Here is a 115,343-nt window from a genome sequence, read left to right as displayed (position 1 = left end):
CCGGAAGAATCCGCACAGGTCAGACTGACTGATGAAAAACGCCATTACGCCAAAGGTGTGGTGGTTAAACGTTTGTCGGACAACCCGGCACGCCGTAAGCCGTTGTGCCGCTATGCCGGTCAGTGCGGCGGCTGCCAGCAGCAGCATATTCCTGTTGCCATGCAGCGCGATACCAAAGCGGCGTACCTCTCTTATCTGCTTACCCGCGAAACCGGAACCGAATGCGGACCGGTCACGGTGCTTTCCGGTGAAGAATACGGCTACCGTCGCCGTGCGCGGCTGGCACTGATGTATTCCCCGAAAACACAGCAACTGACCATGGGTTTTCGCCGGGCGCAGAGCAAATCGCTGGTGGCGGTGAAACACTGCCCGGTGCTGGTGCCGCGTCTGGATGCGTTATTATCACCGCTGAGTGCCTGTCTGTCGTCCCTGTCAGCTGCACCGAAACTGGGTCATGCGGAACTTGTGGATACGCAAGACGGACCACTGCTGGTACTGCGTCATCTGGCGTCTCTGAGTGAGGCGGACATGTCCGTTCTGACGGCATTCTGCGCAACTCACAATGTGGCTCTGTATTTACAGGGCAGTCACGATGAGCCACCTGTTGCCGTTTGTGCGCAGCATACTGCTTATTATTCGGTAGCCGGGTTAAAATTACAGTTCAGCCCGCAGGATTTTATCCAGGTAAACGGCGAACTGAATGAGATAATGGTTGCTCAGGCACTGAACTGGTTGGAGCTGACAAAACACGATCGCGTGTTAGATCTCTTCTGTGGCATGGGCAACTTTACATTACCGGTTGCACAACGCGCCGCAGAAGTTGTGGGTGTGGAGGGCGTGGAAGCGCTGGTCCGCACAGCACAGGAGAATGCGCGTTGTAATAATCTGGCGAACGCCACATTTTATCACGCCGATTTATCGCAGGATATGACCCGGGAGCCGTGGGCAGCCCGCGGGTTCAGTAAGATTTTATTAGATCCGGCACGGGCCGGAGCGGCAGAGATGATGCCGCATATTGTTGCGCTTTGCCCTGAGCGTATTGTTTATGTTTCCTGCAATCCCACCACACTTGCGCGGGATAGTCAGGTTCTGCATGATGCCGGGTATTACCGGAATGCTGTCTGTATGCTGGACATGTTTCCGCAAACCGGCCATTTGGAGTCGATGGTGCTGTTTACAAAGACACCACCGGTCAGTCAGTAGGGAGAATTTATGGTTGCGGTAAGAAGTGCGCATTTAACACCCGCCGGTGAGTTTGATCCGGTTCACTGGATTAACAGTCTCGGGCTGCATGGTCATGCAACGGGTGAGAAACTGGAAGAAGTCTGGCATTACTGTCATCAGCAGGTTGATGGACATCAGGATGCGGCGCTGTTGTTGGGGCGCGGTATTGAGATGGTGGAAATTTTAACCACCCTCAGTATGGATTTGGACAGTTTACGCGCAGCTTTGCTTTTTCCGCTGGCTGAGGCGGGCATCCTTGATGAGGAAAAGATCGGCGAGGCCTTTGGTCCTGCTATCTGGCTGTTGGTCAAAGGTGTGATGGATATGGACGCTATCCGTCAGTTGAAAGCGACCCATAACGACGAAACAAGCTCGGTGCAGGTGGATAACATCCGCCGTATGCTGCTGTCGATGGTGGAAGATTTCCGCTGCGTGGTTATCAAGCTGGCTGAGCGTATCGCCCATCTGCGGGAAGTCAAAGACGCCTGTGAAGATGAACGCATACTGGCGGCGAAAGAGTGTTTTAATATTTATGCGCCGCTGGCAAATCGCCTCGGGATCGGACAACTGAAATGGGAGTTGGAAGATTATTGCTTCCGCTACCTGCATTCCGATGATTATAAACGCATTGCCAGCCTGCTGCATGAGCGGCGTCTTGATCGCGAAGAGTATATCGACAACTTTGTCACCTCTTTGCGTAACGACATGAAAAAAGAAGATATTCAGGCTGAAATTTACGGGCGTCCGAAACATATTTACAGTATCTGGCGCAAGATGCAGAAAAAAAGCACTCACGTTTGATGAGCTGTTTGATGTCCGCGCGGTGCGGATTGTTGTCGAGCGCCTCCAGGATTGCTACGCAGCGCTGGGGATCGTCCACACACATTTCCGTCATTTGCCGGATGAGTTTGATGACTATGTGGCGAACCCGAAACCAAACGGTTATCAGTCAATTCATACCGTTGTATTAGGTCCGCAGGGTAAAACCCTGGAAATTCAGATCCGCACCCGTCAGATGCATGAAGATGCAGAGCTGGGGGTTGCCGCGCACTGGAAATACAAAGAAGGCACGGCAGTAGCCGGTAAAACAGGTAGTTACGAGAACCGGATTGCCTGGCTGCGCAAACTTATCGCGTGGCAGGAAGAAATGTCGGATTCCGGCGAAATGCTGGATGAAGTGCGCAGTCAGGTCTTTGATGATCGGGTTTACGTATTTACACCTAAAGGCGATGTGGTGGATTTACCGGCCGGCTCCACGCCGCTGGATTTTGCCTATCATATCCACAGTGATGTGGGACACCGGTGTATCGGGGCGAAAATCGGCGGGCGCATTGTGCCGTTCAGCTACCTGTTACAGATGGGCGATCAGATTGAAGTGATCACTCAGAAACAGCCGAACCCGAGCCGTGACTGGCTGAATCCGAACCTGGGCTATGTAACCACCAGCCGCGGACGCGCTAAGATCCACAACTGGTTCCGCAAGCAGGATCGCGATAAAAATATTATTGCCGGACGTCAGATGCTGGATAACGAACTGGCGGCGCAGGATCTCAGTCTGAAAGAAGCTGAAAAACTGCTGATCGCCCGTTATAACGTTCATTCTATTGATGAAGTCCTCGCCGGTATTGGCGTGGGTGATATCAGGATTAATCAGTTATCTAACTTCCTGCAAAGCAAGCTGAATAAACCGACAGCCGAAGAAGCCGATCGCGAAGCGCTGAAAACACTGGAAAAAGCACCGCCGGCGAAACCGGCTCCGGCGCACCAGAACAGCGGGCGCATTGTGGTCGAAGGTGTCGGCAATCTGATGCACCATATTGCGCGCTGCTGTCAGCCAATCCCCGGCGATAACATTACCGGGTTTATCACCAAAGGGCGCGGGATCTCCATCCACCGTGCCGACTGTGAGCAGTTGCTGGAGTTACAGGAACAGGCACCGGAGCGGCTGGTGGAAGCGGTCTGGAGTGCGAGCTACTCCAGTGGTTACTCACTGGTTGTGCGCGTGGTGGCGAATGACCGCAGCGGCCTGTTGCGGGATATCACCACCATCCTTGCCAATGAAAAAGTCAATGTGCTGGGTGTGCGCAGTCACAGTGATGTAAAACAGCAGATAGCGACCATTGATATGGATGTGGAAATTTACAACATCCAGACACTCAGCCGCGTGTTGGTAAAACTGAGCCAGTTGCCGGATGTGATTGAGGCAAAACGCCATACACAGTGATCCCGCAGAGGCTGTTTACTTATATACCCTTATTCATTCAAACCGCAGGTTCGTTGGCGGCATGAAACCAGCCGGGTCACATAGTTTATCTATGCTCCCCGTCTGATTTCCCTTGCCGCCTGCCTGCAATTTGAATGACGTTGGGTATAGTATTCAGCCTCTGTGCTTTTTACTGACAACAAATCTTCAGAAATAAAGTCTTCAGGAATAAATTCTATGTCTGCACCAATTGAGCGTCTGCTGACCATTATGTCGCAACTGCGTGACCCGCAAAGCGGTTGTCCGTGGGATAAAGCGCAAACCTATGACACTATCGCGCCCTATACTCTGGAAGAGACTTATGAGGTGCTGGATGCGATTGCACGCGCTGATTTTGATGACCTGAAAGGCGAACTGGGTGATTTACTGTTCCAGGTGGTGTTTTACGCGCAGATAGCACAGGAAGAAGGGCGTTTTGATTTCAGTGATATTGTGAATGCAGTCAGTGACAAATTAACCCGCCGTCACCCGCATATTTTTGCTAAAGAGCAGGGGATCAGTGCGGATGCCGCGATTTCCGGCTGGGAGCAGCGAAAAAGCAAAGAGCGGGCGGAAAAAGCGCAATATTCATTGCTGGATGATATCCCCGTCAATCTGCCCGCACTGATGCGGGCGTATAAAATCCAGAAGCGCTGCGCGACAGCCGGGTTTGACTGGGACACACTGGCTCCGGTGCTCGGGAAAGTTTACGAAGAACTGGATGAGGTGATGGAAGAAGTGAATCAGCCGCAGGTCAGTGACGAGCGGGTGGCAGAGGAGCTGGGTGACCTGCTGTTTGCCGTGGTGAACTTTTCCCGCCATCTGGGGTATAAGCCGGAGATGGTGCTGCACAAGGCATGCCGCAAGTTTGAAGCCCGTTTCCGTCAGGTGGAAACGCAGATTGCAGAGCAGGGACTGACGATGGAATCAGCAACGCTTGCAGATATGGAGAAAAGTTGGCAGGATGTTAAATCCCGTGAGGATTGAGCTTAATGCTTTCAGCTAATGAATTACCAAGAGAATGAAAAGTTTTTTATTTTATGTAACCAATTGATTTTTTAGTGATAAAAGCCGGTTTTAATAGGGCGGAAGGTAACAGATAACCTAAATGAGGCGACGAGATTATTTGTCGGCAAAATAAGGTTAGGGTATACTATTTTCCCGTCCGGTTATCTCCATCATCTATTACACCTAAACTTTCAGGTTCAGCATGAAAACTAATTATATTTTTGTGACCGGCGGGGTCGTATCCTCTCTGGGTAAAGGCATTGCCGCAGCCTCTCTGGCAGCTATACTCGAAGCCCGTGGACTCAATGTCACCATGATGAAACTGGATCCGTACATCAACGTCGATCCGGGAACAATGAGCCCGACCCAGCACGGGGAAGTCTTCGTCACCAATGACGGCGCTGAAACTGACCTTGACTTAGGTCACTACGAGCGTTTCATCCGCACTAAAATGACCCGGGGTAATAACTTTACGACCGGGCGTGTTTACTCCGAAGTTTTGCGCAAAGAGCGCCGTGGCGACTACTTAGGTGCCACTATTCAGGTTATTCCTCACATCACCAATGAAATCAAAGAACGTATCATCCGTGGTGGTGAAGGTCATGATGTCGTGCTGGTGGAAATCGGCGGAACGGTGGGTGATATCGAATCACTGCCATTCCTGGAAGCTATCCGTCAGATGGCGGCACAAGTCGGCCGTGAGCATACGTTATACATGCATCTGACGTTAGTGCCGTATCTGGCCGCTGCCGGTGAAGTAAAAACCAAGCCGACCCAGCATTCTGTAAAAGAATTATTATCCATCGGAATTCAGCCTGATGTGCTGATTTGCCGTTCTGACAGAGTGATCCCTGCTAACGAAAGAGCAAAAATCGCCCTTTTCTGTAATGTTCCTGAAAAGGCCGTGATCAGTCTGAAAGACGTCGATTCCATTTATAAAATCCCCGGCCTCTTGAAATCCCAGGGATTAGATGATTATATCTGTAAACGATTCAGCATCAATGCACCTGAGGCAGATCTCTCCGAATGGGAGCAGGTGATTTACGAAGAAGCCAATCCGTCAGGTGAAGTGACCATCGGAATGGTCGGTAAATATGTTGAATTGCCGGATGCCTATAAATCTGTGATCGAAGCGCTGAAACACGGTGGACTGAAAAACCGTGTCACGGTTAACATCAAACTGATCGATTCTCAGGATGTTGAAACCCGTGGCGTTGAAGTATTACAGGGACTGGATGCAATCCTGGTACCAGGCGGGTTCGGTTCCCGTGGTGTGGAAGGCAAGATAATGACTGCCCGCTATGCCCGCGAGAACAAAATTCCGTATCTGGGCATTTGCTTAGGGATGCAGGTGGCGTTAATCGATATCGCCCGCAACCTGGCTAATATGGAAGGTGCAAACTCCACAGAGTTTGATGTGGATTGTAAATATCCGGTCATTGCGCTTATCACTGAATGGCGCGATGAAGAAGGTAATCTTGAAGTCCGCAGCGAAGAGAGTGATCTCGGTGGTACGATGCGTGTCGGCGGCCAGTTATGCCATCTGACGAACAATACACTGGTTCGTCAGTTGTATGGCAAAGATGCGATTACTGAACGTCACCGCCATCGCTATGAAGTGAACAACATGTTGCTGAAGCGTCTTGAAGATGCAGGTTTGCTGGTTGCAGGCCGTTCAGTTGATAATAAACTGGTGGAAATTATTGAGAACCCTAATCATCCGTGGTTTGTGGCTTGTCAGTTCCACCCGGAGTTCACATCAACCCCGCGTGATGGTCATCCGCTGTTTGCAGGTTTTGTCAAAGCGGCCTCTGATAACCAGAAAGGTCTGCTGAAATAAGATATGAGATAAGTGACCGGTGATAAGTGCCGGTTACTTATCAAAAATTTAACGTGTACTGAGGAAAACCTAATGTCCAAAATCATTAAAGTGATCGGCCGTGAAATCATCGACTCCCGTGGTAACCCGACTGTAGAAGCCGAAGTCCATCTGGAAGGCGGTTTTGTAGGTATGGCTGCTGCTCCGTCAGGTGCATCTACCGGTTCCCGTGAAGCACTGGAACTGCGCGATGGTGATAAGTCACGTTTCCTGGGTAAAGGGGTTCTGAAAGCGGTTTCCGCAGTTAATGGTCCGATTGCACAAGCGCTGCTGGGTCAGGATGCAAAAGATCAGGCTAAAGTTGACCAGGTAATGATTGACCTGGACGGTACTGAAAACAAATCCAACTTCGGTGCAAACGCGATTCTGGCTGTATCTCTGGCAAATGCCAAAGCCGCAGCGGCATCAAAAGGTTTACCTCTGTACGCACACATTGCAGAACTGAACGGCACCCCGGGCAAATATTCTATGCCGCTGCCGATGATGAATATCATCAATGGTGGTGAGCACGCAGATAATAACGTTGATATCCAGGAATTCATGATCCAGCCTGTCGGCGCACCTTCTTTTAAAGAAGCGGTTCGCATGGGATCTGAAATTTTCCATCACCTGGCGAAAGTGCTGAAAGCGAAAGGCATGAATACCGCAGTGGGTGATGAAGGTGGTTATGCACCAAACCTGGGTTCAAACGCAGAAGCACTGTCTGATATCAAAGACGCGGTTAAAGCAGCCGGTTATGAGTTAGGCAAAGACGTTACCCTGGCGATGGACTGCGCGGCTTCTGAGTTCTACAACAAAGAAACCGGGATGTATGAGCTGAAAGGCGAAGGCCGTACCTTTACCTCTGCTGAATTTACCCATTACCTGGAAGGCCTGACCAAAGAGTATCCGATTGTCTCTATTGAAGATGGTCTGGATGAATCTGACTGGGATGGTTTCGCGTATCAGACTAAAGTCATGGGCGATAAAATCCAGCTGGTCGGTGATGACCTGTTTGTAACCAACACCAAGATCCTGAAAGAAGGTATCGAGAAAGGTGTTGTTAACTCCATTTTGATTAAATTCAACCAGATCGGTTCACTGACTGAAACGCTGGCTGCAATTAAAATGGCAAAAGATGCCGGTTACACTGCGGTTATCTCCCATCGTTCAGGTGAAACTGAAGATGCGACCATTGCTGACTTAGCAGTCGGTACAGCAGCGGGTCAGATCAAAACCGGTTCTATGAGCCGCTCTGACCGTGTTGCAAAATACAACCAGCTGATCCGTATTGAAGAAGCGCTGGGTGAACGTGCACCGTTCAACGGCCGCAAAGAAATCAAAGGTCAGTAATTTATCCGCTGAATTTATTTTGTGAATTCAGCAGGTGAATGTTAAAAAGGTGTGTCCGAAAGGCACGCCTTTTTTTGTTTCCTTTTTGTTTCCGCTCTGATGTTGTCTTACGAATGTCCCCTCTCTCTTCATCCGTTTTCTCAATGAGTAAAACTGGTCATTTATCCAACTATTACAAGTTTTTTTTACTTGTTCTGTAGTCGCAGATCTCAAAACCGACGATTTATGATGTCTTTTATCATTAATAGTTTTTATATTTCACATGAAGATAAATTGTTTAACATTTTTAGCATTCACGCAAAATAACGGGTTACTAAAATTCTATACCCAACGTCATTCAAGATGCAGCCAACGAACCTGCAGTTTGAATGAATAAGGGTATGTATAATCGGTTTCGTGAATGCTTTTATATCAAACTGAGGGAATTATCATGGACGCTTCAGATACGCTCACCCAATCCACCGGGATGAGTTCTTTTAATAAAAAAGGACTTATCATCGTGGCTCTGGATATCGTGCTGCTGGTGCTGCTGCTGAAATATCTGCCATACAGCGATAAAGAAAACGCGGGTCTGGCTTTAATGGCCTTTGTCGCCATCTTATGGCTGACAGAAGCAATACATGTCACGCTGACGGCGCTGACCATCCCTATTCTGGCGGTCTTTCTCGGATTGCTGGGAACAGGAAAAGCGCTGCAATCGTTCGCCAGTCCGACAATTTTCCTGTTTTTCGGCGGATTTGCGCTGGCAACCGCGCTGCACATTCAGGGGTTAGACCGCCTGATTGCAAACCGCCTGCTGGTGATCGCCAAAGGGCGTTTATGGGCCGCCGTTATCTTACTGTTTAGTGTTACTGCGGCTCTTTCCATGTGGATCAGTAATACCGCAACCGCAGCGATGATGTTACCGCTGGTGCTCGGCATTCTGAGTAACCTGGATATCCGCAATGACCGCAATACTTTTGTGTTTGTGCTGCTCGGTGTGGCTTACAGTGCCAGTATCGGGGGACTCGGGACAATGGTCGGCAGCCCGCCGAATATCATTGCCGCAAACCAGCTGAACATGGATTTCTTTACCTGGATGAAATACGGTATTCCGATGGTGTTGATTCTGATGCCCATCATGTTTGGTATTATGTACCTGATGTTACGCCCTAAGCTGGGTGCGCATTTTGATATTGAAGTTGAACAGGTTAAGTGGACACCAAAGCGCTTACTGACTCTCGGTATTTTTGGTCTGACCGTTATCTGCTGGATAACCAGTGTTCCGCTGAGTGAGTTGTTCGGCAATCTTAAAGATTTTGACACCATTATTGCCCTGAGTGCAGCGACACTGATTGGCATCACCGGTGTGGCGAGCTGGTCACAAATTCAGAACAACACCGAGTGGGGGGTTCTGTTCCTGTTCGGCGGAGGTCTGACACTGAGTATGATCCTGAAAGATTCAGGTGCCAGTGAAGTGATGGCAGACTGGATGAAAACCACCTTCGGTAACAGCAGTTGGCTGGTAATTATCATCGCGGTGACAACATTTATTATTGTACTGACTGAGTTTACCAGTAATACCGCGAGTGCCGCCCTGCTGGTGCCTATCTTTGCCGGTGTGGCTGACGGGCTGGGAATGCCGGTTATGGCGCTGACAATGATTATCGGTATCGGTGCATCCTGTGCCTTTATGTTGCCGGTGGCAACGCCGCCGAACGCCATCGTCTTTGGTACCGGGTTTATCAAACAGTCAGAAATGGTGCGGGTCGGGGCGGTACTGAATGTCGCCTGTATCATTGTTATTTCAGCATTTGCCTGGTTGTTCTGGGTGTAGCTGAAACTGAAACAGCAGTCATCATCAGATGTCAGAACTAAAAACCGCCGCTGAACTGTCAGCGGCGGTTTTGTTTTTACAGGGCAAATAGATGGCGCTTAACTCAGCTGCGCTTCCCGGCTAAATAAACCGTTAATTCAACACCCGGATGCAAATCTTTCATTTTCACTTTACTGTTCCAGGACATCAGTTCTTTCAGGCTGACACCATGACGCTGTGCAATACCGTAGTAAGAATCACCCTGACGCACTTTGTACTTAGCCAGACGCATGGCATTTTTGGTTGCCGCTTTAGATGGTTTAACCACCGGGCTGCCTTTTACCTGTAATGTCCTGCCCGGTTTGATAGCACTGGTGGTTTTCAGTCCGTTCAGTTTTGTCAGTTCAGTGACTGTCATTTTATGACGTGAGGCTATCGCATAGAGTGAATCACCACTCTTCACCTTATATTCAGACGCTTTTACGCGACCTGCCGGTGTACTTAACTGATTGCTGCGCTGGTTATTTTTGGCGACCGCAAGGCGGATATCATTCAATACCGCATCATCAGACAGCGCACTCATCAACTGATCAATTTTAGTTTTCGGCAGCATCAGATAGTGCGGACCTGCCGGTGACGTCACACCGCGTTTCAGGCTCGGGTTATAATCTTTCAGCTTTGCGACCGGCATATCCAGCAGTTGTGCTGCCATATCGAGCGAGATTTGCTGCCCGACATTGACCCGTGCCAGGGCGCGTTCTGAATTCGGAGCCGGTAAATTCACTCCATTGCGATCACTGTTGCGGATAACATTGCTCAGAGCAAAAATACGCGGCACATAATCCATGGTTTCTTTCGGTAATGACAGCGACCAGTAATCGGTCGGCTTGCCCGCAGCGGCATTGGCTTCCATTGCGCGCAGAACACGTCCTTCACCGCTGTTATACGCGGCAAGAGTCAGCGCCCAGTCTCCGCCGAACATACCGTTGAGGCGCTCCAGCAGATCCAGTGCGGCTCTGGTTGACGCGGCAACATCTCGGCGATCATCGACCCACTGGTTCTGGTTCAGCCCGTTCGCTTTACCGGTACTCGGGATAATCTGCCATAAGCCGGCGGCCTGTGCTGATGAGGTGGCATGCGGGTTAAAAGCACTCTCCACTATGGGCAGCAGAACAAGTTCCATCGGCATATTCCGTTCATCGATTTTACCGATGATCCAGTACATGTAAGGTTCTGCGCGGAGTGTCACATCGTGGAGATAGCTCTTTTTAGACAGGTAAGACAGTTCTTCAGCACGGACACGGTCATTGTCCGGGATGTTCATCGTCATTTCATCACGGATATAACCCCAGATATCTTCGTCCGGATTAACGGATGACGCTTTCGCCATTTCCATCTGCTGAGCAGACAGTAAAAAACCGTTACCCGAGGGCTGATAAGATTTCTGAACTGTTTTGGGTGGTGTACTCTGGCACCCCGCTAACAAAATAGCAGCGGCAAGTAAGGTGGCTTTAATTTTCATGTTGGCGGAGTCAGTACCGTTATATTTAGTCTTTAAGTTCAGCAATCATACGGGGGTTGCTCCGCCCTGACAACGTCTTCGGCTAAAATTTATCCTTTTTTACACGTATTGCGGCAAAAGTCTGCTCAGGTGTCATAGTATGTTTACCTGCGGATAAATTATGTTGCAGATCAAGGTCATCACAGTTAAGAAAAACATTAATTTTCTTTTCCGTTTCCAGCGTGACAGGCACAGTAGCGTCATTATTCTGACGTAATTGTGCAACATGCGTCTGATATGCCTGAATTATATCATTTTCGGGCCAGATGGCGCGGGCAAAGGCGATATTGGATTGTGTATATTCATGCGCGCAGCATATCAGGGTTTCATCCGGCAAAGCGGCGAGGCGGGTAACCGAGTGATACATCTGCGCTGCTGTTCCTTCAAAAATCCGCCCGCAGCCGCCGGAGAAAAGGGTGTCGCCACAAAACAGATAGGGTGCGCAATAATAAGCTACGTGACCAAGCGTGTGTCCCGGAACGGCGATAACCCGGAAAACAAATTCGCCACAGGTGATAATGTCATTGTCTTTTACGCAATGATTTGCCCCTTTAGTCCGTGTTTCTTCCGGGCCGTATACCGGTAAATCCGGATAATGTGATAAAAGATCCGTCACTCCTCCGGTATGGTCAGCGTGGTGGTGGGTCAGCAGGATTGCAGCGGGCGTTAATCCGTGCTTTTGCAGTGCTGTCAGGACGGGGGCACTCACGCCGGGATCGACAATTACGCAGGTGTGCGCATTATCGCGTAATAGCCAAATGTAGTTATCCGATAACGCGGAAATTCTGATAAGCTCCATACATACCTCACCTTTAGTCGGGTATAATTTAAGGATAACGCCATGTTTTCTGCGCGAGCGACAAATAAACTGACGATGCCCGGCTCATGGTGCGATATTCCGCGGGGACGTCAGTTCCGCCAGTCACTGGAGGCACAGTTAGCGCCCTGGTGGCCGAAAATGTTTGGTTTTCATCTGATAAAAATCGGGGCGTTGAGCTGTGAAATTGACAGCAGCGACTGCATGATCCCGCATCAGGTGAATGTTGCACCACAGGGTAACACCTTACAGGTATTCGGGGAGGCGGCGCAATTACCGTTTCTGGATAAATCCGTGGATGTCTGTGTGCTGGCGAACAATCTGGGTTACAGCAGTGATCCGCACTGGCTCCTGCGGGAGGCCGACCGTGTACTGATTGAGGATGGCTGGTTAATTCTCAGCGGATTCAATCCGTTAAGTCTGCTCGGATTACGTAAACTGATCCCGCTGTATTCCAATCAGCACCCGCAGTCCAGCCGGATGTTTTCACAATTTCGGATGCTGGACTGGCTGAGTCTGCTTAATTATGAAGTTATGCATCACCGCCTGTTCACCCCGGTTCCCTGGTGTGATCCGGACAGTTTCGGTAACCGGCATGGTCGTCTTCTGGGCTGTATCAGCGTTATTGTCGCCCGCAAGCGCACCGTTCCGCTGACCTTTACGCCACAGAAGCGGCGGGTACTCAAGCCGGGTCTTAATAATGTGGTGGGTGCAACCCGGCAGCAGACGCCGCCGGGTTGTCTGAAGCGCCGCTGATTAAAGCGGCTGCGCTATTATGTTGCAGGCTGATAGCCGGCATCTTCCTGTGTCGGGGATTCAGCTGCCGCGCGGGCAAGATCATCACAGCGCTCATTTTCCGGATGACCGGCATGACCTTTGACCCACTGCCAGTCAATCGTGTGACCGGCAATCGCCTTATCGAGGCGCTGCCATAAATCAACATTCACGACCGGGGATTTATCCGCTTTGCGCCAGCCGCGTCGTTTCCAGTTATGGATCCATTGTGTTATTCCCTGGCGCACATACTGGCTGTCGGTGGTCAGAACAACATCACACGGGCGGGTGAGGCTTTCCAGCGCAACAATAGCCGCCAGTAACTCCATTCGGTTATTGGTGGTAAGGAAAAAACCGCCGCTGAGGGGTTTTTCACGGCCTTTATAGCGCAGTAACGCGCCGTATCCGCCGGGTCCGGGGTTACCGAGGCAGGAGCCGTCGGTGAAAATTTCTACCTTGTCACTCATCTCTGGTAGACTCATCCTTTGATCGATTGGCAATTATCTGAGTCTGACATAAAACAGCATTATGAGCACTGATATTACACGACAAATTGTTCTCGATACCGAAACAACCGGTATGAACAAACTGGGTGCCCCCTCTGAAGGGCACAATATAATTGAAATTGGTGCGGTTGAGGTGATCAACCGGCGCCTGACCGGTCGTAACTTTCATCTGTATATCAAGCCGGACAGACTGGTTGATCCGGAAGCATTCGGTGTCCACGGGATCAGTGATGAATTCCTGATGGATAAACCGGTTTTTGCTGATATTGCTGATGAATTTATTGAATTTATCCGTGGTGCAGAGCTGGTTATTCATAATGCGCCCTTCGATATCGGCTTTATGGACTCTGAATTCCGTAAACTGAACCGGGGTATTCCGCCGACAGCTGAATTTTGTACCATCACGGACAGCTTAACGCTCGCCAGAAAACTGTTCCCCGGCAAGCGTAATAACCTTGATGCGCTCTGTGACCGCTATCTGATAGATAACACCAAACGCCTGCTGCACGGCGCGTTACTTGATGCCGAAATTTTGTCAGATGTCTATCTGGCAATGACAGGCGGACAGACCTCGCTGGCATTTCTGTCCGAAGGTGAGAACCCTGGTCAGAAAAATGAGCAGGTTATTCAGCGCATTACCCGTCCTCAGACAGGGCTGCGTGTGGTATACGCCACGGATGAAGAAGTTGTGGCTCATGAAGGACGCCTTGATTTGGTTGAGAAAAAAGGGGCGAACCCCTGTATCTGGCGCAAGCCTGCTGACGATGAAGAAACGACCGCTGATACGGCAGGGTAATTCAACGTAATTCGGGTCGTTAATAGCAAAAGGCGGAATATATGGAATGTCGCAGTGGTTGCGGGGCTTGTTGTATTGCGCCTTCAATTTCGTCACCCATTCCGGGTATGCTGGGCGGAAAGCCCGCCAATACCCGATGTGTGCAGTTATCCGTCAATAACGCATGTCTTATCTTTGGTCTGGCGTTACGCCCGCAGGTTTGTATCAGTCTCAATCCGGCACAGGAAATGTGTTTATCGAGCCGTGCAGAGGCAATGACGTATTTGCTGGATCTCGAAAAAGACACATTACCGTAAACGCTGACAGTGTTTTTTTTGTTGTATCTGCACAAAATTACATGTTCAGGCGAAAAACTGTGCAACTGCATGGTTTTGCGTAAATTAACATTGACGAACGACACCCGGCATCGTATTATCCGCGACGTTCCCGAAAGGAACAATCCGGAGCGGTAGTTCAGTTGGTTAGAATACCTGCCTGTCACGCAGGGGGTCGCGGGTTCGAGTCCCGTCCGTTCCGCCAAATATGAAAGCCCTGACATTACTGTCAGGGCTTTTTTGTTTTTATCACCCCGGAGCACCATCCTTCCTGTTATTGTCCCGTTCTGTTCCTGCCGTACAACCGCACAGAAAGCGGTATTTCTGCTTGCTATTCGTTGGGGTAATCGGGTCTAATAGGTCACTTCCGCTGTTGCGCAATATCAGTAGCTAAAAGGATTTTGTCAGCAAAAATGCCGCGGGCGCGAAGTTTCATGACAAATTATTCACCCGCTGTATATTTTGCCTGACAAGCCTCGCCTGACGTCTTATCTTTTGCTTTTTTTTAGCGCCGACGCTTTACCCTGACCGGTGAACGGATTGTCATCCGGGCGTGGTACTGCGAAAATAGCCTATGCCTGACATCATTCAGGATGCAGCCCAGACCCTGCAGTTTGAATGAATAAAGGTATATATCTGCTTTTTATCCGAACCTGGAGTAGACAATGACCTCTCGTAAAACTCTTGCTAATGCGATTCGTTTCCTGAGCATGGACGCGGTGCAGAAAGCAAATTCCGGACACCCCGGCGCACCAATGGGCATGGCTGATATCGCAGAAGTTCTGTGGCGCGACTATCTGAAACACAACCCGACCAATCCGCTCTGGAGTGATCGTGACCGCTTTGTACTGTCAAACGGCCATGGCTCTATGCTGATTTACAGCCTGTTGCACCTCACCGGCTATGATCTGTCGATGGATGACTTAAAAGCGTTCCGTCAGCTGCATTCAAAAACACCGGGTCACCCTGAATACGGTTACACGCCGGGCGTGGAAACCACCACAGGACCATTAGGGCAGGGCATTGCGAACGCCGTTGGTTTTGCTATCGCAGAACAAACTCTGGGCGCACAATTCAACCGTCCGGGTCATGATATCGTTGACCATCACACCTACGCCTTTATGGGCGACGGTTGTATGATGGAAGGGATCTCTCACGAAGTCTGCTCACTCGCCGGTACCCTGAAACTGGGTAAACTGGTTGCATTCTACGACGACAACGGGATTTCCATCGACGGTAATGTTCAGGGCTGGTTTACTGACGATACCGCTAAACGCTTTGATGCTTACGGCTGGCATGTTATCAGCGGCATTGATGGTCACAATTCTGACCAAATCAAAGCGGCAATTGAAGAAGCAAAATCCGTTACAGACAAACCATCTCTGCTGATGTGCAAAACCGTTATCGGTTTCGGTTCACCGAAGAAAGCCGGTACAGCTGATGCGCACGGCTCTCCGTTAGGGGATGCAGAAATCGCGGCAACCCGCGCGGCACTGAACTGGCCATATGCGCCATTTGAAATCCCGCAGGACATTTATAACGAGTGGGATGCGAAAAAGGCCGGTAAAGCAGCTGAATCTGAGTGGGATGTAAAATTCGCTCAGTACGCAAAAGCCTTCCCTGAACTGGCGCATGAATACCGTCGCCGTGTTGAAGGCGAACTGCCTGCACAGTGGAAAGCAGATGCAAAAGCCTTTATTCAGAATCTCCAGGATAACCCGGCAAATATTGCCAGCCGTAAAGCGTCACAAAACGCGCTGGAAGCATTCGGTAAAGTTCTGCCTGAATTTATGGGCGGCTCAGCTGACCTTGCGCCAAGTAACCTGACCATGTGGTCCGGCTCTGCGCCAATCAATGAAGACAAAGCCGGTAACTACATTCACTACGGTGTGCGTGAGTTCGGTATGTCTGCGATTATGAACGGGATCGCCCTGCACGGCGGCTTCATTCCTTACGGCGCGACTTTCCTGATGTTCGTTGAATATGCCCGCAACGCGGTGCGTATGGCGGCACTGATGAAGATCCGCAGTATCTTTGTTTATACCCATGACTCTATCGGTCTGGGCGAAGACGGTCCGACACACCAGCCGGTTGAGCAAATCGCCAGCCTGCGCGTGACACCAAATATGAGCACATGGCGTCCGTGTGACCAGGTGGAATCTGCGGTTGCCTGGAAATATGCGATTGAGCGTAAAAACGGTCCGACCTCACTGATTTTCTCCCGTCAGAACCTGGCTCAGCAGCCACGTACGGCACAGCAACTGGCTGATATCGAAAAGGGTGCTTATATCCTGAAAGATTGCGCCGGTCAGCCGGACATCATTCTGATCGCGACCGGTTCTGAAGTGGAACTGGCTGTGGGCGCGTATGATCAACTTACAGCCGAAGGCCGTAAAGCGCGCGTGGTATCTATGCCGTCAACTGATGCCTTTGACAAACAGGATACGGCTTACCGTGAATCTGTCCTGCCGTCAGCAGTAAGTGCGCGTGTTGCTGTTGAAGCAGGTATCGCTGATTACTGGTTCAAATACACCGGTCTTCAGGGTGCTGTTGTTGGTATGCATTCATTTGGTGAATCTGCTCCTGCCGGTCAGCTGTTCAGTGAATTTGGTTTCACTGTCGAAAATGTTGTTTCTCAGGCAAAAGCCCTGCTGAAATAATCAGCTGATTGTTTTTCTGAAAGCGCATTTCGGTTTTTTTTGACCGAATGCGCTTTTTTTCGTTTTTGCCCGCCGGACGGTCTTGCGATTTTTTTTCCAATTAGCATAATGTGGTGTTAGCAAGCTGAACCGTTTCAGTTTATTGTGGTTATATATTCCGCTGCTGATGAACAAAAAAAGTTTACGGTTTCTATGATAAATGCCCCGTACAAAAACCGGTGAGTCCGTTATCCTTAGTCCGCTGATAATTTGGCTATTTCTGAGGATACTATGACAATAAAAATTGCAATCAACGGGTTTGGGCGAATAGGGCGGAGTGTGCTGCGGGCGTTGTATGAAACCGGGCGTAATACGCAGATTACCGTTGTTGCCATTAATGAGCTGGCGGATACCAAAGGTATCGCCCATTTACTCAAGTACGACACGAGCCACGGGCGTTTTTTTTAAATCAGTACAGATTCTGGCAGATGATTTACTTCAGGTGGGGGATGATAACATCCGCATCCTGCATGAAGCAGATATTCACCAGCTTCCCTGGGCGGAACTGGGGGTGGATGTGGTGTTAGATTGCAGTGGTGTTTACGGCTCCCGCGAAGACGGTGAATCACATATCGCTAACGGCGCGAAAAAAAGTCCTGTTTTCGCATCCCGGCGGCAATGATTTGGATGCCACCATTGTGTACGGCGTGAATCACGACACACTGACGGCGCAGGACAGAATAGTATCGAATGCGTCCTGCACCACTAACTGCATCATCCCGGTAATTAAATTGCTGGATGAAGGATTCGGGATTGAGTCAGGCACAGTGACAACCATCCACGCGGCAATGAATGATCAGCCGGTGATTGATGCGTATCACAGTGATTTACGGCGCACCCGGGCGGCAGGGCACTCCATCATTCCGGTGGATACCAAGCTGGCGGCAGGGATCCGGCGGATTTTCCCGAAATTTGAAGATCATTTTGAGGCGATTTCAGTCAGGGTGCCTACAATTAACGTAACGGCGATTGATTTGAGTATCACCGTGAAGAATAATGTGACCGCGCAAGAGGTGAACCGGCTTTTGCAAAACGCAGCGATGACCTCATTTCGTGGTATAGTGGACTACACAGAATTACCGTTAGTCTCTACAGATTTTAACCATGACCCGCACAGTGCAATCGTTGACGGCACACAAACCCGGGTCAGCGGACAGCACCTGATCAAGATGCTGGTCTGGTGTGATAACGAATGGGGTTTTGCAAACCGCATGCTGGATACCACTCTGGCAATGGCTGAGACTGGTTTTCACTGAGGCTGGTGCCCCGGCAGAAAATTGTAGACAATTTAACTGATAAGAGAATCAACAAGAGGATTCACCATGTCCGTAATTAAGATGACCGATCTGGATCTGGCGGGTAAACGTGTTTTTATTCGTGCTGACCTGAACGTTCCTGTCAAAAATGGCAAAGTTACCTCTGATGCACGTATCCGTGCCTCGCTCCCGACAATCGAAGCTGCCCTGAAACAGGGAGCTAAAGTCATGGTGACCTCACATCTGGGTCGTCCGGTTGAAGGGGAATACAACGAAGAGTTCTCACTGAAACCGGTTGTTGATTATCTGGCAGATAAACTGAACTGCCCGGTCCGCCTGGAAAAAGATTATCTGAATGGTCTGGAACTGAATGCCGGTGAACTGGTGGTTCTGGAAAACGTCCGCTTTAATAAAGGCGAGAAAAAAAGACGACGAAACCCTGTCTAAACAATATGCATCACTGTGTGATATTTTTGTGATGGATGCATTCGGCACGGCACACCGCGCTCAGGCATCCACCCACGGTGTGGCAAAATTTGCAGATGTTGCCTGCGCAGGTCCGCTGTTATGGGCTGAGTTAGACGCACTGGGCAAAGCACTGAGCAATCCGGCGCGCCCGATGGTAGCGATTGTCGGCGGCTCCAAAGTTTCAACAAAACTGACCGTTCTGGACTCACTGTCCAAAATTGCGGATCAGATTATTGTCGGTGGTGGTATCGCCAACACCTTTATTGCAGCAGAAGGCCACAATGTCGGTCGTTCACTGTATGAAGCTGACCTGATCGCGGAAGCGAAAAAACTACTGCTTACCTGTGACATTCCTGTCCCGACAGATGTCCGTGTGGCAACTGAATTCTCTGAAACCGCAGACGCTGTTCTGAAATCCGCTAATGACATCAAAGATGATGAGCAAGTGCTGGATATCGGTGATGAATCTGCGGCACATCTGGCTGAAATCCTGAAAAGTGCGAAAACCATTCTGTGGAATGGTCCGGTCGGCGTGTTTGAGTTCCCGAACTTTCGTAAAGGAACTGAAATTGTTGCCAACGCTATCGCAAACAGCGACGCATTTTCTATCGCAGGCGGCGGTGACACATTAGCTGCCATCGATTTATTCGGTATCGGCGACAAAATTTCGTATATCTCTACCGGCGGCGGCGCATTCCTGGAATTCGTCGAAGGCAAAAAACTGCCTGCCGTTGTAATGCTCGAAGAACGTGCAAAACAGTCATAATCAGATGAAAATAACGGGCGGCTCCGGTTGCCCGTGACAACTTCCGACAGACCAATACAGGAAATTTGACATGTCTAAAGTTTTTGATTTTGTAAAACCCGGTGTCGTCACTGGCGATGATGTTCAGAAAATCTTTGCTGTTGCCAAAGAAAATAAATTTGCGCTGCCAGCGGTAAACTGCGTCGGTACAGACTCGATCAACGCCGTATTAGAAGCGGCAGCCAAAGTCCGTTCTCCTGTCATTGTTCAGTTCTCCAACGGTGGTGCTGCATTTATCGCCGGGAAAGGTTTTAAAGGCGAAGGCCAGCAGGCTGCAGTTCTGGGCGCGATTTCCGGTGCGCATCATGTGCATCAGATGGCGGAATATTACGGTGTGCCGGTTATTCTGCATACTGACCACTGCGCGAAGAAATTACTGCCATGGTTAGACGGGCTGCTGGACGCGGGTGAAAAACACTTTGCTGCAACCGGTAAACCCCTGTTCTCTTCTCACATGATTGACCTGTCAGAAGAGTCCCTGGAAGAAAATATTGAAATTAGCAGCAAATACCTGACGCGCATGGCGAAAATTGGTATGACCCTGGAAATTGAACTGGGTTGTACCGGCGGTGAAGAAGATGGTGTGGATAACTCCCACCTGGATAATTCCTCACTGTATACTCAGCCGGAAGACGTGGCATACGCCTATGAAAAACTGAATGCAATCAGCCCGCGTTTTACTATTGCAGCGTCATTCGGTAACGTTCATGGTGTTTATAAGCCGGGTAATGTGCAGTTAACACCGAAAATTCTGCGCAATTCTCAGGACTATGTGTCTGAGAAATATAACCTGCCGCACAACAGCCTGGATTTCGTCTTCCACGGCGGCTCAGGCTCTACAGCAGAAGAGATCAAAGAAGCAGTCGGTTATGGTGTGGTGAAAATGAATATCGATACTGATACTCAGTGGGCGACCTGGGAAGGGATCCTGCACTATTACCAGAAAAACGAAGCTTACTTGCAGGGTCAGTTAGGTAACCCTGAAGGTGCTGATAAACCAAACAAAAAATATTATGATCCGCGTGCCTGGTTACGTGCCGCTCAGCAGACCATGATTGAACGTCTGGAAAAAGCATTTACTGAACTGAACAGCACCAACGTTCTGTAATATTTTCTGCGTGAATAATTAAGCCGTCCGGTATAAAACAGGGCGGCTTTTTTGTAGCTTATTTTTTGTTTTCATCCCCGATCTCATTTCTTCTGATAACCGATTCAATTAATTCATCGATATGAAGTGTCACCAGCATTTCAACCGCATCACTGCGGGTTTTTCCTGAAAGCAGAGAGAGATGGTTAATTTTTCTGATCATTGTGCCGGTCAGTGACAGCGAAATGGCTTTTTTCTTCTCTTTATCCAGAGAGACTTTCCCGCTGTAATGTGCCGGTTTCTGCCCGCTGTTATTTTCCAGCCCTTCTTCCATTTTTCGCAGTGCTTTGCGGTTCAGTTCCCCGGCATCCGTCATCTGATAAGTATGTGAGGCTTTACGATAGCGGATCTCTGCATTATAGGTATCGCGTAACTCTTTGAATGTACGGGTAAGTGTTGCTTCTGAGCAGCGGAGTGTCGTCAGAATGGCATCCGATGAAACGGGTTTTCCTGTACCGAGCAATGTTGCCAGTGTGAATAAGCGGACTTGTCGTGTGCTTAATTGCATAGTCTGAAGACACCTGTATAAGAACAAAATCGAAAAAAAATAACGTTATGCCGGATACGAAACGTGATTACCGGCAGGATACCAGTCATCCGACCACTATGACTATTTAATCAGTTTGTAAAGATATTTCAAGATGTCTGAATACAATAATACAAGATATCCACAGTAAGAATGTATACCCTTATTCATTCAAACTGCAGGTTCGTTGGCTGCACTCAACCAGCCGGGTCACATAGTTTATCTATGCTCCCCGTCTGTTTTCCCTTGCCGCCTGCCTGCATCTTGAATGACGTTGGGTATATACTCTTATTCATTCTTACTGCGGGTTCGTCGGCTGCACTCAGCCATTCTGTGTTTTAAACGGCATTCCGTCCGTTTTTCGTTGTGAAATACCGTAAACCCGCGCCCGTGCCAGTATTGAGGATGCCCAGCGGCGGTGTGTTGCCGGTTCACACATGGCACCCTGGGATTTAAATACTGCCTGAGTGGAATTCAGGATGCGCAGGGCGTCTGCGTGTTCATCGGCTGAAACCCGCAGCGCCTGTTCAATTACCGCAACCTGATTCGGATGAATAGCTGTTTTGCCGACCAGCCCGTGAGCGATATCCAGCGCCAGTTCCCGGGTCATAACATCGTGATCATCAATGTGCTCACATACCGGTGCGGTCATGGCAAAGTCACGCGAAGCAAACACGGCGACCAGCATTTTAATGACGTATCCCATAGGTCCGTCATACAGCGTCAGATGCCGGGAGCGGCGCAGTGAAATGACATTCATCAGGTCGTTACCGCCGATACGCAGGGCGATAATCCGCTCATGGCAGGGATGTGATTGCAGTACCTGTGCCAGTTCGCGCATCTGCACCACATCATAAACTTCTTCTGTTTCCAGGGTCGGCATCATGCACAGCGGGCTGTTTTTAACCACCTGCCACCAGACAGGTAATGTCGCCTGTGTGAATTTCGGCAGTACCAGCCCGTCGATTGCACTGAGGTCACAGTTGTCGCGCAGCCACAGCCCCATTTCCGGGTGACGCGGGCGGATAAACACCAGTGGCCAGCTCTGATTACCGGTGCGCTGCTTTTCTGCGGTCAGTGTCGTTAAAATATCATGCAGATTGCGCAGCGCCTGCGGAATATCGGCTTCGCTGACGGCATCTTCCAGGCAGATGATAAGAGAGCGCAATCCGCTGATTTTATTGTTTATGGTAGCGTCAGCAATATCTGTGCGTGTTGCAGGCATATAGAGTGACGCCCCTAAATTCCAGGGAGAGAGACGCTGTGTCATGGTGATACCTTTTTGATAATAGTAACGGCGCGGTATTGCCCCAGGGCATCACCCGCTTGCGTAATAGTAATATTTTTCTGACGCGCCAGATAAACCAGCAATTCCACATCCGGTTCATTACAGTCGCGGACTAAAACGTGCTCCGGCACGCGGCGCAGCACCGCCCGGGTCGCTTCGGCAATGCCGGGTTTCAGCCGGTTGAGATCCGCCAGTCCATAATGCGCAGCCAGTGTGTCGATGACTGTTTTACTTTTTGCCCGCAATTCTGCTTTGTACTGCGGATCAGATAATGTTATCACCGGCGTACTGGTGAGTTTACGGCGCAATCCTGCAACTGTATCTGTCAGCAGGCGGCTGCATTCATATTGCTGCAAGTGTTCACAATGTACGCAGCCGTGCGGACCCTTATCTGACCAGACGGAGCGGGAGATAAGCCCGGAAACCGGTGCGCCCATAATGCCGGACGGGATCAGCCAGTCATCGTCTGCGGCAGAAAGCCAGGCGCAACCTGCGGGATCGGCGAGCACAACCAGGCGGGGATCAGCCGGATAGCCAGGACGGTTATGCAGTGAGCGAATTAATTCACCTGTAATAGCCCCTTTGCCTGTCCAGCCATCGACAAACACAATACCGGCGGTTCCGTGGTGATGCTCAATCCACTCCAGCGCGGCAGTATCAATGCCCCGGTCGCGGATGATGCTTATCCCGTAATGATATGAGGTTTTTCCCGCATCACGCAGTGCCTGATGCAGCATCACCCCTAAGGGTACACCTGCGCGGACAAGGCTCACCAGGACAATGGGTTGCTCTGTAAAATGGTTGCTCAGGGCTTGCGTGAGAAACGCAACATCACGCGCCAGGCGGGGCGCGCCCTTTTCCAGCGCCCGGTTAAACAGATCAAGATGCCAGGCGGTGGGCGCCGGCTCCTGACTGAGCATATCGGAGTAATGTTTTTTACCGGACTGAATAAGTTGTTCTTTTAATGCAACCGGCGTCATATCAAGCGTGATGGGTTTGAGCAGAAACTGCACATCTTCCGGCAAATAACTGCCTGAAAATTCAGGAAAATCATACATCTTTCACCTCACTGAATATCCGGCGGGCGATAGCATCAGCGAACTGGCTGCGGCGCGGCAAACCAAACCAGGTGCAGTGCTGCATAAAGCGGTAGTCGCTCAGGCTGTCACCGAGCCCGATAACCGGAAAGGTTCCCCGCTCTGCCCGCAGTGTGTCTAATAACCAACTGACTGCACGCCCTTTTTCGATGGCATCTGGCAGCCAGGCAACATTGTTGCCGTTGCGGTGGATATAAAATCCGTCCGTCCCGAAACGCTGCTCTGCTTCATCCGCTATCTTATACAGTTCATTCAGATGGTTGCTGTCCGTGTGCTTCATCACCAGATAGACCGGCACATCGCCGTATTCATAATTGATCCGCGCCCATGCATCAATACCGCGCTCTGCCATCAGTTGTGTGCAGAATTTCTGCAATGAGAGCAGCCGTTCACGGTAAGGTGCCAGCGCACTGAGTATGAGCGTCTGCCAGTGCGGATCCGGCGAGCCGTCCGGCGTGAGGATCACTGCGCCGTGAGTGGTTATTGCATAAGAGCAGAAGGGAATAGTCACGCGGCTGAACTCTTCTGTACCACGGGCGGTCACAGGGATCAGATCCGCGTGCGCCAGCAGCCAGTCAACCAGCATGGACTGTTCTTGTGTCATAAAGCTGCGCGGCTCGAGGCTGCGATCAAGTGCGCCCGCACGAAACGGCGTAATGTTTTGTTCTTCCGTCATTTTTCGCCGGGTCTGGAACAGGGTGTCATCCAGATCGGTCAGGATCACCGGGTCAGTCATCATAAATTACCTCCGTCAGGGGTGCCACGCGGGCAAGTGCGCGGAGTAATTCAGGATCCACGCCTGCGGGATCAGCTTCTGTACAGAGCAGAATGCGATCAAATGACTGATGCGCGACATTATAAAGATAATTCGGTATTCCCAGCCCGTAGTTATCGGTAAACGAAATAACAGATTCGATCGCACCACCGGCGGATATAGGAGAGCGGGTCAGGGCGCTGAATTTAACATCTGCACCAAGTGCTTCCAGGCGCTCTGCCAGCAAAAACGGCTCCCAGACAAATTCCCCGGAGCCGAGTACCAACACCCGTTCGCCGGGTGCGGCAGTGATGTGTTTGCCAAAATCCGTGCAAGGCTCAGCCATGCCAAGTCTTACCCGGGATTGCGGGCGGCGGATAGCCACATTGCCGCCGGCAGTCACATTTACATCAGGCATAGCGGGCAGTGGTGCGGTTTTATCCGCTTCCCAGTGCCAGCTTCCGTTTATCAGTGAGACATTTGTCAGCGGCAGCGTATTGTGAGATGTCAGGGGATTATCACGCCAGTCTGTCAGCGTGACAGTCACAACCTGTTGTAAGTCAGGCAACTGTCCGGTTTCACACAGTGCGGTCAGCAGGTTGATAAAGGTATTGCCGGTTGTTGCTTCGTCATCGACCAAAACCAGTGTCCGTGCCTGTTGCAGCCTGTGCTTCAGTTGCGGATCTGCCGGAAAATACAAAAGATGATCAGTCGCGTGGCTGTGATTTTCTTTAAATTCACACAGTAATTCCCCGTCTGCCGGATGGCGGGTGGAGGAGAGATACAGGGAATCCGGATAGTGACGGTGTATTTCATCAAATACACCTGCGCCCAGCCCGACGGCGGTTTCCGCCATGCCGGTTACCAGCAGCGGTTGTGGCAGATCCTGCGGGAACTGATGACTCAGTTGCCGGTAAACCCCGCGCATGATCTCCGGTTCAACCGGGATATGGCGTCCGAGCACTTTGCTGACAAACAGAAAAGCCCGTTTCGGATTACGCCGCTCCGCTATATCAAACAGGGCATCCAGCGTTTGCGGGGTGGCATCGCAGGTTATATCCAGCGTACCGGTGGAGAGTTGAAACCGGTAAAGACCGGGATGTGATAAACCGGACATATTTACCTCAGTGTATTTCATTGTTCAGTGAAAGCGGATAACTGATGGCTTCAGTCAGGGCGCGGATCGCCGCAGGGCGGAATGCTGTGCGGTTTTGCTCCTGCACATCATCAGCACTCATCAGCCTGAGACGGCGAAATGCGAATAAACCGGGCAGATTCAGCCCGCTGAGCGCGGTATAGCCTATTCCGCCTGACGGACGCATGTTGATTTCGAGTAACAAAGGCTGTCCGTGATGGTCATTGCGGGTCTGCACATTGATCAGTCCGTCAGCATGCATCGCCTGTGCGCAGGCACAGCCCAGCTCAAACGCTGCACCATCATGCTCCAGGTATTGCAGCGCACCCTCTTTGCGGCGGGCGACCGCCGCAAGAACCTGTCCGTTTTCGGCGAGAATATCCACGGAATATTCAGGTCCGGGCAGGTACGGCATCAAAACCTGCGGCGAAAATTTACCGGCACTTTCCAGTGCACAAAGATATTGCTCTGGTGTGGTTATCCGCCGTTCAGGGTTCTGAAACATTGCCATCGGGGATGCATTGTCATCAAACTGCCAGAAACCTGCGCCATAAATACCCTGTACGGGTTTAATGCACAGCGGTGTTCCGGAAAAAGGTGAGTTCTTCAGCGCGGCGCGCAGTTCTGCCGCACTATTAATACGCAGGGAGGGTACGACAGGCAGTCCGAGCGTATTCATGGCATCAGCAAAACGGGTTTTATCTTCTGCAACGGCCAGATCGGACAGGGACATGGCTCCGGTTGTCAGGCTTGCACCGCTTGCTGTGATAGCGTCACGGTGAGTTTCAAACCAGGCGGTATGCCGTCCGGTATGGATAACCTGAATATGATGCTTTTTCACCACGGACAGAATAAAACTCAGACGCTCATCATCATTTTTTGGCTCTGTCAGGGCATAATCTGCAAGAGAAAGGATCTCATGGCGTGGTTGCCGGTGGGAGGCAAATATCGTGAGATTAACCTGTGACTTTCGTGAAAATAGCCTGATGTTCTGAATAAGGTCCCGCTGTGAAGAGAGCCCTTCCATAAGCCAGATAGTATGAGCCATTATTGTTTATTCCTGTTTCCCGTTATCCGGTAAATTAGAAAGAAGTTTATTTATAATAAGGCAACTTGTCAATCATATTATGATTGAGACTTGAGTTGACAAATGGTTGACGAAAATTGACATCGATCACAGTTTCAAATGGATAAAGTCAATATTAAATTATTTGTTAATTCATTGTTTATAAGGTAATTAATTTTTGAATTTTGTTTTTTCTGAAAAATAGCTCTTGTCAAAGAACTACATCATGATATGATTTTTTTCATGAAAGGAATACAGACATTGTCACCCGTTTTTTTTTCTCCCGTTTAAGGAATAAAAATATGGTTTCACTAAATAAGAATCAGACCGTTTCTCTCAGTAAAGCATTAGCTGCATTAAATCAGCTACATTTCGGCCTTGGCTGGGATCCGGTACAAAAGAAGAAAGGTTTTCTCGGCTCCTTATTCGGGGGCGGCAGTGACTCGATTGATTTGGATGCCAGCTGTATTTTGCTGGACGGTCACGGCAAAATTCTTGACACCATCTGGTTTCGTAAACTGAAATCTGATTGTAAATCTGTTGTCCATGAAGGTGATAACCTGACCGGCGAAGGTGATGGTGATGACGAAGTGATCCGCGTGGATTTGACTCGTCTCCCGGCAAAAGTTGAGTATCTGGCGTTTACGGTAAACAGTTTCCGCGGCCAATCATTCAATGATGTTGAAAATGCATTCTGTCGCGTGCTGGACCAGAGCGGTAAAGAACTGGTGCGCTATCAGCTGAATGAGCAGGGTTCTCACACCGGTATTGTGATTGCCTCTCTGCGCCGCAGCGGTGGCGAGTGGAATTTCACGGCTCATGGTGATGCCTGCCGTGGCCGGACAATTGACGAAATGTCATCTGACATTATCAGTACGGTGGTGCGCTGATGGATATGACTCCCGGGGGAAATGCTCCCGTTCCGGTAAAGACATTACAGATTAATGTGTTGTCCGGTGCGGCGGCAGATGCATCCGCTTTCCGGTTATATGCGGATGGCAAAGTGCAGGGCGATCCGGATATGGTGTTTTACGGGCAGCCGCAAAATGATGATAAAACCATCAGTTGGCAGCAAAACGGTAATAACACCCTTTTTACGGTAGATCTCAGCCGTTTGCGTCAGGAAGTGCAGAAAATTGCGTTTGTTGTCACCTGTGACGGCGGAAAAACAGTTGCCGGGTTACGCAGCCTGGCGGTTCAGGTTGAATCTGACCGTGAAATTTTGCTCAATGGCACAGTGGAAACTGCAGGACGTCAGGAAGCAGCCCTGATCCTGGGTGAACTGTACCGGCGTAACAATGAATGGAAATTCCGCTTTGTTGCACAGGGCTTTAACGGCGGGTTGCAGCCGCTGGCAGAGCATTTCGGTGTGGATGTCGCCGCAGAATCTGCCCCGTCAGCGCCACCGGCACCGATTGCCAAACCGGCAGAAAGTAAAATCAGTCTGAGCAAGGTTTCACTGACAAAAGAGAAACCGTCAATCAGCCTGACCAAACGCGATAATTTTGGTGAAATCCGCATTAACCTGAACTGGCACCGTGGTGATAATACCGGGGCTTCCGGCGGGTTCCTGAGCAATGTGTTCGGGGGTGGTAATAAAGGTATTGATTTGGATCTCGGTGCATTCGCTGAGTTGCAAAATGGTCAGAAACTGGTTATTCAGGCGCTGGGTAACGCGTTTGGTGATTATCACCGTGAGCCTTATATTCAGTTACAGGGTGATGATCGCACCGGTGAGGTTTCGGATGGTGAATGGCTGCATATTAATGGCGGCGAATGGAAACATATCCGTCAGATCCTTATCTACGCGTTTATTTATCAGGCGCGCCGAGCTGGGATAAAACGGATGGCGTTGTCACTGTTCATGTTCCGGGACAACCGCCGATTGAAACCAGGCTGACAGAGGGCGATAACCGCCGTACTATGTGTGCGATTGCGCGTCTGGTAAATGAAAACGGATCAATAAAGGTTGAACGTCTGAACCGTTTCTTTAAAAATCAGAGTGATATGGATGAAGCTTTCGGCTGGGGATTCCGCTGGAAAGCCGGCTCTAAATAATTCAGAGAGGATGAAGTGATGAGTATACTGAACCGGGTAAAAAATGCGTTTAACACAGGTCGTGAAGAACTGACAAAGCAGGTCGGTCGTTTTAAAAACCGTAAGTTTATGGAAGGTACTGTTGCTGTTTGTGCCCGAATCGCTGTCTCCAGTGATGGTGTCAGCGCAGAAGAAAAACAGAAAATGATCGGTTTTCTGAAATCATCTGAAGAACTGAAAGTGTTTGAAACCGCAGAAGTCATCGAATTTTTCAACAAGCTTGTTACCAGCTTCGATTTCGACATGGAAATCGGTAAAGGTGAAACAATGAAATATATACTGGCACTGAAAAGTCAGCCTGAAGCCGCACAGTTAGCGGTGCGTGTTGGTATTGCAGTTGCGAAGAGTGACGGTGATTTTGACCAGGATGAACAGAAAGCTGTAAGAGAGATAGCGACCGCTCTGGGTTTTGAACCCGCAGAATTTGGTCTTTAATTTTTACCTGAGGGTTAAGTATGGAATCAACACATATCGGTTTTCCGATGGAAACAGTCACTGTTTTCGTTGTTCTCGCTATTGGTGCGATTTTTATTGATTTGTTTATGCACCGTGGTGATAAACCGGTTTCACTGAAAAATGCCGCCATCTGGTCTGTTTTCTGGGTTGCAGTTGCAATGGGGTTCGCCGGGTTTCTTTATATTCACCACGGCGCGGAAGTGGCAAGCCTGTTCGTTACCGGTTATGCACTTGAGAAAGTGCTGTCAGTCGACAACCTGTTCGTGATGATGGCAATTTTCTCCTGGTTCTCTGTGCCGGATCGTTTCCGTCACCGTGTACTCTACTGGGGGATCATCGGCGCTATCGTGTTCCGCGGAATTTTCGTGGCGATCGGTACCGGTTTACTGAGCCTCGGGCCGTACGTGGAAGTCATTTTCGCCGTCATTGTTGCCTGGACTGCGGTGATGATGCTGCGCAGTCGTGAAGAGAAAGATGAAATTGAAGACTATTCTCAGCACATTGCGTACCGGGCTGTGAAAAAGTTGTTTCCTATCTGGCCGAAGCTGGCAGGACACGCGTTCCTTCTGACACAAAAAGAAGTGGATGCAGAGCTGGCGAAACCGGAAAACAAAGACGTGACTATCGGTCGCGGCACAAAAGCAGCACTGTATGCCACCCCGCTGATGCTGTGTGTGGCAGTCGTTGAGTTATCCGACGTGATGTTTGCATTTGACTCTGTACCGGCGATTATCGCCGTCAGCCGTGAACCGCTGATTGTTTACAGCGCCATGATGTTTGCGATTCTGGGTTTACGTACCCTGTATTTTGTTCTGGAAGCACTGAAACAGTATCTGGTTCACCTGGAGAAAGCCGTTATTGCGCTGCTGTTCTTCATCGCGCTGAAACTGGGACTTAATGCAACAGACAGCCTGTGGGGTCATGGATTACATATTTCAGCAACCAGTAGTTTACTTGTGGTTCTCGGGGTTCTGGCTATCGGTATTATTGCCAGCCTGCTTTTCCCGGACAAAACGGAAAGCGCGGATAAATAAATTATCCGCCCTCCGTCACTGATTTAACTAAGGAGTAAGTGAAATGAGCGTTTCTCTTTCCAAAGGTGGCAATGTGTCACTGAGTAAAACCGCGCCTTCAATGAAAAACGTCCTGATCGGCTTAGGCTGGGATGTCCGTTCTACGGATGGTCAGGACTTTGACCTTGATGCCTCTGCTTTCCTGTTAACAGCAACCGGCAAAGTACGCGGTGATGCAGATTTTATTTTCTATAACAATCTGCGTTCAACGGACGGCTCTGTATCACATACCGGTGATAACCGCACCGGACAGGGTGATGGTGATGATGAATCACTTATCATCAAACTGGATATGATCCCGGCGGAGATTGATAAAATCGTCTTTGTCGTCACTATCCATGATGCGACGGCGCGCCGTCAGAGCTTTGGTCAGGTATCCGGCGCCTTTATCCGCCTGGTCAATGATGATACCAATACCGAAGTTGCCCGTTATGACCTGACTGAAGATGCGTCAACAGAAACGGCTATGCTGTTCGGTGAACTGTATCGTCATAACAGCGAGTGGAAATTCCGCGCTGTGGGTCAGGGATATGCCGGTGGTCTGGCATCCGTTTGTGCCGAATACGGTATCAACGCATCCTGATAATTGTTTTTTCATTTTCTTTCAGCGGGCTGGTATCCGGCCTTTCTGATACCCAACGTCATTCAGGATGCAGCCAACGAACCTGCAGGTTGAATGAATAAGGGTATATAATTGGTAGCAGGAGTCAAAAATATGGCAGTTTCTCTTACTAAAGGCGGTAACGTATCGCTGACGAAAGAAGCCCCGACAATGAGCGTGGCAATGGTTGGGTTAGGTTGGGATGCCCGCGTAACTGATGGTCAGGATTTCGACCTCGATGCGTCTGTATTCATGGTAGGTGAAGACGGAAAAGTATTATCCGATGGTCACTTCATCTTTTTTAACAACAAAACCAGCCCGTGCGGCGCGGTAGAACATCAGGGCGATAACCGCACCGGTGAAGGCGATGGTGATGATGAGCAGGTTAAAATCAGCCTGAACACTATTCCTGCTGAAGTGAAAAAACTGGTTTTCTCCGTGACTATTTATGATGCGGAAGCCCGTAAGCAGAACTTCGGTATGGTCAGCAACAGCTTTATCCGTATCTGTAATAATGATAACGGTGCTGAGATTGCCCGCTTTGATCTGTCTGAAGATGCATCAACAGAAACAGCAATGGTCTTCGGTGAGTTATACCGCCACGGTGCGGAATGGAAATTTAAAGCCGTTGGTCAGGGCTTTGCCGGTGGTCTGGGCGCATTAGCTGCACAGCATGGCGTGAATATCTGATTGTGATTTTCAGGTCTTTTCAGTAAAAATGCCCTGTCCGTTACGGACAGGGCATTATTGTTTACGGCTTTTGGAAGCAGGAATTACTCAACGCCTGTCGCTTCACCCGCCGGACGGCGGACATCATTGGCACCATAGAGATACCCTTCGCGGACCTTGCCGGAGACTGCTGAGTCATTACCGGACGAATCCGCACTGACACCTGCCGCACCCGGTAATCCTACCATAATCAGCTCTGCGGCTCCCCACGGAGTCTGCTCCACCATTTTGTAGCCCATTGTATCCAGCAGATTCAGTGAATCTTTTGATACACCGCGCTGCTCATAATAGACCTCATCCGGCAGCCACTGATGGTGAATACGCGGTGCATTTACCGCTTCCTGTGGTGACATACCGTGGTCAATAATATTCAGGGCAGTTTGTAAGGTGATAGAAATAATCCGTGATCCACCCGGGGAGCCGAGAACAAGGAAGACGTTGCCGTCTTTTGTCACGATAGTCGGGCTCATGGATGACAGCGGGCGCTTGCCGGGCGCAATCGAGTTGCGTTCCCCCTGAACCAGACCGTACATATTTTTCTCACCAATCTTTGTTGTGAAATCATCCATTTCATCATTGAGGAAGAACCCGGTTCCAGGTGGGATCACCACGGCACCAAAGCGCCCGTTAATGGTATAGGTCGTGGAAACCGCATTGCCTTTATTATCGACAACCGAATAATGCGTGGTTTCCGGTTTTTCATGCGGACCACTGCCCGGTTGCACCTGCGCGGAAGGTGTTGCTTTGCCCGGGACTATCTCTTTGCGCAGTTCGGCAGCATAGGTTTTGCTGAGTAATTTTTCAGTCGGATTATCAACAAACGCCGGGTCACCCAGGAAGGTATTACGATCCATATAGGCGTGACGCATTGCTTCTGCCAGCGTATGAATATAGTCGGCGGAGTTAAAGCCCATCGCCTGTAAATCATAGCCTTCCAGAATATTGAGTGTCTGGCAGATAGTCACTCCGCCGGAGCTTGGCGGTGGTGCGGAAATAAACTCATAGCCGCGATAGGTACAGGTGACCGGCGCGACTTCTGTTATCCGGTAATCGGCGAAATCCTTTGCTGTCAGTTTGCCGCCACCCGCCTGTGATGCTTTTTCCACACGCTGCGGAATATCACCTTCATAGAATGCGGGCGGTCCTTTTTTGGCGATCTGTTCCAGTGTATTGGCAAGATCGGTCTGGATAAGCCTGTCACCGGGCTGAAAGGCGCTGCCGTCCGGTTTCAGGAAAATCCGTGCGACTTCTGCATCCTGTTTAAAGCGCTCTGTGGTGGTATCCAGCACATCGGTATCCGCGCGGGTCAGGATAAACCCGTCACGCGCCAGTTTGATTGCCGGTGCCATTACCTGCTCCCGGTTCATTGTGCCGTATTTTTCCAGGGCATAATCGAGCCCTTTTACGGTTCCCGGCACACCGGCGGCGAGGTAGCCGTACAAGCTGGCACCTTTAATCAGGTTGCCGTCTTTATCCAGATACATATCAGCGGAAGCCGACGCAGGGGCTGTCTCGCGGAAATTAATAAAAATATTTTTGCCGTCAGCCGTATGAAGCGTCATAAAACCACCGCCGCCGATGTTTCCGCAGCAGGGATTCACCACCGCCTGTGCGTAGCCGACGGCAACCGCAGCATCAATGGCATTACCACCGGCTTTCAGGATATCGGCCCCGACCTGAGACGCCAGGTGCTGGGAAGAGACAACCATCCCGTTACGGGCTTCTACAGCCGGTTCGGATGCTGCAAAAAGTGGCGGGGAAATAAGCAGAGGGAGCAGCAGTGATAGCAGCAATAACGGGGTTCGCAGGGTTTGGTGTGGGGTTATCATTATTATCTCCAATAATACGCTTGTTAATTTTTAGTTAATTAACGTATAGACAAAAAATGATTATCTGAGAAATGATTTTTGGCGAAATGTGAAGTGAGGCAGGTGTTTATAATAAAAGAACCCGGTACATGTACCGGGTTCTGTACCCTTATTCATTCAAGTTGCAGGGTCTGGGCTGCGGTCAGCCTGCATCCTGAATGACGTTGGGTATAACAGCATGTAACACACAAATATTGCTGAAAACAAGCGCTGCAACGCCAGCGCCTGCTGTTATCAGGCAAGATTTTTGGTTACGCTGTCGTCTTTCATGATTTTGTTCAGTTTCGGTACAATTGCCCACATTATAAGGGCAACAACAAAAGTGGCGATCCCTATTTTACCGAATACATCGGTATAGACACCCAGGGTTTGCAACGGATCCGTTACACCCTGCGGTGCTGCGGTAAATGTCGCAACATAACCACCCAATAGTGTTGCCATTGCCTGAGTCAGGAACCACATTCCGAGAATAAAGCCCATCAGATATTGCGGAACGAACGCCGCAATCATCGCCAGACCCAGCGCACTGATCATCAGCTCGCCGACCGCCTGGAAGAAATAGACCAGCACGATAAACCATGGTGACGTCATACCGGTGGCATCGGCAAACCACATACCGGATGCGGCAGCGGTCAGGAAGCCGGCGGAGCAGCAGAACATACCGATGGTGAATTTACCCGGCATAGAGATATCTTTGCCGCGTGCCCCCATTTTACTGTAGAAATAGGCCAGAACCGGGCTCAGGACGATGATCCAGAACGGGTTCAGTGCCTGGAAGCTGACCGGGTGCACATCAATACCCATAATGGTGTGATGCACATTATAGATAGCGAAGAAGTTCAGTGAGGTCGGCATCTGTGCATACAGGACGTAGAAGACAACCGCTTCCAGCATCAGAACAAATGCGACATACATCTTGTTGCGCTCAACGCCTTTCAGTTTGAAGGTTTCGCGGAAGAAGAAGAAGATAACCACCGCGGTTACGCAGAGCAGCACATAGTTGGCTACCACCACGTTATGCAGTAACCATGCACACAGGAAAACGGTCGCCACACTACCGGCTAACACGACCAGCAGGCTGCCGAATTTCATTGGTTTATGATCCGGCTCAGAACCGATATTGCGAACCATTTTCTGGCAGAACAGGAAGACTACCAGGGCGACCAGCAGACCAATACCGCAGATATTATAAGTAACGGTATAGCTGTACTTGTCAGCGATAACCGGTGCCAGAGACAGGGAAATCAGGGAGCCGATGTTGATCGACATATAAAACAGGGTAAATGCTCCGTCCAGACGCGGATCTTTAGGCGCGTAGCATTTTGATAGCAGGCTGGCCGGGTTGGCTTTAAATAAGCCGTTACCGACAGCGATTGTCCCCAGTGCATAGAAAATCAGATCCGGGTTCATGATGGAGAGGCCGGTCATAAAATAACCGACAGCCATCACAATGGCCCCTAAAATGATGGTCCGCTTGGTGCCGAGGACATGATCTCCGACGTAGCCCCCGATAGAGATCAGGCCGTATACCAGCGCAGCAAATGCCCCGAAGGTGATAAAAGCCTGTTCCTGACTGAATCCCAGTTTTTGAACAAAGTAGACGGCCAGGATGCCTTGCACACCGTAATAGCCGAAGCGTTCCCACAGCTCCACGATAAAAATCATGAAGAATGGCTTAGGTTGGTTAAACAATCCAACCTGCGCGGGTTTACTCATGGTTAAATGCCTCTTATTAATAATTATTCATTACACTAAATTTTTTCCGGCATTGTGGAGGCAACGCTAAAGATAAACTGTTGTGTAAAGTTGAGTGTTTGCGTATTTGTCAGGGTATTTGCCAAAGGCGTTAGGCTAATATATTGCAGCCTGTTCATCTCAAAGGCAGATCACACTTACTACAATAATTAATATCACAATTGAAATAAAATTCATTAGATTGACATCAATAATTACATTGTAATGGTTTTGTTGACGGGTAATTAACCAGATTGATGGTAAATTATTCTGCGGGAGAAAAACAAACGAAATTAAATATACCGGAATGTAACAGTAATTTTTCTATTCAATAGCGATTCGTTAACACAAAAAGTATTAACGAATACGGATATTGATAAGAGAGGGTCAGGCAACGGCAGAAGAGAGGGTTTCGCTGGTTTCAACCACACGGAAGTCGCGTTTAAAATAAATCAGTCCGTGTCCCCGGTCGCGCACATCAATGTTTTCAATCTCAACCATAAAAACGTTATGCGTGCCGATTTCCTGAACCTGCGTCACCGCACCTTCCAGGCTGGCAAGCGAGTTATTCAGACAGGGCTGTCCCAGCTGACCGGGCTGCCAGTTATCACCTGAAAAGCGGGCATCCATACTCAGCCCTGTCATCCCGGCGAAATCACAGGCGAGAGCCTGATGGGAATGAGTGAGCACATTCACACAGAGGCGGCCGTTGGTTTTAAAAACCTCACTGAGTGCGCTGCTCCGGTTGATGCACACCAGCAGTGTCGGCGGGTTATCGGTGACGGAACAGACAGCGGTTGCTGTCAGACCGGCGCGTCCGGCTTCGCCGTCTGTGGTGACAATATTGACGGCAGCGGAGAGATTAGCCATTGCGTCGCGGAACTGAAGACACCGGGAATTATCAAAAGACATGCCAACTCCTGAAGAGCAAATAAAATGTGACACAATTGTTGCTATATTGCGAATGATACGCAGTCTAATGATAGCCGGGAAGAAAAACAAGGGAGAGTCAGAAAATGCGGCTGCGTATTCCCGCAGCCGAATTGGCTATATATTTGGGATTCAGTTGATCCCGCCAAAGCAGAGATATTTTATCTCCAGATAATCATCAATACCGTGACGGGAGCCTTCACGCCCCAGACCGGACTGTTTTATACCCCCGAACGGCGCAACTTCAGTGGACAGAATGCCTTCATTGATGCCGACCATCCCGGCCTCCAGAGCTTCTGCCACGCGGTATACGCGCCCGATATCCCGCGAATAAAAATATGCCGCAAGACCAAACTCGCTGTTATTCGCCGCCTGTATCACCTCTGCTTCATCAGTGAACCGCACAAGAGGTGCCAGCGGACCGAATGTTTCTTCGCGGGTAACAATCATGTCAGCGGTTACATTTGCCAGCACGGTCGGTTCAAAAAATAATCCGCCCTGTGGCGCGGATTTTCCGCCGGTCAGCACAATCGCTCCTTTGCTGACGGCGTCCAGGACATGTTCACTAATTTTACGGATAGCGGCATCGTTAATCAGTGGTCCCTGTTGTGCTTTTTCATCTGTCGCCGGGGCGATATGCAACGTTTTCACGGCAGCGGTCAGTTTTGCGGCAAACGCATCATAAACCGCATCCTGAACATAGAGCCGGTTGGCACAGACACAGGTTTGCCCGCTGTTGCGAAATTTTGCTGCCATCGCACCTGTAACCGCAGCATCTAAATCTGCATCATCAAAGACAATAAACGGCGCATTTCCGCCCAGTTCAAGAGAGAGTTTTTTAACAGTATCCGCACTCTGTGCCATCAGCAGTTTGCCGACGCGCGTTGAGCCGGTAAATGAGATTTTACGTACCACCGGGTTTGCGGTCAGTTCGCCGCCGATAGCCGCTGCATCAAGTCCTGTGACAATATTGAACACGCCTGCCGGAATACCTGCCTGTTCACCGAGTGCGGCGAGAGCAAGGGCAGAGAGCGGTGTTTCTGCCGCTGGTTTCAATACCATGGTACAGCCTGCCGCCAGTGCCGGACCCACTTTGCGGGTGATCATGGCATTGGGGAAATTCCACGGTGTGACAGCCCCGACCACACCTATCGGTTGCCTGATCGTGACTATCCGCTGACCGGCCTGAGTGGCAGGTATTGTCTCGCCGTAAATACGTTTACCTTCCTCGGCAAACCATTCGATAAAACTGGCTCCGTAGGTGATTTCACCGCGGGATTCAGTCAGGGGTTTTCCCTGCTCAAGACTCAGGATCTGCGCCAGCTCTTCCCGGTTTTCAATAATTAAATCAAACCAGTTGCGTAAAATATGGGCACGCTCTTTACCCGTCAGGCTGCGCCAGCCGGGTAGTGCTTTTTCCGCCGCATCAACAGCCATGCGGGTTTCAGCGGCACCCAGGTCGCTGACACGGGTAATTAATGCGCCTGTGGCAGGGTTGGTGACATCAAATGTGGCGTTGTTTTGTGCGTCAATCCACTGACCATTAATATAGCCTGCGTTGCGCAGCAGGGGGAAAGAAGGATCGGTTAACGATGAGGTGAACATAGGGAGCTCCGTTGCATTTTCTCAAAAAGATGATGAGGGCACAGGGATATCAGCAGAAGACCATTGATTTATTGTTAATATAGCGTTAATAAAAGGGGTGTCCTTTTAGGTCTTTACAACTGGTATGCTTTTTATTCTAACAGAGGATATCCTATTGCGCAGTTTCCCGGTAAAATTGCGCCTTTTTTGATAACACCGATGTTTATACCCAACGTCATTCAGGATGCAGGCTGAACGTAGCCCGGACCCTGCAGTTTGAATGAATAAGGGTTTATTATGCGGATACATCGCGGAGACATTACCCATTATGCATGAATCATTACTTATCGCCCTTTTGCAGGCACGCGAAGTGGTCCTCGGCTACTTCCGCCCGACACTGAAAGCCCATCAGCTGACGGAGCAGCAGTGGCGGATTATCCGCATACTGGCAAAAACGCCGTCTCTGGATTTTCATATCCTGGCACAGAAAAGTTGTATTCTGCGCCCGAGCCTGACCGGCATTCTGACGCGGATGGAAAAGGCCGGCATTATCCACCGGATGAAACCGCTCAGTGATCAGCGCAAACTCTATCTTTCCCTTACGGAAGAGGGGATTGCACTCTATCACCGGGTGCAGGCAGAGGTGGAAGTCGGCTATCAGGCACTGGAGGAACAGTTTACGCCGGAGAAAGTAGAGCAGCTTTATGCGTTGCTGGACGATCTGATTGCGCTTCCGCAGCGCAATAATGAAAACGGGCAACCATAAAATACCCGCGCCGCTGCCCTCTGAGAGTAGCGGCGCGGGTAAAACAGCCGTCAGTTTTGTTTATTTCTTGCCGATTAAGTGCAGGAAATGGATGTGCTTTTCGTATTGGTCAAGGATATCGTGAATAATCTGCTCCTTGTTCCAGCCCATGATATCGTAATCCTGCCCGCCTTCTTTGAGATGAATTTCAGCGCGGTAGTAACGGTGCTCATCATCTTTTTCTTCATCACTCAGACCGGATAAAGCAAAAGAGGGCTGATTGTAATGACGCAGGCGGGTTTCATACAGGAAGTTCATATCATCGCCCAGATCCACCTCAAAGGTCAGCCGGTTATCATGGCTGTTATCAATGCGGCTCGGTGTTCCCTGTTTATCCAGTTCTGCCGCAACGGATGTCATGGATTCTGACACCACTTCATCGATAAAGCGTTTGACGAGTGAACGTTTCGGGAAGTAGCCGATATTACGCAAACGGCGCTGCCATGGGATCGGTGTCCGGCTTGCGGTCGGTGCAATGGTAGCTAACTGCTGACTGTCCCGTTTATGGACGTCTATCCGCAATGCTTTTATCAGCCCGTAAATGGAGACTAACAAAATAGCGGCAAACGGCAGGGCGCTGGCAATCGTCACCGTCTGAAGCGCTGATAATCCGCCTGCCAGCAGCAGTGTGATCGCGACCACGCCCATCAATCCTGCCCAGAAAATCCGCTGCCACACAGGTGTATGCGAATCACCACCGGATGCCAGGGTATCAACAACCATTGCGCCGGAGTCCGCAGAGGTGACAAAGAAAACGATAACCATCAGCATGGCAAAGAAAGAGAGCACGGAAGAGAACGGGAAATACTCCAGAAACTGGAACAGTGCCAGTGAGACATCTTCTTTCACCACAGTGGCAAGTTCAGTCGCGCCCTGATTTTTAATCAGATCAATCGCGGTATTGCCAAAGAATGTCATCCACAGCAGGGTAAAACCGGCAGGAACAAATAATACGCCGGTCACAAATTCACGGATGGTGCGCCCGCGGGAGATACGGGCAATAAACATGCCGACAAACGGCGACCAGGATAACCACCAGCCCCAGTAGAGCAGGGTCCAGCCGCCCAGCCAGCCATCTGACTTAGGTTCATAAGCGAAAAGATTAAAGGTATTGCTGACAATCTCGGAGAGATATCCTCCGGTGTTTTCCACAAAAGATTTCAGCAGCAGTACAGTCGGACCTAAAATACCGACCATTGCCAGCAGCAGAACCGCCAGCCCTAAATTAAGCTCGGAGAGTATCCGTATGCCTTTATCCAGCCCGGAAACCACGGAAAGAGTTGCCAGGGAGGTGATGATAACAATGAGTATCACCTGTACAGTCTGTGTCTGAGGCAGCCCGAAAAGATGGTTCAGCCCGGCATTGACCTGTAAAACCCCGAAGCCGAGTGAAGTCGCGACACCAAACACGGTACCGACCACCGCAAAAATATCGACCGCATGACCTATCGGGCCGTAAATCCGGTCGCCGATTATCGGATAAAGCGCGGAGCGCAGTGTCAGCGGCAGACCGTGGCGGTAGCTGAAGAATGCCAGAATCAGTGCCACGATGGCGTAAATAGCCCAGGCGTGCAGTCCCCAGTGGAAGAAGGTCAGGCGCATAGCTTCTTTTGCTGCCTGAACCGTTTCCGGTGTACCGACCGGTGGCGAAAGGTAGTGCATCACCGGCTCTGCCACGCCGAAAAACATCAGCCCAATCCCCATACCGGCGGAAAAAAGCATGGCAAACCAGGAGATATAACTGTATCCCGGGCGGGCATGGTCGGGACCGAGTTTAATGTCCCCGAAACGGGATAATCCCAGGTAAGTGACACTCATTAAAATAAGGGCGACCGCCAGAATGTAGAACCAGCTCGCATTTTTAAACAGACTTGTCTGTAGTGCTTTCAGATGGGTTTCTGCCACCTGGGGAAATAATGCGGCAAAGCCGACAATCAGAAAAATAATAAGCGCGGAAGTGAAAAAAACGGGCGGATTAATCTTGATATTTTTTTTAGGTTGTTCTGTGTCCTGATGACTCATGAATTATTCCTTTTTTACCCAACGTCATTCAGGATGCAGGCAACGAACCTGTAGTTTGAATGAATAAGGGTATATCAGTTGCAGATAACGCCGGCAGTAAAAGGTGAATGCACTGCACTAAAGCGTCGGACTTTCCTTCTGAAAACGGTACGCATCAGCGTAGCGAATAAATAAAAAACCCCGGCACAAAAGTGTGCGGGAATATCAGAAATTACGGATATAAAGAGATACAAAAATGGATAAAAACGGGTGTAATATTTTGGATGAATTTCCCCTTAATGATAAAAAAAAGAGGGTAATAGTGCCAAAAATGTCACTCTGCGGCAAGTAATCCGGCTTTTTTCCGGAAAATGATGAAAATATTTTATCTGGATTCCGGCGCGGTATAGCGGGAAGCCGATGATATAAAGCAATAAAAAAGCCGGAAACATTATTGATTTCCGGCTCGTCTTTATTTTACGGATTATTACTGGTTCAGCGCTTTTTGTGCATCACCGAGTTTGTCAGACAGGTCTTGTTTCAGTTCGTCTTTTTTCTCTGTGGCTTGTGTTTTCAGCTCATCCGCTTTTTTCTCTGCGGCCTCTTTTGCGTCAGCAGCTTCCTTTTTCAGCTCTGTTGCTTTTTCTTCAGCCGCTTTTTTTAGCGTCTTCGCCTTTGTCTTTGGCGTCACTGAGAATATTATCCGCTTCTTTCTTTAGTTCATCGGCTTTTTTATCCGCCTCATTACGGATATCGGCGGCTTTCTCTTTGGCATCATCGATGACCGCACCTGTTTTCTCTTTTGCATCCTGCTTCAGTTCATCCGCTTTCTTTTCAGTCTCATTTGCGACATCTTTGGCGTCTTGTTTCAGTTCGCCTGCTTTCTGTTCCGCTGCATCCTTAATCTGTGCAGCACCTTCCTGCGCCTTCTGTGCGGCAGGATCGGTTTTACTGCTGTCATCACAGCCGGTTGCAAAAATAAAAACACCCGCCAGGATCAGTGAACTTAATAATGTCTTTTTCATGATTAACCCTCTTCGAAAAACGTTGAGTAAAATAACCAGATAGATATCTGTGATATATCATTATAAAACTAAATCGATGTATCTGCTAAGCGATATAATGATACGATATCATTGTCTCATTCAGCATAGAAAACTAAATTTCGCTTGTATATGATTTTTCTTATTTAATTAATAATCCTGAGAAATTATACAGTATATAATAGATACAAGTGCCGCTATCGGTTTTGTGATGGTAATGGCTGTCCGGAGAGTAAAAGCCAAATAAAATAAGAAGTAAAATATATTGAAACTTTATTTATTTCTTTTTATTTCAATTGATTATGTCGAATTACGCAGTGATTAAGGAAAATCCATGACATATTATCTGTTTGTTATTGTGAAGTTTATCATTGGTTTTGTTATTGTGATTACGCACATGAATATTTCCGGAAAAACACAGTTATCACAAATGACACCGGTTGATTTTATTGGTAACTTTGTCCTTGGCGGTATTATCGGCGGTGTGATATACAGCGACAGCATTCCATTAACACAATATGTTATTTTATTGCTGATTGGCGTTAGTTTTATCAGTGCGGTCAATTGGGTTAGCAAGCATATTAATTTTTTTTCGTTCTGTTGCGATAGGTAACCCGATACCCATTATAAAAAAACGGGTTATTTATCATGGATAGCATCCATGAAAAACGAAATAAAATTGATATCCTGAATATTGCATCAAGGATGCATTCTCAGGGAATTTATTCGTTCAGTGACGTTTATTATGCGCAGATAGAGCCTGATGGTCAGTTGACGGTGATTTGTGATAAAAAACAGATGCCTTCTGTGATTATTATGAAAGATGGCGTACCGCGTAAAAACGAGCTGGAACAGATTGGATATGATGAAGCCTGGCTGGAGAGCGGGCTGAAAAAGCTTGGCGTCGACAATCCCGAAGAGGTGTTTCTTGCTGAATTTTATGACGGCAATATTAATGTGGTCATGAAAGACGGGCGCATGACCGGGCATCACAGTGAGCCGTTACAGCCGTAAGGGGAGAGCCCCTTACGTCACGATCACCACTTTTTCGGGGTAGATATCCCGGAATTCGTGAGCTTTTTGCCATTTATCGTCACAAATTATTTTATCGATACCGGCAATTTCCGCAATTTTTAAAATACCCTGCTGACCGAATTTGCTGGAGTCCGCCAGAATAATTTTCTGCTTACTTTTTGCCAGCATTTTTTGCGCGATCATGCCCTCTTCCACACTTTTGACCAGGATCCCGTCTCCGCTTATCCCTCCTGCGCCGACAAAGGCAAAGTCAGCATAAATATGGTCGATTTCATGCAGGGTTTTGGCACCGAGATTGGCGCGGAATTCATGGCTGTACTCTCCGCCCAGCACATAGACTTTCGCCAGTGCATTCTGTGAGGCAATTTTATCGGCGATCAGTGCGGAGTTGGTAAAGACAGTGAAAGCAACCATCGGCAGCAAGCCTGAAAAGAGCAGAGTCGTGGAGCAGGAGTCGATATAAAGTGTGTCGTGTTGAGAGACAAGCCCTGCGGCATAACGCGCGAGGATCATTTTCTCATCACGGTTCAGTTCAAGGCGCTGTTCAAAGCTGCCTTCGCTGACACTTTTTTTTCTTCATCGCGCCACCGTGGATCTTAATGATTTCGCCCTCTTTTTCCAGAATGGAGAGGTCGCGGCGGATAGTTTCTGAGGTGACATTCAGCTCATCAGCAAGATCCTGAACACTGATTTCCCCCTTCAGACCCAACTGGCTGAGGATATATTGCTTTCTTTTAACCGGATTCATGGCTGTTCTCATCGCGCCCTTAAACAGTAACAATATTAGCGCATTATCCGCCGTTGCGGAATGCGGAGATAAAATGGCGGAGTGCGGCGGCAACACCATCATCCCGGCAGGTGCCGGTGATAAAATCGGCATGTTGCTTCAGCGCGGGAACGGCATTGCCCATCGCCACCCGGATATCGGCGGCTTCAAACAAAGAGAGATCGTTTTCCTGGTCGCCGACAGCCATTACTGATCCGGGCGGGATAATTCCTTTTGCTGTCAGTTCATGCAGTACCGCGCCTTTACTGACCGATCCCGGCACCAGCTCAAAATAGTGCTGATCGGTAAAAAATGTCCGCAGCGCTGACGGCAGTTCCGGGCGCAGTGTCTGTACCCGCAGAGCCAGATCCTGCGCATCACCGCACAGGGTAATTTTGAGAATATCAGCGCGGCTGAATAATTCATCGGCTGTCACTGTGTTGACCGGCAGACCAAACAGGGCGGCTTCGTGTGTTGTATAGTCGGCGCGTTCGCCCGGCAGGCAGAGCAGGGCATCCGTGGTAAATGCATGCCAGCCGCAGGGAATGGATTGCAGGACAGGTTGTAACTGAGATAACACAGCCGGACAAAGTGTGGTTTTGCTCAGTACTGAGTGTGTGCGGCAATCATAAATAACTGCGCCGTTAAATGCCCCGACAGCCCGGATAACAGTGTGCAGGTCTGCATTATCAAGCAGAGAAAGAATAGGCTGAAGCGGGCGGGCAGAACAGATAACAATATTGGTTTCAGCCGGGAGCGCCAGTAATGCCTGCCGGTTTGCAGCTGAAATATAATTGTCAGGATGAAGTAATGTGCCGTCGAGATCGATAGCCAGTGTTGTCATAAAAAACCTCAGCGGGAGCAGGCTCCCGCATTGGATAACAATCAGTTGTGATGAATAAAGGATTGGGTGACCTGCGCTGCCGCCTGACACACCACATTATCAATCGCTGTACCAACCACTAAAATATGTACGCCGGTTTCTTTAAATGCTTTGGCATTGGCGACGTTAATTCCGCCTTCCGCCAGTGTCGGTACACTCACTGCGCCAACCAGTGCTTTCAGGCGGGCTTTGATTTGCTCCGGAATTTCACCGGCACCCACACCTTCGTAGCTCATACCGGTCATCAGACCAATCATATCCACGCCGATGGCTTCCATTTTCTTCGCGACTCTTGCGACGTCTTCCGGGGTTTCCGCCGGAATGCCAAAGGTGTGTAAATCATCCGGATGACCAATATAGGCATCAACGGTCAGACCAAAACGGTGCGCCAGATTGACAATATCCGCCAGGTCTTCAAAGGTGGATTTATGCGTGTGCAGCCCGTCAGCCCCTGCGCGGGCAATCTGTAAAATGTCTTCTTCTGTGACCGGCACCGGGATGGTTTCAGTGAAACCACCGGCGATCCCGACAGTAATAAACACATCATCAGGAATAACATTACGAATACCGTTAACCGCTTCTGCCATCTGCGTGGTGGAGATTTCATGGCGGATTTGCTCTGCGGCGTGCATGTTATTCACACCACGGTGTCCGCGCGCCAGCGCCAGTGCCGGGTGGTTTGGTTCAAGCATTTTCACCCCGGCATCACACACAGCTTTCGCCAGTCGCGCGTCATCACCGGTGATACCTGTACTGAGCAGTGTCTGCCCGTTGTGCAGCGCAATAGCATTTCTTACTTTTACCATTGCCTGTTCACGTTTTTTATTCATATCACCTATAAACATATTAACCTCTTACATTCATTATTTTTTTAGTTACCGGCACTTTAAAGTGCCGTTTTAATAAAGCCCTGGTGTTGGCGTGTGATATTTTTCACACTTAGTATTGCTGTATATACCCTTATTCATTCAAACCGCAGGTTCGTTGGCGGTACTCAGCCAGCCGGGTCACATAGTTTGTCTATGCTCCCCGTCTATCTTCCCTTGCCGCCTGCCTGCAATTCGAATGACGTTGGGTATAGTCTTTGAATCAGCCCGCCGCTTTCGCGGATGTCACTGCACTGAAACGGTTGGCAATGACAGTAATGGTACAGGTTAAAATCAGAATAACGGTCATGGTCAGCGCCATGTATACCGCGTTGTTGGATAAGAACGGGGAGGCAAATGCCGGAACATACGCCACGCCTTTAACATCAAACATACCGAGCATCATGCCGCCGATACCGGCAGAGAGAATGGCCCCGCCGAACACAATTTTATTGGCAAACATGAAGGGATAAGCGGACTCAACAAAGGTGCCGAACCCCATATTAATCAGCAGTCCCGGTGCGGCAACAGCGGCTTCACTGCGTTCGCGCGGTGCGATGACATTAGCAAGGTTAATACCTGCCGCGACCATCACCAGCCCGACCATATCAACAGCACCCAGGAAGCTGACGCCGGATTTTTCCATCTCCAGTAACACCAGCGGGAGGATAACCGCGTGATAAACACCGCCGAGGATCGCCGGCCAGATAACTAATCCTGCCAGTAAACCCGCCAGTACCGGACTGAATGCCAGTGTGCTTTCCAGTGCCAGTTTGATGTAGTTACCGCCCATCAGCGCCAGCGGGCTGAGGAAGTAATACATAATCAGACCGGCTGCCAGTCCTGAAATCCCGCCTGCCACAATGTTGACGGTGGTCATCGGGAATTTCCAGTTCAGGCACAGCGTAAACAGATAGCGGACAAACACACCGGCCATGATCCCGCCTGCGATCCCGCCGATCAGCCCGCCTTCAACAGAGAGCACCCCGGCAACCACACCGGCGACAATAGAAACTTCATCCAGCTCAGAAACCTGCTTGGCGGCAATCACGGCAACAATCACCGGCAGACCTTTAAGCAGTAACTGGAAGATAGCATCCAGGCTTTCGAGTCCCGGAATGTGACTCAGCGCCAGCACAATTGCCATGGCGATAAAGCCGGGCAGTGCGGGGATCATAATGCCGCGGATATTCATCCGTTTGAGCAGGCTTTTATCAGAAGGACCGCCCGGCGTATTAGCCGCACCTAAAATCGGTCGGAATTTAATGCCCCAGTGTTTGCACAGGGAAGAGGCAAATGAGATGGCGCGGGTTCTGCTGGTGGTACCTGTGGTGCCGGAGGTGGCAATCACATTGGCTCCACTTGCTGCAATGTGCGCCATAGATGTACCGCCTGTGCCGACAACCGGGACTTTCTTTGCTGCTGCTGCCGCAAGTGCCAGCCGGTTAGCATTGTGCGGGTCGCCGCTCATCACAATAATGCCGTCGATTTCACCTTGTTCTATCTGCTGTGCAATCCGGGCATCGCTGTCACGCACAGCATCATTGACTTGCGCCAGTGTGCCGGAAAAGGTAACAGCAGGAATGGCATCCTCTTCTGTCAGGGTAAAAACTGCTGCTGCGGTTGTGGGTTTGGCGACATCCATTGATGCTTGTGCTGCAATAAACTGAACAGCAGCAATACAGATATCTGCGGAATGACATTGTGTGTAAATCTCGCTCAGAAGTTTTTCAGGATCTGCACCACCGAGGTTGTACAGATTCCCGCCACTACTGCCCAGTATTACAATCTTTTTCATAATCGGACCTCAGGGGTTCAGGGTAAGTAACGACTTATTGTTGTTTTTTGTTGATATTGCATGGCATAACAAAGCAAAGCAACACATCAAAATAAGGCGTCTTATTTATAAAACAATCATGCCATGGGGCTTTGTCGGATTAAATGGCTGCATTAATCTGGTAATGTGGTTGTATTGGCTGATATTTTGATATTTATATGGATTAGTGACTATTTGATTATTATGTAATTATTTTGTTATATGTTGTTTTATGTGATAGTGATCTGATTAAACGGTGTAAATGAGAATCAAAACAACATAAAACAAAAAAAAGCCACTCCGGAGAGTGGCTCAGGCCGTTGACAAACCTACAAGGTTTGGTGACGACCAAGAGAGGTTGTAAAATAAACCAGGAAAATCAATTTATTGATTTTCGGCTGATAACACATTGCAGGAAAAACCCCGTTTTATCCTGCAATGTCGGCAATCTCAGCCACTCCGGAGAGTGGCTTCAGTAAAGAGATAAAATCGTAAATCAGCCCGGCAGATTAACCAGTGAGTCGCGGGAAATATCGCGGATTGTTTTGGCGCCGGTCAGGGTCATTGCCACACGCATTTCTTTATCAATCAGATCAAGCAGGTTTTCAACACCGGCCTGTCCGTGTGCCGCCAGCGCATAAACAAACGCGCGTCCGAGCAGAACAGAATCTGCCCCCAGCGCGATCATCCGCACCACATCCAGCCCGTTGCGAACTCCGGAATCACTCAGAATAGTAATATCCGATTTTACGGCGTCAGCAATAGCAGGCAGGGCGCGGGCAGTGGATAGCACGCCGTCGAGCTGACGTCCGCCGTGGTTTGAGACAATAATACCGTCTGCGCCAAACCGGACTGCGTCTTTTGCATCTTCCGCATCCAGAATACCTTTGATGATCATCGGACCTTCCCAGAATTCACGGATCCACTCCAGATCTTTCCAGGAAATGGACGGATCGAAGTTTGCACCCAGCCAGCCGATATAATCTTCCAGTTTGGTCGGCTCGCCGCGATAGGCAGAAATATTGCCCAGATCATGCGGTTTACCCAGCAGCCCGACATCCAGCGCCCAGCGTGGATGCACCATTGCCTGAAATATCCGGCGCATGGCGGCATTCGGACCGCTCATTCCGGAATGCGCATCGCGGTAACGCGCGCCCGGCACCGGCATATCCACAGTGAACACCAGGGTTTTTACCCCGGCGGCTTTGGCGCGCTCCAGTGCATTCTTCATAAAGCCGCGATCACGCAGAACATAGAGCTGGAACCACATCGGGCGGTCAATTGCCGGAGCGACTTCTTCAATCGGACAGACCGAAACGGTGGAAAGGGTAAACGGAATACCTTTATTTGCTGCCGCTTTTGCTGCCTGCACTTCCCCGCGCCGGGCATACATCCCTGTCAGCCCGACAGGCGCAAGGGCGACCGGCATCGCCAGCTTTTCACCAAACAGCTCTGTTTCCAGGCTGAGGGAAGACATATCACGTAGCACACGCTGGCGCAGGGCGATATCCGCAAGATCTGACGTGTTGCGTTTCAGGGTGTGCTCTGTGTAAGCCCCGCCATCAATATAATGGAACAGAAAGGGTGGCAATTTGGCTTTGGCTGCTGCCCGGTAATCCGTTGAAGCAGAAATAATCATCTTTAATACCTATTTAATGTCTGTAACAAAATCAGTGCCGTGTATACCTAACGTCAGGATAAACGCCATCCCGGCTGCAATCAGCCCGTAAATAAACATCGGAACCACCGTCTTTTTGATAATCGATCCCTCTGCATTACTGATCCCGAGGATAGTGCAGACCGCGATAATATTATTGAGGCACACCATGTTGCCCATTGCCCCGCCGACAGATTGCAGCGCCAGGGTTAAATTCACATTAAGCCCGGTAGTCTGTGCAATAGATTGCTGAATACCGCCGAAGGTCAGGTTTGATACGGTATTGGAGCCGGAGAAGAACGAGCCGAGCGCACCCAGATAGGAGGCAAACCAGAGCCAGTTTTCACCGGTGGCACCTGCAAGCGAACGCCCGATAATATAAACCGGCGCATTTTCACCGCCCTGCATCATCAGATTGACCATGATTAGCGCACCAAACAGGGCAATAAACGGCTTGTTTGTCTGTTGTGCGGTCTGCACAAACATGGTTTTTACCTGCCCGCGCGTCAGTCTGAACAGAAAAATGCCGATGATCACGACGAGAAAGAACGGGATCAGTGCCGGGACATACAGGGTTTTGTAATCTGCCGCCGCCGGGGTGCCGAAGACATTACTCAGGCGGACAATCAATGCATCACTCAGCGTGATATGTCCGAGGAAACCAAGCGTGCCTTCCCAGATAACATTGGTGCTGTTGAGCAGACCTTTGATCCCGAGCTGGTGGATGCGGGTCACAATCAGAATGGCGATCAGCAGTAATGTCGGCGCCATCGCTTTGATAACCTGACCGAACGGAATGACTTTCTTCTCTTGTTTCTGCTCTGTTTTGGTCAGTCCGATTCCGGCACGGGCAATTACCACAGAAATACCCAGACCGATCGCACCGCCCAGCAGTGCCGGGAATTCATAATTAACCTGCGCCAGCAGCAGATATGGCACAGTACAGGAGAGGACACTGAGAAGAATAAACACGATATTACGGCGGATTTCCTGCCAACTGACAATAAAGCGCAGCGCCAGCAGCGGAATGAAGAATGCTGCCACAAAGTGAATAAGGGCAGAATAATGGCTTATCTGATACACACTCTCTTCTGACAGCCCGAGATTGGCAAAACCAAACCAGGTCGGCGTACCGACCGCACCGAATGAAACAGGCACGGAGTTCATCACCAGCGTCAGTAATGCGACCCGCATTGCCGGAAAGCCCAGACCCACCAGGATGGGTGCGGCAATCGCCGCCGGTGTGCCGAACCCGCTGGCACCTTCAATCGTAAATGCAAATGCCCAGCCGATAATCATCAGTTGTGCGACCGGGTTCGGGCTGATGTTCTCCAGCCAGTTACGGACAACATTTTCCGCGCCGCTTATCTGCATCAGTTTATTTAGCATAATGGCCCCGGCGATAATGGTTATCGGGGTCAGAACAGACATAAACGCAGTAATAATATTGGCACCGAGCAGCGTAAAATCGGTTTTAAACCAGAACAACTGAATACAAAGTACCACTGTCGCTGTGAGCGGCAATGCAATGTAGGAAGGGATACTGCGGCGTTTTGTCATCATCCAGATTAACATCACGATAGGTGCAAGACTGAAAAAAATAGCCATAATGCCCTCAGATATTATTATTGTTGTATACCCTTATTCATTCAAACTACAGGTTCGTTGGCTTCGCTCAGCCAGCCGGGTCACATACTTATGTATGCTCCCCGGCGGTCGGAGCTTGCCGCCTTCCTGCATCTTGAATGACGTTGGGTATATTGGTTGTAGGGGGTCGTTAAATTTTTATTACACAATTATTTTAATCACAACCGAAATGAATAATCTATGCTGCATTTTTTTTAACAATTACAAAACAGATAAAAGTAGTGAAAAACAGGAATTAATGAATATATTTCTGTAATTTAAAATTATTGTTTATCAATAAGGTATGAGTTTTATTTGTATGATAAAAGGATGGGGTCACATTAATTAAGCGGTTCAGGGCGATAGAGAAATTCCAAAAAAACGACTAATAGATTGATAACTATACCCAACGTCATTCAAGCTGCAGCCAACGAACCTGCGGTTTGAATGAATAAGGGTATCAGCCGAAATAGGGACGGATAGCCTGATAAGATTGCTGAATATGATCAATCAACAGACGGATTTTCATCGGCAGGTGTCGGGTATAAGGATACACCGCGTAAACGCCGAGTTTTTTCCCGCTGTAGCCGGGCAGCACTTCAGTTAATAATCCGGCGTCTAAATCTTCATGCACCATACAGCGCGGCACCATTGCAATGCCATGTCCGCCCAGCAGGGCTTTACGGATGGCGCGGGCATTGTTAAACGCGATATTACCGCTCACCTGAAGCTCATAAATCTCCCCGGTATCCGGGCGTCTCATCAGCCAGTTTGATGTGCCGCTTTGCTGATAGGTGTAAGTCAGGCAGTTATGTGTCAGCAGATCTTCCGGGTTTTGTGGTGCAGGGTGTTTTTCCAAATAGCGGGGTGAGGCGAGGATCACCCAGTGAGAATCGATAAGCGGGCGGGCTATCAGGCTGGAATCACTCATCATTCCTGTGCGGATGGCGAGATCAATACCTTCATTTACCAGGTCAACAAACCGGTTCTCCAGATGCATTTCCACTTTCACATTCGGGTATTTTTCACAGAACTCAGCCACGCTGTCACTGAGAACCAGTTCTCCGGAGATAGTGGGTACTGACATACGTATCAGTCCGGTCAGTTCATCACTGTTTGCACTGACCGCCTGCAAAGCGCTGTGAACCTGACCGGTGAGGGATTTTGCATGCTGATACAGTACCTGACCATTTTCTGTCACTGACAGGCTGCGGGTGGTGCGGTAAAGCAGGCGTGCGCCGAGGGCTTTTTCCAGCCGTCCGACCCGTTTACTGAGCACGGAGCCGGTAACACCCGCCATTTCAGCGGCTTTGCTGAAAGAGCCGCAATCCACAATAAGCGCGAATAAAATCAGGTCATTAGCGTAATCGTGGGCGGGCAGCATGATAAAATCTCCGGCAATGTGTTATAGGATGATATAAAAGCCACTATATCAAAATCAGTATAACAGTGATAACACCCCCGCCATGTCCGGGCTTAAATTGTGTATACCATATGGTCGTAGGCGAAAACGGTTTCCGGGAATATCGCCTGACATTCGCGAAGTAAACGCTCACAATCTTCTGCGCTATAGCGCCCGCTGAAGTGAGTGGCGATCAGCGTTTTTACCCCGGCATCGCGTGCAAGTGTGGCGGTCTGTACTGTGGATGAGTGTCCGCGACTGTTGGCTTTTTCTGTCATCGAGCTGTCCAGGGTGGCTTCCAGAACAATCACATCGGCGTTTTGTGCCAGTTTCAGCGCGTTTTCACATGGCGCGGTATCCCCGAAAATCACCAGATGCCGCCCGCGCTGTGGTGTGCCGAGATAATCAGCACCATGAATAACCCGGCCATCATCCAGGGTTACATCATTACCCTTTTTCAGCGCCTGCATCCACGGACCTGACGGTACACCATCATCTTTCAGACGCTGAGCATCCAGTGCGCCGGGCTTATCATACTCTTCGATACGGAAACCATAGCTGACAACAGGGTGCTCAAGTGAGTAAGCGCTGACTTTCAATTGTCCGTCATCATAAATCACGCCTTCTTCCGCTATCTCAATAATCTCCAGCGGGAAGGTCAGGTATGAGCCGCTCAGGCTCAGGGTGGTTTCCACAAACTGCGCCAGTCCCGCCGGACCAAAAAGTGTGAGTGGTTCTTCGCATCCGCCCATAGAGCGGCTGCATAAGAGCCCCGGCAGACCAAAAATATGGTCGCCGTGCAGATGGGTGATAAAGATTTTTTCCAGCTTCGGGATTTTTACCGGGCTTCTCAGAATTTGGTGTTGCGTGCCTTCGCCGCAGTCAAACATCCATAAACCGCGCTGTAATGATTTGAGATCCAGCACCAGGCTGCTGACATTGCGGTTGTTTGACGGAACACCGGCACCGGTGCCCAGAAAAATTAACTCCATATTGTTCCCCGTATTACGATTTTGCTGCCCGCAGGCGGAGACTCACGGAATACGACGGAGCAGCGGCGAGCGGGTAAGATTTTCCGGTAAGATTAGCGGTTCTTCGACCATCGGTAAACTCAGACGGGTTTTACCGTTAATAATTGTCAGCCCGGCGGACTGCCAGGCCTGTGCCACCAGTTGGGTACAATAAAGCCCTTCCTGCGGATTGATACTGAAAGGTGTGCCGGTTTGTGACAAGGCATTGTCACGGGCGAGCCGGTGATGAGCGTCATCTGCCTGTACGGCGTAATAACTGACCTGCCCGTTTTTGGCATGAAGGATAAAAAAATCCAGAGTATCCCGGTTAACACCGGCTATTCCGCCCGGGTGCTCCTGTGGCGTGGCATGAATAACATAAACGCCGTCCGGGGCAATATCAAGCATACCGACGTGGCTGAACCCGCTGTTATCCACGGTTCTGACAATGTCACTGATGGCTTCACCGCCATCACGGAAGATAAGGTCGCCGCTCTGAATGCCGGGCGGCAGAGGGGATGCGCTGAGTGACAATGAGATAAAAAACAGGACCGGGAGCAGGCTCCCGGCGGATATACGGGGGATCATCAGCGCAGAATAACTTTCCAGTCGTCGTTTTCCTGAGTGAGCAGGAAGCGCTCATCTTTCTGTTTGCCGTCATTAAAACGGACGGTCAGGATAACCGTGGCGCGTTTTTTCGCCTCATCAATATCAACAGATTTCACTTCAGTGCTTTTTACGCCACCGTTTTTGGCGATGCGTCCGGCCATATCCCCGACAATCATCTGTACTTTACCTTTGATTTCCATCTCGTTTTTCTTTTTATCTTTTTCAGGGATGGCGAGCAGATCATAGGCTTTATCTGCATCTTTTTTCTCAACGGCGCTGTAAAACTGTTGTGCTACCGCTTCCGGTGGTTCGCTGCCGCAGGCGGTCAGCATAAAACTGCCGGTTACCAGCAACAGGGAGAGCGCGATTTTTTTAAACATAGTTTTTCCTTAACAACTGCAATGAAATTTTTATTATTTTTTTAACAATACGATGGGAAGTATACGGACATCAGGTGGCTTATCAATCCCGGATGCTGTGTCTGCCCGGGATTCAGAAAAAGATAGCGCAGTGAGGGAGATACTGCGCAGGTCGTGATAGGTATACACTGATTCAGATGATTAACTACGCAATAAATCAGGGATTATCACTGAGCAGGCTCTCCAGTACCATTGCGCCCGCACCCTGTGAAACAATCTCGTAGGAATCAAATGCGGCGACTATCCGGGTATCGATTTGCGGAAATCCGGCGAGTTTTTGCGCCACTGTTTTTTGCACAGTGGCAAAAAACGTATGTTTTGGCGTGAGCGTTCCGCCGCAGACCACGACATCGGGCTGAAAAGAGAGAATGATATTGGCGATCGCCTGCCCGTAATAGTAAGCCGCTTCTTCCAGTGCTTCGGTACAGAGGGGATCAGCCAGTTCAATCGCTTTAAAAATCACATGATAATCAATTTCCTGTTCATCACTGACCAGTGTGGTAATGACTGATGGTTTACCGCGCCGCAGATGCTGAATTACCGTGTTGCGGATAGCCTCCATTGAGCCGTATTGGTTAAGACAACCAAAGGTGCCACATTCACAGGCGCGTCCGCGAAGGTCGAGCGTCATATGACCAAACGCATTTTCTGTACCGGGCGGCATAAAACGGATGGGTTCACTGAGAATGGTACTGCTGCGGATCTCCGCATCACAGGTGGTGAAAAACAGGCGGCGGCTCTGTTTGTGACGCAGGCGGTATTCCGCAAGGGCAGCAAAATTGACACCACTGCCGATAGTGACCGGACATCCGGTCCGGGTTTCCGCCATTTCTTTCAGGTGCGGGATCAGATATTCATTTACTGCCTGCCGGTCACTGCCCGCAGGCAGAGTATAGTCTGCGGCAATACCGATGCCGGCTAAATCGCCGGTGGTGAGATGGTGTTCTTCCAGCAGAGTCTGCAACCGTGTGAGCAATTTCTCCAGCAATACCTGCGGGGTTTCCTGTCCGGTCGCCTTGATTTTACAGGTTGCCAGCACATCAAGTCTGAAATTTTGCAGCACAATGGTGGAGTAAATATTACTGATTTCAATACCGGCGAGACGGCCTTTGTCCGGATTGACACTGTAAAGGATAGGTTTGCGCCCGCCGGTAGATTGCCCGAGTTCCCCGGCAGAGATAAGGCCGAGTCTGATAAGTTCATCGAGCAGCCGGGCGCAGGTTGCGGCGTTCATATTGGCTTTTTCTGACAGCGTGTCCGCGCGGACAGGTCCGTCATTGAGGATAATTTGCCAGAGTGCTTTCAGTTTGCGGGTTTTGGAATTTTTGGATGACCGAAACTCACTGAGTATGCCGGATAGCGCCATAAGCCCGAATCTCCTTCTTTTACGGGTCACACCTGTTTCATCATTATAAGTGAAATCTTTTTCTCATATTGAGAAGAAGATCGTATTTCCATGTTTACATCTGATCTACAATCGCACCATATACTTCACTTATAGTTACATGCCGGACTAATTCAGGAGATAAATAATGCATCTCACAGCCGATATTGCAGAGAGCAAGGCGTTTGTTGAAGCACAGATAACCATCAAACCGACTATCGGGATCATTTTAGGATCCGGTCTGGGACCGTTTGCCGATATTCTGGAAAACGCAGTGCGTATCCCGTATAACGATATCCCGCATTTTGCCAGTTCTTCCGCCGTCGGTCATGCCAATGAGCTGGTTATCGGCACACTGGGTGGTCAGAATGTGGTGGCGATGAAAGGGCGCTTCCATTATTACGAAGGCGTTTCACTTGATCAGGTGACTTTTCCTGTTCGTCTGATGAAAGCGCTGGGTGTGGAAAAACTGATTATTACCAATGCCTGTGGTGCAGTAAATACAGGTTTTCAGCCGGGCGACCTGATGCTGATTACGGATCATCTTAACCTGACTGCAAATAATCCGCTGATCGGGCCGAATAATCCGGACCTGGGTGTGCGTTTCCTGGATGTCAGTCAGGTATACAGTAAAAACCTGCGCGGGATAGCGAAAGACGTTGCTGCTGAGCAGGGCGTGACACTGCGTGAAGGGGTTTATGCCTGGTGGACAGGTCCGGTATATGAAACACCGGCTGAAATCCGCATGATCCGCACGCTGGGCGCAGATGCGGTTGGAATGTCGACTGTACCGGAAGCCCTGGTTGCGCGCCATGCCGGTATCGAAACCCTGGGTATTTCCTGCCTGACTAACATGGCGTGCGGAATTCTGGATCAACCGCTGAGTCATGATGAAGTGATTGAAACTGCTGAACGGGTAAAAGGGACATTCCTGAAACTGGTCACAGAGATTATTACCCGTTTCTGAATGGTGTTCACTGGCCGCCCTGACATCATGGGACGTTGGCGGCCTTTTCCCTCTTTATCTCAGCGGAGATACCCATGGATATCAGAATCAGACTGAAAGCGATGTTGTTCCTCCAGTATTTTATCTGGGGCGCCTGGCTTATCACCCTCGGCGCATACATGATAAAAACCCTGAATTTTACCGGCGCAGATGTGGGCTGGATTTACAGCACCAAAGGGCTGGCTGCGATTATCATGCCCGGTCTGGTGGGCATTATTGCGGATAAATTTATTCCGGCAAACCGGCTCTATGGTTTGTGTCATCTGATCTGCGCGGGCGCACTTTTTTATGCCGCAACCGTCACCGATGTACATGTATTGTTCTGGGTAATGCTGATTAATGCGATGGCATTTATGCCGACGATTGCGCTGTCAAATTCCGTCAGTTATGCAAGCCTGCAAAAATATAATCTGGATTCAGTGTCGCATTTCCCTGCTATCCGCGTGTTCGGAACCATCGGTTTTATCGCAGCGATGTGGACAGTCAGTCTGATGAAGTTTGAACTGAGTAATACTCAGCTGTATATCGCGGCGGGGGCATCTCTGCTGCTGGCGGTTTACTCTCTGACTCTGCCGGCGATTCCGGTGGTGAAACAGACGGGTAATACGACCTGGGCACAGCGTTACGGGCTGGATGCCTTTGTGCTGTTTAAACAGCCGACAATGGCTGTTTTCTTTCTGTTTGCCATGTTGCTGGGTGCGGTACTGCAAATCACCAATACGTTCGGCAGTCCGTTTCTGCATGATTTTGCGCGTATTCCGGAATATCAGGATTCGCTGGTGGTACAGTATCCGTCCATTCTGCTTTCTGTCTCTCAGATGGCGGAAGTCGTGTTTATCCTTGCCATTCCGTTCTTTCTCAAGCGCTACGGTATTAAAAAAGTCATGCTGATCAGTATGGTGGCATGGACACTGCGTTTCGGACTGTTTGCCTTTGGTGAACCGGTATCAATCGGTTTCTTCTTCCTCGTGCTGTCCATGATTGTGTATGGCTGCGCATTTGATTTCTTCAACGTGTCCGGTTCGATTTTTATTGAACAGACCGTCAGCTCAAAAATCCGCGCCAGTGCGCAGGGGCTGTTTATGATGATGGTCAACGGCGTGGGGGCTTATGCGGGGGCGATTATCAGCGGTATGGTTGTCGATATGTTTACAGTTGATGGTGTGAAAGACTGGCAGTCAATCTGGCTGATTTTCTCTTCCTATACTGTTGTGCTGGCGGTTATTTTCCAGTTTACGTTCCATTATGATCACCGGACTGCAAAGCCTGCCTCTGTTTGAAGCGAATTAACGGTAACATAAAAACCAGCCGCGCCGGGAATGGCGCGGCTGGTTATTTTTTTTAATGCAGCGCGAGCTTCAGCGCTTCTTCTTTCAGATCAAGCTCCTGTATCAGATGAACATAGGTATGCTCATTGATATTTTTACTTTTACGCAACTGTTTCAGCGCTTCCCGCTCTGCGCGCAGGGCAATCAGAGACATGCGCCGCTCCATGCGGATAACATTGTGCCAGTCAAAATTCGCGGTTTTCTCATCACCGTCACTGTCCAGGTGGCGACCGTAGATCTCCAGTAAGTGAGTCCCTACTTCAGTGCGCAGTGTCATTTCATCTATATCTTCCAGCGGCTCTGCCATTTGCAGCCGCAGGTTATTCATGGCCGCTTCATTCAGTGTAAAGCGGGCATTTAACTCATCATTATTATGCGGTAAGTCTGTACTCAGCCCTTTTGTCAGGATTGGCAGGGCGACGGCGGCGATCACCAGCGAGAACAGAATCACGCCCATGGCGAGGAAGATGGCAAGGTCGCGGTGCGGGAACGGTGTGCCGTCATTAAGCAGCAGCGGCAGCGTCAGAATACCGGCAAGTGTAATGGCACCACGGACACCGGCTGTTGCCATAATCGCCATCAGGCGCAGATGTGGCATTGTCTGCTCGTTACCTTTACGGCGCTGATGGAAAACCGTCAGGGTCATGGAGATCCATACCCAGGAAAAACGCAGCAGCGCCAGTCCGACAGTAATAATCACCACATACGCCAGGAGCATCCACGGCTCTGCGGCACCGGCATCCGCCGCCACTTCAGGAATTGAACGCCACATTGCCGGTAACTGTTCACCCAGCAGAATAAAAATCATCCCGTTCAGTGCGACCTGCACCGTATCCCAGACCGCTTTGCTCTGCATGCGGGTGGCAGACTGCATACGCCCGACAATCCGCTCATAGTGCATGGCAATACCGGCAGCGACTGCTGCGAGGATCCCGGAGACACCCAGGTGCTCAGCTGCCAGATAAGAAACAAACGGGATCATCAGGCTGATCATTATCTGGATAGCCGGGTCTTCCCCCGTTCGTTTTACCAGGAACTGGTTTACTTTGCCGACAATCAGGGCAATTAACAGCCCGGCAATAATACCGCCGAGTGCAACAAGAACGAATTTACCGGTGGCCTCCGGCAGGGAAAATGTTCCGGTCAGTGCCGCGGTAACGGCAAAACTGAAACAGACCAGCCCACTGGCATCATTAAACAGGGATTCCCCTTCAAGAATGTGCGCCATACGGGAAGGCAGCGGGGCATTAACGGTCATTGCCGCAACGGATACCGGGTCTGTCGGTGAGAGGATCGCTGCCAGTGCAAACGCAACCGCCAGGGAAATGGCAGGTATCAGCCAGTGAATAAATAATCCCATGCCGACGACGGTGACAAAAACCAGCCCGATAGCCAGGGAGAAAATAGGTTTGATATCACTGAACAGGGCTTCTTTCGGAATACGCCAGCCATCCAGAAACAGCAGCGGCGGAATAAACAGGAACAGGAACAGGTGCGGATCAAACGCCACATCAAAGCCGAACAGTGATAACCCGGCACCAATTGCAATCTGAATAAAAGGTAACGGAATTTTATCACCCAACAGACGGGAGATAAAAACACTGGCAATAACCGCCAGCAAAAAAAACGAGAATTAGTGTAACGACAGACATAGGCAGTTTTTATCCTTACAGGATCCTGATACAGAGCCACAGATTTCGGGCAGGCAGATTATACGATTGACAGTAGAAATAAAGCAGAGAAAGCCGCAATTGTAAAATTATTGTGTATCAAAAGATTAACAGAAATTTCTGTTTCATGACGTTACATTAAAAAGTGATGAATGTCTCATTTTGTGTTTTGTGTCATTGTGTGTTCATGAGCCAAACCTTGGCAGCGTGCATGCCGCTTACCTTTTTCGGTTTTACCCTGTCAAAAAACACCATTTCTATGCATGTTTTCGTTATTAATATGCATTTTAAGGCTATCCTGTAATAATAAAATAGATTAGATAATATTAAGTCGGCATTAATAAAAATAAAATAAAACAATACTTTTAATAGAAAGGATTGGATCGTTTTTTTTAATCAAAATAAGAAATTCTATATTTTATATAGTGTTATTGATTTAATATTTACAACCGATTAGTTACATGTGTTAAAAATTAGTTACTAATAATAAATGCTACCAGATTAACGCATTTTTTTAATAAGAATTAACGCATTATTTATTCATTAAAGATATGGATGATTAATTCAATTCATTAAAAATCAATCAGTTATATATTCCTCACTTTGTGTGAACATTAGATTTTCTCCTTGTTCAGTATCTAAATTTGTTTTGTAGCGCATTACACAGCTTAAATTAGTTATTAATGCTAATTGAAGCGATTCAGTCAGGACTTTAAGTCTGATAATGACGTTGATTTTGGATTAAAATTTTACTAATTCAAAACTTGCGCCAGATCAATTCTAAAGGTGTGACCGTATATGTTAGAGTATTTCCAAGTTAAGTTACTTACATCCAAATATATCAAAATATAACTATCTAAATATAACTATACCCAACGTCATTCAAGTTGCAGGAAGGCGGCAAGGGAAAATAGACGGGGAGCATAGATAAACTATGTGACCCGGCTATTTGAGCGCAGCTAACGAACCTGCAGTTTGAATGAATAAGGGTATAAATTCATTATTGAGACGACGAGAATATACTCCATGAAAAAAATTAATGTCATTACCGCTATTATTTTTGCTGCTATTTCTTCCGGTGCTGTAGCGGGTGATGGTAAAATTACGTTTAAAGGTGAAGTGGTAAAACAAAGCTGTGTAGTTGAAGGTTCTGATAAAAATAAAACGGTTACATTACCGAAAGTCAGCGCTAATGCACTGCAAACTGCCGGTGATACAACAGGCACAACACCTTTTACCATTCAATTATCAAAATGTGCCGCAGCAGAAACAGTAACAGATGTTGGTTTAAGTTTTGTCGGCCCGAACATTGACTTAGCCACGAAAACGCTGAATACCGCGGGTGTGGGTACAACAACCGCGAAAAACGTCAATATCGCGTTGTACAACCAGAATGATCAGCTTATTAAACTGGGTATGGATAAAGATAATCAAAATGTTGGTTTTACCAAATTAGCAGAAGGTAATATTCAGTTAAACTATGTTGCCAAGTATTACGCGCTGGGTATTTCTGAGCCCGGTTTAGTAGAATCTAACGTTGATTTCGAAATTATTTATAAATAATATTCATACCCAACGTCATTCAAGATGCAGGAAGGCGGCAAGGGAAGATAGACTGGGAGCATAGTAAACTATGTGACCCGGCTGGCTGAGAGTAGCCAACGAACCTGCAGTTTGAATGAATAAGGGTATATTTATAAAATATAATGGAAATAGGCCGGTGAATTTGTTCTAATCACCCTGTTTCCATTTTCTGTTTTTTTGTCTTTAACTCATCATTATCCGAGTATATAAAACACGTATGATTAAAAAGATGATAGCTGTCTTTCTGTCGTTAGTGGCTATTCCGGCGACAGCCAGTATTGTGATAACCGGTACCCGGTTTGTATATCCTTCAGATGATAAGGAAATATCCATTAATGTTGAAAACAGCGGTGAAAAAACAGCACTGAGCCAGGTATGGCTGACAACAGGTTTCTCCGAAAAAAGAACAGATAAAGAAGTCTCAAAGGCAGATATTGAGGACACTCCGTTTGTTGTGCTGCCGCCATTATTTAAAATCAAGCCGGGTAATGTCCAGACAGTCCGTATTCTGTATACCGGTGAGCCGCTTGCAACCGATCGTGAAAGTGTTTTTACACTGAATGTTCTTGATGTCCCGCCTAAAAGTAAAAACATTGAAAACAGCTTGCAAATATCTGTTTTATCTAAATTTAAATTCTTTTACCGGCCTTCGGCTATTGCCGGTGATTACAATACAGCGGTTGATAAGATTGACTGGACAATAACAAAACAAGGTTCAGATATTTGGTTGTCAGCGAAAAATAACAGCGCCTTCTATATTACCCTTGATAAAGCCAGGGTTATTACCGGCGGGCAGGAATATGACGTACAGTCAGGTTTAGCCATGATGTCACCTTTCGGCGGAATAACTAAGGCAAAAATTAGCCGGTTAAATACCGTTCCGGGTCAGTCTGCGGAAATTAAATTTAGTTATATTAATGATTCAGGCGGCAGTTCAGATTCGGTTAAAATAGTAAATTAAGGTTATTGGGCTAATTTCATGAAAGGGTTTAATTATCTGCCGGTTATTTTATTCTCGGTCATGCTGCCGTGCAGCATGGTATTGGCTGACGATAATGACGACGATGATTATGAATTTAACCCTGCATTTATTAAAAATTACGCAGTTAGTGACGATGTCGATTTACGTGTGCTGGCGACTGATAATGATCAGATGCCGGGATTATACAGCACGGATGTTTATATTAATGAACAGCACATCGGTCAGTTTCTCATTAAGCTTGAGAGTAAAGATGAGAAATTACAGCTTTGTTTAACACCTGAATTAATTGATTCCATGGGATTAACCGATTCACTTGTTCAGCTGTATCATAAGAAATATGAAACTCAGGATGAAAATAGCTGCTCTTCTTTATCAGACCTGATACCCGAATCATTTTTCGAATTTATTTTCAATAAACAGCAACTTTCTGTTTCTGTTCCGCAACGCGATTTACTTAAACCAGTCCCGCCGGAAAGTAATCCGAACAATTGGGATGAAGGTAATTCCGTCATATTCAGTAATTATTTTTATAACCGCTATACCACCCGTGCGGAAGGTTATGAAAATACCGCCGATTCATTGACATTAAACTCAGGTGTGAATTTTTATAAATGGCGTCTGCGCCATGACAGTCAGATTAATGATGATAAATATTCAGCGGTAATGACCTGGCTTGAGCGGGATATTGATAGTGTCAGAGGAAAACTGACACTCGGTGATTTTTATTCCGGCTCTGTGTTTTCTAATGGCAGTTCATTGCGCGGTGTCAGATTACGCAATGATAACAGCATGTTATCCAGTCGTGAAACCGGTTTTGCGCCGATTATTCAGGGAATAGCCAAAACACAGTCGCAGGTAAAAGTGTACCTTGCGGACTCCGGCACAGAGATTTACAGCACAGTTGTTCCCGCGGGACCTTTTGAAATAAGTGATCTGCTGCCGCTCTATTATTCGGGTGATTTGCGTGTTGATATTATCGGCGCCGGTGGTGACGTACAAAAGATGAACATTCCGGTTCAGAGCGGGCTGGCATTTACCCGCCCGGGAAAATTAGACTTTGATATTGGTGTGGGTAAATTACGTTACCGGAATAGTGTCTTTGGTGATCCGGTAACAGATGCGTCACTGCGCTATGGTATTAATAACCGGATATCGGCTTCTCTGGGAACGGTGGTCAGTAATGATTATTTATCCGGCGCGGCAGGTATGACGATAAATACACCCGTCGGGGCATTTAATGGTGAAGTTATTCATGCAAAAGCCCAACTGAAAGACACGGATAAAACCCTTGAAGGGAGCTCCTATAAACTCAGTTACAGCAAATCATTTGCGGCAACCGAAACCTATATAAACCTGTCTTCTATACAGTTTGATTCTAAGAACTACATCAGTGTTTATAACGCGATGCAGATAAATGATGCGCATTATCAATATGATGATCAGCAGCAAAATAATGCGTATAAACTGAAAACCCAATATACATTATCAATGAGCCAGCGCCTGCCTTATAACACCGGCAGTATCAGTATGAGTGGTTCAACGGCGGATTACTGGAACAGCAGCGCAAGCAGCAAACAATATACACTCTCTTATTCGGCAACGGTTTTTGATGCCGGTGTTATTGCGTCATTACAAAAAACAGATAACCAATATAATAAAGATACCCTTTTTTCACTGTCACTGAGTATCCCGCTTTCTGTCGGTGACAGCACCTATCTGACCAGTAATTATCTCTCTTCAGACAGTACCCGCAATATTGGTGCCGGTGTCAGCGGACGGCTGAATGAAAATCTCGATTATTCATTATCTGCCGGACAGGACAGATATGACGGTGAAGCAAACCGGTATGCAACGGCCGGAGCGCGTTATAAAACATCATTTGCGGATTTTTCTTCGGATTACAGCCATTATCCTGACGCCAAAACATTGAGTCTGAGTGCTTCCGGGGCAATAGTCGGTCACAGCGGAGGACTTTTGTTCTCCAATACGCTGGGAAGTTCATTCGCTGTTATTAAGGCGGAAGGTGTTGAAAATGCGCAGGTTATTGGAGCGGATACAACAACTAACAGCGCCGGTTATGCTATCCAGCCGAATTTAGTGCCTTACCGGAAGAATTTAATCGGCGTGGAAACCAAAGATCTGGGGCAGAATTACACCATTGAAGAATCAAAGAGAATGGTTATCCCGCGCTCCGGCAGTGCGGTGTTTGTGACGCTGGATACCCGGATTGGTGCGCCGGTCGTCCTGAAAGCCACGGATGAACAGGGGCATGCATTGTCCCTTGGCGCCACCGTCTATAGTAATGATAATACGCCACTTACGTTTGTCGGACAGGGCGGGAAAATCTTCCTGAATCTGAATGAGAAACTGACAAAGATTCTGGTGGATACCAATTCGGCTGATGGTGGTCAGTGTGAGGTAGATCTGAATGCAATTAATCAGAAATACCTTATGAATGATAAAGTTTCAGTTGTCACAGTGACCTGCGGGGTGATTGATCATGAGAATTAACTGTTTGTTTTCCCTGTTATTGATGATTACCAGCATGCAGGTATCAGCATTCAGCACCATTACCGATATTAAGGGGCACGTTGCCCCTGTCTGGCGGGGAGCGACAAATATTCGTGCCACTATCGGCGTATTTAACTCCGGCAGCTACGAATTTGGTGAGCCTATCCGTGATACCAGCGGACGATTAATTGAAACCGAATATATTCCGCATTTTCATACAAGTTATTCATCGCCCAGGTTTAAGTGTACAAAAGGTGAAACGTACCGTGCATCAGTGACTGCGGAAGGAATTGGTACTGTTCTGGGCGAGAAAGACGGCTATGCCATTATTCAGTCAAATGTGCCGGGAGTGGGTTACCGGCTGGATATCGGCGGTGCATTTTCAGGGACTTATGTTAATCCGGCTATCACCAGGTACAGTAAGATAAGCACAACCGGCGCATCAGACATTGATATCAGTTGTACCGCGACGGCTCAGTTCGCACTGGGCGTTAAAGTGACACTGGTCAGAACCAATGAACAGCCGGATGACAATAACGGACTCGCTTATCTGCCGGTGAATGTTAATTCACCTTATCCTGTTGCTATTTCAATATATAACCGCAGCGGAGCCATTGAGTTGGACGGACGCTGGACGATTCCGCTGAAAAAAGTCAGCAATATTTCTGTCAAATATCTGAAAGAGTCCTGCCGTTACCGCTTTTCCAACCGGGAGCAACTTCTCAGCCTCGGCAAAGTCAGTTCTGCTCAGTTTTCCGGAACAGGCAGTACCGCCTATGGTGATAATGGTCCGCAGAGTGTGGATGTGTATATTGATTGCGCGGGGACGAATATTATCCGTAATATCCGTGCATCTGTTTTTGAAGCTATTGCCGGAAATGAAGCATCAGGGGCATTGCGGCGTCAGGGGGTTTTGCTTAATAATCTGACCGGACAAAATGCAGCAAAAGGTGTCGGTGTTCAGGTGTTAATTGATAATAATATCAAGCCGCTCGGTACGGATGCGCCGGTTTATATTAATGACGACACTCAGTGGGATGTGGAAAACAGCTATGAGGTAATCAGAGGTGTTTATCATTTTTCTGTCAGTGGTCGCTATTATCAGGTTGCACCTGAAATTCGTGAAGGTAAACTTCAGACTACTGCCGGATTTACACTGATATACCGGTAAAACCATTGACTTGCCGGGTTTGGCAGCGTGATACAGCGCTGAAAATTACAGGTATAATCCCACCCATTATTCAACCGGTTCAGAAACGAAAACGAAAAAGAAACGAAAATGACAAAACTCACCTTACAAGAGCAGATGCTGAAAGCCGGGCTGGTAACCAGCAAAAAGGTAGCTAAAGTTCAGAGAACAGCTAAAAAATCACGGGTTCAGGCACGTGAAGCAAGAGAGGCTGTGGAAGAAAACAAAAAAGTACAATCTGAGCGCGATAAACAGTTGAGCGACCAGCAAAAACAAGCCGCGTTATCTAAAGAATATAAAGCGCAGGTAAAACAGCTTATTGAAATGAACAGAATCGCTATTTCAAAAGGCGATATCAGTTTTAACTTCACCGATAATAATGTTATTAAAAAAGCGATTGTGGATAAGATTACTCAGACGCAGCTGATCAGTGGTCGTCTCGCCATTGCCCGTTTAGTTATTGATAACAGCGACGTGAATGAATACGCGATTATCCCCGCGAGTGTTGCTGATAAAATTATGCAGCGGGATGCGGACAGTATTGTATTAAATAATGCACTTAGCCGGGAAGCGGAAGATGAAGACGATCCGTATGCTGATTTTAAAGTGCCTGATGATTTGATGTGGTAATGGCGTATATATAAGCGTTTTTTCAGAAGTATTGGTATAAGTATGTTTGCTGTCAGAACGGGCTGGCATTTTGGGCGTTAATTGGCTCTCCGCTGACGGGATGAACAAAATTAAGCTCACTGGCGTGCAACATCAACCGGGGTGTTTTTTCTGTTCCGGGTTGCAGGAGCCCGCCATAAAGGTCGCAGCCCAGAATCGGATGTCCCGACAACTGACAGTGAATGCGCAGTTGATGAGTGCGCCCGGTTTCCGGGGTTAGCTGTACCCGCGTTACCGGCAGCAATGTTCCGTCTTCTGACTTATGATAAACGCGCTCAATGACCCGGTAGTGTGAGCGGGCGGGCTTGCCGCGGATAGCACAGATGGACATCCGTGGAAACAGCGCAGGGTCTTTGGCTATTGCGGCATCTATCACGCCTTCATTATCGCTCAGATGCCCGCAAAGCAGCGCGCTGTATACTTTGGTTACTGTGCGTTGGCTGAACTGTTGGCAGAGGGCGGCGTTTATCCCTTTATTGCGGGCAATCACCATCAGCCCGGACGTCCCGAAATCCAGACGATGAACCAGGGTGCAGCCCGGAAAGAGTTGCACCAGCCGGTAATGTACTGAATCCAGATTTTGCGGATTTTTTCCCGAGAGACTGAGCAGCCCGGCGGGTTTATTGATAAGCACCAGATGATCGTCTTGCAAGATTATCTCTATCTCGTCATGACACGGCGGGGCAATAAAGGTATCAATAATGGCAGACATCGGGCTATCCGGATAAAGAGCGGGAGTGAATGATAGCGAATTTTAAGCCGGCTGGCGACAGTGGCCACAGGGCATTCATCATCCGGATGTATACCCAACGTCATTCAGGATGCAGGCAGGCGGCAAAGGAAGCCTGACGGGAAGCATACATCAGTATGTGACCCGGCTGTCATCGTTCCGCCAACGAACCTGCAGTTTGAATGAATAAGGGTATAAGCAAAGACATGGTTTGCACAGGCAATGTGCTTTATACTGCGCGCTGCAAAAACTGAGCATATAAATGATTAAGCAGGGGTAATGGCGATGAACGGAACGATCACAACGTGGTTTGAAGATAAAGGTTTTGGGTTTATCAAAGATGAAAATGGTGATAACCGTTATTTTCATGAGGTTAAGGTCGCCAACCCTGAGCTGATAAAAAAAAGATGCGGCAGTGACTTTTGAACCCACGACAAATAACAAAGGTTTATCCGCCTATTCTGTAAAAGTTATACCGGAAAGCAAATATATCTATATTGCGGGCGAACGCATTAAACTTACGTCGATCAAATCCTACCTGATTTACAGTGAAGAAGTGCCGGTTGACTCCACAATTGATAAAGAGAAAACCGTGCTGTCAGTCGGTGTACTGATGAGCAGCATCAGACCTAAATTGACCAGCGCACCAGATGAAATGCGCACGCTGAAAAAACTGGCGATCACCACCTTCCAGGGAACAACACTGATCTTTTCGGAAGATGAAATAGATGTGGATGCCACGGTAAAACTGCTCGGCGTCTGACATAATCCGGGGCTCGCTGACTGCAAATTGCCGGCAAGAGAAAACGCTTACCGGCAGGACTATAGAGCGGGGTTCAACTGCCCACATTGATTCGCTCAAAGACGGGTTTGGTTGCGTTTTTGAACTGCTCAAGTGAGTAAGAGGTGTAGTTAATATCGTTATAACCCCTGATCATCATCACTCCGTTGCTCAAATCAGACAGGGTGGTCCAGACCGTGTATTCAGTTGTTATTTTTCCTGTATTGCTGCCACTTTCACCCATGGTATCGACGGTAATATCTTTAGTGCGGTCGAAACGGTTCATGATATGGGCCAGTGTATTCATCGCTTCAGAAGAACTGCCTGCTTTCCGGGCATGGGTTGAATAATAAATACCCCGGATAAAACGGCCTACCGAAGTATCCGATGAAGGCAGGGCTGATGTTGCAATACCGCTGTCCGGCTGCGATACACTGATTCCGCCAAGTGTCGCTGTTGAGTGATCCACGTTAGTCAGTTGGGTATAATTATTGAGGTTTTTCAGATGCCATGGGAAATCAGGTCCGTTGGTCATCACCCTGGTCGGGTTATCATACACTTGCAGTTTGCCATTATTGGCTTCCACTACAATGCTACCGCCATTCTTGTCATGAAATGCATAGTGAAGGGGGGATTTCAGGTTTCCGAATTTTTTTTAATGTCGGTGCCCAAAAATAACCATCATTAACGGCTTTTTTAACTTCTCCGACGCTTGAAAAGTTAGCAAGCGCCCACTCTCCGATAGTAATAACGGGAATAGCTTTATCATAATCCGCAGATTTAAGCGGTGTCAGATCCGCTTCATCAATCATATTGGCGCTGTAAGAGAGCCCGCCGCTGTTGAGCCCCTGCAAAATATTGTGATCATCACCATCAAAGTAAATTTCTGTCGAGATAGCCAGGATATCGTACCGGGACTGATAACGAATTCCGTTTTTACCATCCGGTGTTTTTTTTCTGAAAAACGGTATTTTTTGGGTAATAAGTCAGCCATGAAGGGAGTGATTCAGATAATTCCATCGTCCTGCCCTGATAAACATGGTTCTGACTATCCGTAATCGCCAGGCTTGAACAGGCGATACCTGCAAAAGAAGTAAACAGTAACGAGGATAATACGCAGCTCAGTATTTTATTCAGTTTCATTTGAAGTCATCACAATTAATAGTGAATTCTGTTCCGGTGAAAATTCGGGTAAAAAATAGTACAACAGGAAGTAAAAGAATTAAATATAGCGCACTATTTTCTCAAACATCAGCATATCACAGAATATAATCAGTGAAATATTAATTTTACAGGCTGTTACAGAGAAAAATTGAATATGGTATGTATTTAATCTGTATATCTGGTTATTACAGGTAATGCTCACGTCCGGTGAATGTACCGATTATATTGATTGTGTAAGTGTGGTTATATATAGCGATGATAAGGTATGTACAACGGCGTTAATGCGGATATGCAACACCGCGCAGTGTTATCAATACTGGTCTTATTCATCTTAAAATTAATTAGTTGTTATTTTTTTTACCGGGTAAGTAGTCAGGATAATAATAATCAGGCCGGAAATACTAAAGCGAATAGACCCGCGCACAAAGATATAGGCAGCTATTTCATGCATATGATGAAACAAATTTTGAGCTAAATGATTAATTAAAATCGGTGTTTGCTCACAGGAAAGTAAACTATCAGAGCCGTCAATTTACTGTATCTGAACGAAACCGATGTGGAGCCACGAGATACATCCCGGGCCGGTCTCCAGATAGGATTGTGGGCGCAGTATGTGTTAGATAACGCAGCCACGGTGACAGATGCGCTGGATGAACTGGATAAAGTGCAGTTTGTTATGGCGACCGGCTCGGTTAATGCCTGCCTTAAAAAGAAAAGAAATTCCTCCCGGAGCCCGGTAAAATAGAATACGGCATATTTTCCGGGAGAAACTCCCATGGAACAACCGGTTTCATATTCAGTAATATCGCCTATTACCGTGTCAACATTTACCAGCCTCTGTCTGTCGGGTAATGTATTGCCGGAACTGGTTATCGTGGCGGCAATCCAGACTGCATTAGTCTCTGCCCTGTCATGTATTTTCGCATGGTAATTTAATTTAGCAATTAACCGGTTATCATTTTCGGTATCAAACCCTGTACCTGTGGTGCATTTAAACCGCTGTCCACAAATAAAGTAGGGCGTATCGAAATCAAATACCGCTGCCTGAAAATCCGGCGATCGGTATTCCAGTGGTATTTGCAGTGCAATTCGGTTCCGGGTGGGATCATTGCGGTATTCAGTCGGACTTTTACCAAAACATGACCGGAAGGCGCGTGCAAAATTGGGTCCGCTATAATAGCGAAACGCCTCGGCAATTTCTGTTACCGTCAGCGAGGATAGTCTTAACATTACGGCGGCATGGGTCATCCGGCGGTGAAAAATATACAGACCCAACCGTAATCCGAATTCTTCCATAAATAAGTATTCCACGGCACTGCGGCTGTAGCCGGTTAATTTTATTAAATCAGTCACAGCCGCACCTGTATTCAGGTTCTGTTCGACCCAGCAAAGAATATAATTGGTAATTGATACGTGCAGAGATGATTGTTTCATAGGAATGAGTTTACCGGCATTTATTTTATCCCCACGGTTCATTTATCATAAAATACTATCGATTTTAATGCTTTATTATTAAGACCCGACGGTAACGAGAAGAAAAAGGCAGCACAAAGGCTGCCCGGTTTGAGGAAATACACATATCAGTATTATGTCCGGATCTGGTTTTCTTTTTGCAAAGGCAGCACCAGATTCATATCGCCTCTGATTTTCATATCCAGCGTGGCGACAATTTTTTGCAAAATCCCGCGGTCACCCTCAATGCTTGCTTTTCCGGCACTGATCAGGTCATCCATTTTTTCCTGACCTGTGATAACACGGACCAGGTCGTTTTTTTGTAATTTGCACAGTAACATCTGCTTTTTGAACCGGCATATCGTCAGTCAGCTTCACGTAATTGAGTACACCATTATGTAAATCAAGGATAAATTGATCGTTATCCATGTTCAGCGCAATAGTGTTATTATCCAGTTTCTCTGCTTTTATTTGATCAGATACCATACTTATGTAGGCTACCAGCATTTCAGACGGAAGTGCGGCAATTACTTCAGGAGATGCTGCGGCTACTTTGTTTGGTATGTTACCATCAATGCGCAATTCATGAGCCGCCGACAGGTACAGGTTACGGTACAGCGCATTTTCTTCCTGATAACCCAGTTGCTCAAGTGCATCCGCCATCAGATAATTAGCCTCTTTATTGGACGGATTGTAAGCCACAATATTATTCAGAAGATCGGCGGTAAAGCGATAGTCGCCTTTTTTGTAGTTTTGTATTGCAAGTTCAACCACTTTTTTCTCACCACCCAGCGCGTTCACATAATGTTTACCGCGTGCGCCATCCGGGTATTTAGCCAACTCTGCGGCATTACCACTGAACCAGCCCAGGTTTTTGATATAAGTGGATTTCAGATTATTACGGGTATGGCCGTAGTAAGGGCGGTTATCCCATTTACGGAAGACTTTTTCCGGCAGTTTTGCATTCTCGGCAATGTCATCGGGACGGTAGCCATGGTTGGCGTAGCGGATAGTCGTGTTGTAGATAGACTGATAAGCATCACGCTGATCTTTCATGTACTCCACCACATTCCGGTTGCCCCACACCGGCCAGGTGTGCGGACCAAACTGAACTTCAACGTCATTACCCCAGCGCACAATCGCGGAGTTAATGTAAGATGCCCACAGGCTGGCATCACGGGTCTGCGCCCCGCGCAGGGTATAGATGTTATGTTGTAAATGATTGACTTCTTCAGCCATTGACAGCGCTTTCCACTGCGGGATATACATCACCATCTCAGCGGGCGCTTCAGCGCCGGGAGTCAGATAAAAGACAAAACCCACACCATCGAGGGTGATTTTTTCGCCATCTTTTGTAATGGTTTTATTCGGCAACGGCAGCGCCCACTTACCATCCGCAAGCACCGGCCCCAGTGCTGCGGTGATCCCGCCGGTCGGTCCCGGTTTCAGTATGTTGCCATACTGGTAGCTGGCACGACGCGCCATAATATTACCCGCCATGACATTCTCACTGACGGCTTCCTGAACAAAACCTTCCGGGGCGATAAAAGGAATTTTACCGCCGGCGATATCTTCCGGTGTTGCCAGACCTGAGGCATAAATTCCGTCAAAACCCCCGAAGTGGTCAGCATGACTGTGGGAAATAATGATACCTTTCAGTGGTTTTTTTCCGCGCTCGTTTTCATAAAGCTCAATAGATCGTTTGAAGGTATCTGCTGAATATTCAACATCATACAGTACAATTCCACTGTCGGTTTCGATAATGGTGAGGCTGGCAAGGTCTTGTCCGCGAACCTGATATATGTGGTCGGATACTTTATAGAGGCCGCCCCGGTTAACCAACTGAGCATGGCGCCACAGGCTCGGGTTAACAGAAGGCGGAGCGTCTTTACCCTGCATAAAATTCAGACCGCTGACATTTATGATGCCGTCAATGTCACCTTTATTGATTAAAGGTGCGAGAAAGCCTTTATCGGCATTATTGAAATCAGTTTTACCGGTAAAATCCAGTTGGTTATAGACCGCTTCATTTTTTTCTTTGGTTATTTCTGTGGCGGCTTTACTGTCGACATTAAATTGATAATCTGGTGTGGCAAAAGCGCTACCGGAAATTGCCAGTCCTGAGCACAGTATAGCCAGTGTTTTTTTCTTAAATGTCATAACTTTACTCTCCGTTATGCGATTTTTTATCAACGTATCAACACGCAGTGGATACAAATTGAATGATCGCCTGGTTAGTTAAATGGTTTCCTGAAAAGGAAATCAGACAACGAAACGTCACGACCGCATGTGCCAACAGATTGCCCGGCGGTTACTCTACCGGGCTGTAAACAGAGGGCGGGGGCAACTCATTGCGGTATGTCGTATCATCAGAAATATCTTATCGGTATCGGTTTTTACCGGTAGTTCATTTTTTATAAAGCGGGTATCGATATTCGTATTCAGACTCCATTTTTGCCACACATTCGCTCTCAGGGGGATTGCATTTTTTTGCAAATCACATTATTCCCCCAGCACTGCTCATACGGCCAGCCCACCAGCGTTTCGATAGTTTTGCGCGCCTCTTCTCCGGCATCGTTGATTTTTCCTCCCTGCCTGATGCGATCAATTTCATCTGACACAATTTGATGCGTTTTACGGTTAAGCGTCATCTGGCAGCTGAAGAAAATGGCAATCAGAGCAAGAACGGTAACCCCGCCAAAAAATATCCATGAGATAGCATTAACCGCACTTTCCGGCTGTATATGTGATTTAGGCTGAAAGCCAAAATGCGTCAGAGTCGCTCCCACTGAAAATACGATAATCGAGCGTGAGATTTTACCGGCGAACGTCATTGAACCGGCATAAACACCCTCACGGCGCCGTCCGGTAAAAACTTCATCCACATCCGCCAGAAAGGTATATAAAGCCCATGGAATGTAATAAACACCGCCGGTGCCTAAACCATAAATAACGGTAATGCTGATAATAGTAATGACAGTGACAATAGGGGACAGATTAAAAAAAATGTAACAGGTAATGGCTGCACACCGCGAAAATAACAAAGAGTAGTGCACAGATATAGGGTTTGCTGAATCCGTATCTCACACAAATCGTGCTGAATATAATGGTTGAAACGAGTTGGAGAAGAGAACTTAAGCTGTTTAATCCGGCAAGAATTGACGGGTCAAATTGTAAAGCGAAAATTATGTAGTATGTAAATAACGAAATAAATATACCTTCAGCACTGTAGCCAAATAAATACATTCCCAGATGCTTACGGAAAACGCGCAAATGGAATGTAGATTTGATATCACGAACTAATCTTGTACCGGTTTTCCACAGTGAGCCGCCTTGCGGAACTCCCGCCTTCGGACTGTTTTTATCCTCCCATGTGGCAAGATAGAGTGCGCTGATTGCGATAAATAAAATAACGCCATAGCAAATACCGGTATAAAGAAAAGGTTGTGAAGACTCTTTACCGTAAATTAAAATAAATTGCCCCGGAATAAAGGCGGCCAGGAAATTGGCAATATTTCCAAAAATGGCTTTATAACCGGTAAGTTTGGTGCGGATAACAAAATCATCGGTCATTTCAGAGGCCAGCGTTTCGTAGGGCACCATTACCGAGGTATAAATAAGTTCAAATGCGACATACGTAAAAAGGTAATACCAGAAACCGAATCCTTCTATCCACAGCAGGGGATAAAAGACCATCAGCGGCGCACCGATAAGCAAAAAGAAACGGCGGCGGCCAAAGCGTCTGCCCAACCGGGTGTTACCAAAGTGGTCGGTCAGATAACCCATCACAGGGTTACTGATGGTATCTGTCACACTGGCAACCGAAAAGATAATTGAGGCTTCTATCAGAGTCAGCCCGCAAAATGTGGTATAGAAATAGAGCAACCATGCACCGGCAATGGCAATAACGCCGCTGCCGAGTAAATTTCCCCCGCCGTAAGCCATCAGGCGGCCCGGTGTTATTTTTTTCCTTATGGCGAGAGAGCCCGGGCCGGATGAATACATTTCCTGTCCTAAAGTCGCGGTATTTTTATTCACCGGGATTGGGTAGTCGTACCGCAATACGTATTTATAAATACAGCTGTGTTATTCGTCTTTATTTTCGATATACAGCCCGGTAATAGGTTCTATAAATACAAGGTGATCGTGTACACGATGATTACCGGTTACTTCTTCTATTGCGGTAATTAATGCGCTTCGTAAGTTTTCATCAAGAATAGTGCCGTATATATCCACAACACCGTGTGCGACTGTAATACGGATATTGCTCTTTGGTGCCCAGGGCTGACTGAAAATCTTGTCCATAATGTCTTGTTTAACTGACTTATCATCAATTATTTCATTACCTGCTTTATTTGACGTGCTGTTGTGTATCAGTATGGTGCGGAGTGCCTTTAAAATATCCACACGGGTAATGATGCCAAGCAATTTATCGTCTTCCACGACCGGAACCCGTTTGATACCGTAGCTCTCTATCAGATGGATAACTTCATCCAGTGGTGTCTGTGGTCCGATAGTTAACGGGTCGGGAGTCATTACCTCTCCGGCATACAGTCCGTGGCACTGAACATAATCTCTGGCAAGCTTACCGGGACTTAAAAACAGCTCTTTCCAGTGAGGCCGTTTTATTTCAGTTCCCAGTTCACTCCGGCGCAGAAGGTCACCTTCAGTCACAATACCTGACATTTTTCCTGCGGCATCCAGCACCGGCAGACCACTTATTTGCAGATTGAGGAGCAGACTCACAACCTCAAGAATAGGGGTGTCTTCGTTTACCGTAACAGGTGCGGTAGTCATCACATCAGCAGCAATCATTTTTTTATCTCCTGACCGTAAGGTTTTTGGTGGTGGAATAACCGTTTTTTACCCGGCACCGGAAGAGAGTTGACGTGCTCTCCCTGCCATATATCCCAGTATTGACAGAACAAGAGCCAGTACAGCACAGCCGGCGAGAGGAAGTATCCAGTTACCTGTTTTGTCGTGGATCAGACCAACAAGCGGAGGTCCGGCCGCCGCCAGCAGATAGCCTACACACTGTGCCATACCAGACAGGGCGGCGGCCTGAGCAGAATTTGCTGAGCGCAGGCTGATAAACGCGAGTCCGAGGATCACGCCTGCTCCGGTACTCACGCCGAGCAGAACGACCCAGAGCGTGGAAAGTGAAGGAATAATCAGCAACCCGGCCAGACCAACAGCGCCCAGTAAGGCAAACAGAATACCGGGCGCACACTGGTTGCGGAGTCTGGCAATCAGAGGGCCGATGAAAAAGCCCGGCACAGCGGTTGAAAGTTGCAACACGCCGTGAAGCGAACCGGCCTCGGCGACGCTGAACCCGAGATTTTGCAAAATAGCGGGTAACCAGGCGACAATAATGTAATAAATGAATGAGTTAAGACCGAAATACAGGGATACCTGCCAGGCCAGCCCTGATCCCCATACGCCTGGTAGCGGCTGATTCTGTGTATTGCCCTGTGTGTTGCCCTGCATATCGTTCTGAATTTTTCTGCGTGATAATTGGGGGATCCAGACAATCAGGGCAACGATCGGGAATGCCAGAGTTATCAATAACGCATTCTGCCAGCCGGTATTAAAATAGTGCGTTAAAGGAATGACTGTTGCCGATCCCAGCGCCGCAGCAAGACCCATGGTCAGCGCATACAGCCCCGTCAGGCTCGCCGCTTTATGGGGTAAATCGCGTTTTAAAATCCCCGGGAGCAGCACGTTCCCGATGGCTATTCCCAGACCGACCAGTAAGGTACCGCCATATAAGCCACTGAGACCGGCAAATGAGCGGAAACAGACTCCTGATGCGATAATAATAAGTGAAATAAATAATGTTTTTTCCATTCCGAATTTGCGCGCAATTCCTGCGGCAAACGGTGAAAAAACAGCAAAAGCCAGTAACGGCAGTGTCTGAAGTAAACCGGCCTGAGCCGATGTTAAGTCAAAACTGTTTCTGACCATATCCAGTAACGGTGCCAGGCTGGTAAAAGGAGCCCGGAGATTCGTTGCAATAAGAAGTATTCCAACGATTAACAACAAATTTTTTCTTTGAGGTATCGGTATTTCACGCATTATTCGCAGCTCTGTATCAAATGTCAGAAACACTATAACTGTTTTCTGCTTTGTCTTAATATCGAGATAACATCAATCAATCTCTTAATGTCGCCAAGTTATGCGGGCACAATTTAAATGAATGTTCAGCAACAGGGAAAAGGGGGAAGAGCACAGCAGATTGGCTGCCGGTACGGTGCTCCCGGCAGCCCGGAAGGTAAATTATTCCTGTGCGCAGACAGTCTGAGTGTTCTGGCGATATTGTGTCGGTGTTATACGGTAATACTCACGGAATACTTTGCTGAATGTTGGCTGCTGCGCATAACCAAGATACATTGTAATTTCAGTGATAGAGCTGTGTGTTTCTGCCAGTAATTCTTTGGCGATAATCATTTTCCGGTACGTTATATACACTTTCGGCGTCATTCCGGTAATTTTTTTTAAAACTTTTCTGGAAATGCCCGGCAGAATAACCTGATTTATCTGATAACACTTTAATTGGCATCGGGTTTGATATATTAGACTCGATCCATTCGATAATAGATTGGATAGTTGCTCTTATCAGCGAATTATTTTTTTTTCATCTTAATGTCCTGGTCTTGTACTATTAAGGATAAGGTCGGCCTGTTATCGCGGAACCTGAAGTCCGCCATGCAATCCTTTTGTAAAAACGACCTGCCATAACTGAATGTTTCTTGCTCTGAATGCACCGGCACAGGCATTCAGATAATAGGAGAACATGCGTTTGAATCGTGGTGTATATTTTATTTCAAGGTTGTTCCAGGAGGACTCAAACCGTTGGAACCATGCCATGAGTGTTTTGTCATAATCGGAACCAAAGTTATGTAAGTCCTCGATAACAAAGAAGGGCTCGCTGGCGGATGAAATTTGGGTGACTGAAGGAATACATCCGTTCGGAAAAATATATTTATTAATCCAGGGATCAACATTTAAATCGGTTTTGTTAGACCCGATAGTATGCAGTAAAAATATACCGTCTTGTGTGAGGCATTTGTTGGCAACCCTGAAATAGGTATCATAGTTTTTCGGACCGACATGCTCGAACATGCCCACTGAAACAATGCGGTCAAATTGTCTGTTTAAATCTCTGTAATCCTGTAAAAGGATTTCAACATTCAGTCCGGAACATCTGCTTTCAGCCAGTTTTTTTTGTTCCGTTGATATAGTGACGCCGGTGACTTTCACACCATAGTTTTTAGCCGCGTATGCGGCCAGTCCGCCCCAGCCACAACCAATATCGAGTAACGTCATACCAGCCTGAAGTTTCAGTTTTTCACAGATTAATTTCAGCTTATTCTGCTGTGCGGTATCAAGATCTGTGGCATCTTTCCAGTATCCACATGAATATTGCATCCGGGGATCAAGCATTTCTGAGAACAAATCATTACCGAGGTCATAATGCTCTTTACCCACTATCCATGCCCGCTTACGGGATTGCAGATTGATAAGCCTCGAACCTGCCACCCTGACCAGATCTTTGAGACTGAGTGAAAGTGATGATTCGAGGTCGGCTTCAATCATCGCGGCAATCAGCTCATCAATCTTTTCACAGTCCCACCATCCATCCATGTAGCTGTCACCCAGACCAAGTGACCCCTCCTGTAAAACCCGTTTGTAAAATTTATTGTTGTTAACCTGAATGTCGTAAGGATTGACACCATTAATTTCAACACCCGCCTTTAGCAACAAATCCCGGCTCATTTGATACCAGGGATCTTTCTGGTCTGGCGAAACGGTTTTGTTCATCGAAATACCTGCTTAATTTTTTTATGAGTAGCTAATTTATAAAATGAGGCGGAGTGATAAATAATCTCGTTAAAATTCTGTTTCTGAGATCTTTCACAGCTCTGCATCAAGCACCGTAAATACTATAACCGTTTGCTTCTTTGTCTTAATATCGATATAACATCAATCTATCTCTGAATTTTGCCAAATTATCCGGGCGAAACTCAGATGAACAGAGGGAGTCACCCGCATGTCATTATCTAACTCGTTGAAAAATTTTGATCTTGATTCCAATACGAATCCGATTGTTGCCATGAAGGTTCAGCAGGGGGCGCGTGATGAAGAGCTTCCGCTCCATATACACAGAAAAGGGCAGCTGATATTGACGTTGCATGGCGGGGTCACCAGCCTTTCACCCAATGCCTATTGGATGGTGCCGGCAAACTGTGCGGTCTGGATCCCGGCGGGGCAGCCCCACAGCAACAGAGTGACAACTAATGCGGAGGTTCTGTTTTTATATGTGGAACCGAATGTTCCGGGTATGCCGCAGGAGTGTTGTACATTACAAATAAGCCCGATGCTGCGTGAAATGATGAAACACCTGGAGAGCTGTCCACAGGATTACACCTGCGACAGTCATATCGCGAGATTTGCTCACGTTATGCTTCACGAACTTACCATGATGCCGGTTGTACGGCTGAGCCTGCCAATCAGTGATAATGTAAAAGTAAGAATGCTGGCAGATAGTCTGATGAACCATCCGTGGGACAGAAGCTCGCTTGATATCTGGGCGGGAAGGCTGGCAATGAGTAAACGCACATTTGAGCGATTTATCCTGAGAGAAACAGGAATGACGTTTGGACGCTGGAGACAACAGCTTCAGTTGTTGGTAGCGATTCGGCTGCTTGTCACCGGGACCTCGGTTCAGAATACCGCCTTTGAGCTGGGTTATGATTCAGTCACGGCATTTATCACCATGTTCAAAAAAATATTGGGAACAACCCCGGGGCGCTATCTCGAACAGTAATGCCTTGATATTTATATGCTATATATACTTCCCCCGGTTTTATCCAGGCAGTTTCTCCTTTTCTTATATGCCTATCCATTTGTTCACCAACTATTCAGAATACCTCATTCCGTTTGCATTACGGCGATCATGGGACAACGTACCTGATTTTCTGTCAATACAGGAAGATTTGACACGTAATAACAGTAACAAAAGGACACAGGCTTGTTTTATCCGGATAATAATTGAATATTGTATTTTACCCGGATATAATTTGGTTTTGGACTTCTGAAGGTATTACTATGACAACGGTAGCCCCACCATCCTTTACCAGCTTTGACGGCTGGAAACGTATTGCCTGTGGCAATCTGGAAACCAACGCGCTGGCGGTAAAACGGGCGATGGAATCCGGTCCCTCAGGGCCGTTATTGATTTTTAACGACGATACCGGCGGTGTCCTGGACGTCGATCTGCGCGGAACTGACGCCGAGGCATTAGCCCGGCTACCAAAAGAGTTCCTGAGCGACGGAATAAAAGAACCGGAATCTGCCGAAGCCGATCAATCCCCGCTTCAGCCACAGCCGCGTGGACGCGGGCGACCAAAGCTTGGTGTGGTCGCCCGCGAGGTCACACTTCTGCCCCGTCACTGGGATTGGCTGTCGGCACAGCCGGGAGGGGCGTCGGTCGCATTGCGCAAGCTGGTGGAAGAGGCTCGTCGCAGCAATGCACCCCGCGACGAGAGGCGCAGAATTCAGGAGCGGGCTTATCGGTTTATGTCGGCAATGGCGGGCAATCTGGACGGCTTTGAAGAAAGTACGCGTGCACTGTTTGCCGGAGACACGGAGAAATTTATTCAGCTCATTGCCGGGTGGCCTTGTGATATCCGCGATTATGCGCTGAGTTTAGCTTCCTGTAAGGGAGCCTGACGCAATGAACCCTATGATCAGTAATTATGAATCGGGCCGGAACAGAAAATGACTATTCACAAAGTCAATGACATAGAGTTGTGCTGCGACAGTTTCGGCGATAACAATGCCACAGCCATTCTTTTAATCGCCGGTCTCGGAACACAAATGATCCGCTGGCCGGTCTTGTTTTGCGAAATGCTGGCAGCAAGAGGTTATCGGGTGATCCGCTTCGACAATCGTGATACCGGTTGCTCATCACATTTTACGGGCTGTCCCGCACCGGATTTCGCCGCACTGGCTGCTGCTTTTGCTGCCGGACAACAGCCTGATGTGCCTTATACATTGTACGACATGGCGGGCGACGTGGTTGGCTTGCTTGATGCGCTGGGTATAGAACGAGCTCATCTTGTCGGCAGATCCATGGGCGGCATGATTGCTCAGATAGCAGCAGGTCAATATCCGGAGCGGGTAATGTCGCTGACATCGATTATGTCCGGTACGGGAAATCCGGCTCTTCCTTCCGCTTCGCCGGAGGTTATGGCGATGCTGACACAGCGTGTGCCAAATCCTCAGGAGGATGAAGCCGGATTTCTGGCGCACAGCCTCGCTTTCGCCAGGCTGATAGCCAGCCCCGGTTATCCGTTTGACGAGGACGCCCACCGGGCGCTCATTCAGGAGGAGATCAGCCGGTCCTGTGACTCAACCGGTTTCGGGCGACAGATTGCCGCGATCGCCGCCACAGGTGATCTTCGTCCGCTGTTGGCCGGGATCACTGTGCCTTCATTGGTTGTGCATGGAGCGGACGATCTTCTGGTTCCTGCTGCCTGCGGCAAAGATACTGCCTCTTCAATAAGTGGATCGGAGTTCATGCTTATTGACGGAATGGGTCACGACCTGCCATCTCAACTTTATCAGAGAGTGACAGACGGGATTGACAGGGTTGCGCGAGGCTTCCCGTACTCCGGATAATATCAACCGGGCGATACCCGGTGATCAGCTACTGCTTCCGGCAAGGACTTTTGCGGGAGCAGAAACACACATAGCGACAGCCGGACAGCGCCGGTTTTTTCAGTTTGATCTGCATCAACTGACATTAGTTAATCTTCTGATTTTACAGTGATGAACTGATAAGTGATGGTTATGTATCCTGTGTTTTTATTATCAGCAAAGGATCTGTCTGTATTATTAAATAATGTTCACCTGTAAAAAACATTATGTTTTTTTTATCTTAATGTGCGTTTTTTTACTTACCCTTTCTTATTTTCTTTCAGTAAGATTTCACTTACTGCAATACCGCACCCTGCTTTTCTGACACTACTCTGCGACGCTAAAAACATGAATAACAGACATAAAATGGTCCTCTCCCGCTTCTTACCCGGCGCGGCACTCTTTTTTATTGCCGGTTCGGCTCTCAGTGCCCCGGGCGATCAGCCCGTTATTCCCCCGGAAAAACGGGTAAGTGACCAGCAGTTTATTCATCAGCAACAGCAGCAGGACGCACTGGATGCACAGTTCGGTGCCAAAGCCCCGGATGTCCGCCTTGCCGCCCCGGTTATCTCATCCGGTAAGCTGATTTTCCCGCAGGAAACACCGTGTTTTGAGATTCGCCGGGTGACCGTCAGTGGGACTGAATCACTGCCGCACTGGCTGCCGTTACAGCGCCTTGCAAATGAAGGTACGGGGCAATGTCTCGGCGTGCAGGGCATTAATCTGCTGATGGCCAATATGCAGAACCGCCTGATCAGCCACGGCTGGGTGACCACCCGCGTACTGGCGCCACAGCAGGATCTGACTCAGGGTACCCTGGCGCTGACCGTCATTCCCGGGCGCGTGCGCCAGGTGCGTTTTACGGACGATTCAGATAAGTACGCCACCCTTTACACCGCCATGCCTGCCCGCGAAGGCAATGTGCTGGATTTGCGGGATATCGAGCAGGGGCTGGAGAATTTACAGCGTCTGCCGACCGTCGAAGCGTCAATGGAGCTGGTGCCCGGCGATGAACCCGGCGAAAGCGACATTGTTATCACCCGCAAACAGAAAAAAATGTGGCGGCTCAATGCCTGGGTGGACAACACCGGCACGGACAGTACCGGGAAAAATCAGGGCGGGCTGATGTTCGCGCTGGATAACCCGTCCTCCCTCAGTGATCTGTTTTACGTGACCGCCACCCGTGATCTGCTGTTTACCAACGGCAAAGGCTCCACCAACTACAGCGCCCATTATTCTGTGCCGCTCGGTTATTGGCAGTTAGCCCTGACCGGCAGCAAATACGATTACGTGCAGACGGTGGCGATGCTCAACAGCGATGCCCGTTACAAAGGGCGCAGTGAAAGCCTTAATGCGCAGCTCAGTAATGTGCTGTACCGCGATGCGACCGCGAAAACCACCCTGAATTATGGCGTGAACTTTCGCCAGACCCGCAACTATATTCAGCAAACGGAAATAGAGAACCAGAAGCGCCGTACCAGCACCTGGAAGGTCGGGCTGGATCACCGGCAGTATTTTGGCGCGGCGATTCTGGATGCGGGCGTCAGTTACCAGCGCGGCACCCGCTGGTTTGGTGCGATGCCGGCGTGGGAAGAGTACCGTGTCCGTGACAGTGAAGATTACGCCACCGCACTCTCCCGTATTTTACAGTTCTCCGCCTCACTGACGGTGCCGTTTGCCGCCGGAGAGCAGCATTTTCAGTATCAGAGCGAATACCTGCGCCAGTTAAGCGGCACCCCGCTGACGCCGCAGGATCAGTTTTCCATCGGTAACCGCTGGTCAGTCCGCGGCTTTGACGGTGAACGTACCCTGAGCGGCGATGACGGCTGGACGGTACGCAATACCCTCACCTGGTTTACCCCTGTGCCGCAGCAGCAACTGTATCTCGGTATGGATTACGGGCGCGTGGACGGGCACAACCGCGACTGGCTTATCGGGCAGACCCTGGCAGGCGGCGTGATTGGTCTGAAGGGTGCGTGCTCCCCGGCCGGTCTCTCTTATGATTTCTCTGTCGGCACGCCGCTGTCCAAACCGGACGGCTTTAAAACCGACAATGCCGTATTTAATTTTAATATCAGCTGGCAGTACTGACGGGTACTGATGATGACTGCACTGATAGTGCAAAGGAATGAGCAATGAATAAATACTGTTACCGGATTATTTTTAACAAAGCCCGTCAGATGATGATGGTGGTGTCCGAACTGGCGAAAAATCACAGCAGTGATAAAACCCGCGGACAGAACGGTGCGGATCTTACCCCGCTGACCGCCACCCTGTCGCCGTTCCGGCTTGCCATGATGCTGCTGCGCGGCAGGGTTGCGTTGCCTGCGGTGGCGGGCGGGATTGTGGCGGACGGCTCCGCCCCCGGCAATCAGCAGCCGACCGTGATTTCCTCTGCCAACGGCACGCCGCAGGTCAATATCCAGGCACCGAACCATGACGGTGTCTCACGTAACCAGTACAGTCAGTTCGATGTGGACAGCAAAGGTGCGATCCTCAATAACAGTGCGGTCAACACACAGACGCAACTGGGCGGGCTGGTTACCGCCAACCCGTGGGTGGCAAAAGGGGAAGCAAAGATCATCCTCAATGAGGTCAACAGCGCCAACCGGAGTCAGCTCAACGGTTTTATTGAAGTGGCCGGTAAACGGGCGGATGTGATTATTGCCAACCCGGCGGGGATCACCTGTAACGGTTGCGGCTTTATCAATGCCGGACAAACTACTCTGGCCGCTGCACAGGCGCTGCTGGAGCAGGGACGAATCAAAGGGTTTGATGTCGATAAAGGCCAGATTGCGATCACCGGCAAGGGCATGAACGACGCACAGAGCAACTACACGCGGCTGATAGGCCGTGCCGTGGAAGTGAATGCCAAACTGCATGCGCAGGATCTGACCATCACTACCGGGCGCAATATCACTGATGCGCAGGGCAATGTGGTCAAACAAAAAGCGGCAGACGGCACGACACCGGCCTTTGCACTGGATGTGGCTGCGGTCGGCGGCATGTATGCCAATAAAATCAAACTGGTCGGCACCGAACACGGGGTCGGCGTGCGCAATGCGGGTACTATCGGGGCGCAGGTCGGTGAACTGAGTTTATCCGCTGACGGTAAATTGCAGAACAGCGGTATTCTTACCGCAACAACTGACGTAAAAGCGACACTGACAGACAACATCACCAATACCGGTACCGTCAGCGCCGGACGGGATGTGCAGCTTAAAACAGCCGGAGATACGGATAACCAAAAACAGATCCTGGCGGGACGCACGTTCACCTCTGACAGTCAGGCGCTGAACAATGCTGCAGGGGCTGTGATGGCGGCCGGTGTGGATAAAGACGGCAAACTCACGCAGACCGGGGACATGACCCTGACGGCAGCGAAAGCCGCGACCCTGAACGGGCAGCAACTGGCGCACGACCGCATGGCGGTGACTGCTGATAACATTTCACTGCAGAACAGCCGCACTGCTGCCGGAAACATGGCACTGAATTCTGCCACCGGGCTTAATCTGCAAACCGCGGATGTCTCCGCCTCCGGCACCCTGACGGCGGTTGCACCGGACGGTATTGATAACCGCAGCGGCAAACTGACCGCCGGGGCGCTGCAACTGACCAGCCGTAAACTGGATAACACGCAGGGGCAGATTATCCAGACCGGTACAGATGCGCTGATGTTGGATCACAAAGACGGCATCATCAATAACAGCGGTACGATCGCCGCCAACAGCCGTGATCTCACCCTGAATGCAGATAAGATTGACAACCGCACCGGGCGCATACAACACGCCGGAGAGGGCACCGCCCGTATCACCACCCCGGATTATACCGGGCAGAACGGCGTGATTGTCTCCAACGGGCATCTGATGATGAAAGGCGGGGCGTATCAGCTGGACAGCAGTGAAACCTCCGCCCGCACTATCAGCGGGGAGATGGTCGCTCTGTCTCACCGCGACGGCAAAATGGTGCAGCGCGACAGCGGTGCACTGACACTGGCGGTACAACATGCTCTCGATAATACGCAGGGCGTGATTGCCGGACAACATCTGACCCTCAGCGCAGAGACACTGAGTAATCAGCGCGGTAAAATTCAGGGCAGCGGCGATGCTGCTCTGACCGTGACAGAAAAAACCGATAACCGCGAAGGCGATATCCGCGGCGGCAAGCAGCTGACATTATCCGCCCGTGAACTGGACAACACACAGGGCACCACCGCCGGACATGAAAAAACGGCGGTCACCACCGACACGCTCACCAACACCGGCGGCACGTTGATTGCCGGTCAGAGCCTGACGGTCACCAGCGGCAGCCTCAGCGGTGACGGGGATGTGCTCTCCTCCGGAGATTTGTCGCTTACCCTGAATGACGCCTTTACCAACCGGAAAAAAGTACAGGCCAACGGCAGTCTGACCCTGAATGTGAAAAACGGTGTTCAGAATGAGGCACTGATACAGGGCGGTAAGGCGGTGACGATTATAACCTCACAGCTCACCAACAACCGTGATGCGGAAATCAGTGCGGATAACACCACACTGACAGTACAAAACACCCTCACCAACACCGGACTGATTGACGGCGTCAATACCCGTATCAGCACCAAAACGCTGGACAATACCGCCACCGGGCGGATCTATGGCGATGATATCGCGCTTCAGGCTGATACCCTCAATAACAGCGCGGTCGCCGATAAATCCCGCTCGGCGGTGATTGCCGCCCGCAACAGCCTGAATATCGGCACCAAAACACTGAATAACGAAGGACAGAGCCTGATTTACAGCCAGGGCTTGCTGAACATCGGACGCACACTGGATGCGGACTACCGCGCCACCGGCAGCGCCGATCTGTTTAATAATCTGGGCTCCACCCTGGAATCGCAGGGGGATATGACGCTAAATATCCGGGAAATCAATAATATCAATACTGACCTGGTGACCCGGATTGAGGTTACCAGCCGCAAAAAATATCATGAAGGCGTACTGAGCGGGCATACACAGCGCGTTGACTGGAAAGATATTAAGCGGGAGAAGAAAAAATACGGTGTACATGATGCCGTTATGCCTGACGGAAGCCGGGATAATGAATTTTATGAATATGATTACACCCGGACGATTGAAGACACTCTGGTCGTTACCACCGAACCCGGCGTGATCCAGTCCGGTGCCAATCTGACCATTAACAGCGACAAGCTGCTGAACAAGGACAGCCGTGTGCTGGCAGGCGGTCTGCTGACCGGCACCATCGCTGATTTGCAGAACATTGCCACCAAAGGTGTGCATATTGTCACTGATATCGGTAAACAGACCCGTTGGTACGCGAAAAAGAAAAAACGGAAAATCGGTGGCACCAAAACATCGCAGGGGAAATCTAACAGCCGGTATCGTCCTGCTCCGGTTATCATCGATACCGACCTTGGTGTACATAAATGGGAAATGAATGCGCAGACGGATATTCAGGCTGTGGATACGTCAGGACGCACAGCCACGGCGATCATTGATGTACCGGTGACAGGGGAAACCGGCGGCACACAGGCAGACACCGTGATCCGCACCGGCAATGATAATATTACCCTGCCAAATAACAGCCTGTTTAATCTGAAACCGGGCAGTGACAGTCAGTATCTGGTGGAAACCGATCCGCGTTTTACCAACCGTAAAAAATGGCTGGGCACAGATTACATGCAGACCGCGTTGCAGAGTGATCACAGCCAGATGCATAAGCGGCTGGGCGATGGCTATTATGAGCAGAAACTCATCACTGACCAGATTGTGGCGCTCTCCGGTCAGCGCTACCTGGGGGATTACCGCAACGATGAAGAGCAGTTCAAAGCCCTGATGGATAACGGCATCACCTTCGGCCAAAAATATAATCTGACTCCCGGCGTGGTACTGACCGCCGGGCAGATGGCGCTGCTGACCGGTGATATGGTGTGGCTGGTTGAAAAAACGGTCACTCTGGCGGACGGCAGCACCGAAACGGTCCTGGTGCCGCAGGTCTATGCCCGCATCAAACCGGGAGACTTAACCGGAGATGGCGCATTGCTGGCGGGTAAAAACACCCAATTTACCGTTAACGGACAACTGGTTAACAGCGGCAGTATCCTCAGTAAAAATACCCTGAATATCAATGCCGGGGACATTCTCAATCAGGGCACGATAAGCGGTAATGATGTGCTGCTTAACGCACAACGTGACCTGAATAATCTTGGCGGTACCCTGATTGGCGGTGATTCCCTGACGGTGAATGCAGAGAATATCCGCAGTGAAACCACCCTGGCGGGAGAGGCGGACAACCGCAATCTCAACCGCATTGCGGGTGTGTATGTTCAGAATGACGGCGGCAAACTGACGCTGAGTGCTAAAAATTCCGTCACCCTGACCGCGACAGACCTTGCCGCGCAGGGCAAAGAGAGCAAAACCACCATTACGGCCGGGAATGACATCACACTGGGTACCGTCACCACCACCCATACCGAAAACGGCGACTGGGGCGGCGGTAACTACCGGCACGTCGCAGAGCAGACGGATGTCGGCACCCAACTGCGCGGCGGGGATATTACCCTGAACGCCGGGCGCGATATGAGTGCCACAGCGGCAACAGTCGATGCCAAAAATGCCCTGAACGTCACCGTCGGGCGGGATATCACGATAACCTCCGGCAGCGCTGTTTCTGACCTGACGGAGCACAGCAAACAGAGCAGTAAAGGCTTGCTGTCTGCCTCCTCACTGGAAACCCATGATGAAGTGCACCGCAACGAGGCGGTCAGCAGCCAGTTCGGCGGCGACACCGTCACGCTGAAAGCCGGTAATAATCTTACCGTGGAAGGCAGTCAGGTGATTGCGGATAACGACCTGACCGCCACGGCCGGGAAAAATATTACCGTCACCACCACGGATGAATCCCGTGAGGAAACGCATCTTCGCGAGGAGAAAAAATCCGGTCTGCTGAGCTCCGGCGGGATTGGTTTCACCATCGGCAAGCAGTCCCTGAAACAGACCACCGACAGCGACAGTCAGCTGCACAAAGGCAGCACGCTGGGCAGCACGGACGGCAGTGTCAGCCTGACCGCCGGAGAAAATCTCACCGTTCACGGCAGTGATGTGGTGGCGAAAAAAGATATCAGTCTCACCGGGCAGTCTGTCGCGGTCACCGCAGCTGAAAACACCCGTACGGAACTGACCAAAACCGAACAGAAGCAGAGCGGACTGACACTCTCCCTGAGCGGCACCGTCGGCAGTGCCATGAACACGGCCGTGCAGGCGGCACAGGACTCGAAAGACACGGATGATGACCGCCTGAAAGCACTGAAAGGTACGCAGGCCGTGCTGTCCGGTTATCAGGGCAAACAGTCGTGGGACATGAGTAACGCGGCCTCTGACAAAGCCGATGCCGTTAATGGGGCGGGCGGCAATGCTGAAAAACCGGATGATGTTATCGGTATTCAGATTTCTTACGGCAGTCAGTCCTCAAAATCTGAAACCCGTACCGACCGTACTGACGCCCAGGGCGGGCAACTGGGTGCCGGGCGTGATATCCGTATCACAGCGACCGGTGATAAAACGCAGGACAAAGGTGATATTCTCATTCAGGGCAGTGATGTAAAAGCCGGGCGCGATGTTGTGCTGGATGCGACCCGTGACATCATCCTGACGTCTGCGGAAGAGATGCAGAAAACTGACGGAAAAAACAGCAGCAAAGGCGGCAATCTCGGCGTGGGTATTACTGTCGGTCAGGGCGGCTGGGGCATTAAATTCTCCGCCGGTGTCAATGCCGGAAAAGGCAGTGAGAAAGGCGATGGTCTCACCCACCGGGAAACGGTGATTGACGCCGGGCATCAGGTCACGCTGAAATCCGGGCAGGACACGACCCTCAAAGGGGCGCAGGTCAGCGGTGAACAGATTACCGTCAATACCGGGCGCAACCTGACGCTGGAAAGTGAACAGGACAGCGATAATTACGACAGCAAACAGCAGAATGTCAGCGCCGGTGCCAGCTTTACTTACGGCTCCATGAGCGGCTCAGCCAGTGTGAACGTCAGCCGTGACAAGATGCACAGCACCTATGACTCCGTGCAGGAGCAGACCGGGCTGTTTGCCGGAAAAGGCGGCTATGACATCACCACCGGCAAACACACGCAACTGGACGGCACGGTCATTGCCTCAACGGCGGATAAGGACAAAAACCGCCTTGATACCGGTACGCTGGGCTTTAATGATATTGAAAACAAAGCAGAATATAAAGTTGAACACCAGAGTGCAGGCTTCAGTTCCGGCGGTATGACCGGCTCCGGCGGGTTCGGCGGGGCGGGCAGCCAGCTGGTCTCCAATCTGACCTCAAATACCCTGGTGGGCGTCAACAACAGCGGCAAAGAGAGCAACACCACCCATGCGGCGGTCTCGGACGGCAAATGGATTATCCGCGACACGGAAAACCAGAAACAGGACACGGCAGACCTGAGCCGTGACACCGACCACGCACACACGGCACTCAATCAGATTTTTGACAAGGAAAAAGAGCAGAAGCGTCTGCAGCAGGCACAGGCTATCGCGGATATCGGGACGCAGGTGCTGGATATCTATGATACCAATGCCAGAATTGACGCGATGCGCGAAGCGACAGAAAAACTGAAGGCGGAGAGTGCAAAAGCGCAGATAAAAGAAAATGCTGACGCCGAGTTAAGCAAACTGCGCGAAAAAGGTGACACAAAAACCAGCTATGATGCGGTATTAAAAAGCGAAGCTGACAAGTACTATAATGAACGAGTCAGTGACGCCCTGACAAAAAACGGGCAGCAGGTCGGCGGTAAAGAGCGGCAGGCAGTCACGGCGGTGGTTGCGGCATTCCAGGGGCTGGCAGGCGGAGATGTCAAAGCGGCCATTGCTAACGGTGCCGCGCCTTATCTGGCGGGAATGGTAAAAGACCTGACCTATAAAGGTAAAACCTATGAACAGCTGACGCCGGATGAAAAAGCAACCAACCTGGTGGCACATGCACTGCTCGCCGGTGTACCGCAGAAATGAACGGCGGCAGTGTCACCGGCGGAGCGGCAGGCGCCCTGACCGGTGAACTGGCGGCACCGGTTATCGCCGACCTGCTCTTTAACAAAAAAGTGAGTGACCTGAACGCGGATGAGAAAGTGCAGCTCAGCCAGCTCTCCACCCTGGCAGGTGGCCTGGCGGGCGGAATTGCCTCAGACTCAGTCGCAGGCGGCATCAGCGGTTCGCAGACGGCGAAGAATGCGGTTGAGAATAATGCAATGAATCCCCGTGTAATGGCTGCGGCAGAAGCGCGGAAAAAAAAATACAATTGAGAATTGGGAAGCAAGTAAAAAAAGCGGAAATAGAAAAAGCCTGTAATGGTTCTAATCCGATATCATGCCAAACAATGACAGCAATGGAATTCAGTATAATTGCCTGGCCTTTATTACCTGAAACTGCGGCAACAACGAGTATTATTGGCGCAACGGCGAATACAGGTATTCAATATGCATTTACACAATCCGTTGATTTAAATGATGTTATATTTGCGTATTGGACTGGTGCATTGACCGGAAATACCGGTTTTTGGGGAACTGTTAGTATCAATGCCTCGATGGGGGCAGGTTCTGCTTATGTTAAAGGGGAAGACCCATTAATGGGCGCCGGAACGGCAGGGTTTGGTTCCGGATTAGGGTATGGATTTGGTAGTGGGATAAAATATGGTGTCAATAAGTGGGGCTATTGGAAATCGAATGGCTTTGACCCCAAGTATAATCCACGCATACAAGGTGGTGCTATTCAGGGGCAATTGGGGTTGTCGAAAGATATGGGATCTGCTTCATTACCAAGTATTTTGGGAAATGCAGGAGCATCAGCTGTTACAGAAACATCCAATACCATTGTTCAAGAAGAAATTAAGGTTACTAATGATAAAAATAACAAATAAAAATATACTATATATTTTCACTATTAGTATTTTAAGTGGGATAGCTATTTTTTTTTATAATATCCTTATCTTTTTTTTATTGGTAAATCTATTATCTGGTTTTTTTTCTGATGAAGGCTTCTTTTATTCATCTGATTATTTTGTAAAAGCTTTTAAGGCAGGATTAATTACTGGTCCTATTATCGGGGTAGGTACGTGGTATCTAAGTTATAAGAAAAATAAAAAGCTGTTTTAGGGGTTCTGTCGGATTAAGGATCTCCGGTTATTCTCAATCAGGGCACGATAAAAGGTAATGATGTGCTGCTTAACGCACAACGTGACCTGAATAATCTCGGCGGCACCCTGATTGGCGGTGATTCCCTGACGGTGAATGCAGAGAATATCCGCAGTGAAACCACCCTGGCGGGAGAGGCGGACAACCGCAATCTCAACCGCATTGCGGGTGTGTATGTTCAGAATGACGGCGGCAAACTGACGCTGAGTGCCAGCGATTCCGTCACCCTGACTGCGACAGACCTTGCCGCGCAGGGCAAAGAGAGCAAGACCACCATTACGGCCGGGAATGACGTCACACTCAATACCGTCACCACCACCCGTACCGAACGGCGACTGGGGCGGCGGTAACTACCGGCACGTTGCAGAGCAGACGGATGTCGGCACCCAACTGCGAGGCGGGGATATCACCCTGAACGCCGGGCGCGATATGAGTGCCACAGCGGCAACAGTCGATGCCAAAAATGCCCTGAATGTCACCGCCGGTCGGGATATCACGATAACCTCCGGCAGTGCTGTCTCTGACCTGACCGAGCACAGTAAACAGAGCAGTAAAGGGTTGCTGTCTGCCTCCTCACTGGAAACCCATGATGAAGTGCACCGTAACGACGCCGTCAGCAGTCAGTTCGGCGGCGACACCGTCACGCTGAAAGCCGGTAATAATCTTACCGTGGAAGGCAGTCAGGTGATTGCGGATAACGACCTGACCGCCACGGCCGGGAAAAATATCACCGTCACCACCACGGATGAATCCCGTGAGGAAACCCATCTTCGCGAGGAGAAAAAATCCGGTCTGCTGAGCTCCGGCGGGATTGGTTTTACCATCGGCAAGCAGTCCCTGAAACAGACCACTGACAGCGACAGTCAGCTGCACAAAGGCAGCACGCTGGGCAGCACGGACGGCAGTGTCAGCCTGACCGCCGGAGAAAATCTCACCGTTCACGGCAGTGATGTGGTGGCGAAAAAAGACATCAGTCTCACCGGGCAGTCTGTCGCGGTCACCGCAGCTGAAAACACCCGTACGGAACTGACCAAAACCGAGATGAAGCAGAGCGGGCTGACACTCTCCCTGAGCGGCACCGTCGGCAGTGCCATGAACACGGCCGTGCAGGCAGCACAGGACTCGAAAGACACGGATGATGACCGCCTGAAAGCACTGAAAGGTACGCAGGCTGTGCTGTCCGGTTACCAGGGCAAACAGTCGTGGGACATGAGTAACGCGGCCTCTGATAAAGCCGATGCCGTTAATGGTGCGGGCGGCAATGCTGAAAAACCGGATAATGTTATCGGTATTCAGATTTCTTACGGCAGTCAGTCCTCAAAATCAGAAACCCGCACCGACCGTACTGACGCACAGGGCGGGCAACTGGGTGCCGGGCGTGATATCCGTATCACGGCGACCGGTGATAAAACGCAGGACAAAGGCGATATTCTCATTCAGGGCAGTGATGTAAAAGCCGGGCGCGATGTTGTGCTGGATGCCACCCGTGACATCACCCTGACGTCTGCGGAAGAGATGCAGAAAACTGACGGGAAAAACAGCAGCAAAGGCGGCAATCTCGGCGTGGGTATTACTGTCGGTCAGGGCGGCTGGGGCATTAAATTCTCCGCCGGTGTCAATGCCGGAAAAGGCAGTGAGAAAGGCGATGGTCTCACCCACCGGGAAACGGTGATTGACGCCGGGCATCAGGTCACGCTGAAATCCGGACAGGACACGACCCTCAGAGGGGCGCAGGTCAGCGGTGAACAGATTACCGTCAATACCGGGCGCAACCTGACGCTGGAAAGTGAACAGGACAGCGACAACTACGACAGCAAACAGCAGAATGTCAGCGCCGGAGCCAGCTTCACTTACGGCTCCATGAGCGGCTCAGCCAGTGTGAACGTCAGCCGTGACAAGATGCACAGTACCTATGACTCCGTGCAGGAGCAGACCGGGCTGTTTGCCGGAAAAGGCGGCTATGACATCACCACCGGCAAACACACACAGCTGGACGGCGCGGTCATTGCCTCAACGGCGGACAAGGACAAAAACCGCCTTGATACCGGCACGCTGGGCTTTAATGATATTGAAAATAAAGCAGAATATAAAGTTGAACACCAGAGTGCGGGCTTCAGTTCCGGCGGGTTCGGCGGGGCGGGCAGCCAGCTGGTCTCCAATCTGACCTCAAACACCCTGGTGGGCGTCAACAGCAGCGGCAAAGAGAGCAATACCACCCATGCGGCGGTCTCGGACGGCAAATGGATTATCCGCGACACAGAAAACCAGAAACAGGACACGGCAGACCTGAGCCGTGACACAGACCACGCACACACAGCGCTCAATCAGATTTTTGACAAAGAAAAAGAGCAGAAGCGTCTGCAGCAGGCACAGGCTATCGCGGATATCGGAACGCAGGTGCTGGATATCTATGATACCAATGCCAAAATTGACGCGATGCGCGAAGCGACAGAAAAACTGAAGGCGGAGAGTGCAAAAGCGCAGATAAAAGAAAATGCTGACGCCGAGTTAAGCAAACTGCGCGGGAAAGGCGATACAAAAACCAGCTATGACGCGGTATTAAAAAGCGAAGCTGATAAGTACTATAATGAACGTGTCAGTGACGCCCTGACAAAAAACGGGCAGCAGGTCGGTGGTAAAGAGCGGCAGGCGGTCACGGCGGTGGTTGCGGCATTCCAGGGGCTGGCAGGCGGAGATGTCAAAGCGGCCATTGCTAACGGTGCCGCGCCTTATCTGGCGGGAATGGTAAAAGACCTGACCTATCATGGTAAAAGCTATGAACAGCTGACACCGGATGAAAAAGCAACCAACCTGGTGGCACATGCACTGCTCGGCGGCGTGCTGGCAGAAATGAACGGCGGCAGTGTCACCGGCGGAGCGGCAGGTGCCCTGACCGGTGAACTGGCAGCACCGGTCATCGCCGACCTGCTCTTTAACAAAAAAGTGAGTGACCTGAACGCTGACGAAAAAACCCAACTCAGCCAGCTCTCCACCCTGGCAGGTGGTCTGGCGGGCGGCATTGCCTCAGACTCAGCCGCAGGCGGCATCAGCGGTTCGCAGACGGCGAAGAATGCGGTTGAGAATAACTTATTCGGTGGAAATGAAATAACACATACCCAATATGTGCAAGCTCACGGAAAAGATGTGATGTCCTGTGCTGATAACCCTGATTCAGAATCTTGTCTTAGAGGAATGGCAGCGAATAGAGCTTATGTGATGGCGCTTGCAAGTGGAGGGCTCATTTATTTACCGGGGGGGATGCAATTAACAGCTGCGATAGGAGGTAGTGCTAATGCTGGCATCCAATATATATTGACTGGGGAAATTAATCCCGAAGATGTTTTGATTGCTTCTTACGTAGGGGCTTTAACTGCCAATACCGGTTTAATTGGTACGGTGGGGTGGAATGCAACTGGAGGTGCTGCGTCTAGTTGGTTAAAAGATGAAGATCCTTTGATGGGGGCCACTATATCAGGCCTCGGAGCTGGCTTTGGTTATAGCACTGGTAAACTAATTAAGTTAGGTTCTAATAAATGGGGATATTGGGTATCTGATGGATTTGATCCTAAATATAATCCAAAACTTCAAGGTGGAGCGATTCAGGGGCAATTAGGTTTATCGAAAGATATGATGCCCGCTAAAACACCAGGGATTGCAGGGAATGTTGGTTCTTCATTAACTACCGAGGTTACTAATAGTTTGATTCAAGGGGAAGTTAAAAAATCACAGGAAGAAAATAATGCACCTAAAAACTGAGAAACTTATTTATTGGGTTTTTATAACAATACTGTGGGTTATCGCAATGTTTTCCATGGGAATTTTTGCATTTTTTATTGGTAGGGTTTACGTATGGTTATTTATGAATTCTGAATTTACATTTCCTTTAGAGTATGTAAGTGAATCAGGGAGGCTGGCATTGATAATAGGTCCTGTACTTGGGGGTGCTTCATGGTTTACGCGTTATTGGCGTAAGAGGTAACCAAGTATACAGTTGAGAATCATACATTTGGTCTCAACTCATTTTTGGATAATGGCAAGCCTGGTAGATTTAGATGCAACTTTAGCATTTTATTTAATAGGTAAGGGAATCACAGGTGATAAAATTGATGAGGGTTAGAAAATTAAATGATTATTGGTAACCCTTATCAGATTGCAGTGCAATTGGAACAAATTGATATTTTATGTTCTCCTAGCGGGGTTTTTAACTTCATCATTAACGATCGTTTAATTCCCGGCAGGGGAATTACTATAGATCTCTATGTTGTGATATCTTCCTTGAAAGAGAGTTTAAGTAACGGTTTAAAAAATAAAATACCTGATATTGGTGATACTCCTATTGAAAAAATGGATTTTTCAGAGGGAATGTCAGATAAATTGATATCTTTGAATGGTGCTGAATTACATGATTACGGGTGTGTATTTTGGCTTGGTTTTGATGGTGACGAAGAACGCTTAATTTATACGGTTGATTTTGAAGAAAACTTTATGGAGTTTAGGTATCCAAAAGGAACAATTGAGTTTTTAATCAAAAGCTTACCTCCAGAAAATTGTTTGGTTATGGAAAAAAAAGATAATTTCACAACGACAACGACAACGACAACGACAGGATAGGGTAATTGATGATTTTGTAAGTAATTCTGTGTAATCGCCGCTGTATTAAAGGTGACCGTTCAAGCGGTCACCAAACTCAAAAATAAAGCGGCTCGGTCTCCCTTCAGTATCAGCATAGTTGTCAGCCAACAGGATGGTCAGTTCATCAGCCAGGCATGTGAGGGTGAACTGGACAAAGGCTTTCAGCCCTGAAACCAGAAAAACATTTCTTTCCCGAAAAATACTTCCTTCTCCATTTTCGCCAAATATGCATCCAAAATCCTTAAATACACCGGTTTTACAATGAAGACCGATCCATGTTCAAGGATACCCCCTCATGTCAAAACTCACCAAACAACTCACCACGCTTGCACGGCAGGGCGGCGGCAGTTTTAAAACAGTGGCTGATCGTTCAAAGATGGCCGCGCTGAATATCCAGATCCGCGATGTGAAACACATCAAAACGTATCATATTGAAAAATATATCCGGAGCTGTCAGGCGGAGGGGATTTCAACACGCACACTGCAAAATGAGATGGCGGGGTGAGAAATATTTTAACCGTTGCCGGTCGGGGAAAACTGGCTGATCCGCAGCATGAGAAACTGAGCAATAAAGCCCTCGGGTTGGCTGGTGCGAGCCGTGACGGTACTAAGATTGCCATCAGTGCGGAGTGCTATCGGGCTGCGGTTTCCTGTGCAGAAAAACAAGACTCCGGTGTGGCGGCGGCACTGCAACTCGCCCGCTGCTTTGGGTTGAGAACGGAGGAAGCAGTGCAGTCGGTGAAGTCGCTGAAAACATGGCAACAGGCGCTGCTGCGCGGAGAGGCGAGGGTTCGTGTGGTATTCGGCACAAAGGGCGGAAAGCCGCGTGATATGACAGTGACTGACCAAGAGAAAATACTGCACGCAGTAAATCACGCCCTGACAGTGGCGATTGCGCAGAGCGGTCGCCTGGTGGACAGACCGGATCTGAAATCTGCGATTGACCGCTATCGCAATGTTGCCCGCAAACCCGTTGTAAAAGCTGATTTATTTCGGAAGGTAAACCGAGCTGATGTAGCCCTTAAAGGAGGAACGAACAGACTAAGTTTGACTTTGACGGGGAAGATCTGTAAAACTCGCACGCATAAAAAAAACAGACTTGCTAGAACAAGTCTGTTTTCTTGAGAGCTTTTTCAAACACGAGTAACAATGCTACTTTATGTTTTACCTTGCTCTTTTTCGCACCTGTCAGGATAACATCATGTTTAACTGACAAGCCGGTTCTGAATTAATTGGTGCCCGGACGCGGAATCGAACCACGGACACGGGGATTTTCAATCCCCTGCTCTACCGACTGAGCTATCCGGGCAACGGGACGTATTAAACCTGATTCTGTCCTGAGCGTCAATCCTATTTCATTAAAACTGTGTCAAGTGACGGTTTTTTCTGCGATTTATTTAGTTTTTAATCAAATACATCTGTTTTTTCTGCGGACAGGAAATTCCCGTCCGCAGAAATAATTAACGACGATAACCTTTCTGGAGATCGTTAACTTTACGCAGATAATTGCGGGACTCGCCTGACGGGTGTTTTGTTGTCAGTGTTTCATACACTTTACCCGGCTCCATGCCGCTGATGATGCGGGCGGCCTGTTTTTTATCACTGTGGAATACGCGCAACACACTGCCCGCGCCGCCGTTGTAAGCGGTGATGACGGCGTAACGTCGCGAGGTCGGGTTGCTTATCTCGCCAAGATACGTATTTTGCAGGATAGCCAGATAGGCAGTCCCGGTATCGATATTACTTGCCGGATCAAACAGATAGTTTCTGTTCGGTACACCGGAACGACCTTGTGATTTAAACACGTCACGTCCGGCGGTATTCGGCATGATCTGCATCAGACCCAGCGCATCAGAACGGCTGACGGCATACGGGTTGAAGCTGGATTCAGTCTGCATAATGGCCAGAATCAGTGATTCTTCCACACCATATTTTGCCGAAGCCTGACGGATAAACGGCAGATATTTGTGTGCACGCTGATCGAGATGGTTTGGTACCAGTTTCAGTGTGATGTAGCTAATCATCTGCGAACCGGACTGGCGGCGCTGCAATTTACTGGTAACCAGATAATCGGCAAATTTGGTGGCGCGCCATTCCCAGCGGACCGGCTGCCCTTCATTGTCCAGCACCTGACCAAACAGGAACGGTTCTTTACTGATGGTGACATCGTTAGCATCGGAATAAAGGTCAACCGATCCCGGGTCTTCGCCCATCAGTAATGTGCTGATAATCGCCTGGCGCAGGTGCGCTTCTGCCTCTGTCCCGGCAATGGTTTCAATGGTTACTGTACCCGCATCAAAGTTAATGTGAGAGCGGGTCTGATATTGATCGGTATATTTGACGTAATCTTTTGGTCCGGCAATCAGAACCTCTTTCATTCCCCAGATATTTTCTATGTTATGGGCGAACTGCCCCATCAGAATATCAAATCCGTTGGTATCCTTAACATACTCAGGACGGTAATCCGTCTGGTCTTGCGAACCGGTGCAGGAAGCCAGTAGCGGTGCAATAATCATCAGTGTGACAATTTTTTTTCATGGGTATAAATACGATGAAGTCCGGGTTCAGAAACAATATCAGAGCCGGTAGCGGCTCTGATATCAGGATTATTTCTCAGGCGGTGTGTAGCCTTCAATATGAATATCATGACCTTCAAACAGGAAATTGACCATTTCCTGCTCAAGCAGCTTGCGATCATCGGGATTCATGGTGCTGAGTTTTTTCTCATTGATAAGCATGGTTTGTTTTGACATCCACTGTTGCCAGGCTTCTTTGGATATCTCATTGAAAATACGCTTGCCTAATTCTCCCGGATAAAGCTGGAAGTCCTGACCATCGGCATCGCGCTGAAGAAAGGTGCAAAAAATAGTTCGGCTCATGTAACATCCTTAAAAATGGGGTATTTACCCGATTTGCTTTAGCAGGTTGTCCACCGGTGCGGCAAGGCCGATTGCCGGTGGATTTTGGCTGTTATACCAAATCCCGTCGCTGCCGTCCCGGACAGCAGTGCGATCAGTGATGTTTGTGGCAACGGGAACAATATCCAGATGAAAATGACTGAATGTATGACGGAATGCAATCAGTTGCTGCAGGGGAGTATGGCGGACATGCTGTTGCGCCAGCCATTCATGCAGGGCATCTTCGGTTTCAAATTGCGGAAAACTGTATAACCCGCCCCAGATTCCTTTTGCGGGGCGTTTTTCCAGCCAGATCTCATTATCCTGTTGCATGATAAGAAAATAAGCTGTTTTTTCCGGAATGGTTTTTTTCGGTTTTTTGCCCGGCCAGGCGGTCGGATTATGCTGCGCATAGGCGATACAGCCGCTTTGCAGCGGACACAAATCACATTTTGGCTTGCTGCGGGTGCAGACCATCGCACCCAAATCCATCATCGCCTGATTAAAATACTGCACACCGTCTGCCGGCGTGACGCGGGTTGAAATATCCCACAGCCGGTTTTCGACATCTTTTTTGCCCGGCCAGCCGTCAATGGCATAGCAACGCGCCAGCACCCGCTTGACGTTACCGTCCAGAATCGGGAAATGCTGGTTTTGCGATAATGATAAAATTGCACCCGCTGTTGAGCGCCCGACACCCGGGAGAGCAACAACATCCTCAAATGTGACCGGAAACTGCCCGCCAAACTCAGTGGCGATAGTCTGCGCTGCTTTATGTAAGTTACGGGCGCGGGCGTAATAACCCAGACCGGTCCACAGGTGCAGCACTTCATCCGTTGGCGCAGCGGCTAAATCAGTTATCGCCGGAAATCGGGCGATAAAGCGGTTAAAATACGGAATAACCGTTGCGACCTGGGTCTGTTGCAGCATTACTTCAGAGAGCCAGACATGATAAGGGCTTTTTTCCTGCTGCCATGGCAGGGTTTTTCTGCCGTAGCGGTGATACCACGTCAGAACTGATTGCGAAAATTGCAGTGCATCCATTGGAATATAATTATTGAATAATTTTAATTGTCTGGGATTCCAGCATACTGTTTTGCGACTGTAAACCAACTTTTACCGGAAATTGTGCAAAAGGTATGATTAACCGGTGCGAAGTGTGCTGTCTCTTGCTAAACTTGGCGCACTTTTCGCGTGCCTGTAGTTCGGAGAATATCTCCCTGCCGGACACGTTATGCTATATTTTTGCCGGAACACTGACAGCAAACCTTATGATGAACAATGTAATTTCGCCTGAATTTGATGAAGACGGCAGAGCTATGCGCCGGGTCCGCAGCTTTGTGCGCCGTCAGGGGCGTCTGACTAAACGTCAGGAAGAGGCAATGACTGAATTATGGCCTTCCGTGGGGGTGGATTTCACACCGGAACTGCTGGATTTCACCGTGCTGTTCGGGCGCGATGCGCCGGTTACACTCGAAATCGGCTTTGGCATGGGAACATCGCTGGTCGAAATGGCGAAACAAAATCCGGAAAAAAACTATCTGGGTATTGAAGTTCACGGGCCGGGGGTGGGGGCGTGTCTGGCTGATGCACAGGACGCCGGTGTGACCAATCTGCGCGTTATGTGCCATGATGCTATCGAAGCACTGGATAAAATGATCCCGGATAACAGCCTGCATATGGTGCAGCTGTTTTTCCCTGATCCATGGCATAAGACCCGTCACAATAAACGACGTATTGTTCAGTTGCCGTTTGCGGAAAAACTGCGCGGAAAACTGACTCAGGGTGGTATCTTTCATATGGCGACCGACTGGCAGCCGTATGCAAAACACATGCTTGAGGTAATGACTCAGGCGCCGGGCTATGGCAATATCTCGGCAACACAAGATTATGTACCGCGCCCGGATACCCGGCCGGTTACCAAGTTTGAAAAACGCGGCCATCGCTTAGGGCATGGTGTCTGGGATCTGATGTTTGAGAGGATGAAATAATGGCAATACAACGCAGTCGTCGTTTACGGAAAAAAATGCACATCGGTGAGTTCCGCGAACTGGGTTTCTCTTTTAAGTGGGATTTCCCGGAAGGAACAGATATTAATGTTGTCGACAGTACTGTTGATGCACTGATCGCTGAAGTGATTGAGCCGAATGGCCTGGCACTGGACGCGAGCGGCTATATGAGCTGGGAAGGTCTTGCCTGTCTGGAAAAAATCGGCGAATGTACCGATGAACACCGCAAGATGGTGGGTGACTGGCTGAAAAACAAAGGTATGCAGAACATTCAGATGTCTGAATTGTTCGATATCTGGTGGGATTGAGATTAATTATTTACCACGCTAATCATTATAAGGGCACCTAATTTGGTGCCCTTATCTCTCTTTGGCATCCGGCTTTCCGGGGCGCCGTGCTTCTGGAGTAACAACCGTGACCACACACTTTAGTCATGAATTACTGGATGATATTTTACACCGTGTCCGTCCTCTTATCGGTACGGGAAAAGTGGCGGATTATATTCCCGCACTGGCAGAGGTATCGCCTCACCAGTTGGGAATAGCGGTCTGTACTGTGAATGGTGAAATGTTTACTGCCGGTGATGCACATCAGCGGTTTTCCATACAGTCCATCTCTAAAGTGCTCAGCCTGACGCTGGCACTGACGCGCTATAACGAGTCAGAAATCTGGGCGCGTGTCGGCAAAGAGCCTTCCGGTCTGCCGTTTAATTCTCTGGTTTTGCTTGAGATGGAAAAAGGGATCCCGCGTAATCCGTTTATTAATGCAGGCGCCATTATTATCGCCGATATGCTCCAGTCACGGCTGAGTGCGCCACGTCAGCGGATGCTGGACTTTGTCCGCAAACTGACCGGCAATGATGATATCTCTTATGACCTGCGGGTTGCGCGTTCAGAGCTGGAACATGGCAGCCGCAATGCGGCGATTGCGTTTCTGATGAAATCGTTTGGTAATTTTGAAAACAATGTACTGACTGTGCTGGAAAACTATTTTCACTATTGTGCGCTGTCGATGAATTGTGCTGAACTGGCGACCTGTTTTGCGTATCTGGCGAATGGCGGCCATGCGCCGGGTGTGAGTGACGCTATCATCACGCCGCTTCAGTCACGCCAGATTAACGCGCTGATGCTGACTTGCGGCATGTATGACGGGTCGGGTGAATTTGCTTTCCGCATCGGGATGCCGGGGAAATCCGGGGTCGGTGGCGGGATAGTGTGTGTGGTGCCGAATGAGTTTTCTGTGGTGGTCTGGTCACCGGAACTTGATGGTTCAGGGAACTCTTTGGCAGGTTGCGCTGCCTTAGAGATGTTATCTGCAAAAATCGGGCGTTCCATTTTCTGAACCCGGCCGGGTTCAGCGTCCGCCGTCTGAGAATCAGGAGTATTTATGTTACGCAAATGGATCGCCATTCTGAGCCTGGGGGCTGCTTCACTGGCTTCCGCCGAAGGTTATCAGTGCAGTGTTACCCCGAAAGATGATTTGGTTATCACGCCGTCTTATGTTCAGGTCACCGGGAAGAGCGGGGAGATGAAAATCACCCCTGACGGACAAATTACCCGTGACGGAAAATCGCTGACACTGAGCAGTACGCAAAGCAGTGATGCGAAGCGTTATCAGGCAGGCGTGCGTCAGGATGTACCGTGGATAAAACAGCAGGCGACCAGCCGGATAGCAAAAGCGGGTCAGGCACTGGATAAAGTATTGATCAAAGAAATGGGCTCTGACAGCCAGTTGCGCAGCCATCTGCCCTTGCTGGAAAATGACCTGAATAAACAAATCAACCGGATTATTGAAACCCGTCCGGACGGATATGCATTTCATCATCTGGCGATAAAAGAAGTTGAGCTGGAAGGCCGTGCGGAGATCCAGCAGCGCATGGGCGGTATGTTGCAGGATGCGATTAACGAAATCGCCCGCAAACAGTTACTTGCCGGTCTGAGTGGCGGAAAACAGGGGGCCGGTGCGGCGCTCGCCGGGCTGGACGGATTACAGAAATCTTTACAGCAGGCAGTTCATGAGCAGGAAGATGAGTTTAAACAGTTCAGCAGGCAGGTGTGCGGAAAAGTGACCACACTGGAGCAGCAGCGTATTCAACTGATTAATTCCCTTAAATAAAATAAGGTTACCGGTGTGTTGTGCGCCGGTAACCCTTTTTTTAGCCGATCTGCATCAAATTAATGATAATTGTTATGATAATGATTCTTATTTGATTGACTTGTTTGTTCTTCTCCCTAGAATGAATTGCGACGTTAAACGCATTTAATCAGGCAGGAACATGAAAAAAAATCATTCCGTTAGTGTTAATCCCTTTTTTAAGTTTTGTCAGCGCATCCGTGCAGGCAGAGACTTCGCCGCAGTATACGCCTAATCACATTACCGCTGTTGCGGGCAAAGCGCCGTTACTGACCATTGAACATCAGTCAGGAAAAACAGACGTTGTACGCAAACCCGCCCGCGTGGTGCTGTTTGATTTCGGTGTGTATGACACCATGAAACAGCTTGGTCTGGCGGACAATGTCACCGGGCTGCCGCTGAGTAATCTGCCGGAGTATCTGAAAGGGCAGGTAAACAGTAATGTGGTTGATGCGGGCGGAATGAAAACGCCGGATCTTGCTAAAATTGCAGAACTGAAGCCGGACCTGATTGTGATAACCGGGCGTCAGGGAAAATCGTTTGATGAGCTGAGCAAAATCGCACCGACAGTAAACCTGGGAACCGGTGGTGATGATTATCTGAAAGCAGCGCGAGCTAATATTGCGCTGATCGGTCAGCTTTATGATATTGATAAAAAAACGGCTGAAGCACTGACAACACTGAATAAAACTATTGTTCAGGCTCAGGAAAAAGCGGCGAAATCCGGTAAAAAAGTGCTGGTCATGCTGCACAATGACGGAAAATTATTCCCGAATAAACAACCTGTTGTCTACCAGGTTGTTAAAGCCGCAGGCGTAGAACTCCCGGTTGATGCAAATGCAGAAAAAGGTAAACGAATGCTGCTGACGCCGGACGTGGTGGCAGAACTGAATCCGGATGTGATCCTGGTGATTGACCGTAGTGCGGCAATTGGTGCAGGGGCGTGGGACAAAGCGGCATTTGAGACAGATGGCGTGAAAAAAACCAACGCGTATAAAAACGGAAAAATTATCGTGTTACAACCGGATCTCTGGTATCTCTCCGGTGGCGGGCTGGACAGTCTGAACCGTCAGGTGCAGGCAGTGGCAGGCGCACTGTAATACCCTTATTCATTCAAACTGCAGGTTCGTTGGCCGCACTCAGCCAGCCGGGTCACATACTTGTGTATGCTCCCCGTCTATCTTCCCTTGCCGCCTTCCTGCATCCTGAATGACGTTGGGTATAGTGACATAAAGCTGTGATATAAAAAGCCCGGTGGTTATGTGAATAGCCACCGGGTTTTCTTTATTATAAAAGCGGTTATAAAAAAACGCTCAAGTAAGGTATTGAGGAATAACTTTCCGTGTTCGGTAATTTGCCAGTGCGTTTGCGTTTCCCTGATTTCACCTGCCGCCAGAGCTGCATCAAGCTGCGGGCGGATCACGGATTCAGGCAGACCGGTATAATTGGTGAAATCACTGCGCGGCATCGTTTCCAGCAGCCGGAAGCGGTTCATAAAGAACTCAAACGGACGATCGTCCTGCTCCACGTCATGCTGTTTATCCATATAGCGCCCGCCCATATAGCCGCGCGGGTGTTTGGTTTTGACTGTCCGCAGAATGCGCCCGTCGTCAAATGAAATCTTACCGTGTGCGCCGCAGCCGATGCCCAGATAATCCCCGAAACGCCAGTAATTGAGATTGTGCTGACACTGAAAGCCCGGCTTTGCATAAGCGGAGGTTTCATACTGCACATAGCCTGCCTGTGTCAGTAACTGATGTCCCCCGGAGAAGATATCCCACAGCAGGTCGTCATCCGGCAGAACCGGCGGGCGGGAGCCGAAGCCGGTGTTCGGTTCAATCGTCAGCTGATACCAGGACAGGTGCGGCGGGGATAATTCGATTGCCTGTCGCAGGTCATTCAGTGCTTCATCCAGAGTCTGATCCGGCAGGCCGTGCATCAGATCGAGGTTAAAGCTGCGAAGCCCGAGTGTCGCCGCCAGCCGTGCCGCCCGTTTGGCTTCACCTGCATCATGAATACGTCCCAGGCGGATAAGTTTGTCATCGCCGAAGCTCTGCACGCCAATCGAAATCCGGTTGATACCGGCGCGCTGATAGCCACTGAAGCGATCCGCTTCGACCGTACCCGGATTGGCTTCCATTGTCACTTCTGCATCTGCGGCAACCGGAATTCGCGCACGTACGCCGTCCATCAGGTTTTGCATTGCCTCTGCACTCAGCAGGCTGGGTGTGCCTCCGCCGATAAAAATAGTGCGGATCTCCCGCCCGGGAACCAGGGGCAGGTCAGCATCTAAATCCGCCAGCAGGTGTGCCACATAATCATCATGCGGCACCTCACCTTTAAGCGCGTGAGAGTTGAAATCACAGTACGGACACTTCTGAACACACCACGGAATATGGATATACAGACTGAGCGGAGGAAGCTTATCCATTGCGCAGGGCTTCCAGCAGCAGTGTCAGCGCATGGCCGCGGTGAGATATTGCCTGTTTCTCTTCCGGGCGCAACTGTGCCGCTGTTTTGTTCAGTTCCGGTAACCAGAAAACGGGGTCATAGCCAAAACCGCCGTCGCCCTGTGCCTGTTCTGCAATCATCCCGTGCCAGCGTCCGTGACAAATAATGGGTGTCGGGTCTGATTCATGGCGCATATACACCAGTACACAGTTAAACTGCGCCTGACGTTGCTCTGCGGGAACACCGTCAAGGGCATTCAGCAATTTCACCATATTGGCACCGTCGTTGCCATCCTGTCCTGCATAGCGGGCAGAGTAGATCCCCGGCGCACCGCCGAGATAATCCACCGAAATGCCGGAATCATCGGCGATCGCCGCTAATCCTGTCACTTTTGCGGCATAACGGGCTTTGATAATGGCATTTTCAACAAAGGTCAGTCCGGTTTCTTCAACCGGACCCACTCCCAGTTCAGTCTGCGCAACCACATCCATACCAACCGCTGCCAGTAATGACGCCATTTCGCGCACTTTTCCGGCATTTCCGGTAGCTAAAACAATTTTCCGGCTCATATCACAACCTGATCAGAGAAGTACCCACTGAACGATATCGCTGTAGAGATAGTTCAGTGCATAAAGAATAAAAATAACAATCATTGCGGAGAAATCAATGCCGCCCATCGGCGGGATAATACGACGGAATGGTGCCATCAGCGGTTCTGTCAGCTGCATCAGAACATAATCCACCGGGTTGCGTCCCTGGCTGAACCAGCTCAACAGTGCGCGTCCCAGAATGACCCAGAAGACAGTCATACCGGCAAGATAGATAAGATTAAAGAGAGCCAGCAGCAGCATCAGTGCGCCGAGCTGTCCCTGCATTCCCATCAGAAGCCACGGAAAGAGGGTTTTCAGCAAAATTGCGATGTAAGCAACAACCACGGAAGCCGTATCAATCGGGCCAACTGACGGTAAAATGCGGCGCAGCGGACGGACAACCGGCTGGGTTGCTTTTACAACAAACTGGGCGAACGGATTATAGAAATCCGCTCTGACCCATTGCATCCAGACACGCAACAGCAAAATAGTGGCGTAAACGTGCAGGAACGTGGTAACAATAAAATTCAGCGTTTGCATCGGTGAAGTCCTTGGCAAAAAACAAAATAACGGGTTCGTGATAAAACGGATCGGCAATAATCAGCGTCAGGATACAGGATGATTACGACACGGAATAGTTACGTGCACCGAAAATTGCGGTTCCGATGCGAACCATAGTGGATCCGCAGGTGATCGCGGCGTCCATATCATCCGTCATACCCATCGATAATGTATCAATCTGCGGATACAGCGCCTGTAATTCATGAAATGCAGTTTCCATCTGACGGAAGACCGCGCATTGCCGTGCCGGGTCAGATTCCGGCGCCGGTATTGCCATCAATCCGCGCAGGCAGATATTTGGCAGGGTGGACACCTGTTCAGCCAGTGCCGGAAGCTCCGTTAAGGTTATCCCGGATTTGCTGTTTTCATCGCTGATGTTTATCTGAATAAGTACATTCAGCGGTGCTTTGTCTGCCGGGCGCTGGTCACTCAGGCGTTGTGCTATTTTTAACCGGTCAACCGTGTGGCACCAGTCAAAATGTTCAGCGACCGGGCGACTTTTATTAGACTGTAACGGGCCGATAAAGTGCCATGCAAGATGATCGTTTTCGGCGAAATATTCAATTTTTTCAACGCCTTCCTGCACATAATTTTCACCAAAGCATAATTGCCCTGCATTTATCGCTTCTTCGAGTGCGCTCACAGGTTTGGTTTTACTGACGGCAAGTAAGGTGATTGTCTGTGGATCACGCCCGCATTTTTGTGCTGTTGCGCTTATCCGTTCTCTGATTTCTGTCAGATTGTCTTTAATTAGTTTCATGATGATCCGGGAGATAACCTAATGAATATGGATAATTTAATCGGCCTTAGTGTAAAGCATAATGCATCCGATCTGCACCTTTGTGTGAATCAGGTGCCGGTTTTACGGGTTGACGGTCAGCTTTTTTCACAAACACACTGCGCGGTTGTGACAGAAGATGCATTACATTGCTGGGTAAAGACGATCCTCGACGAGGCAAATTACCATAAATTGATGACAAAGGGGCAGGCGGATCTTGCGTTGTTTATCCGTGATCAACCTTTACGGGCGAATATTTTTCAGGCGGGCGGGCATCTCAATGCTGCTGTCCGCCTGATTAGCCCTTGCGTTCCGACACTGGAGGATATCAGTGCGCCGCCGGTATTTGCCGACCTTATCACTAAGACAAACAGCGGGTTGATTTTAGTCACAGGTGCCACCGGCAGCGGAAAATCGAGCACACTGGCGGCACTTATCAATCACCTTAACCAGCACTGCCGACGGCATATTATTACCCTGGAGGATCCGGTTGAATTCCGCCATACCGGCAGGCAATCGCTTATCCGTCAGCGGGAAATTGGCAGGGATTGTGCGGATTATCAGCAGGCACTGAAAGCCGTACTGCGTCAGGACCCGGATGTGATTTTGCTGGGGGAACTGCGTGATGAAGCCACTATCCGCCTGGCGCTGACGGCGGCGGAAACCGGGCATCTGGTATTGAGCACATTGCATACCCGGGGTGCAGTCGCTGCCATTGAGCGGTTGACTGATGTTTTCAGCGGCACGGAGAAGGCGCGGGTGTGCAGTCAGTTGGCGGGCAGTCTGGTGGCGGTGCTGAGTCAGCATCTGATTGCAAAACAAGGCGGAGGGCGTTGTGCGCTGTTTGATGTGCTGATTAATACCCCGGCGGTAGCCAGTCTGATCCGCGATGATAAATCATATCAGATTGCCACCCATCAGCAGACGGGCGCACAACTGGGAATGATGACAGAAGAGCAATGTCTGCAATGGCGGCAGAGCCGGGGCGACCTGCCCTGCGGGGCAGATACCATACCGGCGTGGAGTGCGGGATAACGCGCGCAGAGGGTGGGTTTACCCGCCGTAAAGCTGTTCAAACCAGCTTTCGAGGATAATGACTGCGGAGGCTGAATCGACTTTGTCTTTTCCGAGTGCGCGGTAACCGCCACCGGCAAACAGCGTTGCGCGGGCCTCGACCGTACTGAGCCGTTCGTCATGCAATTCGGCGCGAATGCCAAAGCGTCCGTGCAGGCGGTTGGCAAATTTCTTCGCCTGGTTAGTCACCAGTTGCTCAGTGCCATCCATATTCAGGGGCAGACCGACGACGACATAATCCGGCAGCCATTCACGGAAAATAGCGCCAATCAGTTCCCAGTCAGGAATACCCTCACGGGCTTTCAGTGCGGCCAGCGGGCGGGCGGTGCCGGTGATCGTCTGACCGACGGCAACGCCGATACTTTTGGTGCCGAAATCAAAGGAAATAACCGTATTATTACTCATTATGCATGTCCGGCCTGTGGTGCAATAGTATAGATATTCACGCCGATTGCGGCAGCGGCGTCACGCCAGCGATCCGGCAACGGTGTACGGAAAATCAGGTTTTGACTGGCATCAGCTACCAGCCAGCTGTTTTCCATGATTTCGCGCTCCAGCTGACCGGCTGTCCAACTGGCATATCCGAGTGTCATCAGATAACGGGCGGGCTGGCGTGATGTTCCCAGCGCTTCAAGCACATCTTTCGACGTGGTCAGAAACAAATCATCGGCGAGGCGTGTGCTGGCCGCGTATTCCTGATCGCCGGAGTGCAGTACAAAACCGTGCTCTTCAGAAACCGGTCCGCCGACAAGAACCGGCTTTTCAAGTGACAGATTTTCATCGCGGGTTTCCGGTGAAATCTTCAGTTTCTGTAAAATTTTGCCGACAGAAAGCTGCTCTATCGGCTTATTGATCACAAGTCCCATTGCCCCGTTTTCATTGTGTTCACACAGATAGACAACCGAACGCCCGAAATAAGGATCATTCAGTGAGGGCATCGCGATGAGAAAATGATGTTGTAAGTTCATAACCTTCTTTTCTGTATCAGCCCCGCAGACCGGGAATCAGACACCGGACTGCGGGTATAAGTGGAAGGATGGCGCAACGGCGTGTGTCAGGTTACCGGCCGAGACGCTTTTCAATCGCATCCATCAGCATACCGGTAACAGACACATCCGGATGCGCGGCTTCAATTTCACGGGCGCAGGTCGGGCTGGTTACGTTGATTTCAGTCAGACGGTCACCAATAACATCCAGTCCGACAAAAATCAGACCTTTTTCTTTAAGAACCGGCGCAACACTGCGGGCTATCGCCCAATCGCTCTCAGTCAGCGGGCGCACTTCACCGTGACCACCGGCAGCTAAGTTACCGCGGGTTTCACCTTTTGCCGGAATACGTGCCAGGCAGTAAGGAACCGGCTCGCCATCCACCATCAGAATGCGTTTGTCACCGTCTTTAATAGCAGGCAGGAAATTTTGTGCCATACAGAATGTGTGACCATGATTGGTCAGGGTTTCAATAATCACACCGACATTCGGATCATCTTGTTTCAGGCGGAAAATGGACGCGCCGCCCATACCGTCAAGCGGTTTGAAAATCACATCGCCGTGTTTTTTATGGAAATCACGCAGGCGCTGTTCACTGCGGGTGACCAGGGTGTCCGGTGTCAAATCGGCAAACCAGGCGGTGAACAGTTTTTCATTACAGTCACGCAGGCTTTGCGGTTTGTTCACTATCAAAGAACCGGCGCTTTCTGCGCGTTCCAGGATATAGGTAGCGTAGATAAATTCAGTATCAAACGGCGGATCTTTGCGCATCAGAATGGTATTGAGTGTCCCCAGTTCGATATCCTGCTCCGTACCAAACTGATACCAGCCCGCCGGGTCTTCTTTGACCGTCAGTGTACGGGTGCGGGCACGGGCAACGCCCTGATGCAGATAAAGATCGTTCATCTCCATATAATGGATTTCATAACCACGGCGCTGTGCTTCAAGCAGCATCGCGAAACTGGTGTCTTTTTTGATTTTGATGGAATCGATAGGATCCATCACAATACCGAGCTTAATCATTTTATCTCCTTAACCCAGATCGCCGAAACGCACCTGCAATGCAGTGATTGCAGTGAGCGCGGTAGTTTCTGTACGTAACACACGCGGACCCAATAAAATATCCGTGAACTGATGACCGGCTGTCATTGCGATTTCCTCTGCGGACAGCCCGCCTTCAGGACCAATCAGCAAGCGTACTTTAGCCGTTTCTGCGGGCAGCGTATTGATACTTTGTGAGGCGCGCGGATGTAAATTAATTTTCAGCGCATCGTCGGTTTCCGCACACCAGTCTTCCAGGGACTGTACCGGGCGGATCACCGGGATAACGTTACGTCCGCACTGTTCGCAGGCGGCGATAGCAATTTTCTGCCACTGCTGCTGTTTTTTCTCCAGTCGTTCACCATCGAGTTTAACACCACAACGCTCAGAGATCAGGGGGGTAATAATCTGAACGCCCAGTTCAACCGATTTCTGAATGGTAAATTCCATTTTTTCACCACGGGACATGACCTGTCCCAGATGAATATTCAGCGGTGATTCACGGTTATCTTCCTGTTCATCCAGAATACGGACAGCGACATTCTTTTTGCCCGTATCGGCAATTTCAGCATTAAAAATTTTGTCGGAACCATTAAACAGGATCAGTGAATAGCCGGTTTTCATCCGGAGAACCCGGGAAACGTGGTTTGCGCCATCATCAGTCAGGTTTGTGACCATACCCGGTGTTAAGGAGGCAGGGTGATAAATGCGCGGAATACGCATGAAAATATCCTTTACGTTCTGCCGGCGGCTGCCGGTTTATACACATTGCCCCATGATAATAGAGGGGGGATCTTCACTGCAAGCTTTTGACCGGGATCATAGCACGGATCTCAACGGTCATTATTGCGTGGCAGACTGAAAAAAAAATGTAATTCAGATGAAAACAGGGAAAATCCCGGGCATTTTCAGCCGGTGTCGGGCAGGCTGAATGCTATGGAAAAAAGAAAAACGACATGGAAGATACAGGGACAAATGAACGGGTTGATTATGATTAGCTGGGCATTATTATTGCCTTTGCCATTAAAAACGGGAACGGAATATATTCTGCGTCACTATTATCAGTATCCGCAAAAGCTGCATGGAGGATGGCTGTTTTTTCACTGTTTGCTTGCAGGCGGGCTGATTGTGTATTGGTCAGACAGACAGGTTCTGTGTGCGGCATATTACTCACTGCTGTTTATTTGCCTGATTATACTGTTTCATATTGATAATGCTGTATTTTATCTGCCGGATAAACTGGTTTTTTCTGTGCTGTGGGGTGGATTATTGTTTCAGACAGAAGTACAGGAAATACCTTTTTCAGATGCATTATACGGGGTTATTGCCGGGTTTGTTTTGTTATGGGCTGTGGCGGCGGGATACGCATGGCGGCAAAAACAGAGCGGGCTGGGCGGCGGGGATATCAAACTATTCTCTGCTATGGGCGCCTGGGTAGGGGCAGAAAAACTGGCAATACTGATGCTGCTCGCCTGCGCATCAGCGCTGATTGTGTCTCTGCTGCGCTATATCCGTGCGCGGCATGATAACTCCCTGCACAGCGGCACGCGCATTATCGCGTTCGGACCGCATTTAATTGCAGGGATGATTATCGTGATGAGTATTATGTCAGGCGGTGGGTTTTAACTGCGCGATCAGTGTATCCCAATCGGATTTTCCGCCCAAAACCGCCTGGTTCGGGATGTGCTGAAAGACGCCGTTCTCTTCAAGCAGCAGGGTCGGGAATCCGCCTGCCGGCTGATGAACAAATAACTGACGGCTTTCATTGATGTGCTGCTCAGCCAGGTCTGACTGTATATCATCAATACCCAGATCCGCGGCCAGTTTGCGCAGTGTCTCTTTTGTCAGCGGTAAACCATCCTGATAATACGCTTTCTGGCAGGCGTCCAGCATCTCAATGCCTTTGCCTGACTGAGACTGCGCACTGAGTATGGCAGCAATCGGCGGCACTGAATCCATCACCCATTCTCTGTCTTTCAGCAGGGCGTGATAGGCATCAGTGAAAGGTTGCCCGGTCAGTTGGGTGATGCGCTGATTGTGGTTCAGGATCATTTCACGCAGACCGTCATCCACAGGACGGCGCTGAGAGCCGGTGATCATACCGCCGCCGTGCAGGGCTATTTTTACACCTTGTGCATGTGCCGCCTGAATAAACGGGGCAATTCCGTAACACCAGCCGCAAAGCGGATCGTAAATATAGTGCAATATTTTTACAGACATAGAACATTCCTTATCAGATTACTGCGGCCACTGCATTTCGCCTTTCAGGACTTTGGCACTCAGTTCAAGGCTTGATTCATCTGCCAGTGCCGGGTAAGCCGCTTTCATGGTATCGATCAGTGCCTGCGCATTTTTACTGCCCGGCAGTGCGGCTTCAGTACGGGTCAGATAATCCGCCGTAAACTGAATGGTTGCCGGTGAAAAATGGCTGTTACCGGTATAGTGACCGGGTACCACTGTGTGTGGTTTTTTCGCCTGCATCTCTTTCAGTGATTGCTGCCAGTACTGACGGGACTGAGGCGTTTGTGTATCAGCCAGCCAGACATGAATGTTTTCAGAGACCAGCACGCCGCCCATCACTGCAGAAAGTGAGGGTACCCAAACATAGCTGCGTTCCGGTGCCGGACCGTCAAGCCCTTCAATCAGAATACTTTCACCTTCCAGCAGGATACGGTTGCCCTTTAACGGCTCCGGTACAATAACAGTCTGCGGGGCATTCTCTTTCAGAACCGGTCCCCAGTAAGCCAGTTTACCGTCTTTGCTTTCTTTAATCAGATCAACGGTTTGCTGTGTTGCTACAATTTTAGCATCCGGGAAGGCTTTTTTCAGCTCATCCAGTCCGAAATAAAAATCCGGATCTGAATGACTGATATAAATCGTTGTCAGCGTTTTGCCGGTTGCACGGATTTTATCAATCAGTATTTGAGCATCGTCTTTTTGAAATTGTGCATCAATCAGAACCACCTCATTTTTACCACTGATAATCTCAGAGGAAACCGGGAAGATACTTTTTTCGCCGGGATTATACACATCCAGTGTCAGCGGAGCGGCGACAGTGGCAAATGAGGCGGTCATCAGGGCGGTTAACGCCAGAGCGGTGCGGGTTTTCGTTGTCATGGTGTGATCCTTTTTGCAGGTGAATAATTAAGATGGCGCTATACTCGTCATACTTCAGGATGCCTGGGTGTTGACTACGCAAAGCTTGCCGGGTCACATAGTTTATCTATGCTCCCCGTCTATCTTTGCTTGTCGCCTACATGCATCCCGAATTATTTAGAGTAGATAATAGATTGCATAATCCGCCGGAAAAACCCCATAATCCGGTCTTCATTGTTGCATAAACCGGACAAATGCTATGGACAGGATCACTGCGGCACAAGTTTTTATCGCCATTACCGAGCAGCGCAGTATGAGTAAAGCGGCAGATTCACTGGATATGTCCCGCGCGATGGTCACGCGCTATCTTGCTGAAATGGAAAACTGGGCGGGAGTGCGCCTGCTGAACCGGACAACCCGCAGCCTGACGCTGACCTCCGCCGGTGAAAATGTGCTGATACAAAGCAGGGATCTGCTTAACCTGGCGGCAGCAATAGCCCAGCCGGTAGTGACTGAGGATGATGCTGTACACGGACTGGTCCGCATCACCTGTGCGCAGTCGCTGGCGATGGTGGCGCTTTCCAAAGCCATTGTTCAGTTCCGGGCGCGGTATCCGGCAATTGCTGTGGATGTACAGGTCACTAATAAGGCGGTAAGCCTGGTGGAAGAGCGCATTGATCTGGCGGTGCGTATTACAAATAACCTGGAACCAAACCTGATAGCCCGTCCGCTTTCGCGTTGTGATTCAGTGGTGTGCGCCTCACCGGCGTATCTGGAAAAGTATGGCTGCCCGCAATATCCGGCAGCACTCAGTGAATTTACGTGTCTGACTTATAATTTCTACGGGCGCAGTTTGTGGTTGTTTGAGCGCGGTACAGAAGTGATCTCTGTGCCGGTGGGCGGGGCGCTAAGTGCAAATGAATCCACATTTTTGCTGGAAGCAACGCTGAACGGAGAAGGAATTGCATTGCAGCCTTATTGTTCCGTGTATGAACATCTTAAATCCGGGCGTCTGGTGCGGCTGTTTCCGGAATATAGCCTCCCTTCGCTGGGAATTTACGGTATTTATACCAGCCGTGAGCGAATGGCAAGACCGCTGCGTTTGCTGCTGGACTTTCTGGTGGAATGGTTTGGTCACTCGCCAGACTGGCTGCCGTATCTGCTGGATGAAAAAACTAACCTGTAACCTGCTGTAATTGCTTATTTATTATCTTCATATGTTGCCGCAGATGCGTAATAAAAATATCCGTTAATGCGGAGTGAGGGCGGTGTTGCGGGCGGATCAGGCTGACGGTGAATGGAATGCGTTTGCTGAACGGGCGGATACAAATCCCCTCACAATCCATTGTTGTCAGCGGATTGACAATGGATATACCAAGCCCCTCTTTAACCATCGCGCAGACAGATGCGGCGCTGTGTGTTTCCATAATCATCCGGCGCGCAATTTGGTGTTCATTAAACAGGGCATCAATTATCTGGCGGTAACTGTCCGTCACAGACAGGCTGATAAAATTCTGATGCGCAAAGTCGGCAGGGGTCAGAACGGCTTTGCTGCACAGCGGGTGAGATTCCGGCAACACACACACTTCACTGAGTGTGAGTAATGTTTCCTGTAAGGTACCCGGTGGTGTCCGCGTGTGTTCAGTTATTCCCAAATCATAGCGCTGTGCTGACAGCCACTCTTCCAGCAGCGGAGATTCCTGCGGAGCGACTTCAAAATTGACATCCGGATACTGCCCGTGAAAGGTGTGGCAGACCTTTGGCAGAAGAGACTGAGCAAAAGCGGGCAGGCAGGTGATGGTCAACTGAGCGTGCTGAAACTGGCGGATGCTTTCGGCGGCACGGCTGATGCGCTCCAGTCCGTAATAGGAGCGTTCCACCTCTTCAAACAACCGCAGCCCCTGCTCTGTCGGGTGCAGGCGTCCTTTGATCCGGTCAAAAACACGGAATCCCAGAATTTGCTCAAAACGGGCAAGCTCCCGGCTGACAGTCGGTTGTGAGGTATGCAGCAGTTGCGCGGCATCCGTCAGGCTTTTTGTCGTCATGACCGCGTGAAAAATATCAATATGACGCCAGGAGTATTGTTCCATTATTCACCAGATGTATATCAGAGATGAATAGACCTTAGCAAATCAGATATTTTAAATCCCGCAATTTTTTTGTCACGATGGAAAAAAATGAGATCCCTGTCAAAGAGCACAACACCATGACAATCGCAACCAAATCACTACAGGCACCTTTTACCCCGG

The 115,343-nt window shown here is 49.3% G+C and carries 93 protein-coding genes, 2 tRNA genes and 11 pseudogenes (2 of these 106 cut by a window edge); 52 read left to right on the top strand and 54 right to left on the bottom strand.

All coding sequences use genetic code 11. The features are described from left to right. The 6 genes and pseudogenes from rlmD to AYY16_RS13875 all read left to right on the top strand — a co-directional run. A protein-coding gene (gene rlmD / locus AYY16_RS13900; protein ID WP_067367747.1) for a 23S rRNA (uracil(1939)-C(5))-methyltransferase RlmD crosses the window boundary here: on the top strand, positions 1–1,203 show its 3' portion. It extends 138 nt beyond the left edge of the window; the window shows 1,203 of its 1,341 coding nt (coding positions 139–1,341); the start codon falls outside the window, past its left edge; it ends in the stop codon at positions 1,201–1,203. Between the two features lie 9 nt (positions 1,204–1,212). Continuing rightward, a pseudogene (gene relA / locus AYY16_RS13895) lies at positions 1,213–3,448 on the top strand (GTP diphosphokinase). 216 nt (positions 3,449–3,664) lie between these two features. Then, on the top strand, positions 3,665–4,453 hold the full coding sequence (gene mazG, locus AYY16_RS13890) for a nucleoside triphosphate pyrophosphohydrolase (RefSeq protein WP_067367744.1): 789 nt from the start codon (positions 3,665–3,667) through the stop codon (positions 4,451–4,453). Positions 4,454–4,676: 223 nt separating this feature from the next. Beyond that, complete coding sequence (pyrG, locus tag AYY16_RS13885) at positions 4,677–6,314, top strand: glutamine hydrolyzing CTP synthase (protein ID WP_067367741.1); 1,638 nt, start codon at positions 4,677–4,679, stop codon at positions 6,312–6,314. 72 nt (positions 6,315–6,386) lie between these two features. Then, positions 6,387–7,685 carry a phosphopyruvate hydratase gene (eno, locus tag AYY16_RS13880; protein WP_067367738.1) on the top strand — a complete coding sequence of 433 codons (1,299 nt, stop codon included), beginning with the start codon at positions 6,387–6,389 and terminating at the stop codon, positions 7,683–7,685. Between the two features lie 430 nt (positions 7,686–8,115). Continuing rightward, entirely contained in the window at positions 8,116–9,501 is a 1,386-nt protein-coding gene (locus AYY16_RS13875) for an SLC13 family permease (RefSeq protein ID WP_067367735.1), read from the top strand. Positions 9,502–9,604: 103 nt separating this feature from the next. Here the strand turns inward: AYY16_RS13875 and mltD are convergent, their stop codons facing one another. Together mltD and gloB are read right to left on the bottom strand one after the other, a co-directional pair. Beyond that, a complete protein-coding gene (mltD, locus tag AYY16_RS13870; RefSeq protein ID WP_067367732.1) occupies positions 9,605–11,002 on the bottom strand; it encodes a murein transglycosylase D in 1,398 nt (465 codons plus the stop codon). A gap of 82 nt (positions 11,003–11,084) precedes the next feature. Continuing rightward, positions 11,085–11,840 (bottom strand): hydroxyacylglutathione hydrolase, encoded by a 756-nt coding sequence (gene gloB, locus AYY16_RS13865; protein WP_067367729.1) that lies wholly within the window; start codon positions 11,838–11,840, stop codon positions 11,085–11,087. Positions 11,841–11,882: 42 nt separating this feature from the next. Between gloB and AYY16_RS13860 the strand changes: the two genes are divergently transcribed. Continuing rightward, positions 11,883–12,614, top strand: coding sequence for a methyltransferase domain-containing protein (locus AYY16_RS13860; RefSeq protein ID WP_067367727.1), 732 nt, complete (start codon positions 11,883–11,885; stop codon positions 12,612–12,614). A 17-nt stretch (positions 12,615–12,631) separates the two neighbouring features. On the opposite strand, the gene rnhA is transcribed toward AYY16_RS13860, so the two are convergent. Continuing rightward, positions 12,632–13,099, bottom strand: coding sequence for a ribonuclease HI (rnhA, locus tag AYY16_RS13855; protein WP_067367724.1), 468 nt, complete (start codon positions 13,097–13,099; stop codon positions 12,632–12,634). A 61-nt stretch (positions 13,100–13,160) separates the two neighbouring features. Here rnhA and dnaQ point away from each other — a divergent pair, with 61 nt between their 5' ends. The 7 genes and pseudogenes from dnaQ (at position 13,161) to fbaA (ending at position 20,584) form a co-directional block, all read left to right on the top strand. Next, a complete protein-coding gene (gene dnaQ / locus AYY16_RS13850; protein WP_067367721.1) occupies positions 13,161–13,934 on the top strand; it encodes a DNA polymerase III subunit epsilon in 774 nt (257 codons plus the stop codon). 41 nt (positions 13,935–13,975) lie between these two features. Next, positions 13,976–14,230, top strand: a complete 255-nt coding sequence (locus AYY16_RS13845; RefSeq protein ID WP_067367717.1) for a YkgJ family cysteine cluster protein — start codon at positions 13,976–13,978, stop codon at positions 14,228–14,230. A 146-nt stretch (positions 14,231–14,376) separates the two neighbouring features. Next, positions 14,377–14,453: transfer RNA gene (locus AYY16_RS13840), tRNA-Asp, on the top strand. Between the two features lie 460 nt (positions 14,454–14,913). After that, a complete protein-coding gene (gene tkt, locus AYY16_RS13835) occupies positions 14,914–16,908 on the top strand; it encodes a transketolase (protein WP_067367714.1) in 1,995 nt (664 codons plus the stop codon). A gap of 270 nt (positions 16,909–17,178) precedes the next feature. Then, positions 17,179–18,203: pseudogene (gene epd / locus AYY16_RS13830) on the top strand (erythrose-4-phosphate dehydrogenase). A gap of 66 nt (positions 18,204–18,269) precedes the next feature. Continuing rightward, positions 18,270–19,437 (top strand): annotated as a pseudogene (gene pgk, locus AYY16_RS13825) (phosphoglycerate kinase). A 70-nt stretch (positions 19,438–19,507) separates the two neighbouring features. Continuing rightward, the gene (gene fbaA, locus AYY16_RS13820; RefSeq protein ID WP_067367711.1) at positions 19,508–20,584 is read left to right on the top strand and encodes a class II fructose-bisphosphate aldolase; all 1,077 of its coding nucleotides are present in this window, start codon (positions 19,508–19,510) and stop codon (positions 20,582–20,584) included. Between the two features lie 58 nt (positions 20,585–20,642). Here the strand turns inward: fbaA and AYY16_RS13815 are convergent, their stop codons facing one another. From AYY16_RS13815 to AYY16_RS13790, 6 genes are all read right to left on the bottom strand, one after another. Further along, positions 20,643–21,131: a tellurium resistance protein TerW gene (locus tag AYY16_RS13815; protein WP_067367708.1), complete on the bottom strand. Its 489-nt coding sequence runs from the start codon at positions 21,129–21,131 to the stop codon at positions 20,643–20,645. 340 nt (positions 21,132–21,471) lie between these two features. Further along, entirely contained in the window at positions 21,472–22,419 is a 948-nt protein-coding gene (locus AYY16_RS13810) for an HpcH/HpaI aldolase/citrate lyase family protein (protein WP_067367705.1), read from the bottom strand. Continuing rightward, on the bottom strand, positions 22,416–23,495 hold the full coding sequence (locus AYY16_RS13805; protein ID WP_067367702.1) for a cysteine protease StiP family protein: 1,080 nt from the start codon (positions 23,493–23,495) through the stop codon (positions 22,416–22,418). The genes AYY16_RS13810 and AYY16_RS13805 overlap by 4 nt, the downstream gene beginning before the upstream one ends. Further along, a complete protein-coding gene (locus tag AYY16_RS13800) occupies positions 23,488–24,270 on the bottom strand; it encodes an HAD family hydrolase (RefSeq protein WP_067368330.1) in 783 nt (260 codons plus the stop codon). Before AYY16_RS13800 ends, AYY16_RS13805 begins: the two co-directional genes overlap by 8 nt. Then, the gene (locus AYY16_RS13795; protein ID WP_067367700.1) at positions 24,263–25,405 is read right to left on the bottom strand and encodes a phosphoribosyltransferase domain-containing protein; all 1,143 of its coding nucleotides are present in this window, start codon (positions 25,403–25,405) and stop codon (positions 24,263–24,265) included. Before AYY16_RS13795 ends, AYY16_RS13800 begins: the two co-directional genes overlap by 8 nt. Before the next feature lie 7 nt (positions 25,406–25,412). After that, a complete protein-coding gene (locus AYY16_RS13790) occupies positions 25,413–26,471 on the bottom strand; it encodes an ATP-grasp domain-containing protein (RefSeq protein WP_067367697.1) in 1,059 nt (352 codons plus the stop codon). Between the two features lie 320 nt (positions 26,472–26,791). Between AYY16_RS13790 and AYY16_RS13785 the strand changes: the two genes are divergently transcribed. From AYY16_RS13785 to AYY16_RS13760, 6 genes and pseudogenes are all read left to right on the top strand, one after another. Continuing rightward, positions 26,792–27,379 carry a TerD family protein gene (locus AYY16_RS13785; protein ID WP_067367694.1) on the top strand — a complete coding sequence of 196 codons (588 nt, stop codon included), beginning with the start codon at positions 26,792–26,794 and terminating at the stop codon, positions 27,377–27,379. Next, positions 27,379–28,547, top strand: a pseudogene (locus AYY16_RS13780) (TerD family protein). The gene AYY16_RS13785 and the pseudogene AYY16_RS13780 overlap by 1 nt, the downstream one beginning before the upstream one ends. An 18-nt stretch (positions 28,548–28,565) precedes the next feature. Further along, a complete protein-coding gene (locus tag AYY16_RS13775) occupies positions 28,566–29,021 on the top strand; it encodes a tellurite resistance TerB family protein (protein WP_067367691.1) in 456 nt (151 codons plus the stop codon). A 20-nt stretch (positions 29,022–29,041) separates the two neighbouring features. Next, entirely contained in the window at positions 29,042–30,076 is a 1,035-nt protein-coding gene (locus AYY16_RS13770; protein ID WP_067367688.1) for a TerC/Alx family metal homeostasis membrane protein, read from the top strand. Between the two features lie 43 nt (positions 30,077–30,119). Further along, positions 30,120–30,698, top strand: a complete 579-nt coding sequence (locus AYY16_RS13765) for a TerD family protein (RefSeq protein ID WP_067367685.1) — start codon at positions 30,120–30,122, stop codon at positions 30,696–30,698. 132 nt (positions 30,699–30,830) lie between these two features. Beyond that, on the top strand, positions 30,831–31,406 hold the full coding sequence (locus AYY16_RS13760) for a TerD family protein (RefSeq protein WP_067367683.1): 576 nt from the start codon (positions 30,831–30,833) through the stop codon (positions 31,404–31,406). Positions 31,407–31,489: 83 nt separating this feature from the next. On the opposite strand, the gene ggt is transcribed toward AYY16_RS13760, so the two are convergent. The 4 genes from ggt to AYY16_RS13740 form a co-directional block, all read right to left on the bottom strand. Then, positions 31,490–33,274 carry a gamma-glutamyltransferase gene (ggt, locus tag AYY16_RS13755; RefSeq protein WP_067367680.1) on the bottom strand — a complete coding sequence of 595 codons (1,785 nt, stop codon included), beginning with the start codon at positions 33,272–33,274 and terminating at the stop codon, positions 31,490–31,492. 273 nt (positions 33,275–33,547) lie between these two features. Further along, a complete protein-coding gene (dtpB, locus tag AYY16_RS13750) occupies positions 33,548–35,029 on the bottom strand; it encodes a dipeptide/tripeptide permease DtpB (protein WP_067367677.1) in 1,482 nt (493 codons plus the stop codon). A 405-nt stretch (positions 35,030–35,434) separates the two neighbouring features. Further along, entirely contained in the window at positions 35,435–35,959 is a 525-nt protein-coding gene (hpaC, locus tag AYY16_RS13745) for a 4-hydroxyphenylacetate 3-monooxygenase, reductase component (RefSeq protein ID WP_067367674.1), read from the bottom strand. Between the two features lie 150 nt (positions 35,960–36,109). Beyond that, positions 36,110–37,582, bottom strand: coding sequence for an NAD-dependent succinate-semialdehyde dehydrogenase (locus AYY16_RS13740; protein WP_067367671.1), 1,473 nt, complete (start codon positions 37,580–37,582; stop codon positions 36,110–36,112). 307 nt (positions 37,583–37,889) lie between these two features. Between AYY16_RS13740 and hpaR the strand changes: the two genes are divergently transcribed. Beyond that, a complete protein-coding gene (hpaR, locus tag AYY16_RS13735) occupies positions 37,890–38,327 on the top strand; it encodes a homoprotocatechuate degradation operon regulator HpaR (RefSeq protein ID WP_067368327.1) in 438 nt (145 codons plus the stop codon). 60 nt (positions 38,328–38,387) lie between these two features. Here the strand turns inward: hpaR and AYY16_RS13730 are convergent, their stop codons facing one another. The 3 genes from AYY16_RS13730 to AYY16_RS13725 form a co-directional block, all read right to left on the bottom strand. Further along, positions 38,388–40,388: a BCCT family transporter gene (locus AYY16_RS13730; protein WP_067367668.1), complete on the bottom strand. Its 2,001-nt coding sequence runs from the start codon at positions 40,386–40,388 to the stop codon at positions 38,388–38,390. 466 nt (positions 40,389–40,854) lie between these two features. After that, positions 40,855–41,058: a hypothetical protein gene (locus tag AYY16_RS21180; RefSeq protein WP_235846315.1), complete on the bottom strand. Its 204-nt coding sequence runs from the start codon at positions 41,056–41,058 to the stop codon at positions 40,855–40,857. Further along, positions 41,015–41,392 carry a hypothetical protein gene (locus AYY16_RS13725; RefSeq protein WP_235846314.1) on the bottom strand — a complete coding sequence of 126 codons (378 nt, stop codon included), beginning with the start codon at positions 41,390–41,392 and terminating at the stop codon, positions 41,015–41,017. Before AYY16_RS13725 ends, AYY16_RS21180 begins: the two co-directional genes overlap by 44 nt. 352 nt (positions 41,393–41,744) lie before the next feature. On the opposite strand from AYY16_RS13725, the pseudogene AYY16_RS13720 reads away from it, so the two are divergent. Continuing rightward, positions 41,745–42,424: pseudogene (locus AYY16_RS13720) on the top strand (DUF421 domain-containing protein). Positions 42,425–42,436: 12 nt separating this feature from the next. On the opposite strand, the gene AYY16_RS13715 reads toward AYY16_RS13720, so the two are convergent. From AYY16_RS13715 to AYY16_RS13665, 12 genes are all read right to left on the bottom strand, one after another. After that, complete coding sequence (locus AYY16_RS13715; protein ID WP_235846313.1) at positions 42,437–42,958, bottom strand: DeoR/GlpR family DNA-binding transcription regulator; 522 nt, start codon at positions 42,956–42,958, stop codon at positions 42,437–42,439. Positions 42,959–42,989: 31 nt separating this feature from the next. Next, on the bottom strand, positions 42,990–43,193 hold the full coding sequence (locus AYY16_RS21175) for a DeoR family transcriptional regulator (protein WP_235846312.1): 204 nt from the start codon (positions 43,191–43,193) through the stop codon (positions 42,990–42,992). A gap of 43 nt (positions 43,194–43,236) precedes the next feature. Next, complete coding sequence (locus AYY16_RS13710) at positions 43,237–44,055, bottom strand: Cof-type HAD-IIB family hydrolase (protein WP_067367665.1); 819 nt, start codon at positions 44,053–44,055, stop codon at positions 43,237–43,239. 41 nt (positions 44,056–44,096) lie between these two features. After that, a complete protein-coding gene (locus AYY16_RS13705) occupies positions 44,097–44,939 on the bottom strand; it encodes a histidine biosynthesis protein (RefSeq protein WP_067367662.1) in 843 nt (280 codons plus the stop codon). 244 nt (positions 44,940–45,183) lie between these two features. After that, entirely contained in the window at positions 45,184–46,758 is a 1,575-nt protein-coding gene (locus tag AYY16_RS13700; protein WP_067367659.1) for a PTS sugar transporter, read from the bottom strand. Positions 46,759–47,272: 514 nt separating this feature from the next. Next, positions 47,273–48,415 (bottom strand): FMN-dependent L-lactate dehydrogenase LldD, encoded by a 1,143-nt coding sequence (lldD, locus tag AYY16_RS13695; RefSeq protein ID WP_067367656.1) that lies wholly within the window; start codon positions 48,413–48,415, stop codon positions 47,273–47,275. A 9-nt stretch (positions 48,416–48,424) separates the two neighbouring features. Next, positions 48,425–50,041: an L-lactate permease gene (locus AYY16_RS13690; protein WP_067367652.1), complete on the bottom strand. Its 1,617-nt coding sequence runs from the start codon at positions 50,039–50,041 to the stop codon at positions 48,425–48,427. A 478-nt stretch (positions 50,042–50,519) separates the two neighbouring features. After that, positions 50,520–51,443, bottom strand: a complete 924-nt coding sequence (locus tag AYY16_RS13685; RefSeq protein WP_067367649.1) for a LysR family transcriptional regulator — start codon at positions 51,441–51,443, stop codon at positions 50,520–50,522. A 92-nt stretch (positions 51,444–51,535) separates the two neighbouring features. Continuing rightward, positions 51,536–52,453, bottom strand: a complete 918-nt coding sequence (gene rnz, locus AYY16_RS13680; protein ID WP_067367646.1) for a ribonuclease Z — start codon at positions 52,451–52,453, stop codon at positions 51,536–51,538. Positions 52,454–52,495: 42 nt separating this feature from the next. Then, the gene (locus AYY16_RS13675) at positions 52,496–53,059 is read right to left on the bottom strand and encodes a YiiX/YebB-like N1pC/P60 family cysteine hydrolase (protein WP_067367643.1); all 564 of its coding nucleotides are present in this window, start codon (positions 53,057–53,059) and stop codon (positions 52,496–52,498) included. Then, a complete protein-coding gene (locus AYY16_RS13670; protein ID WP_067367639.1) occupies positions 53,059–53,460 on the bottom strand; it encodes a DUF4878 domain-containing protein in 402 nt (133 codons plus the stop codon). Before AYY16_RS13670 ends, AYY16_RS13675 begins: the two co-directional genes overlap by 1 nt. Positions 53,461–53,656: 196 nt before the next feature. Continuing rightward, complete coding sequence (locus AYY16_RS13665; RefSeq protein ID WP_067367636.1) at positions 53,657–54,865, bottom strand: ROK family protein; 1,209 nt, start codon at positions 54,863–54,865, stop codon at positions 53,657–53,659. Positions 54,866–55,031: 166 nt separating this feature from the next. On the opposite strand from AYY16_RS13665, the gene AYY16_RS13660 reads away from it, so the two are divergent. Further along, a complete protein-coding gene (locus AYY16_RS13660; RefSeq protein WP_067367633.1) occupies positions 55,032–55,850 on the top strand; it encodes a purine-nucleoside phosphorylase in 819 nt (272 codons plus the stop codon). Positions 55,851–55,924: 74 nt separating this feature from the next. Then, positions 55,925–57,169, top strand: coding sequence for a nucleoside permease (locus AYY16_RS13655; protein ID WP_067367630.1), 1,245 nt, complete (start codon positions 55,925–55,927; stop codon positions 57,167–57,169). Positions 57,170–57,230: 61 nt separating this feature from the next. Here AYY16_RS13655 and AYY16_RS13650 read toward each other — a convergent pair. Then, positions 57,231–58,869: pseudogene (locus AYY16_RS13650) on the bottom strand (Na+/H+ antiporter). Positions 58,870–59,913: 1,044 nt separating this feature from the next. On the opposite strand from AYY16_RS13650, the gene AYY16_RS13645 reads away from it, so the two are divergent. The 5 genes from AYY16_RS13645 to AYY16_RS13625 all read left to right on the top strand — a co-directional run bounded on the left by AYY16_RS13645 (position 59,914) and on the right by AYY16_RS13625 (position 65,783). Next, the gene (locus AYY16_RS13645; protein WP_067367627.1) at positions 59,914–60,450 is read left to right on the top strand and encodes a fimbrial protein; all 537 of its coding nucleotides are present in this window, start codon (positions 59,914–59,916) and stop codon (positions 60,448–60,450) included. A gap of 250 nt (positions 60,451–60,700) precedes the next feature. Beyond that, positions 60,701–61,432, top strand: coding sequence for a fimbrial biogenesis chaperone (locus AYY16_RS13640; protein WP_162271060.1), 732 nt, complete (start codon positions 60,701–60,703; stop codon positions 61,430–61,432). A gap of 18 nt (positions 61,433–61,450) precedes the next feature. Next, on the top strand, positions 61,451–63,964 hold the full coding sequence (locus tag AYY16_RS13635; RefSeq protein ID WP_067367621.1) for a fimbria/pilus outer membrane usher protein: 2,514 nt from the start codon (positions 61,451–61,453) through the stop codon (positions 63,962–63,964). Beyond that, entirely contained in the window at positions 63,954–65,135 is a 1,182-nt protein-coding gene (locus AYY16_RS13630; protein ID WP_067367619.1) for a fimbrial protein, read from the top strand. The genes AYY16_RS13635 and AYY16_RS13630 overlap by 11 nt, the downstream gene beginning before the upstream one ends. A gap of 108 nt (positions 65,136–65,243) precedes the next feature. Beyond that, positions 65,244–65,783: a DUF2058 domain-containing protein gene (locus AYY16_RS13625; RefSeq protein WP_067367617.1), complete on the top strand. Its 540-nt coding sequence runs from the start codon at positions 65,244–65,246 to the stop codon at positions 65,781–65,783. A 52-nt stretch (positions 65,784–65,835) separates the two neighbouring features. Here AYY16_RS13625 and AYY16_RS13620 read toward each other — a convergent pair whose 3' ends face one another. After that, positions 65,836–66,534: an RluA family pseudouridine synthase gene (locus AYY16_RS13620; RefSeq protein WP_067367614.1), complete on the bottom strand. Its 699-nt coding sequence runs from the start codon at positions 66,532–66,534 to the stop codon at positions 65,836–65,838. Between the two features lie 297 nt (positions 66,535–66,831). Here AYY16_RS13620 and AYY16_RS13615 point away from each other — a divergent pair. Beyond that, a pseudogene (locus tag AYY16_RS13615) lies at positions 66,832–67,315 on the top strand (cold-shock protein). Positions 67,316–67,388: 73 nt separating this feature from the next. Here AYY16_RS13615 and AYY16_RS13610 read toward each other — a convergent pair. After that, positions 67,389–68,476: pseudogene (locus AYY16_RS13610) on the bottom strand (linear amide C-N hydrolase). Positions 68,477–69,053: 577 nt separating this feature from the next. On the opposite strand from AYY16_RS13610, the gene AYY16_RS20475 reads away from it, so the two are divergent. Both AYY16_RS20475 and AYY16_RS20470 read left to right on the top strand, forming a co-directional pair. Continuing rightward, a complete protein-coding gene (locus AYY16_RS20475; protein WP_235846311.1) occupies positions 69,054–69,242 on the top strand; it encodes a hypothetical protein in 189 nt (62 codons plus the stop codon). Positions 69,243–69,272: 30 nt separating this feature from the next. Further along, positions 69,273–69,428: a hypothetical protein gene (locus tag AYY16_RS20470; protein ID WP_162271059.1), complete on the top strand. Its 156-nt coding sequence runs from the start codon at positions 69,273–69,275 to the stop codon at positions 69,426–69,428. Between the two features lie 188 nt (positions 69,429–69,616). On the opposite strand, the pseudogene AYY16_RS21735 reads toward AYY16_RS20470, so the two are convergent. From AYY16_RS21735 to cfa, 8 genes and pseudogenes are all read right to left on the bottom strand, one after another. After that, positions 69,617–69,931, bottom strand: a pseudogene (locus tag AYY16_RS21735) (helix-turn-helix domain-containing protein); the annotation flags it as partial. 152 nt (positions 69,932–70,083) lie between these two features. Continuing rightward, positions 70,084–70,230: a hypothetical protein gene (locus tag AYY16_RS21455; protein WP_082970745.1), complete on the bottom strand. Its 147-nt coding sequence runs from the start codon at positions 70,228–70,230 to the stop codon at positions 70,084–70,086. Next, positions 70,223–72,109 carry an alkyl/aryl-sulfatase gene (locus tag AYY16_RS13595; protein WP_067367605.1) on the bottom strand — a complete coding sequence of 629 codons (1,887 nt, stop codon included), beginning with the start codon at positions 72,107–72,109 and terminating at the stop codon, positions 70,223–70,225. Before AYY16_RS13595 ends, AYY16_RS21455 begins: the two co-directional genes overlap by 8 nt. Before the next feature lie 311 nt (positions 72,110–72,420). Next, a pseudogene (locus AYY16_RS13590) lies at positions 72,421–73,954 on the bottom strand (MFS transporter). An 81-nt stretch (positions 73,955–74,035) separates the two neighbouring features. Further along, entirely contained in the window at positions 74,036–74,764 is a 729-nt protein-coding gene (locus tag AYY16_RS13585; RefSeq protein ID WP_067367603.1) for a CBS domain-containing protein, read from the bottom strand. A gap of 48 nt (positions 74,765–74,812) precedes the next feature. Then, the gene (locus tag AYY16_RS13580; RefSeq protein WP_067368324.1) at positions 74,813–76,024 is read right to left on the bottom strand and encodes a CynX/NimT family MFS transporter; all 1,212 of its coding nucleotides are present in this window, start codon (positions 76,022–76,024) and stop codon (positions 74,813–74,815) included. A 201-nt stretch (positions 76,025–76,225) separates the two neighbouring features. Continuing rightward, a complete protein-coding gene (locus AYY16_RS13575; protein ID WP_235846310.1) occupies positions 76,226–76,417 on the bottom strand; it encodes a helix-turn-helix domain-containing protein in 192 nt (63 codons plus the stop codon). A gap of 213 nt (positions 76,418–76,630) precedes the next feature. Beyond that, the gene (cfa, locus tag AYY16_RS13570) at positions 76,631–77,770 is read right to left on the bottom strand and encodes a cyclopropane fatty acyl phospholipid synthase (RefSeq protein ID WP_067367600.1); all 1,140 of its coding nucleotides are present in this window, start codon (positions 77,768–77,770) and stop codon (positions 76,631–76,633) included. 229 nt (positions 77,771–77,999) lie between these two features. Here cfa and AYY16_RS13565 point away from each other — a divergent pair, with 229 nt between their 5' ends. From AYY16_RS13565 to AYY16_RS13500, 11 genes and pseudogenes are all read left to right on the top strand, one after another. Beyond that, the gene (locus AYY16_RS13565; RefSeq protein WP_067367599.1) at positions 78,000–78,776 is read left to right on the top strand and encodes an AraC family transcriptional regulator; all 777 of its coding nucleotides are present in this window, start codon (positions 78,000–78,002) and stop codon (positions 78,774–78,776) included. A gap of 281 nt (positions 78,777–79,057) precedes the next feature. Further along, positions 79,058–79,681, top strand: coding sequence for a DUF2239 family protein (locus AYY16_RS13560; protein ID WP_067368321.1), 624 nt, complete (start codon positions 79,058–79,060; stop codon positions 79,679–79,681). Positions 79,682–79,729: 48 nt separating this feature from the next. Beyond that, positions 79,730–80,632 carry an alpha/beta fold hydrolase gene (locus AYY16_RS13555; RefSeq protein WP_067367597.1) on the top strand — a complete coding sequence of 301 codons (903 nt, stop codon included), beginning with the start codon at positions 79,730–79,732 and terminating at the stop codon, positions 80,630–80,632. A gap of 366 nt (positions 80,633–80,998) precedes the next feature. Then, a complete protein-coding gene (locus AYY16_RS13545) occupies positions 80,999–82,741 on the top strand; it encodes a ShlB/FhaC/HecB family hemolysin secretion/activation protein (RefSeq protein WP_082970744.1) in 1,743 nt (580 codons plus the stop codon). Positions 82,742–82,785: 44 nt separating this feature from the next. Then, on the top strand, positions 82,786–89,667 hold the full coding sequence (locus AYY16_RS13540) for a hemagglutinin repeat-containing protein (protein ID WP_235846309.1): 6,882 nt from the start codon (positions 82,786–82,788) through the stop codon (positions 89,665–89,667). After that, positions 89,664–89,957, top strand: coding sequence for a VENN motif pre-toxin domain-containing protein (locus AYY16_RS21165; RefSeq protein WP_067367591.1), 294 nt, complete (start codon positions 89,664–89,666; stop codon positions 89,955–89,957). Before AYY16_RS13540 ends, AYY16_RS21165 begins: the two co-directional genes overlap by 4 nt. Further along, positions 89,954–90,571 carry a hypothetical protein gene (locus tag AYY16_RS13530; RefSeq protein ID WP_067367589.1) on the top strand — a complete coding sequence of 206 codons (618 nt, stop codon included), beginning with the start codon at positions 89,954–89,956 and terminating at the stop codon, positions 90,569–90,571. Before AYY16_RS21165 ends, AYY16_RS13530 begins: the two co-directional genes overlap by 4 nt. A 297-nt stretch (positions 90,572–90,868) precedes the next feature. After that, positions 90,869–91,195, top strand: a complete 327-nt coding sequence (locus AYY16_RS13520) for a hypothetical protein (protein ID WP_067367585.1) — start codon at positions 90,869–90,871, stop codon at positions 91,193–91,195. Next, positions 91,134–94,601 carry a hemagglutinin repeat-containing protein gene (locus AYY16_RS13515; protein WP_082970743.1) on the top strand — a complete coding sequence of 1,156 codons (3,468 nt, stop codon included), beginning with the start codon at positions 91,134–91,136 and terminating at the stop codon, positions 94,599–94,601. Before AYY16_RS13520 ends, AYY16_RS13515 begins: the two co-directional genes overlap by 62 nt. Before the next feature lie 369 nt (positions 94,602–94,970). Beyond that, entirely contained in the window at positions 94,971–95,456 is a 486-nt protein-coding gene (locus AYY16_RS13505; protein ID WP_067367576.1) for an Imm42 family immunity protein, read from the top strand. A 316-nt stretch (positions 95,457–95,772) separates the two neighbouring features. Continuing rightward, positions 95,773–96,602 (top strand): annotated as a pseudogene (locus AYY16_RS13500) (integrase domain-containing protein). A 108-nt stretch (positions 96,603–96,710) separates the two neighbouring features. Here AYY16_RS13500 and AYY16_RS13495 read toward each other — a convergent pair. From AYY16_RS13495 to mutY, 4 genes are all read right to left on the bottom strand, one after another. After that, positions 96,711–96,786 (bottom strand) — tRNA-Phe (locus tag AYY16_RS13495). Between the two features lie 151 nt (positions 96,787–96,937). Beyond that, positions 96,938–98,005, bottom strand: a complete 1,068-nt coding sequence (mltC, locus tag AYY16_RS13490) for a membrane-bound lytic murein transglycosylase MltC (RefSeq protein WP_268874156.1) — start codon at positions 98,003–98,005, stop codon at positions 96,938–96,940. A gap of 78 nt (positions 98,006–98,083) precedes the next feature. Then, positions 98,084–98,356 (bottom strand): oxidative damage protection protein, encoded by a 273-nt coding sequence (locus tag AYY16_RS13485; RefSeq protein ID WP_067367570.1) that lies wholly within the window; start codon positions 98,354–98,356, stop codon positions 98,084–98,086. A gap of 24 nt (positions 98,357–98,380) precedes the next feature. After that, entirely contained in the window at positions 98,381–99,418 is a 1,038-nt protein-coding gene (gene mutY, locus AYY16_RS13480; protein WP_067368315.1) for an A/G-specific adenine glycosylase, read from the bottom strand. A 227-nt stretch (positions 99,419–99,645) separates the two neighbouring features. Here mutY and trmB point away from each other — a divergent pair, with 227 nt between their 5' ends. The 5 genes from trmB (at position 99,646) to AYY16_RS13455 (ending at position 103,616) form a co-directional block, all read left to right on the top strand. After that, positions 99,646–100,365 (top strand): tRNA (guanosine(46)-N7)-methyltransferase TrmB, encoded by a 720-nt coding sequence (gene trmB / locus AYY16_RS13475; RefSeq protein WP_067368312.1) that lies wholly within the window; start codon positions 99,646–99,648, stop codon positions 100,363–100,365. Next, entirely contained in the window at positions 100,365–100,691 is a 327-nt protein-coding gene (locus AYY16_RS13470) for a YggL family protein (RefSeq protein ID WP_067367567.1), read from the top strand. The genes trmB and AYY16_RS13470 overlap by 1 nt, the downstream gene beginning before the upstream one ends. Before the next feature lie 106 nt (positions 100,692–100,797). After that, positions 100,798–101,724 (top strand): glutaminase B, encoded by a 927-nt coding sequence (gene glsB / locus AYY16_RS13465; protein WP_067367564.1) that lies wholly within the window; start codon positions 100,798–100,800, stop codon positions 101,722–101,724. Positions 101,725–101,769: 45 nt separating this feature from the next. Next, positions 101,770–102,498, top strand: a complete 729-nt coding sequence (locus tag AYY16_RS13460; RefSeq protein ID WP_067367561.1) for a DUF2884 family protein — start codon at positions 101,770–101,772, stop codon at positions 102,496–102,498. 182 nt (positions 102,499–102,680) lie between these two features. Beyond that, positions 102,681–103,616, top strand: coding sequence for an ABC transporter substrate-binding protein (locus tag AYY16_RS13455; RefSeq protein WP_235846308.1), 936 nt, complete (start codon positions 102,681–102,683; stop codon positions 103,614–103,616). Between the two features lie 158 nt (positions 103,617–103,774). On the opposite strand, the gene hemW is transcribed toward AYY16_RS13455, so the two are convergent. The 4 genes from hemW to AYY16_RS13435 form a co-directional block, all read right to left on the bottom strand. After that, positions 103,775–104,947 carry a radical SAM family heme chaperone HemW gene (hemW, locus tag AYY16_RS13450; RefSeq protein ID WP_067367555.1) on the bottom strand — a complete coding sequence of 391 codons (1,173 nt, stop codon included), beginning with the start codon at positions 104,945–104,947 and terminating at the stop codon, positions 103,775–103,777. After that, a complete protein-coding gene (gene rdgB / locus AYY16_RS13445; RefSeq protein WP_067367552.1) occupies positions 104,940–105,536 on the bottom strand; it encodes an RdgB/HAM1 family non-canonical purine NTP pyrophosphatase in 597 nt (198 codons plus the stop codon). Before rdgB ends, hemW begins: the two co-directional genes overlap by 8 nt. Before the next feature lie 12 nt (positions 105,537–105,548). Next, the gene (locus tag AYY16_RS13440; RefSeq protein WP_067367549.1) at positions 105,549–106,097 is read right to left on the bottom strand and encodes a YggT family protein; all 549 of its coding nucleotides are present in this window, start codon (positions 106,095–106,097) and stop codon (positions 105,549–105,551) included. A gap of 82 nt (positions 106,098–106,179) precedes the next feature. Continuing rightward, the gene (locus AYY16_RS13435; protein WP_067367545.1) at positions 106,180–106,878 is read right to left on the bottom strand and encodes a YggS family pyridoxal phosphate-dependent enzyme; all 699 of its coding nucleotides are present in this window, start codon (positions 106,876–106,878) and stop codon (positions 106,180–106,182) included. Positions 106,879–106,899: 21 nt separating this feature from the next. Here AYY16_RS13435 and AYY16_RS13430 point away from each other — a divergent pair, with 21 nt between their 5' ends. Beyond that, positions 106,900–107,931 carry a type IV pilus twitching motility protein PilT gene (locus AYY16_RS13430; RefSeq protein WP_067367543.1) on the top strand — a complete coding sequence of 344 codons (1,032 nt, stop codon included), beginning with the start codon at positions 106,900–106,902 and terminating at the stop codon, positions 107,929–107,931. Between the two features lie 18 nt (positions 107,932–107,949). On the opposite strand, the gene ruvX is transcribed toward AYY16_RS13430, so the two are convergent. The 4 genes from ruvX to rsmE all read right to left on the bottom strand — a co-directional run bounded on the left by ruvX (position 107,950) and on the right by rsmE (position 110,721). After that, the gene (gene ruvX, locus AYY16_RS13425; protein WP_067367540.1) at positions 107,950–108,375 is read right to left on the bottom strand and encodes a Holliday junction resolvase RuvX; all 426 of its coding nucleotides are present in this window, start codon (positions 108,373–108,375) and stop codon (positions 107,950–107,952) included. Then, positions 108,375–108,938: a YqgE/AlgH family protein gene (locus AYY16_RS13420; protein ID WP_067367537.1), complete on the bottom strand. Its 564-nt coding sequence runs from the start codon at positions 108,936–108,938 to the stop codon at positions 108,375–108,377. The genes ruvX and AYY16_RS13420 overlap by 1 nt, the downstream gene beginning before the upstream one ends. Before the next feature lie 91 nt (positions 108,939–109,029). Then, the gene (gshB, locus tag AYY16_RS13415) at positions 109,030–109,980 is read right to left on the bottom strand and encodes a glutathione synthase (RefSeq protein ID WP_067367534.1); all 951 of its coding nucleotides are present in this window, start codon (positions 109,978–109,980) and stop codon (positions 109,030–109,032) included. A gap of 9 nt (positions 109,981–109,989) precedes the next feature. After that, positions 109,990–110,721: a 16S rRNA (uracil(1498)-N(3))-methyltransferase gene (rsmE, locus tag AYY16_RS13410; RefSeq protein WP_067367532.1), complete on the bottom strand. Its 732-nt coding sequence runs from the start codon at positions 110,719–110,721 to the stop codon at positions 109,990–109,992. A gap of 213 nt (positions 110,722–110,934) precedes the next feature. On the opposite strand from rsmE, the gene AYY16_RS13405 reads away from it, so the two are divergent. Continuing rightward, positions 110,935–111,624, top strand: a complete 690-nt coding sequence (locus AYY16_RS13405; RefSeq protein WP_223861231.1) for a prepilin peptidase — start codon at positions 110,935–110,937, stop codon at positions 111,622–111,624. On the opposite strand, the gene AYY16_RS13400 is transcribed toward AYY16_RS13405, so the two are convergent. After that, positions 111,607–112,218 carry a DsbA family protein gene (locus AYY16_RS13400; RefSeq protein ID WP_067367530.1) on the bottom strand — a complete coding sequence of 204 codons (612 nt, stop codon included), beginning with the start codon at positions 112,216–112,218 and terminating at the stop codon, positions 111,607–111,609. The genes AYY16_RS13405 and AYY16_RS13400 overlap by 18 nt on opposite strands. Before the next feature lie 18 nt (positions 112,219–112,236). After that, entirely contained in the window at positions 112,237–113,115 is an 879-nt protein-coding gene (locus AYY16_RS13395; protein WP_067367527.1) for an MBL fold metallo-hydrolase, read from the bottom strand. 238 nt (positions 113,116–113,353) lie between these two features. On the opposite strand from AYY16_RS13395, the gene AYY16_RS13390 reads away from it, so the two are divergent. Next, positions 113,354–114,280: a LysR family transcriptional regulator gene (locus tag AYY16_RS13390; protein ID WP_067367524.1), complete on the top strand. Its 927-nt coding sequence runs from the start codon at positions 113,354–113,356 to the stop codon at positions 114,278–114,280. On the opposite strand, the gene AYY16_RS13385 is transcribed toward AYY16_RS13390, so the two are convergent. After that, positions 114,270–115,184: a LysR family transcriptional regulator gene (locus tag AYY16_RS13385; protein WP_067367521.1), complete on the bottom strand. Its 915-nt coding sequence runs from the start codon at positions 115,182–115,184 to the stop codon at positions 114,270–114,272. The two genes, AYY16_RS13390 and AYY16_RS13385, sit on opposite strands and share 11 nt — an antisense overlap. Before the next feature lie 116 nt (positions 115,185–115,300). Between AYY16_RS13385 and lysA the strand changes: the two genes are divergently transcribed. Then, positions 115,301–115,343: the 5' end (the start) of a diaminopimelate decarboxylase gene (gene lysA / locus AYY16_RS13380; RefSeq protein ID WP_067368307.1), read on the top strand. Its footprint extends 1,208 nt past the window's final position; only the first 43 of its 1,251 coding nucleotides appear in the window; the start codon lies at positions 115,301–115,303; its stop codon lies beyond the right edge, outside the window.

Origin of the sequence: Morganella psychrotolerans (genome assembly GCF_001676155.1) — a bacterium.
GTDB classification, from domain to species: domain Bacteria; phylum Pseudomonadota; class Gammaproteobacteria; order Enterobacterales; family Enterobacteriaceae; genus Morganella; species Morganella psychrotolerans.
The sequence above is the reverse complement of the archived record's forward strand: the minus strand, read 5'-3'. Positions and strand labels throughout refer to the sequence as shown.

What these genes read in the sequence shown, in the direction of transcription:
- mazG (WP_067367744.1), top strand. Translation starts at nt 3,665, where the DNA reads ATGTCTGCACCAATTGAGCGTCTGCTGACCATTATGTCGCAACTGCGT.
- pyrG (WP_067367741.1), top strand. Translation starts at nt 4,677, where the DNA reads ATGAAAACTAATTATATTTTTGTGACCGGCGGGGTCGTATCCTCTCTG.
- eno (WP_067367738.1), top strand. Translation starts at nt 6,387, where the DNA reads ATGTCCAAAATCATTAAAGTGATCGGCCGTGAAATCATCGACTCCCGT.
- AYY16_RS13875 (WP_067367735.1), top strand. Translation starts at nt 8,116, where the DNA reads ATGGACGCTTCAGATACGCTCACCCAATCCACCGGGATGAGTTCTTTT.
- mltD (WP_067367732.1), bottom strand. Translation starts at nt 11,002, where the DNA reads ATGAAAATTAAAGCCACCTTACTTGCCGCTGCTATTTTGTTAGCGGGG.
- gloB (WP_067367729.1), bottom strand. Translation starts at nt 11,840, where the DNA reads ATGGAGCTTATCAGAATTTCCGCGTTATCGGATAACTACATTTGGCTA.
- AYY16_RS13860 (WP_067367727.1), top strand. Translation starts at nt 11,883, where the DNA reads ATGTTTTCTGCGCGAGCGACAAATAAACTGACGATGCCCGGCTCATGG.
- rnhA (WP_067367724.1), bottom strand. Translation starts at nt 13,099, where the DNA reads ATGAGTGACAAGGTAGAAATTTTCACCGACGGCTCCTGCCTCGGTAAC.
- dnaQ (WP_067367721.1), top strand. Translation starts at nt 13,161, where the DNA reads ATGAGCACTGATATTACACGACAAATTGTTCTCGATACCGAAACAACC.
- AYY16_RS13845 (WP_067367717.1), top strand. Translation starts at nt 13,976, where the DNA reads ATGGAATGTCGCAGTGGTTGCGGGGCTTGTTGTATTGCGCCTTCAATT.
- tkt (WP_067367714.1), top strand. Translation starts at nt 14,914, where the DNA reads ATGACCTCTCGTAAAACTCTTGCTAATGCGATTCGTTTCCTGAGCATG.
- fbaA (WP_067367711.1), top strand. Translation starts at nt 19,508, where the DNA reads ATGTCTAAAGTTTTTGATTTTGTAAAACCCGGTGTCGTCACTGGCGAT.
- AYY16_RS13815 (WP_067367708.1), bottom strand. Translation starts at nt 21,131, where the DNA reads ATGCAATTAAGCACACGACAAGTCCGCTTATTCACACTGGCAACATTG.
- AYY16_RS13810 (WP_067367705.1), bottom strand. Translation starts at nt 22,419, where the DNA reads ATGACACAGCGTCTCTCTCCCTGGAATTTAGGGGCGTCACTCTATATG.
- AYY16_RS13805 (WP_067367702.1), bottom strand. Translation starts at nt 23,495, where the DNA reads ATGTATGATTTTCCTGAATTTTCAGGCAGTTATTTGCCGGAAGATGTG.
- AYY16_RS13800 (WP_067368330.1), bottom strand. Translation starts at nt 24,270, where the DNA reads ATGACTGACCCGGTGATCCTGACCGATCTGGATGACACCCTGTTCCAG.
- AYY16_RS13795 (WP_067367700.1), bottom strand. Translation starts at nt 25,405, where the DNA reads ATGTCCGGTTTATCACATCCCGGTCTTTACCGGTTTCAACTCTCCACC.
- AYY16_RS13790 (WP_067367697.1), bottom strand. Translation starts at nt 26,471, where the DNA reads ATGGCTCATACTATCTGGCTTATGGAAGGGCTCTCTTCACAGCGGGAC.
- AYY16_RS13785 (WP_067367694.1), top strand. Translation starts at nt 26,792, where the DNA reads ATGGTTTCACTAAATAAGAATCAGACCGTTTCTCTCAGTAAAGCATTA.
- AYY16_RS13775 (WP_067367691.1), top strand. Translation starts at nt 28,566, where the DNA reads ATGAGTATACTGAACCGGGTAAAAAATGCGTTTAACACAGGTCGTGAA.
- AYY16_RS13770 (WP_067367688.1), top strand. Translation starts at nt 29,042, where the DNA reads ATGGAATCAACACATATCGGTTTTCCGATGGAAACAGTCACTGTTTTC.
- AYY16_RS13765 (WP_067367685.1), top strand. Translation starts at nt 30,120, where the DNA reads ATGAGCGTTTCTCTTTCCAAAGGTGGCAATGTGTCACTGAGTAAAACC.
- AYY16_RS13760 (WP_067367683.1), top strand. Translation starts at nt 30,831, where the DNA reads ATGGCAGTTTCTCTTACTAAAGGCGGTAACGTATCGCTGACGAAAGAA.
- ggt (WP_067367680.1), bottom strand. Translation starts at nt 33,274, where the DNA reads ATGATAACCCCACACCAAACCCTGCGAACCCCGTTATTGCTGCTATCA.
- dtpB (WP_067367677.1), bottom strand. Translation starts at nt 35,029, where the DNA reads ATGAGTAAACCCGCGCAGGTTGGATTGTTTAACCAACCTAAGCCATTC.
- hpaC (WP_067367674.1), bottom strand. Translation starts at nt 35,959, where the DNA reads ATGTCTTTTGATAATTCCCGGTGTCTTCAGTTCCGCGACGCAATGGCT.
- AYY16_RS13740 (WP_067367671.1), bottom strand. Translation starts at nt 37,582, where the DNA reads ATGTTCACCTCATCGTTAACCGATCCTTCTTTCCCCCTGCTGCGCAAC.
- hpaR (WP_067368327.1), top strand. Translation starts at nt 37,890, where the DNA reads ATGCATGAATCATTACTTATCGCCCTTTTGCAGGCACGCGAAGTGGTC.
- AYY16_RS13730 (WP_067367668.1), bottom strand. Translation starts at nt 40,388, where the DNA reads ATGAGTCATCAGGACACAGAACAACCTAAAAAAAATATCAAGATTAAT.
- AYY16_RS13725 (WP_235846314.1), bottom strand. Translation starts at nt 41,392, where the DNA reads ATGAAAAAGACATTATTAAGTTCACTGATCCTGGCGGGTGTTTTTATT.
- AYY16_RS13715 (WP_235846313.1), bottom strand. Translation starts at nt 42,958, where the DNA reads ATGATCCTCGCGCGTTATGCCGCAGGGCTTGTCTCTCAACACGACACA.
- AYY16_RS21175 (WP_235846312.1), bottom strand. Translation starts at nt 43,193, where the DNA reads ATGAATCCGGTTAAAAGAAAGCAATATATCCTCAGCCAGTTGGGTCTG.
- AYY16_RS13710 (WP_067367665.1), bottom strand. Translation starts at nt 44,055, where the DNA reads ATGACAACACTGGCTATCGATCTCGACGGCACATTACTTCATCCTGAC.
- AYY16_RS13705 (WP_067367662.1), bottom strand. Translation starts at nt 44,939, where the DNA reads ATGTTTATAGGTGATATGAATAAAAAACGTGAACAGGCAATGGTAAAA.
- AYY16_RS13700 (WP_067367659.1), bottom strand. Translation starts at nt 46,758, where the DNA reads ATGAAAAAGATTGTAATACTGGGCAGTAGTGGCGGGAATCTGTACAAC.
- lldD (WP_067367656.1), bottom strand. Translation starts at nt 48,415, where the DNA reads ATGATTATTTCTGCTTCAACGGATTACCGGGCAGCAGCCAAAGCCAAA.
- AYY16_RS13690 (WP_067367652.1), bottom strand. Translation starts at nt 50,041, where the DNA reads ATGGCTATTTTTTTCAGTCTTGCACCTATCGTGATGTTAATCTGGATG.
- AYY16_RS13685 (WP_067367649.1), bottom strand. Translation starts at nt 51,443, where the DNA reads ATGCTGCCCGCCCACGATTACGCTAATGACCTGATTTTATTCGCGCTT.
- rnz (WP_067367646.1), bottom strand. Translation starts at nt 52,453, where the DNA reads ATGGAGTTAATTTTTCTGGGCACCGGTGCCGGTGTTCCGTCAAACAAC.
- AYY16_RS13675 (WP_067367643.1), bottom strand. Translation starts at nt 53,059, where the DNA reads ATGATCCCCCGTATATCCGCCGGGAGCCTGCTCCCGGTCCTGTTTTTT.
- AYY16_RS13670 (WP_067367639.1), bottom strand. Translation starts at nt 53,460, where the DNA reads ATGTTTAAAAAAATCGCGCTCTCCCTGTTGCTGGTAACCGGCAGTTTT.
- AYY16_RS13665 (WP_067367636.1), bottom strand. Translation starts at nt 54,865, where the DNA reads ATGGCGCTATCCGGCATACTCAGTGAGTTTCGGTCATCCAAAAATTCC.
- AYY16_RS13660 (WP_067367633.1), top strand. Translation starts at nt 55,032, where the DNA reads ATGCATCTCACAGCCGATATTGCAGAGAGCAAGGCGTTTGTTGAAGCA.
- AYY16_RS13655 (WP_067367630.1), top strand. Translation starts at nt 55,925, where the DNA reads ATGGATATCAGAATCAGACTGAAAGCGATGTTGTTCCTCCAGTATTTT.
- AYY16_RS13645 (WP_067367627.1), top strand. Translation starts at nt 59,914, where the DNA reads ATGAAAAAAATTAATGTCATTACCGCTATTATTTTTGCTGCTATTTCT.
- AYY16_RS13640 (WP_162271060.1), top strand. Translation starts at nt 60,701, where the DNA reads ATGATAGCTGTCTTTCTGTCGTTAGTGGCTATTCCGGCGACAGCCAGT.
- AYY16_RS13635 (WP_067367621.1), top strand. Translation starts at nt 61,451, where the DNA reads ATGAAAGGGTTTAATTATCTGCCGGTTATTTTATTCTCGGTCATGCTG.
- AYY16_RS13630 (WP_067367619.1), top strand. Translation starts at nt 63,954, where the DNA reads ATGAGAATTAACTGTTTGTTTTCCCTGTTATTGATGATTACCAGCATG.
- AYY16_RS13625 (WP_067367617.1), top strand. Translation starts at nt 65,244, where the DNA reads ATGACAAAACTCACCTTACAAGAGCAGATGCTGAAAGCCGGGCTGGTA.
- AYY16_RS13620 (WP_067367614.1), bottom strand. Translation starts at nt 66,534, where the DNA reads ATGTCTGCCATTATTGATACCTTTATTGCCCCGCCGTGTCATGACGAG.
- AYY16_RS20470 (WP_162271059.1), top strand. Translation starts at nt 69,273, where the DNA reads ATGGAACAACCGGTTTCATATTCAGTAATATCGCCTATTACCGTGTCA.
- AYY16_RS21455 (WP_082970745.1), bottom strand. Translation starts at nt 70,230, where the DNA reads ATGGATGACCTGATCAGTGCCGGAAAAGCAAGCATTGAGGGTGACCGC.
- AYY16_RS13595 (WP_067367605.1), bottom strand. Translation starts at nt 72,109, where the DNA reads ATGACATTTAAGAAAAAAACACTGGCTATACTGTGCTCAGGACTGGCA.
- AYY16_RS13585 (WP_067367603.1), bottom strand. Translation starts at nt 74,764, where the DNA reads ATGATTGCTGCTGATGTGATGACTACCGCACCTGTTACGGTAAACGAA.
- AYY16_RS13580 (WP_067368324.1), bottom strand. Translation starts at nt 76,024, where the DNA reads ATGCGTGAAATACCGATACCTCAAAGAAAAAATTTGTTGTTAATCGTT.
- cfa (WP_067367600.1), bottom strand. Translation starts at nt 77,770, where the DNA reads ATGAACAAAACCGTTTCGCCAGACCAGAAAGATCCCTGGTATCAAATG.
- AYY16_RS13565 (WP_067367599.1), top strand. Translation starts at nt 78,000, where the DNA reads ATGTCATTATCTAACTCGTTGAAAAATTTTGATCTTGATTCCAATACG.
- AYY16_RS13560 (WP_067368321.1), top strand. Translation starts at nt 79,058, where the DNA reads ATGACAACGGTAGCCCCACCATCCTTTACCAGCTTTGACGGCTGGAAA.
- AYY16_RS13555 (WP_067367597.1), top strand. Translation starts at nt 79,730, where the DNA reads ATGACTATTCACAAAGTCAATGACATAGAGTTGTGCTGCGACAGTTTC.
- AYY16_RS13545 (WP_082970744.1), top strand. Translation starts at nt 80,999, where the DNA reads ATGAATAACAGACATAAAATGGTCCTCTCCCGCTTCTTACCCGGCGCG.
- AYY16_RS13540 (WP_235846309.1), top strand. Translation starts at nt 82,786, where the DNA reads ATGAATAAATACTGTTACCGGATTATTTTTAACAAAGCCCGTCAGATG.
- AYY16_RS21165 (WP_067367591.1), top strand. Translation starts at nt 89,664, where the DNA reads ATGAACGGCGGCAGTGTCACCGGCGGAGCGGCAGGCGCCCTGACCGGT.
- AYY16_RS13515 (WP_082970743.1), top strand. Translation starts at nt 91,134, where the DNA reads ATGACGTCACACTCAATACCGTCACCACCACCCGTACCGAACGGCGAC.
- AYY16_RS13505 (WP_067367576.1), top strand. Translation starts at nt 94,971, where the DNA reads ATGATTATTGGTAACCCTTATCAGATTGCAGTGCAATTGGAACAAATT.
- AYY16_RS13485 (WP_067367570.1), bottom strand. Translation starts at nt 98,356, where the DNA reads ATGAGCCGAACTATTTTTTGCACCTTTCTTCAGCGCGATGCCGATGGT.
- mutY (WP_067368315.1), bottom strand. Translation starts at nt 99,418, where the DNA reads ATGGATGCACTGCAATTTTCGCAATCAGTTCTGACGTGGTATCACCGC.
- trmB (WP_067368312.1), top strand. Translation starts at nt 99,646, where the DNA reads ATGATGAACAATGTAATTTCGCCTGAATTTGATGAAGACGGCAGAGCT.
- AYY16_RS13470 (WP_067367567.1), top strand. Translation starts at nt 100,365, where the DNA reads ATGGCAATACAACGCAGTCGTCGTTTACGGAAAAAAATGCACATCGGT.
- AYY16_RS13460 (WP_067367561.1), top strand. Translation starts at nt 101,770, where the DNA reads ATGTTACGCAAATGGATCGCCATTCTGAGCCTGGGGGCTGCTTCACTG.
- hemW (WP_067367555.1), bottom strand. Translation starts at nt 104,947, where the DNA reads ATGGATAAGCTTCCTCCGCTCAGTCTGTATATCCATATTCCGTGGTGT.
- rdgB (WP_067367552.1), bottom strand. Translation starts at nt 105,536, where the DNA reads ATGAGCCGGAAAATTGTTTTAGCTACCGGAAATGCCGGAAAAGTGCGC.
- AYY16_RS13440 (WP_067367549.1), bottom strand. Translation starts at nt 106,097, where the DNA reads ATGCAAACGCTGAATTTTATTGTTACCACGTTCCTGCACGTTTACGCC.
- AYY16_RS13435 (WP_067367545.1), bottom strand. Translation starts at nt 106,878, where the DNA reads ATGAAACTAATTAAAGACAATCTGACAGAAATCAGAGAACGGATAAGC.
- AYY16_RS13430 (WP_067367543.1), top strand. Translation starts at nt 106,900, where the DNA reads ATGAATATGGATAATTTAATCGGCCTTAGTGTAAAGCATAATGCATCC.
- ruvX (WP_067367540.1), bottom strand. Translation starts at nt 108,375, where the DNA reads ATGAGTAATAATACGGTTATTTCCTTTGATTTCGGCACCAAAAGTATC.
- AYY16_RS13420 (WP_067367537.1), bottom strand. Translation starts at nt 108,938, where the DNA reads ATGAACTTACAACATCATTTTCTCATCGCGATGCCCTCACTGAATGAT.
- gshB (WP_067367534.1), bottom strand. Translation starts at nt 109,980, where the DNA reads ATGATTAAGCTCGGTATTGTGATGGATCCTATCGATTCCATCAAAATC.
- rsmE (WP_067367532.1), bottom strand. Translation starts at nt 110,721, where the DNA reads ATGCGTATTCCGCGCATTTATCACCCTGCCTCCTTAACACCGGGTATG.
- AYY16_RS13405 (WP_223861231.1), top strand. Translation starts at nt 110,935, where the DNA reads ATGGAAAAAAGAAAAACGACATGGAAGATACAGGGACAAATGAACGGG.
- AYY16_RS13400 (WP_067367530.1), bottom strand. Translation starts at nt 112,218, where the DNA reads ATGTCTGTAAAAATATTGCACTATATTTACGATCCGCTTTGCGGCTGG.
- AYY16_RS13395 (WP_067367527.1), bottom strand. Translation starts at nt 113,115, where the DNA reads ATGACAACGAAAACCCGCACCGCTCTGGCGTTAACCGCCCTGATGACC.
- AYY16_RS13390 (WP_067367524.1), top strand. Translation starts at nt 113,354, where the DNA reads ATGGACAGGATCACTGCGGCACAAGTTTTTATCGCCATTACCGAGCAG.
- AYY16_RS13385 (WP_067367521.1), bottom strand. Translation starts at nt 115,184, where the DNA reads ATGGAACAATACTCCTGGCGTCATATTGATATTTTTCACGCGGTCATG.